This is a genomic window from Corynebacterium sp. CTNIH16, from assembly GCF_032821655.1.
Taxonomy (GTDB): Bacteria; Actinomycetota; Actinomycetes; order Mycobacteriales; family Mycobacteriaceae; genus Corynebacterium; species Corynebacterium marquesiae.
In genome coordinates, this window is record NZ_JAVBIG010000005.1 from 1 (window position 1) to 114271 (window position 114271).

113 protein-coding genes, 2 tRNA genes and 1 pseudogene (1 of these 116 cut by a window edge) are annotated in these 114271 nt (G+C 59.6%); 57 read left to right on the forward strand and 59 right to left on the reverse strand.

Annotated features, from left to right (window positions below; translation table 11 throughout):
* Positions 1-86: IS3 family transposase (locus RAE04_RS05860; RefSeq protein ID WP_239274592.1), on the forward strand; the 86-nt coding region annotated here is incomplete at its 5' end.
* An 85-nt stretch (positions 87-171) separates the two neighbouring features.
* Here RAE04_RS05860 and RAE04_RS05865 read toward each other — a convergent pair.
* Genes RAE04_RS05865 through dapE form a run of 7 tightly spaced genes read right to left on the reverse strand, consistent with a single transcriptional unit; the run spans position 172 to position 4927 of the window.
* The gene (locus RAE04_RS05865) at positions 172-1038 is read right to left on the reverse strand and encodes a methyltransferase domain-containing protein (RefSeq protein WP_317026740.1); all 867 of its coding nucleotides are present in this window, start codon (positions 1036-1038) and stop codon (positions 172-174) included.
* 9 nt (positions 1039-1047) lie between these two features.
* Positions 1048-1215 carry a DUF3117 domain-containing protein gene (locus RAE04_RS05870; RefSeq protein WP_005323535.1) on the reverse strand — a complete coding sequence of 56 codons (168 nt, stop codon included), beginning with the start codon at positions 1213-1215 and terminating at the stop codon, positions 1048-1050.
* 12 nt (positions 1216-1227) lie between these two features.
* Positions 1228-1521 carry a DivIVA domain-containing protein gene (locus RAE04_RS05875; RefSeq protein ID WP_287556845.1) on the reverse strand — a complete coding sequence of 98 codons (294 nt, stop codon included), beginning with the start codon at positions 1519-1521 and terminating at the stop codon, positions 1228-1230.
* Positions 1522-1524: 3 nt separating this feature from the next.
* On the reverse strand, positions 1525-2247 hold the full coding sequence (locus RAE04_RS05880) for a glucosyl-3-phosphoglycerate synthase (protein WP_284767558.1): 723 nt from the start codon (positions 2245-2247) through the stop codon (positions 1525-1527).
* Entirely contained in the window at positions 2244-3056 is an 813-nt protein-coding gene (gene folP / locus RAE04_RS05885) for a dihydropteroate synthase (RefSeq protein ID WP_284767753.1), read from the reverse strand. Before folP ends, RAE04_RS05880 begins: the two co-directional genes overlap by 4 nt.
* A gap of 14 nt (positions 3057-3070) precedes the next feature.
* Positions 3071-3835 carry a TIGR00730 family Rossman fold protein gene (locus tag RAE04_RS05890; protein WP_198492838.1) on the reverse strand — a complete coding sequence of 255 codons (765 nt, stop codon included), beginning with the start codon at positions 3833-3835 and terminating at the stop codon, positions 3071-3073.
* Positions 3836-3838: 3 nt separating this feature from the next.
* Positions 3839-4927: a succinyl-diaminopimelate desuccinylase gene (gene dapE, locus RAE04_RS05895; protein ID WP_317026741.1), complete on the reverse strand. Its 1089-nt coding sequence runs from the start codon at positions 4925-4927 to the stop codon at positions 3839-3841.
* Between the two features lie 89 nt (positions 4928-5016).
* Between dapE and RAE04_RS05900 the strand changes: the two genes are divergently transcribed.
* The 6 genes from RAE04_RS05900 (at position 5017) to RAE04_RS05925 (ending at position 10749) form a co-directional block, all read left to right on the forward strand.
* Positions 5017-6375 (forward strand): amino acid permease, encoded by a 1359-nt coding sequence (locus tag RAE04_RS05900; protein ID WP_317026742.1) that lies wholly within the window; start codon positions 5017-5019, stop codon positions 6373-6375.
* Positions 6376-6392: 17 nt separating this feature from the next.
* Entirely contained in the window at positions 6393-7364 is a 972-nt protein-coding gene (gene dapD, locus RAE04_RS05905) for a 2,3,4,5-tetrahydropyridine-2,6-dicarboxylate N-succinyltransferase (RefSeq protein WP_317026743.1), read from the forward strand.
* Positions 7365-7463: 99 nt separating this feature from the next.
* Complete coding sequence (locus RAE04_RS05910) at positions 7464-8795, forward strand: amino acid permease (protein ID WP_408933228.1); 1332 nt, start codon at positions 7464-7466, stop codon at positions 8793-8795.
* A gap of 354 nt (positions 8796-9149) precedes the next feature.
* Complete coding sequence (locus RAE04_RS05915; protein WP_317026745.1) at positions 9150-10010, forward strand: type IV toxin-antitoxin system AbiEi family antitoxin domain-containing protein; 861 nt, start codon at positions 9150-9152, stop codon at positions 10008-10010.
* Positions 10011-10064: 54 nt separating this feature from the next.
* On the forward strand, positions 10065-10274 hold the full coding sequence (locus RAE04_RS05920) for a helix-turn-helix transcriptional regulator (protein WP_049377975.1): 210 nt from the start codon (positions 10065-10067) through the stop codon (positions 10272-10274).
* Positions 10267-10749 carry a hypothetical protein gene (locus tag RAE04_RS05925; RefSeq protein WP_049377974.1) on the forward strand — a complete coding sequence of 161 codons (483 nt, stop codon included), beginning with the start codon at positions 10267-10269 and terminating at the stop codon, positions 10747-10749. The genes RAE04_RS05920 and RAE04_RS05925 overlap by 8 nt, the downstream gene beginning before the upstream one ends.
* Before the next feature lie 224 nt (positions 10750-10973).
* Here RAE04_RS05925 and RAE04_RS05930 read toward each other — a convergent pair whose 3' ends face one another.
* From RAE04_RS05930 to RAE04_RS05960, 7 genes are read right to left on the reverse strand one after another with little or no spacing between them, the layout of a single operon-like run.
* Positions 10974-11537 carry a GtrA family protein gene (locus RAE04_RS05930; RefSeq protein ID WP_049377973.1) on the reverse strand — a complete coding sequence of 188 codons (564 nt, stop codon included), beginning with the start codon at positions 11535-11537 and terminating at the stop codon, positions 10974-10976.
* 30 nt (positions 11538-11567) lie between these two features.
* Positions 11568-12443, reverse strand: coding sequence for a pseudouridine synthase (locus tag RAE04_RS05935; RefSeq protein WP_317026746.1), 876 nt, complete (start codon positions 12441-12443; stop codon positions 11568-11570).
* Complete coding sequence (gene dapC / locus RAE04_RS05940; RefSeq protein ID WP_287556683.1) at positions 12400-13488, reverse strand: succinyldiaminopimelate transaminase; 1089 nt, start codon at positions 13486-13488, stop codon at positions 12400-12402. Before dapC ends, RAE04_RS05935 begins: the two co-directional genes overlap by 44 nt.
* A 3-nt stretch (positions 13489-13491) precedes the next feature.
* Positions 13492-13815, reverse strand: coding sequence for a ferredoxin (gene fdxA / locus RAE04_RS05945; RefSeq protein WP_049377970.1), 324 nt, complete (start codon positions 13813-13815; stop codon positions 13492-13494).
* A 53-nt stretch (positions 13816-13868) separates the two neighbouring features.
* Complete coding sequence (locus tag RAE04_RS05950) at positions 13869-14246, reverse strand: hypothetical protein (protein ID WP_198492828.1); 378 nt, start codon at positions 14244-14246, stop codon at positions 13869-13871.
* Positions 14246-15115, reverse strand: a complete 870-nt coding sequence (locus RAE04_RS05955; RefSeq protein ID WP_317026747.1) for a PIG-L family deacetylase — start codon at positions 15113-15115, stop codon at positions 14246-14248. The genes RAE04_RS05950 and RAE04_RS05955 overlap by 1 nt, the downstream gene beginning before the upstream one ends.
* Positions 15105-16736, reverse strand: a complete 1632-nt coding sequence (locus RAE04_RS05960) for an ABC transporter family substrate-binding protein (RefSeq protein WP_317026748.1) — start codon at positions 16734-16736, stop codon at positions 15105-15107. Before RAE04_RS05960 ends, RAE04_RS05955 begins: the two co-directional genes overlap by 11 nt.
* 89 nt (positions 16737-16825) lie before the next feature.
* On the opposite strand from RAE04_RS05960, the gene RAE04_RS05965 reads away from it, so the two are divergent.
* Entirely contained in the window at positions 16826-17488 is a 663-nt protein-coding gene (locus RAE04_RS05965) for a GOLPH3/VPS74 family protein (protein ID WP_317026749.1), read from the forward strand.
* Between the two features lie 11 nt (positions 17489-17499).
* Here the strand turns inward: RAE04_RS05965 and typA are convergent, their stop codons facing one another.
* Complete coding sequence (gene typA / locus RAE04_RS05970; RefSeq protein ID WP_284786586.1) at positions 17500-19410, reverse strand: translational GTPase TypA; 1911 nt, start codon at positions 19408-19410, stop codon at positions 17500-17502.
* 276 nt (positions 19411-19686) lie between these two features.
* Between typA and RAE04_RS05975 the strand changes: the two genes are divergently transcribed.
* The 3 genes from RAE04_RS05975 to RAE04_RS05985 are packed head-to-tail and all read left to right on the forward strand — an operon-like array spanning position 19687 to position 21903.
* Complete coding sequence (locus RAE04_RS05975; protein ID WP_287556839.1) at positions 19687-20415, forward strand: hypothetical protein; 729 nt, start codon at positions 19687-19689, stop codon at positions 20413-20415.
* Complete coding sequence (locus tag RAE04_RS05980; protein WP_225747166.1) at positions 20416-20952, forward strand: DUF402 domain-containing protein; 537 nt, start codon at positions 20416-20418, stop codon at positions 20950-20952.
* A gap of 3 nt (positions 20953-20955) precedes the next feature.
* Positions 20956-21903 (forward strand): DUF808 domain-containing protein, encoded by a 948-nt coding sequence (locus RAE04_RS05985; protein WP_238801637.1) that lies wholly within the window; start codon positions 20956-20958, stop codon positions 21901-21903.
* Positions 21904-21930: 27 nt separating this feature from the next.
* On the opposite strand, the gene zupT is transcribed toward RAE04_RS05985, so the two are convergent.
* Together zupT and RAE04_RS05995 are read right to left on the reverse strand one after the other, a co-directional pair.
* Entirely contained in the window at positions 21931-22728 is a 798-nt protein-coding gene (gene zupT, locus RAE04_RS05990; RefSeq protein WP_049377962.1) for a zinc transporter ZupT, read from the reverse strand.
* 34 nt (positions 22729-22762) lie between these two features.
* Positions 22763-24700 carry a BCCT family transporter gene (locus RAE04_RS05995; RefSeq protein ID WP_317026750.1) on the reverse strand — a complete coding sequence of 646 codons (1938 nt, stop codon included), beginning with the start codon at positions 24698-24700 and terminating at the stop codon, positions 22763-22765.
* Between the two features lie 194 nt (positions 24701-24894).
* Here RAE04_RS05995 and RAE04_RS06000 point away from each other — a divergent pair, with 194 nt between their 5' ends.
* Positions 24895-25980: a hypothetical protein gene (locus tag RAE04_RS06000; RefSeq protein WP_284791803.1), complete on the forward strand. Its 1086-nt coding sequence runs from the start codon at positions 24895-24897 to the stop codon at positions 25978-25980.
* A 27-nt stretch (positions 25981-26007) separates the two neighbouring features.
* Here RAE04_RS06000 and selB read toward each other — a convergent pair whose 3' ends face one another.
* The 3 genes from selB to RAE04_RS06015 form a co-directional block, all read right to left on the reverse strand.
* Positions 26008-27780: a selenocysteine-specific translation elongation factor gene (gene selB, locus RAE04_RS06005; protein ID WP_317026751.1), complete on the reverse strand. Its 1773-nt coding sequence runs from the start codon at positions 27778-27780 to the stop codon at positions 26008-26010.
* On the reverse strand, positions 27781-29097 hold the full coding sequence (selA, locus tag RAE04_RS06010) for an L-seryl-tRNA(Sec) selenium transferase (RefSeq protein ID WP_317026752.1): 1317 nt from the start codon (positions 29095-29097) through the stop codon (positions 27781-27783).
* Between the two features lie 25 nt (positions 29098-29122).
* A tRNA-Sec gene (locus RAE04_RS06015) sits at positions 29123-29217 on the reverse strand.
* 170 nt (positions 29218-29387) lie between these two features.
* On the opposite strand from RAE04_RS06015, the gene selD reads away from it, so the two are divergent.
* Both selD and RAE04_RS06025 read left to right on the forward strand, forming a co-directional pair.
* Positions 29388-30371 (forward strand): selenide, water dikinase SelD, encoded by a 984-nt coding sequence (selD, locus tag RAE04_RS06020; RefSeq protein WP_317026753.1) that lies wholly within the window; start codon positions 29388-29390, stop codon positions 30369-30371.
* Between the two features lies 1 nt (position 30372).
* Positions 30373-30963, forward strand: a complete 591-nt coding sequence (locus tag RAE04_RS06025) for a hypothetical protein (protein WP_297846876.1) — start codon at positions 30373-30375, stop codon at positions 30961-30963.
* Here the strand turns inward: RAE04_RS06025 and nrfD are convergent.
* The 5 genes from nrfD to RAE04_RS06050 form a co-directional block, all read right to left on the reverse strand.
* Positions 30960-32075 carry an NrfD/PsrC family molybdoenzyme membrane anchor subunit gene (gene nrfD, locus RAE04_RS06030; RefSeq protein ID WP_317026754.1) on the reverse strand — a complete coding sequence of 372 codons (1116 nt, stop codon included), beginning with the start codon at positions 32073-32075 and terminating at the stop codon, positions 30960-30962. The two genes, RAE04_RS06025 and nrfD, sit on opposite strands and share 4 nt — an antisense overlap.
* A complete protein-coding gene (locus RAE04_RS06035; RefSeq protein ID WP_049377955.1) occupies positions 32072-33130 on the reverse strand; it encodes a 4Fe-4S dicluster domain-containing protein in 1059 nt (352 codons plus the stop codon). The genes nrfD and RAE04_RS06035 overlap by 4 nt, the downstream gene beginning before the upstream one ends.
* A complete protein-coding gene (fdnG, locus tag RAE04_RS06040; RefSeq protein ID WP_317026755.1) occupies positions 33131-36397 on the reverse strand; it encodes a formate dehydrogenase-N subunit alpha in 3267 nt (1088 codons plus the stop codon).
* Positions 36398-36407: 10 nt separating this feature from the next.
* A complete protein-coding gene (gene pcp, locus RAE04_RS06045; protein ID WP_317026756.1) occupies positions 36408-37031 on the reverse strand; it encodes a pyroglutamyl-peptidase I in 624 nt (207 codons plus the stop codon).
* Between the two features lie 189 nt (positions 37032-37220).
* Positions 37221-38303 (reverse strand): thermonuclease family protein, encoded by a 1083-nt coding sequence (locus tag RAE04_RS06050; protein ID WP_317026757.1) that lies wholly within the window; start codon positions 38301-38303, stop codon positions 37221-37223.
* 281 nt (positions 38304-38584) lie between these two features.
* Here RAE04_RS06050 and RAE04_RS06055 point away from each other — a divergent pair, with 281 nt between their 5' ends.
* Positions 38585-39946, forward strand: coding sequence for a dicarboxylate/amino acid:cation symporter (locus RAE04_RS06055; RefSeq protein WP_317026758.1), 1362 nt, complete (start codon positions 38585-38587; stop codon positions 39944-39946).
* 68 nt (positions 39947-40014) lie between these two features.
* Here RAE04_RS06055 and RAE04_RS06060 read toward each other — a convergent pair whose 3' ends face one another.
* From RAE04_RS06060 to ychF, 4 genes are all read right to left on the reverse strand, one after another.
* The gene (locus RAE04_RS06060; protein ID WP_317026759.1) at positions 40015-40920 is read right to left on the reverse strand and encodes a PRC and DUF2382 domain-containing protein; all 906 of its coding nucleotides are present in this window, start codon (positions 40918-40920) and stop codon (positions 40015-40017) included.
* Positions 40921-41434: 514 nt separating this feature from the next.
* The gene (locus RAE04_RS06065; protein WP_317026760.1) at positions 41435-42346 is read right to left on the reverse strand and encodes a cation diffusion facilitator family transporter; all 912 of its coding nucleotides are present in this window, start codon (positions 42344-42346) and stop codon (positions 41435-41437) included.
* 227 nt (positions 42347-42573) lie between these two features.
* Positions 42574-43107 (reverse strand): type 1 glutamine amidotransferase domain-containing protein, encoded by a 534-nt coding sequence (locus tag RAE04_RS06070; RefSeq protein WP_238801624.1) that lies wholly within the window; start codon positions 43105-43107, stop codon positions 42574-42576.
* 127 nt (positions 43108-43234) lie between these two features.
* Complete coding sequence (ychF, locus tag RAE04_RS06075; protein WP_179386300.1) at positions 43235-44320, reverse strand: redox-regulated ATPase YchF; 1086 nt, start codon at positions 44318-44320, stop codon at positions 43235-43237.
* 47 nt (positions 44321-44367) lie between these two features.
* On the opposite strand from ychF, the gene RAE04_RS06080 reads away from it, so the two are divergent.
* The 3 genes from RAE04_RS06080 (at position 44368) to RAE04_RS06090 (ending at position 47810) form a co-directional block, all read left to right on the forward strand.
* The gene (locus RAE04_RS06080) at positions 44368-45837 is read left to right on the forward strand and encodes an AI-2E family transporter (protein ID WP_317026761.1); all 1470 of its coding nucleotides are present in this window, start codon (positions 44368-44370) and stop codon (positions 45835-45837) included.
* Positions 45838-45873: 36 nt separating this feature from the next.
* Positions 45874-46944, forward strand: coding sequence for a DNA recombination protein RmuC (locus tag RAE04_RS06085; protein ID WP_317026762.1), 1071 nt, complete (start codon positions 45874-45876; stop codon positions 46942-46944).
* 62 nt (positions 46945-47006) lie between these two features.
* Positions 47007-47810: a DUF6542 domain-containing protein gene (locus tag RAE04_RS06090; protein WP_317026763.1), complete on the forward strand. Its 804-nt coding sequence runs from the start codon at positions 47007-47009 to the stop codon at positions 47808-47810.
* A gap of 65 nt (positions 47811-47875) precedes the next feature.
* Here the strand turns inward: RAE04_RS06090 and RAE04_RS06095 are convergent, their stop codons facing one another.
* Positions 47876-48826 (reverse strand): 4-hydroxy-3-methylbut-2-enyl diphosphate reductase, encoded by a 951-nt coding sequence (locus RAE04_RS06095; protein WP_317026764.1) that lies wholly within the window; start codon positions 48824-48826, stop codon positions 47876-47878.
* Between the two features lie 141 nt (positions 48827-48967).
* Between RAE04_RS06095 and xseA the strand changes: the two genes are divergently transcribed.
* Genes xseA through RAE04_RS06110 form a run of 3 tightly spaced genes read left to right on the forward strand, consistent with a single transcriptional unit; the run spans position 48968 to position 50868 of the window.
* Entirely contained in the window at positions 48968-50209 is a 1242-nt protein-coding gene (xseA, locus tag RAE04_RS06100) for an exodeoxyribonuclease VII large subunit (protein WP_238801620.1), read from the forward strand.
* 21 nt (positions 50210-50230) lie between these two features.
* On the forward strand, positions 50231-50500 hold the full coding sequence (locus tag RAE04_RS06105) for an exodeoxyribonuclease VII small subunit (RefSeq protein WP_005327444.1): 270 nt from the start codon (positions 50231-50233) through the stop codon (positions 50498-50500).
* Positions 50500-50868, forward strand: coding sequence for a hypothetical protein (locus RAE04_RS06110; RefSeq protein ID WP_049378466.1), 369 nt, complete (start codon positions 50500-50502; stop codon positions 50866-50868). Before RAE04_RS06105 ends, RAE04_RS06110 begins: the two co-directional genes overlap by 1 nt.
* Here RAE04_RS06110 and RAE04_RS06115 read toward each other — a convergent pair.
* The gene (locus RAE04_RS06115) at positions 50852-51421 is read right to left on the reverse strand and encodes a DUF4245 domain-containing protein (RefSeq protein WP_317026765.1); all 570 of its coding nucleotides are present in this window, start codon (positions 51419-51421) and stop codon (positions 50852-50854) included. The genes RAE04_RS06110 and RAE04_RS06115 overlap by 17 nt on opposite strands.
* A 188-nt stretch (positions 51422-51609) precedes the next feature.
* Here RAE04_RS06115 and glpX point away from each other — a divergent pair, with 188 nt between their 5' ends.
* From glpX to RAE04_RS11725, 5 genes and pseudogenes are all read left to right on the forward strand, one after another.
* Positions 51610-52623 carry a class II fructose-bisphosphatase gene (glpX, locus tag RAE04_RS06120; protein WP_317026766.1) on the forward strand — a complete coding sequence of 338 codons (1014 nt, stop codon included), beginning with the start codon at positions 51610-51612 and terminating at the stop codon, positions 52621-52623.
* Between the two features lie 85 nt (positions 52624-52708).
* Complete coding sequence (locus RAE04_RS06125; RefSeq protein ID WP_005323592.1) at positions 52709-54109, forward strand: class II fumarate hydratase; 1401 nt, start codon at positions 52709-52711, stop codon at positions 54107-54109.
* 174 nt (positions 54110-54283) lie between these two features.
* Entirely contained in the window at positions 54284-54907 is a 624-nt protein-coding gene (locus RAE04_RS06130; RefSeq protein WP_317026767.1) for a TetR/AcrR family transcriptional regulator, read from the forward strand.
* A complete protein-coding gene (locus RAE04_RS06135; RefSeq protein ID WP_317026768.1) occupies positions 54901-56469 on the forward strand; it encodes an MDR family MFS transporter in 1569 nt (522 codons plus the stop codon). Before RAE04_RS06130 ends, RAE04_RS06135 begins: the two co-directional genes overlap by 7 nt.
* A 38-nt stretch (positions 56470-56507) precedes the next feature.
* Positions 56508-56744 (forward strand): annotated as a pseudogene (locus RAE04_RS11725) (hypothetical protein); the annotation flags it as partial.
* An 86-nt stretch (positions 56745-56830) separates the two neighbouring features.
* On the opposite strand, the gene RAE04_RS06140 reads toward RAE04_RS11725, so the two are convergent.
* The 4 genes from RAE04_RS06140 to RAE04_RS06155 form a co-directional block, all read right to left on the reverse strand.
* On the reverse strand, positions 56831-57400 hold the full coding sequence (locus tag RAE04_RS06140) for an N-acetyltransferase family protein (RefSeq protein WP_317026769.1): 570 nt from the start codon (positions 57398-57400) through the stop codon (positions 56831-56833).
* Positions 57401-57478: 78 nt separating this feature from the next.
* Complete coding sequence (locus RAE04_RS06145) at positions 57479-58843, reverse strand: PhoH family protein (RefSeq protein WP_317026770.1); 1365 nt, start codon at positions 58841-58843, stop codon at positions 57479-57481.
* A gap of 184 nt (positions 58844-59027) precedes the next feature.
* The gene (locus tag RAE04_RS06150) at positions 59028-59669 is read right to left on the reverse strand and encodes a hypothetical protein (RefSeq protein ID WP_317026771.1); all 642 of its coding nucleotides are present in this window, start codon (positions 59667-59669) and stop codon (positions 59028-59030) included.
* A 145-nt stretch (positions 59670-59814) separates the two neighbouring features.
* On the reverse strand, positions 59815-60489 hold the full coding sequence (locus tag RAE04_RS06155; protein ID WP_317026772.1) for a LysR family transcriptional regulator substrate-binding protein: 675 nt from the start codon (positions 60487-60489) through the stop codon (positions 59815-59817).
* A gap of 71 nt (positions 60490-60560) precedes the next feature.
* On the opposite strand from RAE04_RS06155, the gene RAE04_RS06160 reads away from it, so the two are divergent.
* Positions 60561-60890 (forward strand): DUF5997 family protein, encoded by a 330-nt coding sequence (locus RAE04_RS06160; protein ID WP_023021891.1) that lies wholly within the window; start codon positions 60561-60563, stop codon positions 60888-60890.
* Here the strand turns inward: RAE04_RS06160 and glyA are convergent.
* Positions 60887-62170: a serine hydroxymethyltransferase gene (gene glyA / locus RAE04_RS06165; protein ID WP_317026773.1), complete on the reverse strand. Its 1284-nt coding sequence runs from the start codon at positions 62168-62170 to the stop codon at positions 60887-60889. The two genes, RAE04_RS06160 and glyA, sit on opposite strands and share 4 nt — an antisense overlap.
* A 118-nt stretch (positions 62171-62288) precedes the next feature.
* Between glyA and coaA the strand changes: the two genes are divergently transcribed.
* Positions 62289-63215: a type I pantothenate kinase gene (gene coaA, locus RAE04_RS06170; protein ID WP_049378455.1), complete on the forward strand. Its 927-nt coding sequence runs from the start codon at positions 62289-62291 to the stop codon at positions 63213-63215.
* 3 nt (positions 63216-63218) lie between these two features.
* Here the strand turns inward: coaA and RAE04_RS06175 are convergent, their stop codons facing one another.
* The 3 genes from RAE04_RS06175 to mca are packed head-to-tail and all read right to left on the reverse strand — an operon-like array spanning position 63219 to position 65213.
* Entirely contained in the window at positions 63219-63995 is a 777-nt protein-coding gene (locus RAE04_RS06175; RefSeq protein WP_408933128.1) for an isoprenyl transferase, read from the reverse strand.
* Between the two features lie 12 nt (positions 63996-64007).
* Positions 64008-64319: a hypothetical protein gene (locus RAE04_RS06180; protein WP_005323610.1), complete on the reverse strand. Its 312-nt coding sequence runs from the start codon at positions 64317-64319 to the stop codon at positions 64008-64010.
* Positions 64320-64322: 3 nt separating this feature from the next.
* Positions 64323-65213 carry a mycothiol conjugate amidase Mca gene (gene mca / locus RAE04_RS06185; RefSeq protein ID WP_317026775.1) on the reverse strand — a complete coding sequence of 297 codons (891 nt, stop codon included), beginning with the start codon at positions 65211-65213 and terminating at the stop codon, positions 64323-64325.
* Positions 65214-65308: 95 nt separating this feature from the next.
* Between mca and RAE04_RS06190 the strand changes: the two genes are divergently transcribed.
* From RAE04_RS06190 to RAE04_RS06200, 3 genes are all read left to right on the forward strand, one after another.
* Positions 65309-65779 carry a DUF4307 domain-containing protein gene (locus RAE04_RS06190; RefSeq protein WP_239274463.1) on the forward strand — a complete coding sequence of 157 codons (471 nt, stop codon included), beginning with the start codon at positions 65309-65311 and terminating at the stop codon, positions 65777-65779.
* A gap of 120 nt (positions 65780-65899) precedes the next feature.
* On the forward strand, positions 65900-66421 hold the full coding sequence (gene greA, locus RAE04_RS06195) for a transcription elongation factor GreA (protein ID WP_005323614.1): 522 nt from the start codon (positions 65900-65902) through the stop codon (positions 66419-66421).
* A gap of 41 nt (positions 66422-66462) precedes the next feature.
* The gene (locus tag RAE04_RS06200; RefSeq protein WP_317026776.1) at positions 66463-66741 is read left to right on the forward strand and encodes a thiamine biosynthesis protein X; all 279 of its coding nucleotides are present in this window, start codon (positions 66463-66465) and stop codon (positions 66739-66741) included.
* 43 nt (positions 66742-66784) lie between these two features.
* Here the strand turns inward: RAE04_RS06200 and RAE04_RS06205 are convergent, their stop codons facing one another.
* From RAE04_RS06205 to RAE04_RS06230, 7 genes are all read right to left on the reverse strand, one after another.
* Complete coding sequence (locus RAE04_RS06205; RefSeq protein ID WP_317026777.1) at positions 66785-68347, reverse strand: hypothetical protein; 1563 nt, start codon at positions 68345-68347, stop codon at positions 66785-66787.
* Positions 68348-68656: 309 nt separating this feature from the next.
* Entirely contained in the window at positions 68657-69271 is a 615-nt protein-coding gene (locus tag RAE04_RS11730) for a DUF3558 family protein (RefSeq protein ID WP_410493254.1), read from the reverse strand.
* 471 nt (positions 69272-69742) lie between these two features.
* Positions 69743-70492, reverse strand: a complete 750-nt coding sequence (locus RAE04_RS06210) for a Bax inhibitor-1/YccA family protein (RefSeq protein ID WP_408933130.1) — start codon at positions 70490-70492, stop codon at positions 69743-69745.
* 210 nt (positions 70493-70702) lie between these two features.
* Positions 70703-70779: transfer RNA gene (locus RAE04_RS06215), tRNA-Leu, on the reverse strand.
* A 40-nt stretch (positions 70780-70819) separates the two neighbouring features.
* Positions 70820-71785: a Ppx/GppA phosphatase family protein gene (locus RAE04_RS06220; RefSeq protein WP_049379137.1), complete on the reverse strand. Its 966-nt coding sequence runs from the start codon at positions 71783-71785 to the stop codon at positions 70820-70822.
* A gap of 10 nt (positions 71786-71795) precedes the next feature.
* Positions 71796-72344 (reverse strand): DUF501 domain-containing protein, encoded by a 549-nt coding sequence (locus RAE04_RS06225; RefSeq protein ID WP_284836395.1) that lies wholly within the window; start codon positions 72342-72344, stop codon positions 71796-71798.
* An 8-nt stretch (positions 72345-72352) separates the two neighbouring features.
* Positions 72353-72913 (reverse strand): septum formation initiator family protein, encoded by a 561-nt coding sequence (locus RAE04_RS06230; RefSeq protein WP_317026779.1) that lies wholly within the window; start codon positions 72911-72913, stop codon positions 72353-72355.
* A 223-nt stretch (positions 72914-73136) separates the two neighbouring features.
* On the opposite strand from RAE04_RS06230, the gene RAE04_RS06235 reads away from it, so the two are divergent.
* The 3 genes from RAE04_RS06235 (at position 73137) to RAE04_RS06245 (ending at position 75459) form a co-directional block, all read left to right on the forward strand.
* The gene (locus RAE04_RS06235) at positions 73137-73541 is read left to right on the forward strand and encodes a ribonuclease (RefSeq protein ID WP_284836393.1); all 405 of its coding nucleotides are present in this window, start codon (positions 73137-73139) and stop codon (positions 73539-73541) included.
* Positions 73542-73576: 35 nt separating this feature from the next.
* Positions 73577-74164, forward strand: coding sequence for a hypothetical protein (locus tag RAE04_RS06240; RefSeq protein ID WP_317026780.1), 588 nt, complete (start codon positions 73577-73579; stop codon positions 74162-74164).
* Positions 74165-74361: 197 nt separating this feature from the next.
* On the forward strand, positions 74362-75459 hold the full coding sequence (locus RAE04_RS06245; protein ID WP_317026781.1) for an HNH endonuclease signature motif containing protein: 1098 nt from the start codon (positions 74362-74364) through the stop codon (positions 75457-75459).
* Here the strand turns inward: RAE04_RS06245 and eno are convergent.
* The 3 genes from eno to RAE04_RS06260 all read right to left on the reverse strand — a co-directional run bounded on the left by eno (position 75449) and on the right by RAE04_RS06260 (position 78177).
* The gene (eno, locus tag RAE04_RS06250; RefSeq protein ID WP_049379129.1) at positions 75449-76726 is read right to left on the reverse strand and encodes a phosphopyruvate hydratase; all 1278 of its coding nucleotides are present in this window, start codon (positions 76724-76726) and stop codon (positions 75449-75451) included. The two genes, RAE04_RS06245 and eno, sit on opposite strands and share 11 nt — an antisense overlap.
* 90 nt (positions 76727-76816) lie before the next feature.
* Positions 76817-77578, reverse strand: coding sequence for a lytic transglycosylase domain-containing protein (locus tag RAE04_RS06255; RefSeq protein ID WP_049379128.1), 762 nt, complete (start codon positions 77576-77578; stop codon positions 76817-76819).
* Positions 77579-77589: 11 nt separating this feature from the next.
* On the reverse strand, positions 77590-78177 hold the full coding sequence (locus RAE04_RS06260) for a MazG nucleotide pyrophosphohydrolase domain-containing protein (protein ID WP_317026782.1): 588 nt from the start codon (positions 78175-78177) through the stop codon (positions 77590-77592).
* Positions 78178-78234: 57 nt separating this feature from the next.
* On the opposite strand from RAE04_RS06260, the gene RAE04_RS06265 reads away from it, so the two are divergent.
* The 3 genes from RAE04_RS06265 (at position 78235) to nadC (ending at position 81803) form a co-directional block, all read left to right on the forward strand.
* Positions 78235-79710 (forward strand): amino acid permease, encoded by a 1476-nt coding sequence (locus RAE04_RS06265; protein WP_049379125.1) that lies wholly within the window; start codon positions 78235-78237, stop codon positions 79708-79710.
* 152 nt (positions 79711-79862) lie between these two features.
* Complete coding sequence (gene nadA, locus RAE04_RS06270) at positions 79863-80864, forward strand: quinolinate synthase NadA (protein ID WP_049379152.1); 1002 nt, start codon at positions 79863-79865, stop codon at positions 80862-80864.
* Positions 80865-81803 (forward strand): carboxylating nicotinate-nucleotide diphosphorylase, encoded by a 939-nt coding sequence (gene nadC / locus RAE04_RS06275; protein WP_049379123.1) that lies wholly within the window; start codon positions 80865-80867, stop codon positions 81801-81803.
* 41 nt (positions 81804-81844) lie between these two features.
* Here the strand turns inward: nadC and mfd are convergent, their stop codons facing one another.
* The 3 genes from mfd to RAE04_RS06290 form a co-directional block, all read right to left on the reverse strand.
* Positions 81845-85486: a transcription-repair coupling factor gene (gene mfd, locus RAE04_RS06280; RefSeq protein WP_317026783.1), complete on the reverse strand. Its 3642-nt coding sequence runs from the start codon at positions 85484-85486 to the stop codon at positions 81845-81847.
* Positions 85487-86092, reverse strand: a complete 606-nt coding sequence (locus RAE04_RS06285) for a TetR/AcrR family transcriptional regulator (RefSeq protein WP_049379121.1) — start codon at positions 86090-86092, stop codon at positions 85487-85489.
* Positions 86093-86250: 158 nt separating this feature from the next.
* Positions 86251-86967, reverse strand: coding sequence for a trimeric intracellular cation channel family protein (locus RAE04_RS06290; RefSeq protein ID WP_049379119.1), 717 nt, complete (start codon positions 86965-86967; stop codon positions 86251-86253).
* A gap of 122 nt (positions 86968-87089) precedes the next feature.
* On the opposite strand from RAE04_RS06290, the gene RAE04_RS06295 reads away from it, so the two are divergent.
* The 11 genes from RAE04_RS06295 (at position 87090) to RAE04_RS06345 (ending at position 98291) form a co-directional block, all read left to right on the forward strand.
* Positions 87090-88286: an MFS transporter gene (locus RAE04_RS06295; protein ID WP_317026784.1), complete on the forward strand. Its 1197-nt coding sequence runs from the start codon at positions 87090-87092 to the stop codon at positions 88284-88286.
* 68 nt (positions 88287-88354) lie between these two features.
* A complete protein-coding gene (gene glmU / locus RAE04_RS06300; protein ID WP_317026785.1) occupies positions 88355-89800 on the forward strand; it encodes a bifunctional UDP-N-acetylglucosamine diphosphorylase/glucosamine-1-phosphate N-acetyltransferase GlmU in 1446 nt (481 codons plus the stop codon).
* A gap of 15 nt (positions 89801-89815) precedes the next feature.
* The gene (locus tag RAE04_RS06305) at positions 89816-90790 is read left to right on the forward strand and encodes a ribose-phosphate diphosphokinase (RefSeq protein WP_049379117.1); all 975 of its coding nucleotides are present in this window, start codon (positions 89816-89818) and stop codon (positions 90788-90790) included.
* Positions 90791-91044: 254 nt separating this feature from the next.
* Positions 91045-91695 carry a 50S ribosomal protein L25/general stress protein Ctc gene (locus tag RAE04_RS06310; RefSeq protein WP_049379116.1) on the forward strand — a complete coding sequence of 217 codons (651 nt, stop codon included), beginning with the start codon at positions 91045-91047 and terminating at the stop codon, positions 91693-91695.
* Positions 91696-91787: 92 nt separating this feature from the next.
* Positions 91788-92318: an aminoacyl-tRNA hydrolase gene (gene pth, locus RAE04_RS06315; RefSeq protein WP_193393097.1), complete on the forward strand. Its 531-nt coding sequence runs from the start codon at positions 91788-91790 to the stop codon at positions 92316-92318.
* A 5-nt stretch (positions 92319-92323) separates the two neighbouring features.
* Complete coding sequence (locus tag RAE04_RS06320; protein ID WP_317026786.1) at positions 92324-93184, forward strand: fumarylacetoacetate hydrolase family protein; 861 nt, start codon at positions 92324-92326, stop codon at positions 93182-93184.
* A gap of 76 nt (positions 93185-93260) precedes the next feature.
* A complete protein-coding gene (gene ppk2 / locus RAE04_RS06325) occupies positions 93261-94148 on the forward strand; it encodes a polyphosphate kinase 2 (RefSeq protein WP_049379112.1) in 888 nt (295 codons plus the stop codon).
* 29 nt (positions 94149-94177) lie between these two features.
* Positions 94178-95356, forward strand: coding sequence for a sensor histidine kinase (locus RAE04_RS06330; RefSeq protein WP_317026787.1), 1179 nt, complete (start codon positions 94178-94180; stop codon positions 95354-95356).
* Positions 95349-96008, forward strand: a complete 660-nt coding sequence (locus tag RAE04_RS06335; RefSeq protein WP_317026788.1) for a response regulator transcription factor — start codon at positions 95349-95351, stop codon at positions 96006-96008. Before RAE04_RS06330 ends, RAE04_RS06335 begins: the two co-directional genes overlap by 8 nt.
* 86 nt (positions 96009-96094) lie before the next feature.
* Positions 96095-96808 (forward strand): ATP-binding cassette domain-containing protein, encoded by a 714-nt coding sequence (locus RAE04_RS06340; RefSeq protein WP_317026789.1) that lies wholly within the window; start codon positions 96095-96097, stop codon positions 96806-96808.
* Complete coding sequence (locus RAE04_RS06345; protein WP_284786535.1) at positions 96801-98291, forward strand: hypothetical protein; 1491 nt, start codon at positions 96801-96803, stop codon at positions 98289-98291. Before RAE04_RS06340 ends, RAE04_RS06345 begins: the two co-directional genes overlap by 8 nt.
* 142 nt (positions 98292-98433) lie before the next feature.
* Here RAE04_RS06345 and RAE04_RS06350 read toward each other — a convergent pair whose 3' ends face one another.
* Positions 98434-99888 carry a glyceraldehyde-3-phosphate dehydrogenase gene (locus RAE04_RS06350; RefSeq protein ID WP_408933131.1) on the reverse strand — a complete coding sequence of 485 codons (1455 nt, stop codon included), beginning with the start codon at positions 99886-99888 and terminating at the stop codon, positions 98434-98436.
* Positions 99889-99952: 64 nt separating this feature from the next.
* A complete protein-coding gene (locus RAE04_RS06355) occupies positions 99953-100936 on the reverse strand; it encodes a nitronate monooxygenase (RefSeq protein ID WP_317026790.1) in 984 nt (327 codons plus the stop codon).
* A gap of 35 nt (positions 100937-100971) precedes the next feature.
* On the opposite strand from RAE04_RS06355, the gene pth (RAE04_RS06360) reads away from it, so the two are divergent.
* Entirely contained in the window at positions 100972-101619 is a 648-nt protein-coding gene (pth, locus tag RAE04_RS06360; RefSeq protein WP_317026791.1) for an aminoacyl-tRNA hydrolase, read from the forward strand.
* Here the strand turns inward: pth (RAE04_RS06360) and RAE04_RS06365 are convergent.
* Positions 101616-102308 carry a potassium channel family protein gene (locus RAE04_RS06365; protein ID WP_239277808.1) on the reverse strand — a complete coding sequence of 231 codons (693 nt, stop codon included), beginning with the start codon at positions 102306-102308 and terminating at the stop codon, positions 101616-101618. The genes pth (RAE04_RS06360) and RAE04_RS06365 overlap by 4 nt on opposite strands.
* Positions 102301-103653 carry a TrkH family potassium uptake protein gene (locus tag RAE04_RS06370; protein ID WP_317026792.1) on the reverse strand — a complete coding sequence of 451 codons (1353 nt, stop codon included), beginning with the start codon at positions 103651-103653 and terminating at the stop codon, positions 102301-102303. The genes RAE04_RS06365 and RAE04_RS06370 overlap by 8 nt, the downstream gene beginning before the upstream one ends.
* 81 nt (positions 103654-103734) lie before the next feature.
* On the opposite strand from RAE04_RS06370, the gene RAE04_RS06375 reads away from it, so the two are divergent.
* Positions 103735-104571 carry an SDR family NAD(P)-dependent oxidoreductase gene (locus RAE04_RS06375; protein WP_317026793.1) on the forward strand — a complete coding sequence of 279 codons (837 nt, stop codon included), beginning with the start codon at positions 103735-103737 and terminating at the stop codon, positions 104569-104571.
* Between the two features lie 24 nt (positions 104572-104595).
* Entirely contained in the window at positions 104596-106230 is a 1635-nt protein-coding gene (locus RAE04_RS06380) for a peptide chain release factor 3 (RefSeq protein WP_317026794.1), read from the forward strand.
* 73 nt (positions 106231-106303) lie between these two features.
* Here the strand turns inward: RAE04_RS06380 and RAE04_RS06385 are convergent, their stop codons facing one another.
* Together RAE04_RS06385 and RAE04_RS06390 are read right to left on the reverse strand one after the other, a co-directional pair.
* Positions 106304-107869, reverse strand: coding sequence for a TrkA C-terminal domain-containing protein (locus tag RAE04_RS06385; RefSeq protein WP_317026795.1), 1566 nt, complete (start codon positions 107867-107869; stop codon positions 106304-106306).
* Positions 107870-108021: 152 nt separating this feature from the next.
* Positions 108022-108891 (reverse strand): patatin family protein, encoded by an 870-nt coding sequence (locus tag RAE04_RS06390; RefSeq protein WP_317026796.1) that lies wholly within the window; start codon positions 108889-108891, stop codon positions 108022-108024.
* Between the two features lie 25 nt (positions 108892-108916).
* Here RAE04_RS06390 and RAE04_RS06395 point away from each other — a divergent pair, with 25 nt between their 5' ends.
* From RAE04_RS06395 to RAE04_RS06405, 3 genes are read left to right on the forward strand one after another with little or no spacing between them, the layout of a single operon-like run.
* Complete coding sequence (locus tag RAE04_RS06395; RefSeq protein ID WP_317026797.1) at positions 108917-109258, forward strand: hypothetical protein; 342 nt, start codon at positions 108917-108919, stop codon at positions 109256-109258.
* A gap of 11 nt (positions 109259-109269) precedes the next feature.
* Positions 109270-109647 carry a hypothetical protein gene (locus tag RAE04_RS06400; RefSeq protein ID WP_317026798.1) on the forward strand — a complete coding sequence of 126 codons (378 nt, stop codon included), beginning with the start codon at positions 109270-109272 and terminating at the stop codon, positions 109645-109647.
* An 18-nt stretch (positions 109648-109665) separates the two neighbouring features.
* Positions 109666-110202 (forward strand): gamma carbonic anhydrase family protein, encoded by a 537-nt coding sequence (locus RAE04_RS06405; protein WP_317026799.1) that lies wholly within the window; start codon positions 109666-109668, stop codon positions 110200-110202.
* On the opposite strand, the gene RAE04_RS06410 is transcribed toward RAE04_RS06405, so the two are convergent.
* Positions 110199-110852 (reverse strand): hypothetical protein, encoded by a 654-nt coding sequence (locus RAE04_RS06410; protein WP_317026800.1) that lies wholly within the window; start codon positions 110850-110852, stop codon positions 110199-110201. The two genes, RAE04_RS06405 and RAE04_RS06410, sit on opposite strands and share 4 nt — an antisense overlap.
* A gap of 234 nt (positions 110853-111086) precedes the next feature.
* On the opposite strand from RAE04_RS06410, the gene RAE04_RS06415 reads away from it, so the two are divergent.
* The 3 genes in view from RAE04_RS06415 to RAE04_RS06425 are tightly spaced (at most 42 nt apart) and all read left to right on the forward strand, a layout consistent with a single transcriptional unit that may run on beyond the window.
* Entirely contained in the window at positions 111087-113465 is a 2379-nt protein-coding gene (locus RAE04_RS06415; protein ID WP_317026801.1) for an MMPL family transporter, read from the forward strand.
* Positions 113458-114057: a TetR/AcrR family transcriptional regulator gene (locus RAE04_RS06420; protein WP_317026802.1), complete on the forward strand. Its 600-nt coding sequence runs from the start codon at positions 113458-113460 to the stop codon at positions 114055-114057. The genes RAE04_RS06415 and RAE04_RS06420 overlap by 8 nt, the downstream gene beginning before the upstream one ends.
* Before the next feature lie 42 nt (positions 114058-114099).
* Positions 114100-114271 carry the beginning of a DUF6882 domain-containing protein gene (locus RAE04_RS06425; protein WP_317026803.1) on the forward strand. 1004 nt of this gene lie beyond the right edge of the window, so the window shows 172 of its 1176 coding nt (coding positions 1-172); the start codon lies at positions 114100-114102; its stop codon lies beyond the right edge, outside the window.

A 114271-nucleotide genomic window follows, 5' to 3' on the forward strand; every position in this document is an offset into this window, starting at 1 on the left:
ACAACACCGAACGCATCCAACAACGACTCAAGGGTCTAACCCCGATGCAATATCGAAATCAGACCCTTGAAGCCCTAACCGCCTAGAATTAAACCAGTCCAACTTTCGGGGGCCAGTTCACTTCCGGTGAGCGCGAAGGGCGGTGGAGGTGTGGCTGTGGCCGACCGGGAGCTAGACGGCGCGGAGGCGATCCAAGCGGGCGCGGGCGGTGACCGTGAGCGTCGGGGGCAGCGCGGCCATGCGCTCGGCGAGTTCGCCGGCGCTGATGTGGCGCGCGGACGGGCTCATGCCCACCTGAGCGGCGACGGAGGCCTTATCAAGCTCGATGGGGAACGAGATATCGACCGGATCGGCCGCCTGCTCGAGGAAGCCCTCGGCCTGCTCATACATGCGCTCGACCTTGCCTTCTTCCACGCCGAGGATGCCGAGCGGCTCGCGCAGATCATCCAGGTGTCCAGCGCCCGGCGTCAAGACGATGACCTGGCCGCCCGGGGCGAGCGCGCGTTGGAATTCGGCTGGATTGCGCGGGGCGAAGACTACGGAGATTGCGTCGACGGACTCATCCCGGATGGGCAGGCGCTCCCATACATCGGCCACGACGGCGCCGACGCGCGGGTGGCACTTGGCCAAGTGTTTCGCGGCGTGCGGGGAAATGTCGAGGCCGACGCCGCGGGCTTCCGCGATGGAGTCCAGAGTATGGGCCAGGTAGTAGCCGGTGCCGGCGCCCACCTCGAGGAGGGAGGCGGGCTTGGACTCAGCCAAGGGAGCGGAATCCAGTGCGTCCTGGACGGCCCCGGTTACCGCCTCAACGAAGGGCGCGAAGTGGCCCATGGCCAGATAGGTCTCACGGGCGTTGACCATATCCATGTCATCGCCCTTGTGCTTGAGCCCGGCGCCGGCGGCAAGGGTGACATAGCCCTGCTTGGCCACATCAAAAGAGTGGCCGGATTCCGAGACGAGTCGAGAGAAATCATCGGCACCAGAAAGCGCGGTGCCATCGTTGGGATCGGCCAGAATGTCGACGATATGAGAAAGCATGTACCTAGACTAGCTAGAAACCTCGGTCAACAGGGAACCGAGCTCGGCGGCTTCGTCCTTGCTCAGCTCGATGACGATGCGACCGCCGCCATCCGAGGGGATGCGCATTACAATTTTGCGGGACTCCTCTACTGCTTCCATTTCTCCGCCCGTGGTGCGCGGCTTCATTGCTGCCATAGTGAGTCTCCTTTAGTTAACGTCTTTTCCTTCCAGCTTAGACCTTTTCTGCGCGGAAGATAGTTGTTCCTCCAGTTGCGCGAGGAGATCGTCCACCTGATCCTGGCGGTATCCACGGGGAACGACCTCAAATTTTACCTGGTCAAGGCGGCCTTCACGGAGGGCGGCGCGGTTATTTTCCCGCACCTTCTGCGGCTCGTCGAGCGGGTGCATGACCTCGCCGCGGCCAAAAATGGAGCCCCAAACCCAGGTGCCGATGACGGTCAGGGCGATCAGGACGAGGAGGAGCATAATCCAAGACAGCATGGCTTAAACCTTACCTTTTAGCGGCGGGCGTTGAGCAACGGGCGCGAGGACCCCGGCGCGGGCGAGCAGCGTGCGCGCGACTACCTCGGCCATCGGCACCAGCTCGTGCAGCGGCCGGTTGCGGTGTACCCGCGTGCCCAAGTCTACCTGTGCCACTACGCCCCGCTTGCCGACGTCCACCAGTAGCCCCGCTTCCACCCCATACCCCTCCACGAAGGGCAGTTCTAGGGCGGTGGCGCGGCGCAGGGCGTATTCGCCTCCAAGAGGCTGATCGATGTGGGCGAGATCGGGAAAGAACTGCTTAATGAGCGGCTTGGCAGTCAGTTCAGTCACGCGGCCGCCGCCGGTGGGCTGGCCGTTGAGGCTGCGGCGGTAGCGGGCTTTGACCATCTCCACCGCGGGGTCGGCGAAGGGCGCGGCCAAGGCAGTGACCATGCCGGGCGCGGCGGATTCGAGGTCGGCGTCGACAAAGACGACGATATCTCCCTTCGCCGCGGCAACCCCGCGCCAGAGGGATTCGCCCTTACCGGGTCGCGGTTCCTCAGGGAGGATATCGCGCCAATTGCGCACATCCGCTCCGGCAGCGGCAGCGCGGGAGGCGGTGGCGTCGGTGGAGTCGGCGTCGATGACGAGCACCTCGAGCGGTTCATCGGCGAGGCAGGCGCGCACGACGTCTGCGACGGTACCCTCCTCGTTGAGCGCTGGAATGATAACGGAGACGGTCATGCAAGGCCTCGCGTGGTTGCTAGCGGGGCGACCTCGCCTTGGATGGCGGCAGTCATACGGATGACATCGGCAGTCTCGGCCACCTCGTGCACGCGAAAGGCGGCCACGCCGCGGGCGGCGGACCACGCGGTGGCGGCCAGGGTGCCGGCCACACGCTCGCCTACCCCGCGGTCGAGCGTCTCGCCCACGAAGTCCTTATTGGATAGCGCCATGAGCACCGGCCAACCGGTGGCCACGACCTCGTCGATACGCCGCAGGAGCTCGAGCCCGTGGAAGGTGTTCTTGCCAAAGTCATGCGTCGGATCGATGAAGGTCAGTTCCTCCGGGCAGCCGAGGGAGGCGGCGCGCTCGGCCAGTTGGGTGGTTTCCGCGATGACATCGGCCACCACGTCGTCGAAGTGGACGCGATGCGGTCTGGTGCGCGGGGTGATGCCGCCGGTGTGCGAACACACGTAGCCCACACGGTGGTGGCCGGCGACCTCGATGAGCCCGGGGTCCCAGCCGGCCCACGTGTCATTGACTAGGCCGGCGCCGGCTGCGACGGCGGCCTCTGCCACCTCGCTGCGCCAGGTATCGACGGAGATGAGCACATCCGGGTGGCGCTCGTGCACCTCCTCGATGATCGGCACCACGCGGTCGATTTCCTCCGCCGCGTCCACGGCCTTGCCAGGACCAGCCTTCACGCCACCAATATCGACGATTGACGCACCGGCCGCAATCACCTCATCGCAGCGGCGCAGCGCCGGGTCAAGGTCAAAGGTTGCGCCCTTGTCATAGAAGGAATCCGGGGTGCGATTGACAATCGCCATCACACGCGCGAGGCTCAACGCGGCTCCCTAATGCGCTTATCACTCATGACTTGGTGGCGCTGGATGATGTGGGAGAGGGCCTCATCGGGGTCGTCGGTAAGCAGGAAAAGCTCCCGGTCGCCCTCGTTGATATACCCGCTGGCCGCGAGCGTGTTGTCCATCCATTCCAGCAGGCCGGACCAGTACTCAGTGCCCATGAGCACGATGGGGTAATTGGTCACCTTTCCGGTCTGCACCATGCACATGACCTCGAAGAACTCATCCATCGTGCCCATGCCACCAGGTAGGCAAATGAAGGCCTGCGAGTACTTCAAGAACATCGTCTTGCGAGCAAAGAAGTAGCGGAAATTCAGGCCCAGATCCACATACTCGTTAAGCCCCTGCTCGTGGGGCAGCTCGATGCCCAGGCCCACGGAGAGCCCGCCGGCCTCATGGGCACCGCGGTTGGCTGCCTCCATGATGCCGGGGCCGCCGCCGGTGATGACGGCATAGGAGTGCTCGGCCAGCTTGCGGCCAACCTCGACGCCCAACTGGTAGCTCGCATCCTCCGGCGTGGTGCGCGCGGAGCCGAAGACGGTAACGGCCTTCGGCAGCTTGGAAAGCGCATCGAAGCCAGCGACGAACTCGCCTTGGATGCGCAGGACGCGCCACGGATCAGCATGCTGCCACTCATGGTCCGCGCCGGACTCCAAGAGCCGCTGATCAAAGGTGGAGGCCTGCTCGCCTTCGGTGCGCAGCAACATCGGGCCGCGCAGGGTGCGCATCTGCTCAGGGGTCATGGTCTATCCCTTCAGGTAGTTCAAGAGGGCGGTGGATACTTCGGTGATCTGCGCGGTAGGAACCTGCTCGTCCTTCTTATGCGCAAACCCAGGGTCACCAGCGCCGAAGTTTACTGCCGGGGTGCCCATTTCGGAGAAGCGGGCGACGTCGGTCCAGCCATACTTGGCGCGGACGTTGCCCCCAACGGCGTCGATAAGCGCCTTGGCCGCTGGTTGGCCCAAACCGGGCTGGGCGGCCGGTGCGATGTCATCGATCTCGATGGTGATGTCTTCTTCCTCGCCGATAATGGACTTCATGTAGTCCAGCGCCTCGTCGCTCGTGCGATCCGGCGCGAAGCGGAAGTTTACAAACATCCATGCTTCATCCGGCAGCGTATTGGTGGCCACGCCGGACTCGAGGTGGACGATGTTGAGGCCCTCGCGGTAGGTGCAGCCATCGATGGTGACATCGCGGGATTCATAGGCGGCGATGCGGCTCATAATGGGCGCGAGCTTGTGTGCTGCGTTGGAGCCGAGCCAGGCGCGGGCCGAGTGCGCGCGGGTGCCGTGGGCGGTAACGCGCAGGCGGATGGAGCCCTGGCAGCCAGCCTCCACCATCGCGCCGGAGGGCTCACCCAGCAGCGCGAAATCGCCCTCGAGCCACTCCGGGTGGTCCTTTTGCAGGTGGCCCAGGCCATTAAATTCAGTTGCTACTTCTTCGCCCTCGTAGGCGATGACGGTGAGGTCATGCTTGAGCTCGTCCGCTTCGTGCAGCTGGGCAAAGGCATTGAGGTAGACTGACATGCCGGACTTCATGTCCACAGTGCCGCAGCCCCACATAACCTCTACCCCGTCTTCAGAGGTTTCCATGTGATGCGGTACATTTTCTGCCAACGGAACGGTATCAATGTGGCCGGCGAGTACTACGCGGGAATCTAGCCCGCGGTTCGTCCGGGCGCACACGGTATTGCCGTAGCGGGCAACCTCGACGTCCAATCCGCGCAGCGCTTCTTCGATGGCGTCTGCGATGGCCTCCTCATGGTGGGAGGGGCTCGGAATATCCACGAGCGCCTTGGTTAGTTCGATGGGGTCTGCATATAGATCTAAAGTCACAAAGCGCCATGCTAGCGCTCCGCGCAGCTCACCGCATTGTGTAAAGTTCACTTCACTGCAAATAATTCGTCCTCCCTAAGGTGATAACAATGGCCGAAGCCACTCAATTGAAATCCCGTCATCTCACGATGATGGGCCTTGGCTCCGCCGTGGGCGCAGGCCTCTTCCTCGGCGTGGGCCTCGGCATCCAGATTTCCGGCACCTCCGTCCTCATCTCCTATGCCGTAGCCGGCGCGCTCATCGCACTAGTGATGTGGATGCTGGGTGAAATGGCCGCCGCCCGCCCCTCTTTGGGGTCATTTTCCACCTACGCCGGCCAGGCCTTCGGTCACTGGGCGCGCTTTACCATGGGGTGGATTTACTGGTTCATGCTGATCATGGTCATGGGCGCCGAAATCACCGGCGCGGCCGCCATCATTTCCAACTGGTTCGATATTGCCCCGTGGATTCCAGCGCTTATTGCCGTGGCCTTCTTCGCGGTGGTCAACTTCGCGGCCGTGGGCGGTTTTGGTGAGTTCGAGTTCTGGTTCGCCATCATCAAGGTCGGAGTCATCGTCGCCTTCCTCGTCATCGGCGCACTCATGGCGCTGGGCATCCTGCCGGGCATGGATGTCTCCTTGGCCGGTACCAATTTCACCGATAACTTCCTGCCCAATGGCATGCCTGGCTTCGCCGCCGGATTGCTGGCCGTCGCCTTTGCCTTCGGCGGCATCGAGCTAGTGACCATCGCGGCCGCCGAGTCCGAGGATCCGGCGCATAACGTCGCCACCGCGGTGCGCGCCATCATCGTGCGCATCATGATTTTTTACATCGGCTCTATCGTAGTGATCACCATGGCGCTGCCGTTTAGCTCCATCCAGGACGCCGATGTCGCGGCCGATTCCCCCTTCACCCTAGTGCTCGCGGCCGCCAAGATTCCCTTCGCGGCCGGCTTCATGGAAGCGATTATCGCCCTCGCCCTGCTCTCCGCCTTCAACGCGCAGATTTACGCCACCTCCCGGTTGGTCTTTGATATGGCCAAGGACCACTGCGCCCCGGGATTCTTCCTCAAGCGAAATCGCGCCGGCTCCCCCATCAACGCAGTCATCTTGTCCATGGTCTTCGCCTTCGCTTCGGTGGGCCTGCAGTTCTGGAACCCGCCGGGGCTCCTGGCATTCCTCTTCAACGCCGTCGGCGGGTGCCTGCTGGTCATCTGGTCCTTCATCGTGGCTTCCTTTATTAAGCTGCACCCCGTGCTGCGCAAGAACGGCGAGCTGACGGAAATCCACGTGCCCGGCTTCCCCTGGCTGCCCTGGATCACGGCCGCCGCCCTGGGCGGGCTAACCCTGCTGATGCTCTTTGATCCGGCCGCACGCAACCAGGTAATCTCCGTGCTCATCCTCGCTGCGGTGCTCGTCATCTTGTCCTTTGTGCTTCCCACCGGCCAGCGCGCGGGGGCGCAGAATTAGTTGCTAAGCTAGCGGGCATGACTTCTGCATCCGCACGCGGCCTAGCAACCATTACCCATGACGGCACCGTCTTGGACGTATGGTTCCCGGCCGTCTACACCGATAAGAACGTAGAGACCACCGAAACCAAGCGCTTGGAGGAGGTCCCCCAGCAGTTCTCCGCGCTGGCAGGCCCGGACGAGGAGCGTGGAGTGGCCCGCGTTGCCGTTGAGACCTCCATCAAGGATCTGGATGACGCCCCCGTCGATACCTACGATGCTTACCTGCGCCTGCACCTCCTGTCCCACCGCGCGGTCAAGCCACACGGCCTGAATATGAATGGCATCTTCGGCCACCTCAATAATGTGGTCTGGACCAACTACGGTCCGTGCGCCGTGTCCGATTTCCAGATGGTGCGCGGCCGCCTGGCCTCCCGCGGCCCGGTCGTTGTTTACTCCGTGGACAAGTTCCCCCGCATGGTGGACTACGTTGTGCCGTCCGGCGTCCGCATTGGTGACGCAGACCGCGTGCGCTTGGGCGCCCACCTGGCTGAGGGCACCACCGTCATGCACGAGGGCTTCGTCAACTTCAACGCCGGCACCCTGGGCGCCTCCATGGTGGAGGGCCGCATCTCCGCGGGCGTCGTCGTGGGCGATGGCTCCGATATCGGCGGCGGCGCGTCCATCATGGGCACCCTATCCGGCGGCGGCAAGGAGGTCATCTCCATCGGCGAGCGCTGCCTCCTCGGCGCCAACTCCGGCATTGGCATTTCGCTTGGCGACGACGCCGTGGTCGAAGCCGGCCTCTACGTCACCGCCGGCACCAAGGTAACCGTCTTTGGCAAGGTCGCGGAAGCACTGGGCGTTGATAATGGCGAGAACGTCAAGGGTTCCCAGCTCTCCGGTGCCTCCGGCATGCTGCTGCGCCGCAACTCCGTCTCCGGTGCGGTTGAGGCCGTGGAGTGGAAGGCCGAGGCCGTCGCGCTTAACGACGAGCTGCACAAGAATTAATACCCCCGATTCCTATAGCTCAATCGGGCAAAATAAGATGGAGGGGTGACTGATAACTCCTCCACCCTCGGTTCTGGCCTGAAGGTCCGCCACCTGACGATGATGGGGCTAGGCTCCACCATCGGTGCCGGACTTTTCTTGGGCACCGGCGTCGGCATCTCCGCCGCCGGCCCCGCCGTGCTCCTCGCTTACGTCATCGCTGGCTTTCTGGCCATTTTGGTGATGCAGATGCTGGGCGAGATGGGCACCGTTATCCCCGCCTCCGGCTCCTTTTCCGAATACGCCGAACACGGCATCGGCCGCTGGGCGGGCTTTACCCAGGGCTGGATTTATTGGCTAGCCACCGTCGCCGTCCTTGGCGCCGAAATCACCGGCGCGGCCGGCTTCATTGGCTCTTGGTTCAACGTCTCGCCGTGGATCCCCGCCGCTATTTGCGTGGTCCTCTTCGGCATCGTCAATCTGCTGCGCGTGCGCAGCTTCGGCGAATTCGAGTATTGGTTCGCCCTCATCAAGGTCATCGTAATCGTGGCCTTTCTCATCATCGGCGCGCTGCTCATCCTAGGCCTTCTGCCCGGTCATTCCTTCATCGGAACTTCCGTCTTCCTAGAGGACGGCTTCATGCCTAATGGCCTCGGCGGCGTCGCGGCCGGCCTGCTCGCAGTGGCCTTCGCCTTCGGCGGCATCGAGGTGGTTGCCATCGCCTCCGCCGAATCCGAGGACCCAGAGAAGTCCCTGGTCAATGCCGTGCGCTCCACCATCTTGCGCATCTCCGTGTTCTACCTAGGCTCTGTCCTGGTCATCACGTTCCTCCTGCCCTATTCCATCCTGGGAGACGCCTCCACGGCCGCAGAATCGCCCTTCACCATGGTTCTCGAACGCGCCGGCATCCCGGGCGCGGCCGGCATTATGGAGGTCGTCATCGTCCTCGCGCTACTTTCCGCCTTCAACTCGCAGATCTACGCCTCCTCCCGCATGATGCACTCCCTAGCCTCCCGCGGTGAGGCCCCGCGCATCTTCACCACCACCAATAAGGACGGCGTTCCCACCACCGCCATCGGCCTGTCCGTCCTCCTCTCGGCCGTCATGGTCGTGCTCAACTACGCCGATACAGGCTGGCTTCTTACCTTCATGCTCAACGCCGCCGGCGCCTCCCTGCTCATCGTCTGGGTCTTCATCGCCGTCAGCCAGCTGCGCCTGCGCCGCCAGCTCGAGGCCCTCCACCCGCTGCCCATCCGCATGTGGGCCTTCCCCTACCTCACTTGGTTCGCCCTCGCCCTCTTTGCGGCCATCGCGGTGCTCATGCTTACCGACGCCACCGCCCGCACCCAACTCCTCTCCGCCGCCGCCATGTTCGCGGTGCTCGCCCTCGCCGGCGTCATCAATTCCAAGGTGCGCGGCATCAACCCGACCTCGACGCTGCCTCTGACCTAGCCCCCTTATCCCAGGGGCTCACCTCGCCCCTTCCCTCCGCCCTCGGCCACGCCCCGCCCTTGCACACCCCCGCCTTTGGCCACTCCCCGCCCTTCGCGCTCACCGGCACGAGGCGGGGTCTCTCTTTTTCATCACCTACCTGGTGAGCGCCAGGGGCGACTCTGCCCATGGCCCTCCCGCCGCGCTCACGGGGAGCACAAATCGGGGCCACCCGGGGCCGCCGGTGAGCCCGAAGGGCAGTTATCCACAGCCATCCGGACCACGCAGCGGAAGATTGCCTCCGAACCCCGGGTTATCCACAGGATGCCGCGACGCGCGTAGCTTCAGCCCAACACGACGGCTTAGGTTAAGCCCATGGGGGAATGGACTACCGCGGAACTACGCGGGCAAGGTTTGAGCAAGGATGCGCTTCGTCGCAAGATACGCGAGGGGAAGCTCTTTCGCGTACATCGGGGGATTTATACCGATGAATGGACGCCCTGGGCGGTGGCGCGGGCACTGGCACATGGGCTCAGCCGCATCCATTTCACGGGAAAAACGGCGCAGGAGATTTACCTCGGCCGGCAGCTGACATTTCCTTTGGAAGCGGAGGGACCGCGCACTTTGAAGGGAAAGAACTTTCGCGTTTCACACTCGCGACTTCAAGCCACGCACAAGGTCAACGGCCTTCCGGTAGTGCAACCCTTGTGGGCCGCGCGTAGGATTTCGCGGGCCTGCAGACCTCTTTTGGAAGAACACTACCGGGGAAAGCACGGACCCAGCCGTCTAGAAATGGACCGTCGGCGAATGCGACGCGTCCCGAATTCTCTAAAGGAGACGATCCAGCACGCTGCGATTGGAGCGGATAGCCCGCCGGAGCGCACTTTAAGCAGAAAGCTGCGCACTGTAGGAATTTTCCCAGAACACAATGCTCTCATTGCTGGGTACCGCTTTGATCTCAGGATTGGAAGGCTCCTGGTGGAGATCGATGGCTGGGAATACCACAAACACAGCGTGGCCTTTCAAGCTGACCGCTCCAAACAAAACGCGGCCGTCGCCCACGGGTATACGGTCCTGCGCTTTACTGCCGACGACATCAACTACCACCTCAGTGAAGCCATCCTACTTATCAAAGCCACTATTGAGGTGCTAAAAGGCCGCAACCCTGAGCTTCCGACCTCAGCAGCTCAGCCTTATTGGAAGTGGCATCTATGTGTGAGACATTTGCCTAAATGACAACTATCCTTTACATTAAGACATATAAGCAAGACAGACAGTAAAGGAGTCCGGATGGCCGACCACCCCAACATGGTCCGCAAGTGGCGCCGCTGGCTCGAATTATCACAAGCCGAACTCGCTGAAAAAGCCGGCGTCTCCCGTCAGACCATTGCCAATATCGAACGGGGCAATTACTCCCCTTCCGTGCACCTCGCGCTGGACATTTGCCACGAACTAGGTAAATCCGTCGAAGAAATCTTTGGAGCCGAACAACATGATTAACGCCATCGCCAACTACACCCATACTGAAATTGAACGCGCCACTCGCGATGAATTCGAACGCGACACGCTCTATAAAGCCAGCGCAATTAGCATCACTCTCATCCCATTCCTCGAGCTCGTCGTCGCCGCAATCCTCGCTTGGGTCCTCCCCGGCCGAATGAGCATGCTGTGCTTCCTCGCGCTCGTACCGTCCATCCTCGGCAACACGATCGGCACCGCGTGGATGCGTCAACGCGTCGCCACCCCTCCGGTGGGCCGAAATTGGACCGCAATGGCCGTCTACTTCATCCCGCTCATCGCCATGTTCGTCGGCATTGCCTATAACGCCTACGCGCCTGCCGACGGCCACAACCCCGCCTCTTACCTCCTCGGCACCGCCGTCGGTGCAATCACCGTACTCATCCTCACCCCCTTCATCCGTCGCCGCCAGCACCGCCGCGACCAGGCTCGCCTGGATGCCGAGCTCGAAGACTAGTCCCGCTCCCTTCCACCTGCCCTTCGCGCTCACCGCGGACGGCGGGTTCCCGCGTTTTCTGCCCCAGTGAGCGCGTGGAAAGGTACCACCCCTTCACGCTCACCGGCAAGCAAGAAAAAGCCCCATCGCCGTGCGCTGGTGAGCGCGAAGGGCGATGGAGCCAAAGGGTGTTGGGGAGTTGGGGCGGGTCGGAGCGAAGCGGGTGAGCCCGGCCCGGGGCCTGGCTAGGCAGGTTCAGTTTCGTGGACAACCTGAGGCGTCTTCGGCTTCGAGCGGAAGGTCCACAGCTTGTTAATAACGAAGTTGATAGGCATCGCCACGATGATAGAAATCGCATTTGCCCAGTAATACATAGTGCGCAGGCCGGTGGAATCATCCAAAATATCGGCCGGCAGATGCAGCGAAGAGGTGGGATTCATCAGCAGGTGCTGAATCGCCATCGACACCAAAAAAGCACCAATACCGGCGAGCAAGAAGGGGAAGAATCCGCGAATCCAGGACACTTTAGACACTGACTTGAAGGTCCACATGCGGTTGAGCTGGTAATTCCACGTATTCGCGACCAAGAAAGCGATGGTGGAATACAGCATGAACCAGCGCAGGTGAAATTGGGTTCCGAAGAGGTTGACCAGCGGGTCATTGGGCATCGCTTCGAAGAACGCCCAGCCGCATTTTTTGGCGATGACTGAAGCAACCAAGTTCACTAGGGTTCCCGAACCGCCAACGATGCCGAATTTGAGAAACTGCCCAAAATTGGACACAAAGCGCGCCACGCTGAGGTCTGCCATGGGCCGCCTTTCTAGCCAGTGATTAAATAACTACTCGATTGTAGTTCTTAAGGCCTGGGAACTGAAAAATTGACGCTCGGAATGTGATAGAGGATCTATAAAGCTTATAGCCTCGTGGAGCAGGGCGAGCGGGGTTCGGAAGTCATAGAGGTCGAGCTTGCGCGGGGTGGGATAGGTATCGTCGCCGAGCAGCGGGTGGCCGAGGTAATTGAGCAGCACTCGCAGTTGGTGGGTATGGCCGGTGCGCGGCCACATGGTCACCTCCCGGCCGGCGGCGCGCACATACGTAGAGGTGGGCGCGCCGTCAGGGACGACGAGCACTTGGCGCGACCCGCGGGGCTTGCGCATACGCAGGGCAATTTCCCGGTCCACGAAAAGCGGTTGCTTGACGACGCCCCGATACCTCTTCACCGCACTCCCCTCCAGGAAGATGCGCTGGTAGGCGGCGCGGGTTTCGGGATTGCGGGAGCAGATGACGAGGCCAGCGGTCAGGCGATCCAGGCGGTGCAGAGGTACGATGTCGTCTTCACCAAAATCTACGCGCAGGCGGGTTTGCAGCGTTTCGCGCTGGAGGCGGCCGTTGGTGGTCGTGGGCAGGAAGTGCGGCTTATCGGCCACGATGAGGTCGCGGTCGGCGTGGACCACGGAGTAGTCGAAAGGAATCGGGCGCTCCGGCGGCACCGCAGGGTGGTACCAGGCGGGCACGGGGTGCGGGAGCGCGGCACCGGGCGGCAGCGCGGTGCCGGGCGAAAAGGGAGAGTCCCCGGCACGGGCGGCGAAGTACTCCCCTTCCTCGGGCACGCGGCCGCGCAGGACCGTTTTGCGCGGCGAAATGCCCGCGCGGGCGGGAGGTCTACCGGAATTAGGCACCGGCGAGGCGGTCCACGGCGGCATCAATGCGCTCATCGGTGCCATTGAGCCCGATGCGCACGTGCTTCTCGCCTGCTGGGCCGTAAAAGTCGCCCGGGGCCGCGAGGATGCCCCGCTCGGCAAGCCAGTCGATGGTCTCGCGGCAATTCTCGCTCCGGGTGGCCCACAGGTACATGCCGGCATCGGAGTGGTCGATGGTAAAGCCGGCGTCGACAAGCGCGTGCATGAGCACCGCACGGCGGGAAGCGTAGCGGTTGCGCTGGAGTGCTTCGGTGTCGTCGTCGTTTAGCGCGGCGACCATGGCGGCCTGGATGGGACCTGGAACGATGAGGCCGGCGTGCTTGCGCAGCTGGAGCAGCTCAGCAATGAGGTCATTATCGCCCGCGAAGAAGCCGGCGCGGTAAGAGGCCATATTCGCGGTCTTGGACAGCGAATGCATGGCAATAAGCCCGGTGTTATCGCCATCGGTCACGCGCGGATCGAGGATGGATACCGGCGGGTTATCGTCGTTCCAGCCCAAGCTCATATAGCACTCATCGGAGGCGATGATGGCGCCGGTCTCCCGTGCCCACGCCACGATGCGGCGCAGCTCCCCCACGCCAAGGACGCGGCCGGTGGGATTGGACGGCGAATTTAAAAAGACCAGGGAGGAATCCTGGAAATCGGAATCCGCGCGCAGCGGCGTGGCGCCGGCGAGCAGGGCGCCCACCTCGTAGGTGGGATAGGCCACCGAGGGGAACGCGACGGTCTCGCCGCGCATTCCCAGAAGCGTGGGCAGCCAGGCGATGGCCTCCTTGGTGCCGACCACCGGCAGGACGCGGTCAACCTGCATGTTATAGCGGCGAGTGAGCGCGGCGGCGATGGCCTCGCGCAGCTCCGGGGTGCCGGCGGTCTGCGGGTAACCAGGGTTCTGCGCGGCTGCGGTCAACGCAAGCTGCACGCCTGGGGATACGGGGTCAACGGGGTTGCCCACCGAGAGGTCAACGATTCCACCCGGGTGGGCCTGGGCCTTCTTCTTGGCGCCGGCCAGCGAATCCCAGGGGAAGTCTGGAAGCGTCTTTCCTAGCGGTGTGCGTGCCATGTCTTACTCCTGATTCTGTGGCGGAAGCGCGGCAATCATCGGGACGTCAAAGTCCTGTGGCCCAAGGGCCGCCGCTCCGCCCGGGGAGCCTAGGTCATCGAAGAAAGCGGCGTTGGCGTCGTTGTAGTCCAGCCACTCATCGGGAACGTCATCCTCGTAGAAGATGGCCTCAACCGGGCAAGCCGGCTCGCAGGCACCGCAGTCCACGCACTCATCCGGGTGGATGTAGAGCATGCGCTTGCCCTCGTAGATGCAGTCAACAGGGCATTCCTCAACGCAGCTGCGGTCCAGTATGTCAACGCAAGGCTGTGCGATCGTATAAGTCATGGAGATTCCTTGAAACTTCCTGATGTCTCGGATTTGGGATGTTTAACAGTATGTCACTTCTGCTTGAAAAATGGCCAAACGCCCCCGCCTATCCCGGCCAAAAGCAGGAGCAGGCTGAGAATATTATTGGCCAAGAGCATGTCTCCTGTCATCGGTACGAGGAGCATGAAGGCAAAAAAGCCCAGGCACCAGACGATGAGCGGGATGGCGCCGACCATCGGTGCGGGGCTCCATAGCCGGGCGGTGCGGGTGAGCACGGAGTTAAACCACCACGCAAGCAGGATGGTGATGGGAAAGGCCACGCTCGCGCCGTTAGACAGCGGAATGCGCGCAGTGAGGTAGATAACCTCGAGGAAGACCGAGAGTAAGGCACCGATGGCCAGCCACACTAGGCCGGTGACCTGCTCGCCGCGGCTATAATCCGTGCGCATTACAGGCCGCCCAGCAGGTCATCGGCCGGCTCGCCCTGGCCCAGCTGGAAGTACTCGGCGCGCAGCAGGGGCATGACCAGCAGGTTGGATAGACCATAGGCCCCGGGCACGTGCTCGGGTTCATGCAGCGCGGCCACGGCGGCCTCGGGGTTGGTGCGGGTGGTGGAGCCATCGGCCACCCAGATTTGGGAGGCGTGGGCGCGCATGGCGCAGCGCTTGGTGTCAAGGGCGGCGTCGGAAAGAGCGACGGTGACATCCGCGCCCTCGTTGGTGAAATTATCTAGGTACTCCTGGCTGGGCTTGGTCCACCCTGCCGGCGCATCGAGGGTGTCCAAACCGGCATAGTTGGCGGCGCGTTCAAAAATGCCGTACCAAATGCGCGTGCTTGGCGACGCCGCCTTCATCACCGCTTTATGCACCGCAATGTGGTCGGGGTGCCCGTAACCACCATCGGGCCCGTAGGTGAGGATGGCGTGGGGGTGAATCGCCTCGAGTTCGTCGCTCAGAAAATCGGCCGCCTCCTCGATGCGGTTGACCAGTGCACGCGGGTTTTCGTGCGAGGGAGAGCCCGCCATACCGGAGTCGCGGAAATGCCCGAAACCGCCCAATTGAACTCCCTTGACGCCCAGGGCATCGAGGGCATTGGCCAATTCGCGGGCGCGGAAACCACCGAGCTGATCATGATCGGCCAGGCCCTGATAAGGCTCGCCGATGACCTCGCCGTCCTCGCCCAAGGTGAGCGTAATGACGGTGACTTCGGCGCCGCGTGCGGCTAGAGTTGCCAGGGTGCCACCCATAAAGAGGGTTTCATCATCCGGGTGGGCGTGCACTGCCACCACGCGGTAGCCGGTTAAGTCCTTAGTCTTCATCTATCCTCCAGCGGGGCGCGGTGATAAGACCCTCGTCCCAATCATCAATGCTTTGGCCGGGGCCTACAATACCCTCCCCGAGCGCGTGGATACGCGTCTCATCCACCAAAGGCACGTAGAGGGCTTCCTTAGAGTTCACGTCGCGAATGCGGCCGAGGGCTGCCTTCGGACTCATGGCGCCGGACAAAATCTCCTCGCGAATCTCATCCGCGTTCTCCGGGCAGATTCCGGACAGATCGCCGGCGAGCGGCTGCTTGTCATCACAGCTGAAGATATTTGCCGCGGCCACCGAGTTCAGGGAGATATCCTCCCAGGTCACCACCGCATCCACCTCGCCTTCGGGCAGGAGCTTAGAGGTGATCGTGGTCAGGCGCTCGGAGACCACCTCGGCAGCGATCCCGTGTGCTTCGAGGACGTCATAAAGCGTATTGGCCGCGGCCAAGGCGGTGGGGCTAGTGGGGTCTACCGCAAAGCGAATCGGCTTCTTACTAGCGCGGGTGCGCAGCGCAGTGAGATCCGTGTCCTTACTTATAGGGTTGTTCCCGGGCTCAAGGTTGGAAGCGCGGCCGGTGGCCAAACGCGCGACCTGGTCCGTGTCAATCAGCGAGGCCAATCCGCGGCGTGCTGCCCTTTCTTCTAGTGCTCCATCCGCGGTGGACATGTGCAGACGCAGTTGACGCGGGCGGGTCAGAGCTTTATCGGAAACATGCCCTAAAAGGCCCAGTGCCTCCTGGGAGGTTTGATCCGGGGTAAAGTCCGCGAAACCAACCTGCCCGGAGCGCAGCATATTGAGCGCCTGGGTGCTATCGCGCACTTCGCGCAGCTGAATGACGTCCACCTGCGCCGGATTAGCGCTCCAGAAGCGGTCGTTCCGGTTCAAGGTAATGACTCCGCGGCCGCGGTCCACGCTATCGACGAGGAAGCGCCCGGCCGATGCTGGAATCTTATCGGCTAAGGCAGAGCCGAAATTATCGTCCTGCAGCAGGTGGGAAGGCAGCAGATTATGGAAAAGCAGGTGCCAATCTTTCACCTTCTGGGAAAAGTCCACGGTGACTACGCGGCCGCCATCGGAGGTATTGACGGCCGATATAGCGTGGTAGCCGGCGGGATCGCGCACACCGGCGGTAGTGGTCATCTGCTTCCACAGGTAGCTAAAGTCCGCACCGGAAATGGGTGTGCCATCGGACCATTGTGCGGGCGAGGCAATGACGTAGCGCACCCGTTGCGCCACGCCCTTTGGAGCGGTGACCTCAGAGGCAGATTCGAGGATATCGGCGTCCCTTTGCCCGTGGTGGAACGCCGAGGGCAGCACCAGTTCTGCAATCTGGTCGACCAGCTCGGAGTTATTGGCCACTAGGTGCGGGTTCAATCCCGCGCGCAGAGGGTCCACGCCCACCGAGATGGTCGGGCGCTTGGCGGAGTCGGCATCCTGCGGCTGCTCTTCTTCCGGGGTAGCCGTGGTGGTGGTCTGATCTTCTTGCAGCGCGGAGGCATTATCCTCCACCACCGGTGGTGGGCCGGGGTTGGCCGCGCAGGCGCTGAGGAAGGCAAGGCTGGCGGTGCTGAGTACCGCAGCGATTGCCGACGCCGCGCGCCTTGGTGAAGCCGGATTCTTTTTCATCGCGGACTACTTTAGTCCCTCTACCCCGCCGAAACGAAGATTATTGGCGCTAGACTCGGCCATAGACCGCTACTTTTGAGGAGGCCCCAATGCTCATCTGCCAAGAAATGTTCCTTCTACTGACCAAAGACAACGGTAAGAAGGAAGACTGGGTGTCCAATAATGAGGCCGCGCTGCGCGCCACCGTACTCGCGGACCTGCTGCTGGGCGGGCACGTAAAGCTCGGTAAGAAGAAAAGGGTGGAGACTACTCCACAGCGCCCGGAGCACCCCGTGTTGGCTTGGGCTTGGGAGGAGCTGCAGCAGCACAAGGCCACCGGCATGCCGAGCCTCTTGGAAGCTTCGTGGTTTACCCCGCGGGAAATCATCGCTTTGGATTTCCACGCGAATGGACTGCTCGATGTGGAAAAGGCCAAGTGGTGGCAGATAAGCGGCGACCGCTACATCATGACGGACCTGGAGCTGGAAAAGGAACTGCGCGAGCGGTTGGTTGCAGTCCTGGAGGCGCAGCGCCCAGCCACGGTCAATGACGTTATTATTCTCGATATTCTCCGTGAGGTCAGCGGTGCCTATACCCTGCTGAAAAACGATGCGGAGGGAATGAAGCGCCGGGAGATGCGGGCACGCATTCAGGAAATCAAAAAAGAGGTCGAGTATGACAAAACCGCCTCCTCTGCGGTCAAGGCCGTAGTTGAGGAGGCGGCAGCGGTTGCGGCGATGGTGGCCACATCAGCGGCAATCACCACCACCTAGGGTGCGGCTTTTTACTTATTCATCTGCTTGGCGCGGGCGGCGGCACGCTTGCGGTCGGTAGCGGAAAGCTCTACCTTGCGCACGCGCAGGACGTCCGGGGCGACCTCGACGCACTCGTCGTTGCCACAGAATTCCAGTGCTTCTTCCAAGGAGAGGGTGTGTGCCTTGGCCAGGGTGACCGTGGCATCCGCAGTAGCGGAGCGCATATTGGTCAGCTTCTTTTCCTTGGTGATGTTGATGTCGATATCCTCATCACGGTTATTGGCACCAACGACCATGCCCTCATAAGCCTCGGCGCCCGGCTCGACGAAGAAGTTGCCGCGGTCAGCCAGCTGCATCAGCGCGTACTGGGTGATCTGGCCGGTGCGGTCAGCCACCAGGGAACCGGTCGGGCGGGACTTGATCTCACCGGCCCAGACATCCAGGCCATCAGAGATGGAGTTAGCGATACCGGCACCGCGGGTCTCGGTCATGAACTGAGTGCGGAAGCCGATGAGGCCGCGGGCAGGAACGCGGAAGACCATACGTACCCAGTCGCCCTCGCGCACGTCCATGGCCTGCATCTGGCCCTTGCGGGAGGCCAGCAGCTGGGTGATAGCACCTTGGTGCTCGGACGGGGAGTCAATGGTGAGGATCTCGTATGGCTCGTAGGTCTTGCCGTCGATCTCCTTGGTCACAACCTGCGGCTTACCAACCGTCAGCTCGAAGCCTTCGCGGCGCATGGACTCAATAAGCACGGACAGCGCCATCTCGCCTCGGCCCTGGACCTCCCAAGCGTCGGGGCGCTCGGTGGGCAGCACGCGCAGGGAAACGTTGCCGATGAGCTCTTGCTCCAAGCGGGCCTTGACCATACGCGCGGTGAGCTTATCGCCGCCGCCCTGGCCTGCCATCGGGGAGGTGTTCACGCCGATGGTCATGGAGATGGCCGGCTCGTCTACGGTGATGCGCGGCAAAGCCTCAGGGTGCTCCGGATCGGCGATGGTGTCACCAATCATGACGTCAGAAATGCCGGAGATAGCCACGATGTCACCGGCGATGGCTTCCTCGGCCGGCTGACGCTCGAAGCCGACGGTGCGCAGCAGCTCGGCGACCTTCACGGTCTTGGTGTGCTGGTTGCCATCCTCGTCGTAGTGGATCCAGGCCACCTGCTGGCCCTTCTTAATGCGGCCGGCGTAGATACGCAGCAGCGCGATACGGCCTAGGAAGTCGGAGGCGTCCAGGTTGGTCACGTGCGCCTGCAGTGGGGCGTCGACGGTAGCGGAAGGCTCTGGGAGGACGTTATAGATGACGTCGAAAAGCGGCTGCAGATCCTCGCCCGCAGGGACGTTGCCATCGCCTGGGTTCTCGGTGGAGGCAACGCCGGCGCGGCCGGAAGCGTAGAGAACCGGCAGGTCCAGCAGCTCCTCGGCGGCGGCTGCAGCTTCCTCATCCTCCAGGCCGGCGGCGATTTCCAGCAGGAGGTCTTGGGATTCGGAGACAACCTCGTCGATGCGGGCATCCGGGCGGTCAGTCTTGTTCACGCAGATGATAACTGGCAGCTTGGCTTCCAGTGCCTTGGTGAGCACGAAGCGGGTCTGCGGCAGCGGTCCCTCGGAGGCATCGACGAGCAAGACGACGCCATCCACCATGGAAATACCGCGCTCGACCTCGCCACCGAAGTCGGCGTGGCCTGGGGTGTCGATGACGTTAATAATCAGGTCCTGGCCGTCCTTGCCTAGGCCCTTGCGGTGGATGGCCGTGTTCTTGGCCAGAATGGTAATGCCGCGCTCGCGCTCCTGATCATTGGAGTCCATGACGCGGTCCGTGTGTTCACCGTGGTCACCAAAGGCGCCGGACTGCTCCAGCATGCCGTTGACCAGGGTGGTCTTGCCATGGTCAACGTGCGCGACGATGGCAACATTACGGAACTCGGTATTACTCACTAGTGGGGTTCTCCTTCGGAGGATCTACAGCGCTTGCGCGCGCGAAATTGATCTTGAACGAGCTCCCACGATACCCCCTTAAAGGGCCAAGTGCAGCATTGGGGATGGCTTTACCCCGTAACGCACCGTATAGGGGGAGCGAAAATTCTTATAGATTGCCAAAGTACTTGACACTGCCCTTGGCATCACTATCGTTACTGTAGGTAATATTGTTACAAATGTGACAACTGGGGGTTTGACTCCCCTTCCCGAGACCGCACCCAAGGAATTGATAACGTGAGCCACGCCCGCACCACCTGGCGCCTGTCCGGCCGTACCGGTTATATCGCCGCTGCCACGGCCGCGCTCATCGGCCTCGCCTCTCCGCTCGTCGCCCCTGCGCAGGCATCCGCACCGGATCTTTCTTCCTTAGTGCAGCAGGCATCCTCCCACAGCCCGCTGGACGAGCTCGGCCGCCCCAATCAGGAAACCCAGGACCGCATCCGCGCTTTTGCTGCACAACCTTGGATTCCCGAGGATGTTCGCAACGCTATCCTCTCGGGCCTCGCGTTCTTCGCCGGCGGCGGCGATGGCAAGGGCGGCGTAGCCATGCCGGAGGGCAATAACCCGAACTTCCGCCAGTTCTACTGGCCCACAGTCTCCGCACAGTGCATTGGCGGCACTAGCGATGCCATGGGCTCGGCCATCGCCGTTCCTGGCCCCACCGAAATGCCGGCACCGGGTGCAAAGTCCGGCGAAACCGTCTTCCTCTTCACCGCCCTCGGCACCCCACCGGCCGCACGAGAACAAGGCGGGATGAACGTGCAGTGGTTCAACCTTGACACCCTGCGCAGCGGCATCACCCCACTAAATAACAATGGCATCAATCAGGACGGCCCTACCACCTTGTCCGGTACCGCCCAGACCGGCAAGGGCACCGTCATCGCGCTGCTTTCTGGCGGCGTGAACACCCAGGAATCCCGCTGCAATTTTGCCCCGACCGCCGCCTTCCTTGAGGTGAAGTAAATGCCGGTGGATCTCCATCCGGTCAAGCGCGAGACCTTTAATACCGCCGAGTACACCAATATCGACCCCAAGGGGTTCCGGCGAGAGGTCGACACATACACCGAGACGGATTTCGGCCTCTACATGGCGCGCGGGGCCGATCATCCGCGCTTCGGGTACTTGGAATCGTGGCTGCTGCCCGATCTCAACCTGCGTGCGAATATCTTCCATTTCCGCCCCGGGGTGGACGTCCACCAGGACTTTTATATTGATGTGGCCGAAATCCAGCGCGATGGCGCGGTGTGGACCACCCGCGATCTTTATGTGGATCTTGTTGCCACCCGCAGCGAGCCCATTTCCGTGCTCGATATTGATGAGCTCTCTGCCGCGGCCTCCGCCGGCTTGATTTCTGCCGAGGACACAGAGAAAGCGATCGACACTACACTTGCCGCAGTCGAGGGCATTACTCGCAGCGGTGACGATGCGATGGCTTGGTTGGCGCATCAGGGAATACACTTAACGTGGTCCGATAACATCACCCTAACCCCAGAAGGATAATTTATGGCCGGTGGCCTTTTTGCCCTGCTTGACGACGTCGCCCTGATCGCCCGCTCCGCTGCCTCTAGCGTTGACGATGTGGCCGCCCTTGCGGGCAAGACCTCCGTGAAGGCCGCAGGTGTGGTAGTCGATGATGCTGCCGTAACCCCACAATACGTGGAGGGAATTAAGCCCCAGCGCGAGTTGCCGATGATCTGGCGCATTACCAAGGGCTCGCTCATCAATAAGCTCGTAATCATCTTGCCCATCGCCATGATCCTCTCTTGGATCGCGCCGTGGGCGCTCACGCCCATCTTGATGTGCGGCGGTACCTATCTATGCTTTGAAGGCGCGGAAAAAATCCTGCATCACCTTCTTCCCCACCGAGAGAAGGAAACTGAATCAGTCCAGGAAAAGGGCGCAGACGCCGAAGATAGCTTGGTCAAGTCCGCGATTACCACTGACCTCATCTTGTCATCTGAGATCATGGTTATCTCCTTAAACGAGGTCATCGACCAGCCATTCTGGATGCGCCTGGGTGCCCTCATCTTCGTCGGCATCTTGCTGACCCTGGGTGTCTACGGCGCCGTTGGCCTCTTGGTCAAGATGGATGATATTGGCATGGCCCTTAATAAGCGCCACAATGGCAAGTCCACGGTGGGCAACGCCTTGGTCAAGGGCATGCCGATCGTTCTCGATATCATCGGCGTCATCGGTACCGCCGCCATGCTGTGGGTAGGCGGCCATATCGTGGTCAAGGGCCTGCACGAATTCGGTATGGATCAGCCCCACGAATTCATCGCATCCGTGACTGAGAAGATCTCCAATGGCGCCCTGGCATGGCTGGCAGATACCGGCATCTCCATGGTCTGCGGCCTGGTGCTTGGCACAGTGGTTGCCACCATCGTAATGGCGGTCAAGGCCTCCTTTGGCAAGACCTCGGCCACCTCCGCCCAGCCGGCGGAGGCTTAAAACGCCGTAGCCCGGCTGCATAGCCGGCTACATAAATAGCATCAGCGAAACCGCCATCACGGCCATGCCGGCAATCAAGCCGTAGATAGCGTGATGGTGCTCGCCGGTTTCCTCAGCAGTGGGCAATAGCTCATCCAGCGAGATGAAGACCATAATGCCGGCGATGGCGGCGAAGCTAATGCCCATCGTCGCCGGCCCAATAACCGGCAAGAGAAGGCCGAAGCCGATGAGCGCGCCGAGCGGCTCGGCCAGGCCAGACAAGGTGGCCCACCAAAAGGCCTTCTTGCGGGAGCCAGTGGCCTCGCGCAGCGGAACAGCCACCGCAATGCCTTCCGGGATATTGTGAATGGCGATGGCCACCGCCACCGGCACCGCAACTTCCTTAGAATCCAGGCCAGATAGGAAGGTGGCAAACCCCTCGGGGAAATTGTGCAGGCCCAGCGCGCAGGCGGTAAATACGCCGGTTTTCATTAGCTTTTTGCGGCGGGCTTCTTCGGCCGTGGTGGCCGGCTCATGGGGGTTAATCTCCTCCGGCACGAGCCGGTCAATGATGGCGATGACGGCGATGCCAGCAAAGAACGCCCCGACGGCGGCCCAGGTGCCGGTGGTTTCCTCACCGAGCGCGTCGGAAAGCTGCGCAATGCCTTCCGGCAGGATCTCCATAAAGGAGACATACAGCATCACGCCGGCCGAAAGCCCCAGTGCAGCGGCCATAAAAGCCGGCCCCGGCTGGCGCCTTCCCACCGCCAAAGCGCCGCCAATCGAGGTCGATAGACCCGACAGCAGCACCAAGGCGAAGGCAAAGGCAAAGGTACTAAAAGTCATAGCTGGCACCCTACCTGCCAATGATTGTCAAGTATTAATTTTCTTCCTTATCTTCCGGTACCGGAGAGATGAACTCGCCATTCTTGATAGATGGATCGTTGTCCACATACTCGCCTGCCTCATAGTCATAGCCCACGGCGCGGCCCTCTTCGTCCGTGCGCGCGTACCAATCGGTCACCTCTGCTGCAGTGGAGTTAAAGTGCGCGCCCGTTGCGTAGTCGCCGTCCGTCGGCTCGATAGACAGGGCAAAGTTATCGCCATAATCGCGCACGCCCCGCACGATCGCATTAGAGACCGCTTCGTCCTCGTAGAAATGACGGATGGAGGCAGGATCATGGCGCAGCTCGCGCACCAACGCGATGCACATGAGCACGATGATGACCGCGAAAGGCAGGGCCGTCACCGTAATAAGGTTCTGCAGGCCCTGCAGCGCATTACGGCCACCGGCAAGCAAAATGACCACGGCAATGCCAGCCATACATACCACCCAAAAGACCGTTACTGCCGGGTTGGGCTTGGGGTTGCCGCGCTGGGTGAGCTGCGAGTTCACAATGGATGCGGAGTCAGCCGTGGTAATGAAGAAGACCACCAGCATGACGATGACGATGGGCGCCATCCACTCCGCTCCCGGGAAGTGGTCCAAGACCTTGAAAAAGATGTCTTCTGCCGCCGGCATGGAATCAATAGTGCCGTCTGGGGCGATATCGCCATCGCGGCGCTGCAGCCAAATGGTGGTACCGCCCAGGATGGTAAAAGCGGCAACAATGATGGCGGAGGGAATAAGCAGCACGCCAAGCACGAACTGGCGGATGGTACGCCCGCGGGAAATCTTGGCTACGAAAACACCCACAAACGGCGACCAAGATACCCACCAGGCCCAGTAGAAGGTGGTCCAGGAGGACAGGAACGCAACCATATCTTCCCCCTCGCCCATATTGGCAGAGAGCATCTGCGGCATTTCATCGAGATATTCAATCACCACGGCCGGCAGCATATTGGCCAAGAAGGCGGTCGGTCCCACAACGAAAAAGAACAAGGCCAGCGCCATGGCCAGCACCAGGTTGATATTAGAGAGCCACCGAATGCCCTTGGCCACGCCGGAGACGGCCGAGAAGATCGTTCCGATGGACAGCACCACGATGATCACCAGCGCCGCAGCATTGCCGGTGGTAGACCAGCCGCTAACCAATTCCACGCCGCGGCCGATCTGCAGCGCACCGATGCCCAGCGTGGCGGCGGTGCCGAAGAGAGTGGCAATAATGGCCAGGCCATCGATGATGCGCGCGGGCAGGGAATCAGAGGAGCGATTGCCAAAGAGCGGCATCAGGATGGAGCTCATCAGCGGCACGCGGCCGCGGCGGAAGGAGACGTAGGCCACGCACAGGCCCACGATGGCGTAAATTGCCCAGGCATTAAAGCCCCAGTGCATGGCTGCCTGCGCCATGGCGCCCAGCACCGCTTCATCGCTCGCAGCCTCATAGGCACCAGGGCGCGGCGAAAGGTAGTAGCTCAGCGGCTCGAAGGGGCCGAAGAAGATAATGCCGATGCCAATGCCGGCACCAAAGAGCATCGCGGCCCAGCTCACCGTGGAAAATTCCGGCTTCTCCCCATCTAGCCCGAGAGGGATTTTGCCGTACTTTGAAAAGGCCAAGATGATGAGCAAAAACATCAGGAACGTCGCTAGGGCGGTAAAGATCCAGCCCAAGTTACGCATCACCCAATCGAGCGCTGCCGAAGAAGCATCGAAGACCTGCTCGGGTGCAATCACACCCCAGATTACGAAGGCGACGACCAGTCCGCCGACCACAAAAAGGATCGGCTTGTCTACTCCATACTTGACCTTCTGGTCCTCAATGGCAACGCCCGGTACCAGCGCGGGGTGGATATTATGCGGGTACATAATGTCTTTGAGAATGCGCTTGGCGTTGCGGGTGCGCTTTTTGCTTTCCTCCGAATTATTCACCCCACGCACAGGGCGGGATGAGGAAGACGGTGAAGAAGAGATGGTTCTACTCCTATTCTGTTTTCCGGGTTTCACTTTTAAGAGAGCTGTCTACACATTAATAGAAACTCGCAGGATATAAAGCTGGCGCCAGCCCTATCCCCTATATGCGTAAAATGAGCTACGCATTGTTTACCGGCCTTTAACCTTGGGAGTGACTTTCTATGGCGCTATACCCGCTCGCGACTAGTTACTTCGACGTGGAGCATGTTGCGGTCCTCGAGCACCCAGTGCTGGGCACCGCATTGAGTATCCCCGGCGTGGCGAAGCACGCTGCGCTTGTCGACGTCTCCCTAGAACCCGATACCTACACCAACGGCTGGCGCGTTCGCTCGGACTTCGGCTTCTTAGGGTTTCTGGACGAGGTCGAGGCGGCGGAGTATCCCGCCTTGGAGCGATTGAAGGCCTCTTCTGCACAACCGCAGACGATCGCCACCGTAGAGGTAGTTGACGGCCAGGTCGAGGTTGCCGTGTCACTGGGCCTGTGGCCGTGGATGGTGCCGGTCAATGACCAACCGCAAGGAACCGCGCTGCTCTCCGGCGGACGAGGCGTGCTGATCGATGCCGCCGCCGGCGACCTATCGCCCGCCCAGCTTGAGCAGATGGGCACGCAGCAATTTTTCGTCACACTGGAAGACCTTGCCGGCACCGCGGTGGCGACCTGCGACGATACGGTTCTCGGTCCCCTCGGCGACAGTGCCGCGCTCCCTGGACTGCGCGCCGCATTCGCTGCGGCAAACGGTTCTGGGGCGGGGCTTTCTGCCCGCGCCTACGCGAGCCACGGCATGCTTGCCGTCGATATCCCCGCCGATGAGGCCACCACCGCGGAGCTCTTCTCCCCCGCTGTTCCACCGCTACGCGTGCCCGCGCCACAACCTGCGATTCCCGCCGCTGCGCCCGCAGCCACACCGGCTCAGCCCGAGGTCTGGGAGCACACGCTTTCCGGCGAAGCCATCGTGACGGCGCTGCCCACCGGCTCGCGCCGCCCGAAAGGGCCACAGGCCCAGCCAGCTGCACCCGCTAAGCCAGGTGCGCCAGCTCAGCAGCACAATGAGCAAGCACAACAACCGCCGGCCAGCGCCAAGCTGGCGGAGTTGGTCTCCTCCATCCCAGGAGAGCAGAATTTCAGCTGGCGTGCGCTGCCGGTAGCCGAAGAACCGGGCCGCTTTTCCTCCGAATCCGCGCGGGTGCGGGCCCGGCGCATGGCGCGCGACACGTCTCACCACCGCGGGGGCAATCACCGCAAATAGGTGCGATGCTCAGCCGCAGAGGCCACGCTAGCGCAATGTGCGTTGGCCCCCGTCGCCGCGGCGAGTAATCCGCTGGGCGTCGAGGTATTCCAGCAGCGGGATGGCTACCCGCCGCGTGGTGCCCAGCGCTTTACGGGCTGCCGAAAGCGTAAAGGGCTGCTCCAGTTCGCTAAGGCGCCGGCGCGCTTCCTCCGGTGCCGAGGGCAAGAGCACGATTCCCTGCTTGAGGCGCAAAAGGCGCCCGGCGCGCTCGGCGGCGGCAAGTTCCTTTGGGCCCAGGCCCAGCTCCGTTAGGTCATCTGCCTCGGGGACCGCAAAGGGTTCTACCTTAAGCCTTTCCTCGATGGCAGCGACCCCGCGCTCCGCCGGGCCGAGGTCCGCCCGCTGCCCGGGAAGGCGCAACACTCCCTCACTGCTTTCCGCCTTCGCAGCGGCGATGGCTAGGCCCAGCAAGCCTTCTTCTTGCAGGCCGAGGGCGTCCATGGCCGCCTTGCGCGGCATTCCCGGCGCTAGGGGATGTGCGGCGGTGTGGGCTTGCAGGGCGTGGGTAAGCGCTTGCTTCCACCGAGTTACCTGCGAGGCCGCAATCCACCAGTCGCGGAAAGCGATAATGCCTTGCGGCGGCGCTGTAGTTGCAAAACCATCGCGATCAAGGTCATCCAGACGGGCAAAACCGACGCGGCGCAGGTAGGAGGCAGGATCGCGGAAAGAGTCCTGGGCACTGAGCTCTTCTGCGCGGTGGCGGGCGGCACCGCGCCGATTAAGCTCCGGCGGTCGCAGATCTACTGCCTCTACCCCAGCGACGACGTGCCGGCCGCCGGGGCTGCGCACTACGAAACGATCAAGGAGCCGCAGCGGCAGCGGGTGTGCCAGGCTGATGCGCGCGAAATCGGCAGACAAGGGACGCAGGTGGGCCTCCACCCCGGCGGTACCGGTGTGCACGACGAGGTTATCGGGCAGCCCATCGAGATCCGCGCCAAAGGTGCGGCGGACATCGAGGTGGTCCACCAAGCGCCACGCACCCGGGGTAAGCAGCACATCGCCGCGGTGGATATCGGCGGCATCCACCCCGCGCAGGTTGACGGCCGCACGAGTGACGGGGCCGAGTGAATCCTGCGCGCGATTTTCACTATGCAGGCCACGGATCTCCACGGCCCTTTCCCCACCAGCCGTGGCCACCTTAAGGCTATCGCCCACGCGCAGGGTGCCCGCGGCAAGCGTTCCGGTAACCACGGTGCCCGCGCCCTTCACGCTAAAGGCGCGGTCCACCCACAGGCGCACGGGTGCCTGCGCATCGGGAGCGGGCACAGTGGCAAGGACCTCATCGAGCGCCTGCCGCAGCTCCGCAATGCCGTCGCCGGTAGGGGCGGATACGGGGATAATGGGGGCGTTGGCAAGCGGGGTGCCGGCCAGCTGCGTTCGGATTTCTGCGGTGCGGTCCACGGTGGCGCGGTCGCTGCGAGTTAGCGCAATAATGCCGTGCTCTATTCCCAGCGCGCGCAGAGCATCGCGATGGTCGGTGGACTGGGCCTGCCATCCCTCATCGGCCGCCACAACAAAGAGGACGACCGGGGCCGGGCCCACGCCAGCGAGCATATTGCCTAGGAATTTTTCATGGCCGGGCACATCTACGAAAGCCACATCCGCGCCAGAAGGCAGCGTGGTCCAGGCAAACCCCAGGTCAATGGTAAGGCCGCGGCGCTTTTCTTCCTCCCACCGGTCCGGGTCCATCTCCGTAAGCGCCCGCACCAGGGTGGACTTGCCGTGGTCTACATGACCGGCAGTAGCGACGACGTACACCTAGCCCACCGCCTTAATAGCGGAAATAACCGCGGCGTCGTGGTCGGCAGGAACGCAGCGAATATCCACCAAGCAGCGGCCCTGATGCACGCGGCCTACTACGGGCGGTTTCTGGCGGCGCAGCGCGTCCGCATAGGGCTCGGGCAGGCTCACCGCGAAGCCGGGCAGCGGGTACTCGGGCGCCCCGCCACCACCCACGCGGCCATCGTGAGGTACCACTTCTGCCCCGACTGCCTGCGCGATGGCTTCCGTGCGCTCGCGGTGGGTCTGGGGATCAAGGTGGAGGGCATCCTGCACCGCATTCGAGGGCGTCGAAATGGCCGCCTCCAGCGCGTTGAGGCGCAGCTTATCTATGCGCACCGCACGCGCCAGCGGGTGCTTCTTCACCGCGGCAATCGCGTCCTTGGTGCCAAGCAAGATTCCTGCCTGCGGACCGCCAAGCAGCTTATCGCCGGAGGCTATGACGATATCGGCGCCGGCGCGCAGCTGGGCCTGAATATCTGGTTCTTCTGGCAGCGCCGGGTCATGGGTGAGCAGGCCGGAGCCCAAGTCCACGATGAGTCGCGTATCGTGCTCCACCGCTAGGCGGTGCAGTTCCTCTACCCCGACTGCGGAGGTAAACCCCTCGATGCGGAAATTGGAAGGATGCACCTTCAAGATGGCGCCGGTGTTATCTCCCAGAGCGCGTTCATAATCGGCCAGGTGTGTGCGGTTAGTCGCCCCTATTTCTTTGAGGCGCGTGGCCGTGGACTCGATGAGCTCGGGCAGGCGAAAGCCAGCTCCGATCTCAATGAGCTCGCCGCGCGAGATGATGACCTCTTTGCCGGGAGCGAGCGCGGCGGTGGCCAGGAGCAAGGCGCTGGCGCCGTTATTGACCACGAGGGCATCTTCTGCACCGGGGCAGGCTGCGAGCAGCGCGGCCGTGGCTCCGGCGCCGCGATTTCTGGATCGTTTGCCCGAGCCCAAGTCCATTTCCACATCTGTATAGGAGGCAGCGGCGTGCAGGGCCTCTACCGCGGCGCTGGGAAGCGGGGCACGCCCTAAGTTCGTATGAATGATGACGCCGGTGGCGTTAATGACTGGGTGCAGGGAATGCGTATTCTTTTGTTCCAGGCGCTGCGCAATTTCTGCGGGTATATTGCTGACCGGCAGCGGACCGCGGCGCGCTTGGGTGACTGCGCCCTGGATTATCGCGCGGATGGTGTGCTCGGCTAGGCGCTGACGCGCGGATTCTACTTCCGGCAGCTGGAGCAGCTCGTCCATGCGGGGAATATTCCTGCGGGGGTCCGGGCTAGCAGCAGGCGTGGGCGTGGGCACTGTGGCATTCCTCCTTGCGCGCGAGTGGCGGAGACGGACAGGAATCGAACCTGCCAGACCGAGATACTCGGCCTCACCGGTTTTGAAGACCGGGGCGCCCACCAGGACACGTACGCCTCCGTGTGCTCACCTTACACGGGCATTCCCCGGTGCCGGCACACCTGTCACGCAATACATCCACCATGCCGCTCCGAGGTGGAAACCTCGGCGCCCTATGTCCTATCGCCACACACAGGTTCCCTACCTTGCTGTGCAGACAAATAGTTCCTCGGGATGAGTAAAATGGCGATATGACCGAAGATATTAAACTCACCTCTTTCGCCGCAGGCGGCGGTTGCGCCTGCAAGATTCCCGCTGGCCAACTTGAGTCTGCCGTCGAGGGCCTGATAGGCAAGGCCGACCCTAACGTGCTGGTTGGCCTGGACGATGGCGATGATGCCGCGGCCGTCAAAATCCAGGACGGCCTAGCGGTAATTTCCACCGCGGATTTTTTCACCCCCATGCTCAATGACCCCTACGATTGGGGGCGAGTGGCTGCGGCCAATGCGCTGTCTGATGTCTATGCCATGGGTGGCACCCCGGTTACCGCCATTAACCTGGTGGGCTGGCCCAATGAAAAGCTCGGACTCGATGTGCTGCGTGAGGTCCTGCGCGGCGGCATGGATATAGCCACCGAGGCAGGCATTTCCGTCACAGGTGGGCACTCCATCACCGCGCCCGAGCCACTGTACGGCATGGCCGCCACCGGTATGGTCGCCCCCGACAAGCTCATGCGTAACGACGCCGCCGAACCTGGCCTGCCCATCACCCTAACCAAGCCCATTGGCGTGGGCATCCTCAACAACAAGCACAAGGCTACCGGCGAGGTCTCCCAGGCCGCGGTCGATTCCATGACCACCTTGAACCGTGAGGCCGCCCGCACCGCGGTGGAGGCGGGCGTGCGTGCCGCCACGGACGTCACCGGCTTCGGGTTGCTCGGCCACCTGTACAAGATGTGCCGGGCCTCCGGCATCGCCGCGGAGCTCGACTTTTCCGCCGTGCCCACCGTCGAAGGCGCAAAGGAGGCGCTGGCGGAGGGCTTCATCCCCGGCGGCTCTCGCCGCAATCTCGACTGGGTGCGCCCACACCTCGATGCCTCCTTGAACGAGGAAGAGCTGGTGCTGCTTGCCGACGCCCAAACTTCCGGCGGCCTCCTCCTCATCGGCGAGGTACCCGGCTACCCCGTCATCGGCCATACCACCGAGCGCACCGGCAATGCCTATATCAAGGCCTAAGATGCAGCGGCAGGTCCCTTTTCTCCTCGCCCTTTCCTCCACCACCCTTGCCGCGGCGGGGCTGGTGGGGTGCTCGTCCGAGCGGACATCGCCAAGCGGATGCTCCCCCGTTGGTATTGCCGCGGTGCGCGAGACCCTGCCGGATTCGCTCGCTAAGTCGAAGCTCGATTCGCACTCCACCGACGAGGATGAACACTCCTTCTCAGTGCTCTACCGTGCACAGGATAAGGAGCAGGTCAGTCTGCTGGGGACGAAGTATGAGGCCGAGGGCGCGCCCGTTTGCCCCGATGACCCCAATGAGGCAGCGCAGCGCTACTTAGAGCTACTGCACGACGACCTCGATGCCCAAAACGCCGCCCAGCAACGCCCCGCCAATGAGTACTCCCCCTTCGAGTTCACCGCCGCTGATAGGCGCTTTTATTGCTCCGCCTGGCCGGTCGAAGAGTCAGTGTCTACCACGTGCGTCACCACCGTGGGCGATGTGGCGCTGAACTACTACCTCCACCGTGATGGCCGCGACCCCGCAGCCGAGCAACAACGCATGGAAGACATCGGCGCGGCGCTCGCCCCCGCCCTGCAGGACCTGGACTAGTCCGGGCTCACCACATCGTGGTCGAGGCCCTGCCCGCGCCGGCGCCTTTCCGCCCGGCGCTTCTGCGGCCCGATGGTAGTCTCCGGATTCTTCACCGCTTCCAGCCCGGCGTTAAGCACGCCAAAGCGCGTGCACGCCGAGCCTGCCAGGAGCGATAGCCCCGCAGCCACAGAGACTGCCCGCGACTTCGTCACCGCAGCCACTGCACTACCGACACCACCGGCCGCAATGAGGTATTCCGAGGCCTTCATCAACGTGCCTGGCTTTCCCTCGTGCAGTGCCTGGCGCGGTTCTGGCTCCATGCCTTCCTCAAGCACCTTGGTCGCTGCCAGATCGCTGGCCGCCGCGGCCATACCCAACACACGGGCCGGTCCCGCGTGCTCGACCGGAGTGGTCACCATAGCCAGGCCTGACGACGCCGCACCCGCCGAGGAAACGAAAACATACGGCAGGTGTTTTTTCATGTCATTCCACACCGGGTTCGAGGTATTGGACAGCAATACCGCGGTATAACCCGCAAGCGGGCCGCCAAGCACGCCCGTGACCGCGCCCGCCGGCCCGGCCGATTTCTTTAGCACCGTACGCACAAACTTCGGCAGCGGCAGCTTGTGGCCAGTCGCCGCATCTACTTCCGCGGCGGCAGGCAGCGCAGCCGCGCTGGCAAAGCCCGACAAAATCCACGAGCCCATGGACATTGGCGAGGTCACCTTGAAGACGCGGAACATGTTCAATGCGCGTTCCGGACGGCCCAAATCCAGAATCAAAAAGACCGATCCCACGGCCGCCGCGCTAAAGGCAGAAAGGCGCGTGGTACGACGCAGCGGCGCATTGCCCACCGCCTGTGCGCCGGCGGCCAAGAGCCCCGAGCCACCGCTCACGCCGCCCAAGAAGAGGTAGGCGCCGATAGGCCATTCCCACGGCGGAGCCTTCACCACTGGTCGGCCATAGTAAGACGAGAACTCGAAGTCCTGCGCCATGCGCTCCTCTTTGGAACCGTCCTGCGCACCCGCGCCTGGACGCTTCCGCTTCTTCTTCGGTTTCGTACCGTCGAACTTCCGGTAGCGATTGCGGCGCTCCGGCTGCGGTGGACGGTACTCATCAAAGTTGCTCATTTGCGTCCCCCAATCAGGAAAGAACCAGCCACGGCCAGCGCCATGCCACCGATAGCCTTGGCTGCGGTCTTATACATCTGCGGCAAATCGGCCGTCGGCACGCGCGGGTCCGGCGGCAAACCGTAGACCTCAGGTGAATCCAAAAGCAGGAAGATGGAGCCGGTTCCGCCCACGCCATCGTCCTGGTTGGCACCGTAAAGGCGGGCCTCGGTAAGGCCTTGCTCGTGCAATACGCGCACGCGTTCCTTGGCTGCGGCCACCATCTCCTCGTACGGGCCGAACTGAATGGAATCAGTAGGACAGGTCTTAGAACATGCTGGCTGTTCGCCCTGCTTCAGGCGGTCGTAGCACATGGTGCACTTCTGGGCCACGCCCAAGTTCTTGATCGGCATCGCCTCGCCCGGCGTATGGTCCGGGCCCTGCGGGGCAAGTTGCTTGAGTTTTTTCAACACGTTGACACCGGCATGGGAATTATCCACGTAATCCACCGTGGCCGTCTTGTCATACTTCAGCGCCACACCGCCGTCATCGCGGCGCTCGATGACGCCAAACGGGCAGCCGGCCACGCAAGTGCCGCAACCATTGCACACATCATCCTGGACCACAACGGTGCCAAACTCGGTGCGGAACAGCGCTCCGGTAGGACACACGTCCAAGCAGCCTGCATGCGTGCAGTGCTTACACACGTCCGAGGACATGAGCCACCGGAACGTATCCGTATCCGGCGGGGTGGTATCAACCTCTGGGGCCTGCGCGCCTACCGAAGGCATACCCAGGGAAATGAGATTCTTTCCCTCCTCGCGGGCCTGCTCGATGCGGTCATTGTTTTGCTCCACAAAGGCCACGTGGCGCCAGGTATTTGCCCCCAGTGCGCCGGTGTTGTCATAGGAATCACCCGTGACGTCATAGCCTTCTACCGGGTTGCGGTTCCACTCCTTACACGCCACCTCGCAGGCCTTACACCCGATACACACGGAAGTGTCGGTGAAAAAGGCCATGCGGCGGTACTTATCATAGCCGTGCCGGCTCGCGTTTTCGGTCAGAAGATTTGTCATTTACTTACCTTCTTCGCTTTCCTCGCCCTTCTCGCCGTGCTCATCCGCGTCCGCGGGCTGTTGCGGCTCTGGGTTATAGGTGAAGGAATCATCCACGGTGAGCAGATCATTACCGGAATCCAGGTTCAGGTGCGCGCGCTTCTGATACTCCTTGAGCATCTCTACACGGGCTTCACCGCGCGGGCGACGCCCCGGCTGGATATCGCAGGCGCCGATCTTGGAATTCTGGATGAATACGTTCGGCTCCAACGTAAGGCCCAGCAGATCATTGGCGCCATCGCCTGCAACGGCCGTGGAATCGGACTCGCCGTAGTGATACGGCAAACCGATCTGGTGGAACTCCTCACCATTGATCTTCATCATTTGCATACGGTCAGTGACCAAGACCTGTGCCTCAATGACGCCACGCGGCGAGATGATCGTGGCCCACTTGCCGTTTTCCAAGCCACGCTTTTCTGCCAAGGCCTTATCGACCTCGCAGAAAAGGCCCGGCTGCAACTCCGCCAGGTACGGCAGGCGGCGCGACATCGCACCCGAGGTGTACATCTCGGTGAGGCGATAGGTGGAAAAGACAAACGGGAACACCTCCGAACCCGGCTCACCAGGTTCTGGGCGCGACAGGTTGTCTGGGCGCTTAATGGTCAGGCGCGTCGGCGATTGCTGTTGCTTGTACAGCACGTTGTGCGCCGGGGACTCGTGCGGCTCATAGTGGGTGGGCAATGGGCCGTCGGAAAGCCCGGTCGGCGCAAAGAGCCAACCGCGACCATCCGCCTGCATGATGAAGGCATCGGTGCCGTCGAGGGCATCCGGGCCCACGGCGTCGATCGGAGCCTTGTAGTTCGGGGACTTGGTAGCCGGGAAGTCCGGCACGTCATCGCCAACCCATTTACCTTGGTCAGCGTCCCACCACACATACTTCTTGCGCTCCGACCACGGAGTGCCGTCCGGCTTCGCCGAAGCACGGTTGTATAGCAGGCGGCGGTTGGCCGGCCATACCCAACCCCACTCGGGAGCTACCTCGTTTTGCTCCGACCCCGGAACCTTGCGCGCGGAATGATTAATGCCGTCCTTAAACACGCCGGTGTAGATCCAGCAACCACCGGAGGTACTGCCATCGTTCTTCATCTCCACGAAGGCAGGCAAAAGCTCGCCCTTTTTCGGGCCCGCTAGGTAGTAGCCGTTGATCTCCTTGAGGACGTCCTCAGAATTCGGCTCACCTTCCTCGGTTTCCACATAGTCCCACGTGACCTTTTGCAAAGGCAGATCTCGTGGATCGGTGGAATCGCGCAGGCGCTCCTTGATCTTTTTGCCCAGTTGGTAGAAGAACCACAGGTCACTTTTCGCATCGCCTGGCGGCGGTGCTGCCTGGAAACGCCATTGCAGCATGCGCTGCGTCTGGGTAAAGGTTCCCGCCTTTTCCACGTGGGTGGCCGCCGGCATCAAGAAGACCTCAGTGCCGATGTCTTCGGTCTTAAGCTCGCCGTTTTTAATCTCCGGCGAATCCTTCCAGAAGGAGGCGGTCTCAATCTCCTGGAAATCGCGTACGACCAGCCACTTCAGCGCCGCCAAGCCGCGGCGCTGCATACCGCCGTTGGACTGCGCCACGGCCGGGTTCTGGCCAAAGACAAAGTAGCCTTCCACCTGCTCATCCAGCATGGCCATGAGCGTTTCATAGGTCGAATGCGCACCAGAAATGCGCGGCATGAGGTCATAGCCCCATCCGTTGTCCTTGGTGGCTGCATCGCCCCAGTAGGACTTCATCAGCGAGACCGCATAGTTCTCACCGATCTGCCAAAAGCCCTTCTGCGACTCATTACGGATTCCATCAACGAACTCTGGCCAGCTTTGCTTGTCGACGCTCGGCATCGGCAAATATCCCGGCAAGGAGTGGAACAGAGTCGGGATATCGGTAGAACCCTGAATTGAGGCGTGGCCGCGCAGCGCCATAATGCCCGAACCTGGGCGACCCACATTGCCGGTGAGCAGCTGCAAGATGGCCGCGGTACGAATAAACTGCGCACCCAGAGTGTGCTGGGTAAAGCCCAACGCATAAGCAAAGCAGGTGGTGCGATCCGGCGTGGAATTCCGCGCGATCGACTCCGCTAGGTAATAGAAGTCCTCCTGCGCAATACCGCAGGTCTCCTCCACTACCTCAGGCGTATAGCGCGCGTAGTGCCGCTTGAGAATCTGGAAGACCGAATTCGGATGCTCTAGCGTCTCATCGCGTTCCACATTCCACGACGCACCCTCCGGCTTCTGCACGTATTGCCACGAATCCGTGACGTACTTACCGCTCTCTGGGTCATAACCAGAGAACAGACCGTCCAGATCTTCAGTGTCCTGGTAGTCCTCCGAAATGATCATCGGCGCATTGGTGTACGCCACCACGTAGTCATGGAAATACAGGTCATTGTCCAGCAGGTAGTTAATGACTGCGCCCAAAAGCACCACGTCCGTACCGCCGCGAATGCCAATGTGGCGATTCGCAAAGGCAGACGTGCGCGTATAACGCGGATCCACGTGAATGATGCGGGCACCACGCTTCTTGGCTTCCACCACCCACTGGAACCCCACGGGGTGGCACTCGGCCATATTAGAACCCTCAATGACGATGCAGTCCGCATTCGCCATATCCTGCAGCGGTTGGGTTGCGCCGCCGCGGCCAAACGAAGTTCCTAGACTAGGAACAGTGGCGGAGTGTCATATACGCGCCTGGTTCTCGAGCTGAATCGCACCAGCGGCGGTAAATAGCTTCTTGATGAGGTAATTTTCCTCATTATCCAAGGTCGCACCGCCCAAACCGGCAATGCCCATCGTGCGGTTGAGCGTACGACCTTCATCGTCCACATCCTGCCAACCGTTCCGGCGGGCTTCCAAGAAACGATCCGCAATCATCTCCATCGCGGTATCTTCATCAAGATCCTGCCACTCCGTCGAGTACGGCGCACGATACTTAATCTTGGTAAGGCGCGTAGCGGAGTTAATCAACTGCTCCGACGCAGATCCCTTCGGGCACAGGCGTCCACGAGAAATGGGCGAATCCGGATCGCCCTCCACCTGAATGACGCGGTCATCTTTGACATATACGCGCTGCGAGCAACCAACCGCGCAGTACGGGCACACCGACTGCACTACGCGGTCCGCTTCCACGGTGCGCCCATGCTTATCTTTACTCTTTTGAGACTGCGTATTGACGTCCCTTCCGAAGGGATCGCCACTGCGCAGCTGGCGCACAACCGGCCAGTTGAGAGGGCTAAAGCGAGACATGTCCTTTAATCTATATTTCACCGATTAAAAAAGCCACAAAGGCTACCCTAACTAGCTTGCACCGCCCAGAGTGCCCGCTTAATCCCCCAACGATGTCCGCCAGCTCCATCATGGGCTTATCCGTTTTCTCCTGCTCTGTAATGAACGGGACGTGGACAAATCCTGCGCGCACCTTCGCCCCTGCGAAGTGATGCAAGAGACCATAGAGCAGCTGGTTACACACGAAAGTCCCGGCCGTATTCGACAACCGCGCCGGAATATCCTCCATTGCCGCAACCATTTCCTTTACCGGCAGCGTAGAGAAATATGCCGCCGGGCCGCCTTCCACAACCGGTACATTCACCGGCTGATAACCCGCATTATCAGGAATATCGGCATCCATAACGTTAATCGCGACCCGCTCTGGGGTGATATGCGCCCGCCCACCGGCCTGGCCCAAACATACAATTGCATCGACCGCCGAACCCTCCGCGGCCTCAATCGCCCGACGCAGCGATTCCCCGAACTTCGTCGGGATCACCAGCTTGATGAGCTCCGCGTCTCCAATGCGATCCGGTAGTTGCTGAAGAGTTCGTTCCGTGGGGTTTATGCTCTCTCCGCCGAAGGCGTCGAATGCGGTTACGAGGATTTTCATGCTGCCAGTATTCCAGATCCCCGGGCCTCCCACCCTTCGCGCTCACCAGCAACACCTGAATGGCGCTTCCCCCTAGTCTTGGTGAGCGGCAAGGGTGTAGGCCAGATTCTCCCCCCTTCCCTCACGCTCACCGGGAATGGTGGTCCAAGTACTCGGGAGCCTGCCCGTGAGCGCGAAGGACGAGGGTACCTAACCGATCTGTTGCTTGGTAGTGCAGTCGATCTTCGCGTATGAACGTCCATTCTTATCTACTGACGTCATGGCATAGTTTCCACCATAAGCGCGGCACCCAGTGTAGTTATCGACCACCGACGCCGGCTGAGGTGCGGGCTGCTGCTCGGGGGCTTTATAGTCAGCCACCTCGTCATGCGTTGGCTGCTCCGCTACCTCTACTTCCGGCGCGTCGCGTTCCTGCTGGCGAATCTCTTCTTGCCGCTGCTCTACACGGCGGCGTTCTTCTTCCTGGCGCTCCTTTTCACGCCTCTCTTCCTCTCGCTCTTTCTCCTCCAATTTCTCGAGCTCTTCGCGGGTTTGTTTCTCCTTCCCCTCAAGCTCGCGTTCCTTCTTCGCGGCAATCTCCTTGGGAGCATCCGGATACGCTGCTTTCTGGAAGGTGCTTCGATCATCTTTGTGGCGAGTCAGAACCGCTAATCCGGCCTTCGCAGCTACTGACTTGTCCAATACATCCTCGTACCCTGCAATATCAGCTTCCCCGAAAGCTGCAAATGCTGCCGCCGCAGCTTCAGCGCCGCTAAGCGCTTCGGCCATGTCCTCATCGCTGGAAACCTTGCACTCGTCCGAGACCCCAAAGATCCCTTCGCCGGCGTCTTTAGGGCCGCGTTCGGCATAGTGCACTTCGTCGTAAAACTTGTCGTTTTCGCCAAATACAACCGCCGTGGCCAGCCCTTCGGCCGCGACATCCGCGTTAATGAAGTCATCGTCAATAAAGACACCGGCAAGAGTGCGGCCATACTTGTCAGTCCGCTCGGAGTCATATTCCAACCGAACCCCCGTCCCCTTTGGCAGCCGTCCTTCCAAGTACTGCTTCGCTTCCTCCGCGAGACACTCACTCGGTTCGCCATTATGGCCGATTTCCGGCGTATCAATATTAAGTAGCCGAACGCGGGTATTTTCGCCGTCTATGTCGACGTCAATGGTGTCACCATCGATCACTCGATTGACCACCACGGTATCTTCATCACCGCCGCCTAAAGCAACGGAAGCCACTGCGCCAACTGCGAAAATGCCAACGAGAGGTTTAACCCAGCCCATGAATGTTCCTCCTGAGAAAGATAGAGAGAGTAGCTACCTAAAGTTAGCAATGGGACACACGTGGCAGCTCAAGCTCCCCTCCCTTCGCGCTCACCAGCACCATAAAGCCAGCGCAAATCCACCTTTCCGTGAGCACGAAAGGTGAGGTTGCGGCCACGGCAAAGCACTCGCACTTTGTACCTACAGACGTAGAAGGAATAAGCTGAGCGATGTTGAAGTTGAACAGGACAGTACCTGGAAAATAGTCCGATCTGTCCATTTTTATTTTCAAAGGAATCTTTATGTCTCAACAAGAATCTTCGCGCTCCAAGCTTCCCGACTGGGCCACGGGATTCGGTGCTCAGGTCATCGCGGGCCTCATCATCGGCCTTATCCTGGGCTTCATTGCCTCCGGCATGGATACCGACCCAGATAACCCGGGCTGGTTAACCACCCTGCTCACGGGCGTCGGCAGCGCCTACGTCCAGCTGCTCAAGGTGATGATCCCGCCACTGATCTTCGCCGCTGTTGTTACCTCCGTCGCTAATCTGCGCAAGGTCGCCAACGCCGCGTCCCTGGCAATTTCCACGCTGGCATGGTTTGCCATCACCGCATTCTTCTCCGTCTTGACGGGCATCATCGTCGCCGTCGTGATGAAGCCGGGCATCGGCACGAGCATCGATGCTGCCACCGCGCAGGATCCTTCCCATGTCGGCTCGTGGACCGCGTTCTTTGAGCAGCTTCTGCCCCAGAACTTCATGGGCCTTTCCGCCTCGCTTTCCGACGGCGAAGTATCCCTCAGCTTTGGTGCCCTCCAGCTCCTCGTCATCTCGCTGGCCATTGGTATCGCCGCCGTCAAGACCGGCAAGTCTGCTGAGCCTTTCCTGCGCTTTACCGAGTCCTTCCTGAAGGTCATTCAGGTCATCCTGTGGTGGATTATCCGCCTTGCCCCGATTGGCACCGCGGCCCTCATCGGTAAGGCCGTAGCTACCTACGGCTGGGATGCACTGGGCTCGCTGGGCAAGTTCGTCTTGGCCATGTACGTCGGCATGGGCCTGGTATTTGCCGTGGTCTACCCGGCAGTACTGAAGTTCAACAAAATCCCGGTCATCGGCTTCTTCAAGCGCGTGTGGCCCGTGACCTCCCTGGGCTTTGTCACCCGTTCTTCGATGGGCGTCATGCCAGCTACCGAGCGATTCAGTGAAAAGGCTATGGGCGTTCCATCCGAGTACGCTTCCTTTGCTATTCCGCTGGGCGCAACTACCAAGATGGATGGCTGCGCTTCCGTATACCCAGCCATCGCTGCCATCTTCGTCTCCCAGTTCTATGGCATCGACCTTGACTTCACCCAGTACCTGCTCATCATCTTCGTGTCCGTTATCGGTTCCGCCGCTACCGCAGGCACCACCGGCGCAACGGTAATGCTCACCCTGACGCTTTCTACGCTCGGCCTGCCACTGGCCGGTGTTGGTCTCCTGCTTGCCATCGAGCCAATCATTGACATGGGCCGTACCGCCCTCAACGTCACCGGACAGGTGCTGTGCGCCACCATCGTGGCTAAGCGCGCCGGCATCCAGGACAAGGCAACCTGGGATGCCGCCGAGAACGGCGTCAAGCACATTATGGATTCTGACTCGGCCGAGACCCTCGGAGTCAAGGCTTAAACCAGTCTCCTAAAAAGGCAAAAGAAACGCCCGCAAGGTATTCCTTGCGGGCGTTTCGCAATGCGCTTTTACTTCTGGCCGTCAACACCATCGGTGTCGATCTGCTCCTTGCGCAGCTCCTCGGTGTGAGTCTCGGTATCGCGAACGGTGTCCTTCTTCAGGTTGATCTTCTCAACCGGAACGGTTTCCTTGTTCACGTTTACGCGCTCCTCGTGCAGGGTGACGGAAGCTTCCTCGGAGTCACCGGAGATAGCGCCGTCGTAATTCTTGGCATCCTCAGCGTTGATCGGGGTGCGCTCGACGCGAACCTCTTCGCGCTCGACCGGAACCTCGACGCTCTCGGTGTCAGTCACAACGTACTTGCGCAGGCGAGCCTCACCGCTAGCCACGCGCTCCTTGTTGACGTTGAGCTGCTCCTCGGAACGGATGAGCTCGCCATCGTTGTTGGTGCGTGCAGCTGCAGCGTCATCAGCTACGCCAGCCTTGCGCTCGGTAGCAGCAGCGTCGGTGGTGTGGGTGTCTGCCTTCTTCTCGTCAGCATGTGCACCAGCAACGCCTGCACCAGCAGCGCCAGCGCCTGCGGTCAGGTTGTGTTCCTTGTCAGCGCCAGCCTGAACGTCGCGCTTGGAGTCAAGGTTGGAATCCTTGTAGTCGGTAACGTCGCGTGCGTTATCCAGACCGTAGTGCTTGAAGATATCGGACTGTGTCTCAGGGGTCAGCGGCTTATCGGAGTCGAAGTCCGGAGCATCCTTGATACGGTCCTTGGAGAAGCCCAGCTTCAGATCATCGCCGGAGAAGTCGTGTCCACGCAGCGGAACCAGGCTGGAGTTCATGCCGAACAGGCCGTGGTTAACCTCAACGAAGGTAGGCTGGCCGGACTGGTCATCAACGAATACCTCGTTAACGTCGCCCAGCTTCTCGCCGTTCTTGTCGTATGCGGTTGCGTTAAAGAGGTCCTTAATGTTCTTACCCATTGTCAGTAAATCCTTTCTGCTATTGGTATAGCTATCTTCAACCAAACAAAAGGACATTTTCTAACCCCGCCACATGGATTGTGGGGGTGAAAATCTCCAATTGATTGCTGTGACAACCACCATACGGAGAAATCAAAATTTTTCGACCGCTAGCGGAGATTTTTCTCGATTTTGTTCACCAAAGCCAAGCTTCATGCAGCTCAGAACGGTTGGTAACAGTTCTATAACATTGGAAAATCTGCACCATAAGCACCCGAGCCGAGGAAACCGGATGTCGATTCCCTCGCCCGCAGCGCCCTAGCCGCACCCCTTCACGATCTCCAAATCGTCCACTGTTCACCACACCCCCGAAATGTGGTGACAGCTACCCCACAGAGTTCTTAAACGAGGGTGTACCTTTTCTCCCAATATCCACAGGCGGTATACAGGCCCGTACACCCGAACAGGCCTACACACATATTGGTCTAGTGCGCATTCACCTCAGCTGTCGGCAGAAAGCTGAGAAGATTAAGCCTTAGCGGAATAGGTACGGGCGTCGATTTTCCAGGCCGGCTGGTTCCACATGAATGAACGCACTGCAGCCTGGGTAGAGCTGGTCGAGGGCAATTTCCACTGCGTCTGCAACCTCGTGGGAGTGCATGACGCTCCACTCCCCTGGCACCTCCATGGTCAGGTACACCAACCGCTGGCGGCCAGAGGCCACGGTGCGACGATCCGTGAAGTTTACCGAGTGTTCCTGCTCCAACCGAGCTAGGAGCTGCCTAATGTTCTGACGCTCGTCGTCGGGAAGCGCCTCAGAAAGCAGGCTACTCACCGAATCGCGCAGGAGGCTATAGCCCGTCCATAAGATATTGATGCCCACTGCGAGCGCCACTACAGGATCCAGCCACCACCAGCCAGTAAGGAATACGGCGGCGATGCCGACAAGGACGCCGACGGAAGTCCAGACGTCGGTAAGCAAATGGTGCCCATCCGCCTCCAAGGTGGCGGAACGGTAGCGCTTACCTGCATGGATGAGCGCGATACCCACCGCGCCGTTGAGCACGGACGAAAGCGTTGACAACGCCAAGCCCCAGCCCGGCTCTTCAATCGGCTGCGGAACAAAGAAGCGTTGGATCGCCGTGTACACGATCATGCCGGCCGCAATAAAAATCATTGCGCCCTCTACCAAGGCGGAAACGTACTCGGCTTTGCCGTGGCCAAACTGGTGGTTATCGTCGGCCGGCTTAGAGGCAATCCGGAGGGCATAAAAGCCGGCGACGGCCGCGACGAGATTCACGATGGATTCGAAGGCATCAGAGAGGAAGCCCACCGAGCCGGTAAACCACGCGGCCAAGGCCTTGAGGATGATGGTAGCCACAGCGGCGGCGATGGATAGATGCATGAAGCGCTCAAGAATGCGCTGCTCTGATCCTATGGAGGACATAGTCACTTCTCCCTTCGGTTCGGTTGCGGACCGAAGGTCTCGTTCACGTCCGCGGGCACTGCGGGCGCTGGCTGGCCGGGCTAAACGCCAGTATGTCGACCAGTCATCTCGGAATTAACCGAGGGAACTACTCCCCTTCTGGAAATCCTAACTTTATAGGGCATGTGACACCGGCGCAAGATCGAAAAAAGCCACGGGAAACTCCCGTGGCTTAAATTCGTGAAGCTTTAGTGCTGGCCCTCTGCAAACTCTTCTACCAGCTTGGCGTTAAAGGCTGGCAAGTCATCTGGAGTGCGGGACGAGACCAAGCCCTGGTCGCAGTGGACTTCCTCATCTACCCAGGTGGCACCTGCATTGCGCAGGTCGGTCTGCAGGGACGGGAAGGACGTCAGGGTGCGGCCCTTGAGGGCTTCAGCATCAGCCAGGATCCATGCGCCGTGGCAGATGGCGCCGAGCGGCAGATCCTTGCTCATGTGGTTGCGCACGATTTCCACCGCAGCCTTATCCAAGCGGATGAGGTCGGCGTTATCGGTGCCGCCAGGCAGAATAATGCCGTCGAAAGACTCGCCAGTGGAGTCAGCGGTAGCGGCGTCAACGGAAATTTCCGTACCCTTCTTGCCGGTAATGGTGCCGGCCTCTGGGGCGAGGACACGCACGGTAGCGCCGGCGTTCTTCACGGCCTCCAACGGGGAGGTCAGCTCAGAGTCTTCGAAGCCATCGGTAGCGATGATGGCAATGGTCTTGTTATCTAGTTCAGCCATGTTGCAACCTCCTTTGTTCGGGTGCGCCGCCCACAGTAACGCGGAAGTTTCGTCTTCGCTACCTTCTTTTCGCTTCTGCGGACAAGCCCCTCGCCCACCGCCAAAACCAAGCTCAGACCGGCTGGAATTAGCCGCCGATCTTAAAGTCGCATACATCGCCGTCCTGCATGATGTAGTCCTTACCCTCTTGGCGGACCTTGCCATGCGCACGGGCCTCAGCCATGGAGCCAGCGGCTACAAGGTCATCGAAGGAAACGATCTCGGCCTTAATGAACTTCTTTTCAAAATCGGTGTGGATGACTCCAGCTGCCTGCGGTGCGGCAGAGCCCTGCTTAATGGTCCACGCACGGGCCTCCTTCTCCCCGGCGGTGAGGTAGGTCTGCAGCCCCAAGGTGGCAAATCCTGCCTTAGCCAGGGTGGCTAGGCCCGGCTCATCTTGGCCTACGGCCTCGAGCAACTCGCGGGCTTCGTCTTCTTCTAGCTCGAGCAGCTCGGTTTCGGTCTGCGCATCGAGGAATACGGCCTCAGCCGGGGCGACGAGCTGGCGGAGTTCTTCCTTCTTAGCGTCGTCGGTAAGCACTGCTTCATCCGAATTGAAGACATAGAGGAAGGGCTTAGCCGTCATCAGGTGCAGATCGCGCACGAGGGCGAGGTCAATCTCGCCCTCCTTCGCTGCGGCGAAGAGGGTGCGATCATCTTCCAGAATCTCCTGGGCCTTCTTGGTTGCTTCCACCTCGGCGGCCAAATCCTTATTCTTGCGCGCATCCTTTTCCAGGCGCGGCAGGGCCTTTTCGATGGTCTGGAGATCCGCAAGAATGAGCTCGGTATTAATAACGGAGATATCGTTGCGCGGGTCCACCTTGCCATCGACGTGAATGACATTGTCATCAGAGAAGGCGCGCACTACCTGGCAAATGGCGTCTGCCTCGCGGATATTGGCTAGGAAGGCGTTGCCCATACCTTCACCCTGCGAAGCGCCGGAGACGATGCCGGCAATGTCCACGAAGGACACGGTGGCAGGAAGGATGCGCTCAGAGTTAAACATCTCCGCCAGTTGGGTCAAGCGGGAATCCGGCAGCTCCACCAGGCCCACGTTGGGCTCGATGGTGGCAAACGGGTAGTTCGCCGCCAGGATCTCGGAACGGGTCAGGGCATTAAACAAAGTGGACTTGCCCACATTGGGCAGGCCGACGATTCCTAGTGTAAGACTCACGGGGCCAATCCTAACGCACCCGCCTTCTTTTAAGGCAAGATGGTGGGGTGAATTCTGATAGCCAACCGCTGCCCGATGACCCCCAAACGGGCTTGGGCGATAAGTTTGATGAAAGCTTCGACACCAGCAAGCTGGAGGATGTATCCCCACATCCACCAGGTGATCAGGTAGACCGCTCCGTCATCGCCGGCGAGGTGGTTAAGGCCGCCTCCCTATGGGCCGTTCGGCTGCTCATCATCTGCGTTTTCCTCTACGCCCTCTACCGTTTGCTAGGTAACTTCTGGCAGGGCCTTTTGCCGGTGCTTTTGGCCCTTATTATTTGCACCGTTCTGGCGCCGGTGGCGAAGAAGCTGCGAAACATTGGCCTTCCCGCCGCGTTGGCGGCCGCCGTAACCATTTTGGTTTCTTTCACGGCTGTTGGCGGCCTCATTGCGTTTGTTGCCCCAGATTTCATGCGGCAATCCCGGTCACTGTATTTACAGACGGTCTCCGGCATCCAACGCCTGCAGCTCTGGGCCCAGGGCCCACCGCTTAACCTCGATAGCGATGACATGAGTAGCTACATCGACGAGGCGGCGTCTTGGCTGCAGCAACGTGCCGGCGCCATCGCAGGCTCGGTCTTTACCGGCATCGGCACCGCCACGTCCATCTTGGTCACGCTCTTCATCGTGTTGGTGCTGACCTTCTTCTTCCTGAAGGACGGCGCCAAGTTCCTTCCTTGGCTGCGCGATGCCACGGGCAAGCGCGCCGGCTGGCACCTTACTGAGCTGCTTACTCGCGCCTGGAATACGCTGGGCGGCTTCATTCGCGCGCAAGCAGTTGTCTCGCTTGTCGACGCCGTCTTTATCGGCATCGGCCTCGCCCTTATCGGCGTTCCGCTGGCCATGGCTTTGGCGATCATCACCTTTATCGCGGGCTTCATTCCTTTCGTCGGCGCGATCGTGGCCGGCGCCCTCTCCGTCACCATCGCGTTGGTCTCCCTTGGCGTCACCAAGGCTCTGCTCGTCCTCGGCCTAGTGTTGCTGGTCCAGCAGTTGGAAGGCAATGTCCTCTCGCCCTGGCTGCAGTCCAAGGCCATGGACCTGCACCCGGTCATCGTCCTGGTTTCCGTAACGGTAGGCTCGGCTCTCTTTGGACTGATAGGTGGCTTCCTCGCGGTTCCGGCGGCCGCGATGTTTGCGGTGGCCTACCGCTACGGCCAAGACATGATGAAGCTGCAGTCGGGCGAAAAGACCGCCGCGGATCTGGACTTTTCTACCGTGGCTGGTTATCTCATCGGCCGCTACACCGAAGACCAAGGGCGTTATAAGCGCGAGGCATGGCTCAAGATGCCGGACTATGCAGCCCCAGAAGGCGCGTTTGCCGACGTCTCCGCGGACGGCGATTCCACTTCCCTCGACGCCGCCCTCAATGTGGAATCCACCCCCAAGGAGCATGAAAAGCCCGGCATGCGCGCAAACCTGCGCCGCGCCCGCGATGCCTTCGAAGGCCTGTTGAACGGAGATTCGAAAAAATAGTGAGTCGTGTCGGCGGCGCGTGCCATGCTGGAAGCCATGACTTCCACTTTGCCCGTGCTGCTACTTTTTATCGGCCTCATCCTCGGCGCGGTAATGGGCTGGTTAGCCCATTCTTACTTCGCTACGCGCTCCGCGCCGAGCGCCGAGCACCGCGCGCTGCAAGACTCGCAGCGCCGCCAAGCCGAACTCCAACCGCTAGAAAAGGCCATGGACCGCTTGGGATTTCAGCTCCAAGAAATTGAGGAAGACCGCACCGCGCTGCTCGCCTCCCTCTCCAGCCAGGTGCAAGCGGTGGCCCGCACCTCCTCCCGCTTGACCGAACGCACCGACAAACTAGTGACCGCTTTGCGCTCACCCAATGTGCGTGGCCGTTGGGGCGAGGTGCAATTGGAGCGCGTGGTTGAGCTCGGCGGTATGACCAAACACGTGGACTTTGATTGCCAGGTCTCCGCCCCATTGGGCGGACGCGTCGTCCGCCCTGACATGCTCATCAATTTGGCCGGTGGCCGCCACATCATCGTCGATGCCAAGGTTCCTTTTACCTCTTACCTTGACGCCCTAGAAACCGATGACCCGGAAGAGCACGCCGGCTTCCTCCGCCGCCACGCGCATTTAATGCGCGGCCACGTCCAGGCACTATCGCAGAAGGATTATATTGAGGCGTTTCAACCAACGCCCGAGTTCGTCATCCTCTTCGTTCCCGCAGACCCCTTCCTTGATGCTGCATTATCGGTGGACCCAGAACTTATCGAGTACGCCTTTGAACGCAATGTAGTTATCGCCACCCCCAGCTCGCTTTTTGCGCTCTTGCGCACGGTGGCCATGGGGTGGCACCAGGAAGATATTTCCGCCAAGGCAAAGGAGGTCCAGCGCTTGGGGCGCGAACTGTATACGCGCCTGAATACGCTTTCTGATCACTACGGAAAGGTGGGCCATAACCTGGAAAAGGCAGTCGAAGCTTATAACGCCACGCTTTCCTCGCTCGATTCCCGCGTGGGCGTCACCGCCCGCAAATTGCATGAGATGGATATCCCGGGCCGCACGGATCGCACCCCGCGGGAGCCCTTGCCTATTGATACGTGGCCACGCGAAAATTCGGCACTATAAATCCGCTGCTTTCGTGCGTGGAAATAGCCATAGGCCGGCGGCAACCGGTAGGATCTTCCGACGTGTCACAAGCCAAGCAAAGAAAGTCCTCCGCCGCCCAAAGCTCCGGTCTCCCCAGCATCGCGCTGGGCAAGGGCCTTGGGCTGCTCGCGGCACTCTTGCTCACCGGCGCGTTTATTTCCATTCTGATGGGTTCCATCGGGTGGGCTTACCTCGCGTTCCTTGTCGTCGGCTCACTGCTGGTGGCGCTCATCGTAGAAGAGCGGGGTCTTTTCCTCACCGTGGCTTCTATCCCCATTGTGTATGCCATAACGGTGGTCGTGGCCGGTTTCTTTATCACCAAGGCCAACTTGCCAGAGGGCGCATCGGCGTTTTCCAAGACGGCGATCGTCACCGCGGCTTTCCCCCTTGTCCAGAAGTTCCTGTGGCTCCTTATTGCCTTGGTGGGCGCGGCAATCATCGCCTGGCTGCGCTGGGCGCGCTTCCGCAAGACGGCCAAGCGCACCGCCGAAATAGAAACCGCTTCCCGCCGTGCCGACGCCGAACAAGACCGACGCAACCGCGAGCAACGCCTATCGGTTGCAGATTTGATGGCTCGCGATAGACCGGCAAAGAACTCCAAGCAGTCTCAAGCCGCTCCGCAGCGCGCCCGCGCCTCGCACACGCTGAAGAAGTCACGCCCCGCGCCCAAGGATCGTCTACGTGGTCGCGACCGTGAAGAGCGTCGCCGAATGCAACAAGAGGAACGCGACAATCCACTGCGCCCGGATCCAGTCCGGCGCGCTGGCGATTCCGTTCCGGCATCTCAGCAGCAGAAGGAACAGCCCAAGCAAGGTTGGGACGATAACCTCTACGACGAGGACTAAAGCAAAAAGAAAGGCCCGTTTCTGGGCCTTTCTTCCGTTTTGACTGCCGTATAGGCAAACGCTACTTAGGTGCGTGCTGGGCGCAGGTCGCGCGGCAGGGCGAAGGTAATCGTCTCGGTAGAGGTCGTTACCTGTTCTACGTCGCTATAACCGCGCTCGTCCAAGAACTCCAGTACTTCGCGTACCAGCAACTCAGGTACCGAAGCACCGCAGGTTACGCCGACCGTCTGGACGCCTTCCAACCAAGATTCGTCGATTTCCTTGGCAAAATCCACGAGGTGGGAAGTCTTGGCGCCTGCCTCAAGCGCCACCTCAACCAAGCGCACCGAGTTAGAAGAGTTCTTAGAGCCCACCACAATCATCAGGTCGCACTGTGGGGCGATGGCCTTGACGGATTCTTGGCGGTTTTGGGTGGCGTAGCAAATATCGTCTGAAGGCGGGTTCTCCAAGTGCGGGAAGCGCTCGCGCAGCTTATTGACAATGGTGATGGTCTCATCCACCGATAGCGTGGTCTGGGACAGCCAGATAAGCTTCTCATCCTGCAGGAACTCTGGCAGCTTGGCGACGCCCCCGACGCCATCCACGAGGTGGGTGACCTCAGGTGCCTCGCCGGCGGTGCCTTCTACTTCTTCGTGGCCTTCGTGGCCAACCAAGAGGATATGGTAGCCATCGCGTTGGAAGCGCTGGGCTTCCTTGTGCACCTTGGTAACCAATGGGCAGGTGGCGTCCAAAGTAAGCTGCTTGCGCTGCGTTGCTTCTGCGCGCACGGCAGGGGAAATACCGTGGGCGGAGAAGACTAGGTGGGCGCCTTCTGGTGCCTCAGAGGCCTCGTTGACGAAGATGACGCCGCGGTCTGCCAGAGATTCTACGACGTAACGGTTGTGCACGATTTGTTTGCGTACATAAATGGGCGCGCCGTACTTTTCCAGCGCCTTTTCTACGGTCTCGACCGCGCGGTCCACGCCTGCGCAGTATCCGCGCGGGGCCGCGAGGAGAACATTTTTACCATCAGTCATGGCTCCCAGAGTATCGAAACACTACGCAAAACAATAGTGAGGCCTAACGTCACCTTTCTGGCTACCCCGAGCGGGGCAATAGACCGCGCTGGCCCCTAAACTAGACGGAAGAACACGGCAGACTGAAGAAAGGGAGGCTGTGTGAATCAACCGGCAAATACTCCGGATACTCCCTGGCCCGTTGGCAAGGTCAATGACCAAGTCAAGGGCTGGATCGAGCGCCTGGGTTACCTGTGGGTAGAGGGTCAGTTGACCCAAATTAACTTCAAGCCCACCTGGAAGCTGTCCTACCTCACTCTGCGTGACGTACAGCAGGAAAAGTCCGTGCAATTGACTTGCCCATCATCGATGTTGCAGTCATTGTCAGCACCGCTGAAAGACGGCGACCGCGTCATTGTCCACGGTAAGCCCGCCTTTTACGCTGGACGCGGATCCTTTTCACTGTGGACCACCGAAATTCGTCATGTGGGCATTGGCGATCTGCTTGCTCGCATTGAAAAGCTGCGCCAACAGCTAGCTGCTGAAGGCCTTTTCGATCCCGCACGCAAGCGACCTCTCCCCTACCTGCCGCACAAAATTGGGCTGATTACCGGCCGTGGTTCTGCTGCAGAGCGGGATGTGATGGCGGTAGCCCATGACCGCTGGCCGGCGGTGCAATTCCGCGTCCTCAATACCGCGGTTCAGGGTGCGAATACCGTACCTGAGGTTATTGATGCGCTCCAGCAGCTTGATGCGGATCCTGAGGTGGACGTCATCATCATCGCCCGTGGCGGCGGCTCCGTGGAAGATCTGCTGCCCTTCTCGGAAGAAGCACTGCAGCGCGCAGTGGCAGCGGCCGGCACCCCGGTAGTCTCTGCCATTGGCCACGAGCCCGATAGCCCAGTGCTCGATAACGTCGCCGACCTGCGCGCCGCCACGCCTACCGACGCCGCAAAACGCGTCGTGCCCTCTGTGGCCGAGGAACGCGCCATCGTCGCAGAGGCTCGCTCTCGCATGGCGGCCGCGCTGCGCGGCTGGGTGGAAAGGGAACGTCGCGGCCTCGACAATATTCGTTCCCGGCCTGTCATGGCAGACCCGATGACCCCTATCCGTGCGCGCCGCGAGGAGGTGGAGCGAACCCGCGCTACCATGCGGCGAGAAATTGAAGTCATGGTGGAGCGGGAAACGCGCCACGTGGAATCGCTGCGCGCCCGCGTATCGGCGTTGGGACCGTCGGCGACTCTCGCCCGCGGATACTCCATTGTCCAGGTAGTACCCAAGGACGGTTCCGGGCCCGAGGTTGTCACCTCTTATAAGCAATCCCCGCCTGGCGCTCAACTGCGCATTCGAGTGGGCGATGGCTCTATTACCGCAGTTTCTATGGCCTCCCAGGCCGCCGATTAATCACCAACCGAGGAGAAAATCATGTCCGATGACACCATTGGTACCGGCCAGCCAGGCCAGGATGCTTTCACCCCAGTAGAAGAATTGAGCTATGAGCAAGCCCGCGATGAGCTTATTGAGACCGTGAAGATTCTCGAGCTTGGGCAGATGGGCTTGGATGAGTCGCTAAAGTATTGGGAGCGCGGCGAGGCCCTTGCCCGTGCGTGCGAGGCGCACCTCGACGGCGCGGCGAAGCGTGTGGAAGACGCGCTCGATAAAGCCGAGGACGCAGACGCTGAAGGAGACGAGTAGTGCAGATCTATGGTTATCCAGGCGAGCGCGTGGATTTTGTGTCGAAATCCGCGGCCGCCGGTTCCATTATGGCGGGCGATTCCCGAGATTTCGTAGAAGAATTCTTCGGTCCTGCACACACCCGCGACGATAATGAGGTGAGCTACTTCTCCCGATCCGTGGTGCTGCGCTTTACGGACGACAAAGTACGCGAGATTGCTATTTACCCGCAGCGCTCGCAGCGTGAACGCATCGATGTCTTTGCCGGAAAGACACGCCTCAGCGGCCTGGATGCGGAGGCTTTGGCGGAGGTTATTGCCCAGGCCGGCGACGGTCTTAGCGCCACCGCCGCGGAAGAAGGCTTGGGCGAGGTTATTTTTCGGCTATAGGTGCGGCGTCGATAAACGCAGCGGTAGCAGCCTCAAAGTCACTGTCGTCCGCAGCGCCGGAAATGATGAGGCGGGCATCGCCCAAATCCGTAACCCACAGGCGGCGCACGGAATCATCGTCGCTTTCTAGCACCCGCACTTGGTGCCCCTTGACCTCGCGGGCGGATTCAATGCCGCGGTAGTCGGCGTCGTACGTCTCGCCTGCCTTATCGGCCGCGACCTGCGTTTGCGTAGACTCCACAAACCCTTGGTCAGCGGTCACCCAACTGACCACGGTGGCGTTCTCGCCGCCCATATCGACGCGGCGGGCAGCATTGGCCTCCCAACCCTCTGGCATTTCGGGATTGCGAATTGCACCGACCCCTGCGCGGGCTTGGGTGTCTAGGAAGGTTTGTTCATCCACTTCCTGCACCGCTCCCTGCTGGGTTTCGGAGTTAATTGAACACAGGCCGGTCGCTCCCACGGCGAGCAGCATCATAATCACCACGACGGCGAGGGACAGGGAGATGTCCTTCGCGCCTTCAAAAATCTTTGGTCTTTCTTCTGCAGCCACGCGCCTTAGTATCGCACGGCCTGCTTTCAAAAAGCCACACGGCCCCTTTTCCCAAAAAAGATCTGTCAATCCCCCACAAATGGGGCGCAAAATCGAACCCATTAGAGCAAAAAAGTGCGAGAATGGAAAGGTAGAGCATCAAGGGGAACACCCCTCGATGAGAAAACTATGGAAGGCAACCACTACACATGTCCGAAAATACGTCTTATCTTCCTGACCGCAACCTGGCAATGGAACTGGTTCGTGTCACCGAGGCAGCAGCACTCGCTTCCGGCCGTTGGGTAGGCCGCGGCCAGAAGAATGAGGGCGATGGCGCGGCGGTCGACGCCATGCGCAAGCTCATCAATTCCGTAGCGATGAACGGCGTCGTTGTCATTGGTGAGGGCGAAAAGGATGAGGCCCCCATGCTCTTTAACGGCGAAGAGGTAGGCACCGGCGAGGGTGCCGCCATGGATATCGCCGTAGACCCAGTCGACGGTACCCGTTTGATGGCAGAAGGCCGCCCCAACGCTATCTCCGTCATCGCGGCCGCAGAGCGCGGAACCATGTATGACCCTTCCGCAGTCTTCTACATGGAAAAGATTGCTGTTGGCCCAGAAGCAGTCGGCGCTATCGACATCAACGAGTCCGTGGAGTGGAACATCGACTCCGTGGCCAAAGCGAAGAATATTCGCCCTGAAGATCTGACCGTGGTGGTCCTTGACCGCCCACGCCATGAGCAGCTCATCTCTGAAATTCGCGCCGCTGGCGCCAAGGTACGCCTCATCATGGATGGCGACGTAGCCGGCGCCATCGCCACCTGCCAGGATTCGAACTCCATCGACATGATGATGGGCATCGGCGGCACTCCAGAAGGCATCATCACCGCCTGCGCTATGCGCTGCATGGGCGGCGAAATCCAGGGCAAGCTGTGGCCGAAGGATGAAGAGGAAGCAGAAAAGGCCCGTGCAGCCGGCCATGATTTGGACCGCGTCCTTACCACTACCGATCTGGTCTCCTCCGAAAACTGCTACTTCGCTGCCACCGGCGTGACCAATGGTGACATGCTGCGCGGTGTTTCCTACCGCAATTCCGGCGCTACTACCCGCTCCCTGGTTATGCGTTCCAAGTCCGGCACCATCCGCTACATCGACTCCATCCATAAGCTATCTAAGCTGCAGGAGTATTCCGTAGTGGATTACACCACCCCGACCAAAAACTAGGGTTCACCCCCGAAGGCGGCCCTCCTGGTAGTTCTCCGCCATACTGGATAGCACACACCCCCCAATTAACTGAGGTGATCTTCACATGACTGAATACCGCATTGAACATGACACAATGGGCGAAGTAAAGGTTCCCGCAGATGCCCTGTGGCGTGCACAAACCCAGCGCGCAGTGGACAACTTCCCTATTTCCGGCCGTGGCCTGGAAAATGCGCAGATTCGCGCTCTTGGCCTGCTCAAGGCAGCCTGCGCCCAGGTAAATAAGGATTCCGGCAAGCTGGATGCAGATAAGGCCGATGCCATTATTGCCGCCGCTACCGAAATCGCCGAGGGCAAGCATAACGATGCCTTCCCTATCGACGTTTTCCAGACCGGTTCCGGCACCTCATCCAATATGAACACCAATGAGGTCATCGCCTCCTTGGCGCATAACAATGGCGTGGAAATTCACCCGAATGACCACGTAAACATGGGCCAGTCTTCCAATGACACCTTCCCCACCGCTACGCACGTGGCTGCTACGGAAGCTGCCGTTAATGACCTCATCCCGGGCCTGAAGGTCCTCCACGAGTCCTTGACCAAGAAGGCCAAGGAATTCGCTGATGTGGTCAAGGCCGGCCGCACCCACCTGATGGATGCCACCCCGGTTACCCTGGGCCAGGAATTCGGCGGCTACGCCCGCCAGATCGAGTTGGGTATCGAACGCATCGAGGCCACCCTGCCGCGTCTGGGCGAGCTGGCCATCGGCGGTACCGCCACCGGCACCGGCTTGAACACCTCCGCCGACTTCGGCGCCAAGGTCACCGAGGAGCTTAAGAAGCTGACCGGCGTGAAGGAACTGAAGGAAGCGGAAAACCACTTTGAGGCCCAGGCTGCCCGCGATGGCTTGGTGGAATTCTCCGGCGCCATGCGCTCGGTTGCCGTATCCCTCAATAAGATTGCCAATGACCTGCGCATGATGGGATCCGGCCCCCTGACCGGCCTGGCAGAGATTCACCTGAAGGACCTGCAGCCAGGTTCTTCCATCATGCCGGGTAAGGTCAACCCCGTCATTCCGGAGGCCGTCACCATGGTGGCTGGCCAGGTGGTGGGCAATGATGCCGCAGTTGCCTTCGGCGGCGCCCAGGGCCACTTCGAGCTCAACGTCTTCATCCCGATGATGGCGCGCAACGTGCTCGAGTCCGCTCGTCTGCTGGCTAATGCTTCCCGCGTCTTCGCTGATAAGTGCATTGATCACATCGAGGCCAACGAGGAGCGCATGAAGCACTTTGCGGAGTCTTCCACCTCCATCGTGACCCCGCTCAACTCTGCCATCGGCTACGAGAACGCAGCAAAGGCAGCAAAGCACGCCCTGCACGAGAAGATCACCGTCCGCCAAGCCGTTATTGACTTGGGTTTCGTCGACGGCGAAAACCTCACCGAGGAAGAGCTGGATAAGCGCCTCAACGTGCTGAGCATGACTAACCGCGACCGCGATAACTTCTAAGTAATCGCCGCACCGCTTCCCCGCCCGGGCAGGACTCGGGCGGGGTTTTGCATGTCTGGGGGTAAGGGGGCGTCGGCAAGCGCTATGGCATAGCACACATTAGAGGAAACGCACCTCTAAAATCACCACTTTTGCACTTGGTGCAAGTTTGCACCGAGTGTAAAGTTGCATGGCGTGCAAGAAGAACTATCACTACGCGAGCAGAAACGCCTCGAGACGCGCCTGCGCATAGAGGATGCCGCCACAAAACTGGTGGATGAACAATCCTTCAGCGCGGTCACCATTGAGCGTATCTGCGAAGTAGCCGGTATTTCTCGGCGCACCTTCTTCAATTACTTCGATTCCAAGGAATCCGCCGTTTTGGGCGCTCCAAGCACCGAGTTTACGGAAGAGATGCGGGAGTTCTTCCTCAATGAGCCAACGACCAGCATGGTAGACCTCGTCCTCCAGCTGGTCAGACAGCATATGGAAGGCCACCACATCAACCCGACCATCCGGGATCGCCGCAAGCGCATCTCCAATGATCCAGATGCAGCAGCAGCGGCAATCAGCCGGAAGCGAGCAAAATCCATTGAGCTCATCGATCTCGTTGAAGAGCGCCTTAACAAAGAACCGGAGCTTCGCGTCCTCGACAGCTGCTCTTCCAGCACCGAGGCGATGCTCATCGCCGGCCTCGTCCGTGAGGCACTGTGGTTGGCGATGGCCTCCCCGGATGCAGATTGCAGCCTAGACCTCGGCGCGCGTCTCGATACTTCCCTCACGCTAATAACAGATTTTATGAAAGGAATGCGATGGTAGATACGGCTGCTGAGGCCCCTTCCCAGGGCAAAACCCGCGCCGATAACCTCGGGCTTATTTTCTCGGCCCTGATGCTCACCATGCTGATGAGCTCCTTGGGCCAAATGATCTTCTCTTCCGCTCTCCCCACCATCGTTGGTGAGCTCGGCGGCGTCGACCACATGAGCTGGGTCATCTCCGCCTTCCTTGTCACCATGACCATCGCCATGCCTATTTCCGGCAAGCTGGGTGACATGCTGGGCCGCAAGTGGCTCTACATCGGCGGTATCGCCATCTTCGTCGTGGGCTCCACCCTCGGTGGCTTTGCTAACTCCATGGCGCTGCTGATCATCGCCCGCGCTGTACAGGGCTTTGGCGCAGGTTTTATGATGATTTCCTCCCAGTCCATCATCGCCGAGGTGACCTCCTCCCGTGAGCGCGGCAAGTTCATGGGCATCATGGGCGGCGTCTTTGGCCTGTCCTCGGTTCTCGGCCCCGTCCTCGGCGGCTGGTTTACCGACGGCCCAGGCTGGCGCTGGGGAATGTGGATGAACATCCCGCTGGGTATCCTCGCCATTATCGTGTGCACCCTAGTGCTGCACCTGCGCGTGGGTGATGCCGATATGAAGCGCTTTGACTGGCTCGGCGCCACCTTCATCGCGATTACTACCGCTTCCCTTATCCTCATGACCACCTGGGGTGGCACCGAGTACGACTGGGGCTCTTCCATGATCCTCACCTTGGGTGCCATCACCATCATTGGCGCCATTATCACCGTCCTGGTGGAGCTGCGCGCTAAAGAACCTCTCATCCCGGTCCGCCTGTTCAAGAACCGCAACATGGCCCTGACCACCCTCTCCGGCGTGGTACTTGGCCTGGCAATGTTCGGCGTTCTGGGCTACATGCCAACCTATCTGCAGATGGTGCATACCCTGACCCCAACCAAGGCGGGTCTCATGATGATCCCGATGATGGTGGGCCTTATCGGTACCTCCACTGGCGTAGGCTTTATCATCGCCCGCACCGGTCACTACAAAGTCTACCCCATCATCGGCCTGGCAATTACTGCTGGTGCGTTGTTCTGGATGTCTCACCTAACCGTGGAGACCTCCCTGAAGCAGCTTGGCTGCGAGTTCCTGGTCTTCGGCATCGGCTTGGGCATGGTTATCCAGGTCCTCGTGCTCATCGTCCAGAACTCCTTCCCACTGTCCCAGGTGGGTACAGCTACCGCGGCGAATAACTTCTTCCGCCAGATCGGTTCTGCACTGGGCGCTTCCCTGGTTGGCTCCATGTTCATCCACAATATGAAGGATGAGATGGCCGCCCGCATGCCGGAGGCTTTCCAGAAGATGGGCCCGGAGGGTGCCGCCTATGCAGAGAAGTTCGGCGATGCTGACGGCGGTGCCAATAGCCTCACCCCGGATTTGGTTGCCTCCTTCCCTCAGCCCATCGAGGAAGCAATCCTCAACTCCTATAATGACGGCCTGACCCCGGTCATCGCCCTGATGGTTCCGCTGGTTATCGTCGCCCTCGTCCTCCTCCTGCCGCTGCGCGAGGAGCGACTGAAGGAAACGATTGACTAATGTTACTGTCACCTGCAGAAATATAGGCCACTAGCCGGGAGCTGCATGCCCTGCGCGATGAATTCCCGCTTGCCGACGCCCCCATAGAATCCGCGCTCGGCTATGCCTCCGGCGGCCTTCAAGCGGCGTTGGATATTCAAGCCGGTCCCATCGAGGTGCGGCGTACAAGGGACTATCTAGTGTCCCTAGCCCGCGCGCACGGCACCCCGATCCCGCGCTTTAGCCGCTTGAGCGATGACATGCGCTCACAAGCTCAGCGTTGGTTTAGTTCCTGATACGTTCCTGCAGTGTAGCGCCCAAAATGCCCCTGCCATCGTTACCACGAGTGTGGTACGAGCAGGGGCTTAAATGCGCTGGGAAACTACCGCTTCTTTTCCTCCGGCTTGGGCAAAAGCAACTCATATACGTCGGTATCGCGCCATTGGCCCGCAAGCTCGCCGTAGGTCATCTTCGCCATATGCGAGTAGGTGCCCACCTTCACGAAGCCGCGCGATTTATGCAGCCCCGCAGAACCTGTATTTTCGGGGAAAATCCATGAGTGGATGGCCCACTTGTGCAGGTCCTGACACACCTCAATCAGACGATCCAGAAGTGCGCCGCCGATGCCGCGCCCTTGTGCCTCGGCGCCTAGGTAGATGGAATCCTCCACCACTCCGTGGAATACGGTGCGGGTAGATACCGGTGCTGCGGAAACCCACCCCAGGACCTTAGAATCATCATCTGCTTCAACGGCTACATGCACCGAAGGCATGATCTTGCCGGCTTTGAATTCCTCAAAGGTCAGGGATCGGGTCTCATAGGTAGCGTGCCCAGTATTGAGCCCCTGTTCATAGATCTCTCGCATCTGCGGGTAATCCGCCGCGGTAAAGGGGCGGATGCGGAAATCTTTCTTCTTGTCGTCCGAAGACGTCTGCTTAGCGTTCTCGCTCATATACAACATTATTACTGGGCCATGCCCAGCTTCGCCACGCTGTACACATAAAGATCGCCAAACGCGAACGAACTTGGCCTAGTTGCCGCCTTCCAACAGGTCAGTAACGAGCTCCGCAATGGCAGAGCGCTCGGAACGCTGCAGCGTAATATGCGCAAAAAGCTCGTGTCCCTTGAGCTTTTCAATCACTGCCTGCACTCCGTCGTGCCGGCCCACGCGCAGGTTATCGCGCTGTGCCACATCGTGAGTAAGAACTACTCGCGAGCCCTTCCCCAACCGAGAAAGCACAGTAAGCAAGACGTTTCGCTCCAAGGACTGCGCCTCATCCACGATGACAAAAGCATCATGCAGCGAGCGCCCGCGAATATGCGTCAGCGGCAAGACTTCGATAAGGCCACGCTCATGTACCTCTTCCATGACGTTGTCAGACACCAAGCCCTCCAAGGTGTCATAGACCGCCTGCGCCCACGGGTTCATCTTGTCCGATTCAGTGCCCGGTAGGTATCCCAGCGACTGCCCGCCAACCGCATACATCGGGCGAAAGACCACAATGCGCCGGTGCTCCCCGCGCTCAAGCACCGCCTCCAAACCGGCGCACAGCGCAAGTGCCGACTTGCCGGTGCCGGCGCGGCCACCGATGGAGACAATTCCCACGTTTGGGTCCATCAGCAGATCCAAAGCGATACGCTGCTCTGCGGAGCGTCCGTGAAGGCCAAAGGCATTGATATCACCACGTACGAGCTCGACCACGCCATCAGCACTCATGCGACCCAGCGCGGATTGCGCACCCGCTGCCAAGGTCAAGCCGCAGTGCACCGGCAGATCCTCCACCGCGGTACCCTTTTCAGTTTCGACGCCGTCTAGCATGACTTCCCCATTACGATAGAGGGCATCGATGACATCCGAGCTGGTTTGCACCGTCGCCATTCCGGTATAGCCGGTCAAGACTACGTCCTGGGCGTGATACTCATCCGCCTGCACGCCTACCGCGCCGGCCTTCACACGCAGTGGCACGTCCTTCGTGACGAGCACGGTGTTCTTCCCCTCGTGCGCAAGGTTGAGAGCGCACGCCAAGATGCGGTGGTCGCCCTCGGGCCCGCGGAACGCGGTAGGCAGCAAGGATTGGTCTTGATGGTTCAATTCCACGCGCAGGGTGCCGCCATCCACATTGACGGGAACCGGCTGGTCTAAGGCCTCATAGGTAGCGCGCAGCTCCTCCAAAAAGCGAAGAGCTTGGCGGGCGAACCAGCCAAGCTCCGGGTGATGACGTTTTCCTTCCAGTTCAGAAATAACTACAACGGGAAGGACCACATCGTGTTCTGCAAATTTACGCAGGGCCCAAGGGTCAGAAAGCAAGACCGAGGTATCCACTACATAGGTCTTGGTAGCGACGGTGTTATCAGTAGTGGCAAGCGGAGTAGAAAGTACAGAGGGACGAGGCATGATGGCAGGGTTCTCCCTTAGTGTGCGGTAGATCAGACTTCTTCCGAATCACCCCGAATCCCCGGGGTTGCCACCCAAAGTAGGCACCGAAGGTTGAAATTACATGGGTGCAAGATGAACATTAAGAAAACGAAAAATCCCTCCGCAGCAGAAGCTGCAGAGGGAGAAGCTCTAAAAGAGCTATTTACTTCTCTACGGAAGAGGTGAACTTGCCGCTCTCGTCCTGGATCCAAGAGATAACGCCATCGTCGAACTGCTGGGTCCAGCCCTTGCCCTGAGCAGCCTTTTCCTCAGCAGCCTTAGGCAGGCCTACCTCAGAGTCCAGGCCACCCTGCTCCTTCCAGGTTTCAGCAATCTTGCCAACGATAGGCTGAGCGCCCTCATCGTCGTCGAAGGTCAGCAGGTTGCCGTTATCGAAGTTAGCGAGGAACTCATCATCGTCACCCTGCTCGATGCTCTTTACGTCGCCCCACTCAGCCTTCTTCTCTTCGATTGCGGAAGCGAAATCAGCCGGAACCTCTACGTCACCGTTAGCGGTAGCGATGGACTTGGTAGCGCCGTCCTTGTCGTCAGCGTCATCCTGGTCGTCCGCATCTTCAGAGTCAGATGCTTCTGCATCCTCGGAATCGTCCGCGTCGTCAGCGTCATCCTTAGAGGTGGCCTCGGCGGCAGCGGAGCCAGCAGTGTCGGTAGCGTCTGCAGCTACGGAGCCGGCAGTGTCCTTGGCGTCGTCAGCTGCATCCTCAGCATCGGAGCAAGCTACGAGAGCAACGGACAGGGTTGCGGCTGCGAAGCCACCTGCGATACGACGGGTCATCTTCTGCATTTCTGCATCATCCTTTCAACGAGAAAGTAAGTTAATTCTAAATTTTTGTTTAATCGTCCTTAATGACGAACGACGCCCACCGTAATGGCACCATCCAGCTAACGCCACCCGCACGGACAGGAAGCGGACAGCAAACAGTAAAGGACTACCTACGTTTGCGCTGCTTAGAGGCCTTCTTTTTCTTTTGTAACGAATTGTTAACGTTTCTCCGCGCTTGCTTCGCCTTCGCCTTTTCCCTGGCGCTGCGCTTCGGCTTCTCTTGGCGGGAGGAACGCGCCGTGCGGCCCTTAGCGACGCCCACGAAGTCCTGAATTGCTTCCCCGTCATCGTCCTTGCGCCACACCAATGCAATCTCTGTCACTGGCACGGACTCGTCCTTGAGGCTCAACGGCACCACCTGCTTTTTGCTCAAGACCTTCAGCAGGGGCCGCGGCGCAATCGCGATGCCTACATTGGCCGCCACCACTTGGAGGGCATCGCGGACGGCGGGGACATCGACACGCCCGGAATCGGCGAGGCGGTAGTTAAGGTGTTCATCAGCGACGTCGGCAAGCGTAAGCTCCTCGCCCACCTCCGCATAGACCGAGTCTTTGGGAACGGCGATGCCCGGGGCCTCCTGATACAGTCGCACCACATGGAAAGTGTCGTCCACCCGCGCATCCGGCAAGCGCGCAAGAGCTAGGTCGACCTTGCCGGCTACCAGCGGGGCGAGCGCATCGTCCGCATCAACGGTGTACAAGCCACCATGAGCAGTATTTTCTTCGAATCGGCGAAACCACTTTCCAGGCTCTGTACCGGTGGCAAAAGCTAAGCGCAGCATAGAGGACAGTCTACTGAAAGTGCTACGGTAAAAGCGTGACTGAAGAACAAAAGCAACCATCCGGCACCGCTATGCGTGCCCAAACCGCGGCGAAGAAGCTAGGCATCTACCTACCCGCCGCGCCGGACGAGTTTCAAAATAGTGCCATTAGCCACGAAGAGCTGCGCGAATTGCAGCATAACCCGCCCGAGTGGCTACAAACCTTGCGCCGCGAAGGACCTCATCCCCGCCCTGAGGTTGCCCATAAGCTAGGCATCTCGGTTACCGCGCTCAAGAAGAACGATATGGATAAGCCGCTGACCACAGCGGAAATCAATCAGCTCCTCCAAGAGCAGCCGGAATGGCTCCAGCAGGCCCGCGCCACCATGGCGCAGGCCCGTGGCCATGAGGTGAAGGACTAGACCAGCTGCCAGTCCTCGAGGCCCTCATACAGCGGGTAGTGCTCGGCAATCTTGTCCACACGAGCGCGCAGGGCCTCCACATCGGCATTCTTGCCCTGTACCAAAGCGGTACCGATAATATCTGCAACCTCGGTGAAGGCCTCAGCATCGAGACCGCGGGTTGCCAGCGCAGAAGTACCAATGCGCAGGCCAGAGGTGACCATCGGCGGACGCGGGTCATTCGGTACGGCATTGCGGTTAACAGTGATGCCTACCTCGTGCAGCAGATCCTCTGCCTGCTGTCCATCCAATTCGGAATTGCGCAGGTCCGCCAAGACCAAGTGCACATCGGTGCCGCCGGTCAGTACGTCCACGCCAGCTGCCTTGGCATCTTCGGCGGTAAGGCGCTCTGCCAGAATGCGAGCCCCCTCCAAGGTGCGTTCTTGGCGCTCCTTGAATTCCTCTGTAGCGGCAATCTTCATGGCGATGGCCTTGGCTGCGACCACGTGCATCAGCGGTCCGCCCTGCTGGCCTGGGAAGACGTTAGAATTGATCTTCTTGGCGTAATCCTGCTTGGCCAAAATCATGCCGGAGCGCGGGCCACCCAGGGTCTTATGCACGGTGGTGGACACGATATCCGCGTGAGGCACTGGGCTCGGGTGCAGGCCGGCCGCCACGAGACCAGCAAAGTGGGCCATATCTACCCACAGGTAAGCGCCGACCTCATCAGCAATTTCACGGAAGGCCGCGAAATCCATGGTGCGCGGGTAGGCAGACCAGCCTCCGATAATGACCTTCGGCTTTTCCTTCAGCGCCTGCTCGCGCAGCTTATCCATGTCCACACGCATGGTCTCTGGATCCACCTCGTAGGCAGCGACATCATAAAGCTTGCCAGAGAAGTTCAACTTCATGCCGTGGGTAAGGTGGCCGCCGTGCGCCAGGGACAGGCCCAAAATCTTGTCGCCCGGCTCAGCGATGGTGGAAAGCACGGCTGCGTTCGCCTGCGCACCGGAGTGCGGCTGAACGTTGGCGAATTCCGCACCAAAGAGCTCCTTAGCGCGGCTGCGAGCTAGGTCTTCCACGACGTCGACATGCTCGCAGCCACCGTAGTAGCGGCGCCCCGGGTAGCCCTCGGCGTACTTGTTGGTAAGCACGGAGCCCTGTGCCTGGAGCACGGCGCGAGGCACAAAGTTCTCAGAGGCGATCATTTCCAGGGTTTCGCGCTGGCGGGAAATCTCTCCCTGAATTGCGCCGAATACGTCCGGATCGAGGTCGCGGAGGTCAGAGGTAAAAGAAGCCATAAAGGTGTGGTCCCCTTCTCAAAATCAAGCGGTATGGGATGCTGCATATCTTATCGTGCCATGCTCCCTAAGGGGGCATACTTTTACCCACAGATTATGCAAGTGCAACAATGGAGCCATGGCGCGCACATTGGATTCGAGTCCCTACCTAGATTTTGACCGCGAGACCTGGCGTGAACTGCGTAAATCCATGCCTCAGGTGCTCACGGAAACCGAGGTGGAAAAGCTTCGCGGCCTAGGAGACCGCATCGACTTGGATGAGGTGGCTGATGTCTACCTCCCCCTCTCCCGCCTTATCCATATGCAGGTCATGGCACGCCAGCAGCTCACCACGGCTACCGAGTCCTTCTTAGGCAACCCTCCGACGCACGTTCCCTTTGTCATCGGTGTGGCCGGCTCCGTGGCAGTGGGAAAATCCACCACTGCCCGCCTCCTTCAGGTGCTCCTGCAACGCTGGGACTCCCACCCCAAGGTCGCGCTCGTTACTACCGACGGCTTCCTCTTCCCCACCGAAACCCTCAAGAAACGCGGCCTCATGCAACGCAAGGGATTTCCAGAATCCTATGACCGGCGTGCACTCCTTCGCTTTGTCACGGACGTAAAATCAGGAAAGCCTCTGGTCAAGGCGCCACTTTATTCTCATATCTCCTATGACATTGTGGACGGGGAATACCAGGAAGTAAACCAGCCCGACATCCTTATTCTGGAAGGGCTCAACGTACTGCAGACGAGTCCCACGTTGACCGTGGCGGACCTCTTTGATTTCTCGGTATATGTTGATGCCCGCACCGACGATATCGAGCAGTGGTATATCGACCGCTTCCTTACTCTGCGGCACACCGCTTTCCGCGAGCCCAACGCCCACTTCTCTGCCTTTGCAGACATGAACGATGAGGAAGCCCGCGCCCAAGCTCGCGAAATTTGGCAGTCCATTAACCTGCCGAATTTGGTGGAAAATATCCTGCCCACCCGTGTGCGAGCCTCCCTTGTACTGAAAAAGGGCTCGCATCACTTGGTGGAGCAGGTACGGATGCGCAAGCTCTAGAGCCTATTTGCCAAAGCGGCGCGAACGTTGGGAGTAATCCCGCAAGGCGCGGAGGAAGTCCACCTTGCGGAATGCTGGCCAGTAAGTATCCGTGAACCAGATCTCGGAGTACGCGGCCTGCCACAGGAGAAAGCCCGACAGGCGTTGTTCACCAGAGGTGCGGATAACCAAATCCGGGTCAGGAAGTCCCTTGGTGTATAGGTGCTCCCCAATGGATTCTGCGGTGACGCGGTCCGCCATCTTCGCTGCGGTAGTTCCCTTCTCTGCTTCCGCACGCACCAAGTTCTGCACGGCGTCCACGATTTCTTGGCGCCCGCCATAGCCCACCGCCACATTGACGATGACCCCGGTATTGTCCTTGGTTTCTGCCGCTGCCGTCACCATGCGCTGGCGAATATCATCTGGGAGTAGGTCGAGGTGGCCAACCAAGCGCACCTGACAGCCGACGTCGCTATGGGATAGGTGTGTAACCACGTCCGAGATGATGTCAAAGAGCAGCTCTACTTCCTGTTCGCTGCGCTTCAGGTTCTCTGTGGACAGCAAATAAATGGTGACCACCTCGATATCAGTATCGCGGCACCACGAGATCATCTCTCCGATCTTCTTGGCGCCTTGGCGGTGACCATGGCTGATATCGGTAAACCCAGCCTCACGCGCCCACCGACGATTGCCGTCGGCCATAATGGCTATGTGCTTAGGCTGCGGCTTTCCCTTGATCAGGCGCGCCAGACGGGCTTCATAAGCTGGGTAGGCCAGCTGCTTGAGAGAACTCACGCTCATTAGTCTATCCGCCTAGAAAATGGACTTCTTGCGGTTATCGTAAATGCCGGCTTCCTTCATCGCCTTATCCACGGCTTCCTCATCGAATGGATCGATTCCGTGATCCTCAGCAAACATCATGCGGCGGCGAAAGCGTGAGTAACGGCGATGGAAATTCCAACCCGCAAACAACACCGCAACGCCCATAAGCGCCAAGATCAGCAGGCCAATGGGCGAAGCTTTGCCAAATTCAGGGCCCATTGGGCCACCTTCGGCGCCCTCGGTTCCCTGGGCTAGTACAAATACGTCATGTGCGGCCAGAACGAAAGAGCCATACATACTCATGTCTTAGGCCTCCTCTTTCTCTTCGATGCCGGCAAAAAGGTCGTTTTCTGGCAGGGAGGTAGAAACGCGGGTCTTCGCCAGCTCAAACTCCTCGGTGGGCCAAAGGCGCTGCTGTACCTCCACCGACGTCGCCAAGAAGGCACCCGCCGGATCGATCTGCGTGGCGTGCGCCCGCAAGGCCTCCTCGCGATTGCTGAAGTAATCCGCGCATTCCACCTGGGTGGTTACACGCGCCATGATATCGCCAAAAGCGGTGTCCCAACGCGCCAACATTGGCCCATAGGGACTGGTATTACCTTCTTCCAGGAGCAGATCATGGAACATCTTCATGCGCTGATAAACAAAGCCGTGCGAATAGTACAGCTTCAGCGGCTCCCACGGATTACCCAGCTCTGGGTGGTACTCGGCATCGCAGGCCTTCTCCCACGCGATCATGGAAGCCCGGTGCACCATCAAATGGTCTGGGTGCGGGTAGCCACCATTTTCGTCATAGGTGACAATGACGTGTGGTCGAAATTCACGGATGACCTGGACGTATTCCTGCGCGACGGTGTCATCTCCCAGCAACGCAAAACAGCCTTCCGGCAGTAATTCCTCCATAGTCTTGCCTTCAACCGGGTCCGGCAATCCGGAATCAACGTGGCCCAGCCAGCGGTGTTGTACGCCCAGTGCCCGCGCAGCGTTAGCCATTTCTTCTCGGCGGACCTCGCCCATCTTTTCCTTGATTCCCGGGCGATCCATGGCGGGGTTAATCACATCGCCACGCTCGCCGCCGGTACAAGTTAGCACCAAAACCTCATTGCCTTCTGCGGCATAGCGCGCGGTGGTTGCAGCACCCTTGGAAGATTCATCGTCTGGGTGCGCGTGGATAGCTAGTAGGCGAAAATCGCTCACTGAAAATCCATCCCCTTATTAATCTAGGTTCTTTGAACAGATGATTATCCTAGTAGATAATTGGAAAACAGTGGTCCTCGACTAGAGTGGAAGCCATGACTTCCGCCGGAAACTCTCGCTCAGCCGCCCGCTACGGCTCCCGCGGCTCCTCTGAAAAGAACTCTGGTAGCTGGACTAATAAGGCGCTGGTGCTCATCTTTGTCGCCATTTTTATCGCGCTTATTTTCTTCGGATTCCGGTATTTCCAGGAAAAGGAGCGGGTGAACGCACAGGTATCCATCGTGACCCAGGAGGTTTTGAGCGATGATTCCACCCGCGTTTGGGTCGATGTCACCCGCAATCACACCGATGAAGATGCCTACTGCATTGTCCAAGCCTATGACTATTCCAAGTCCGAAGTAGGCCGCCGTGAATTCCCCGTTCCCGCGGGCGGGAACGAAACCCAGCGCATCGCTGTCGACGTTCCAACCAACGCTCGTGCCGTGGCTGGCGGGGCCTATGGTTGTTCCGGCAATATTCCCGAATACTTGGATATGGATAACCCTGACTACGCGGAAAGCCGCTAGCCGCGTGTGCTAGGATTTGTAGCGCCTAGAACTGGGTATATGCCCGGTTCCACTTTTACCTATAGCCCCAGGGATTAGCAGGGGCTTTGACCACAATTCCTATCTACGGAAGGTTGCAGAATGGCTGAGCAGCAAAAGCAGTACATCACCCCAGAAACCAAGGCGAAGCTCGAGGCCGAGCTGCAGGAGCTCATCGACCACCGCCCAGTAGTCGCGGCTGAAATCAACGAGCGCCGTGAGGAAGGCGACCTCAAAGAGAACGCCGGTTACGACGCCGCACGTGAGATGCAGGACCAGGAAGAGGCCCGCATTAAGCAGATTTCTGAGGTTCTTGCGAATGCCACCACCGAGCGCGGTGCTGTTCAGGAGGGCGTTGCCCACACCGGTTCCGTAGTTCACGTTTACTACAACGGTGACAAGGACGATAAGGAGACCTTCCTCATCGGTACCCGCGCCGCTGCTTCCGATAACAAGGACCTAGAAACCTATTCCGAGCAGTCCCCGCTGGGCGCTGCCATCCTTGGCGCACAAGAGGGCGAGACCCGCGAGTACACCGCTCCGAATGGCAAGACCATTTCGGTCACCATCGAGTCCGCAGCGCCGTATGATTCTGCTAAGGCCGCTGCTCCACGCGAGTCCTAAACTTTTAACCACTTACCACTCTGGAGAAAGAGCACATCCCCATGAAGAAGTTCTCCCGTTTCGCCGCCGCTGGCCTGATCTTCACCGCTGGCCTCTCCCTCGCTGCTTGCCACCCACCGAACCAGCAGGATTCTGATTCCAAGGTAGAAAATGCCTCCACCTTCACCGGTGAGGCCCCGATGCAGAAAGATGCTGAGACCAGCTCTTCCGCACCCGAGACCGTTATTGAAGAGGAAGCACCTGTAGTCGAGTCCGGTGTTCCAGAAGAGCCAGCACAGCCGCACTTGAACGGTACCGCCACCGAACTGCCACAGCAGTAATAAGGCTTGAAGGGCCGAGGGATATCCTCGGCCCTTTTTCATGCTATTTTTCTGGGTTCACTTCCCGCACCCAATCCCCGATGACACCGGGCACGACAGCGGGCGGCTCCCCCAAGAGGTCGCGCTTATTCGGGTCCCTTTCGACCTGCGTGGTGGCGGACTTTACGCGCTTTTTCTCACTGTCTTTACCTCCGCGCATCCCCATCATTGGACCATAGGCTCGCGCCCCTCCGGTTGAACGGCCTGCATTACCACCGCGCGCTGCCGCGGCGGCACTTTCACCGCCGCCTACGCCAGGCCGCATGCCCGCACCAGCACCGTTTCCTGCACCGCTGCCAAGACCAGCGCGCATGCCCGAACCGCCGCCGAGTGCATTGCTATGGCCAGCGCGCACGCCTGAACCGACACCGGCGTAGGGCGCTCCGGCTCCGCGTCCAAGGTGCAGGCCCGACTGCGCTCCTCTTCCGGCGCGCGCCACATCGGCGCTGCGACTTATATTTCCTGCAGCGGATCCAATTCCGCCTCGTAGCGACTGACCGATGCGTACGCCGCGGCCCGCATCCCCGGGCCGTCCGGCTGCCATCATCGGCGCCATCCCAGAATTGGCGGATTGCGCGGTAGCTACCGGCGCCATCGCACCGCTGTTATTAAGCGCGCCTCCATGTGCTCCTGCGGCAACCGGATGCGCTGTACCACTAGGAACCTGCCCCATCGCCCCGTTCGGCGAAGCGACACTCGGCACGGACGCCCCTTGGGTGGACACTTCATTCCCACCGATGGCTACCTGGTCTCCCAGGCCAAGCCTTTCCAGCGCATTCCTGCCGCTAGTATGCATCTGCTGGTGAAAACCATCAATTTCCTGTGGGCTCATCCCCACCGCTTCAAGCCCGTCCACATTGCCATTGACGACGTCGAAGTTCCCCGGCCCCAACTCGCCTCGCGCAATCGCTTCCGCAATCTTCTTTGGCCATACCACGGCATCGGTGGTGTAGCGCTGCCCATCACCATCAACTCCAGCGAGGCCGGCGTCGACACCGCCGCCTCCCGACGCCGGCGATTGTTCCATCAGAGCGTGCTGGTACGGCATTGCTTCTACCGCGAAGCGCTGCAGGTCAGGTTGCAATGCGGCCAATGCGGCCTTTTCCGCAATTTCGCGCTCGACCGGTTCTGGAATGGCCATCACTTCCATCGCCATGGCCATCGCAGTCGGCTGCATGCCCATCAGCTTGGCGTGGAATCCAGTCAGTTTCTCCGCCATGACCTTGGCATTTGCTACAAAGTGGCTTCCCGACGCCGCCACTTCCCTAACCTTGGCCGCTGCCCTCGACGTGGCTTCGCTGTCGTTCTCGCCTTCCAAAGACCCAGCTGCTTCCTGCAACCCGCTAACGATATCGTCGACTTCCGACGCCAACGAGCTCCACCGCGCATTCGCCTCCGACACATTCCAAATCTGCGTCGACATCAGGTCCGTAGCCAGCTTCACAATGTCTGTACCGACATTCACCACCGGCATGGAAAACCCAAATGGGCTGTACCCCGGCTCCGGCTGGTTCATAATCGGCATCGCCTCAATACCGATATCCCCACCTGCATCCGCGATCTCCATTCCCCGACTATTCGCGTCCTCCTGCGACTGAAACCCTCGGGCTTCCCGTCCTAGACTGTCGTCCAACCACTCGAGTTGGTCAGTAAATGCTCTTATAGAGTTGCTAGCCGAGCCGGGATCAGTTTCAAGCACTCTCTGATGCACTGAACCCACATGGTCAATCCCTACTACCGACGAAAAGCCGGCATTCAATGGAGATCTTGTTTGGGCTGCCAATGAATCCATTTCTCGTCGCATTGTCGAGGTTTTTAACGCTGCAGATAAAATACTTTCCGTACGAACTTTCACTCTTTCCCCCCGATTTAATAACTAAGTTAGTTGAAGTAATATTTTCTCGGCTTCGAAACATTTCTCTCGGAAATTACTATCAAAGCTCCTGCCAGAATGACTTACAGTTACGTAGCCTCGTCTTGTTTGAACACCAGCTGTGCAGAACATGTCCTCAAATAGCTCATCCTCAACGAATTCGACGGGACTCGTTTCAACTTCTGATTGAGAATTTTCGAGTTCTAACAATTGGTTAGTCGTAGGAGTTCTTTTCGAACTCGAAAATCCAATGATACCCGAAAACTCACCGCTCCCCTCAAGAGCAAACGTACAGAGAGATAGGCCAGTTTCTCGAATAGTGTCCCCTTCCAGTTCTCCGGCCCCGATTTCTTGCAAGGTTCCTTCGGGAATCTCCGTACACGGATCAAAAAGCTCGAAGCTCGGGTCTGCCGGATCGAATTCCCCCAGTGGCGGTAGGACGCCGGAAGTGTCTCCCGACCCCGTGGCGCCGGCCTCCCCCGGTTGGCCGGCGCCGCCCGCATTCTTCCCGCCATTAGTGTGTGCCGTTTCCCCCTGATTGCCTTCCGCGTCATCCCCCGGGTCCCCGTTGGCTCCCCCTGCACCGTCGGTCGAACTAATGCCGCCAGATTCGTCCACCTTGGTGGGTTCCTCCGACGCGCTCCTCGTACCGATGTCTGCAACGCAGCTGCTCAGCATAACGGTGCTGCTGACCATCAACGTTGCTACGGTGACCTGACGCTTCACAACAATCCTTCGCGCACTCACTTCCTGACGAGAGGAACAGGAAGAGTGAAACAGAGAACTTTTCACTTCATATTTCCCGTTCCGGTACACAGCATGCATGAGGCACCCAGATTTTTCTACGCGACCGCAAAGGTTAACGGCAATTTAACAAAATTATTTGTCCCATATGTCACACCCATCACGTCCAAAAGGCGAAATTTCCTGCTCATTAGCTGTATCACCGCTGGTAGTGGTTTTGTAGACCAAATGAAGGTTAAACCCTCACTTTATCCCCCAGAATTACCCCAGAAATTACACGTTTGTAAGCGATTCTCGGCAACAAAAAGGCCCGCGCCGAAGTGCGGGCCAGTACAAAAGAATCAGTTAGTCACGCTGGAAATAGCTCAGCAGACGGAGAATTTCAGTGTAGAGCCAGACCAAGGTCACGGCGAGGCCCAGAGCAACGCCCCACGCGTTCTTAGCGGGAGCACCAGCGCGGATCATGCGGTCAGCCTGATCAAAGTCGGTCAGGAAGGACAGGGCACCAAGAACAATGCAGACCAGCGAGAAGATGATGGCAATCGGACCACCATCGCGCAACGGGTTGAAATCAAAGAAAATCGCGCCCAAGAAGTTAACAAGCGCCATGACAGCAACGCCAGCAATCAGGCCGAAAAGAATTTTGGTGAACTTCGGGGTCACCTTCACTGCGCCAGTTTTATACACAATCAGCATGCCAATAAAGACACCGATGGTGCCGACAATCGCTTGACCAATGATGGCCATGCCGCCCTCGCCCTGGAAATTGACATTGGCGAACATCAAGGAGAAGCCGCCGACAAATAGGCCTTCAAATACGGCATAAATCAGGGTGACTGCAGGAGAACCCCACTTCTTACCAAAAGAGGCAACGAGCACGGTAATGAAGCCACCGATACCACCGACCAGAGTCAAGGCCATGGCGATACCTGGGCTCACTAGCATTCCCAAGGCGAAGTTGATGGCTGCGGCGACAATGATGACGCCGAGGGTTATGCCCGTCTTGGTCACTACATCATCCACGGTCATGGGACGAGTAGATGCGTCCGCGTAACCAGGATTTTGGCGGCTACTGTTTTCGGTCAGAGAACTCATTACCGGATTGCTTGAACGCACGGTTGTCCTTTCTAAGAGAGGTGCAAATTAGCTATCTCACCCCATTCAACGAAACACCACCCCATAAAGTTCCACATTCTTACCATTTAGCTAGAAGTTTTGTGTGAAGCTTCCGCATAAATGCTGTGGAGACATGCTGACGCAAAAAGTCTCGAGACGCCTCCAAGAAAGACGTCTCGAGACTTCACATGGTGCCCCCAGTGGGACTCGAACCCACACTGAATCGATTTTAAGTCGACTGCCTCTGCCGATTGGGCTATGGGGGCAAGGGCAAGGAATATTTTAGGACACCTCACCCTGCGGGAGTTAACGAGGGGTACCCTCCGCAGCCAGACCAGCGATAATGCCATCGAGAATGTCCTTTTCACTGATGAAAAAGCTGCGTGCATCGCAATTGCGCTCGATGAGCTGCATGATGCCTTCGACGGCTACGGCCCCACCGCCGATGACATCGGCACGGCCGGGGTGAATGACGGGGTTGAGGGCGCGGACGTCGGAAGGCAGGCTAATAAGCTGCTGCAAAAGCACGCGCAGGGCATCGAAGCGGAGCTCAGACCCGTGAATGGCATCGGCGTCATAGCGCTCAAGGCCCTGAGCCAATGCAGAAAGAGTGGTAAAAGTGCCTGCGCAGCCGACGATGGTACGGGCCTTAGAAATAGGTACTATCTTCTCTACTTCCGCCGTGCGCTCGCCGACGTACTCGGAAGCGATCTCAATCTCCGACTCGGTTGGCGGATCGGTACGCATGATGCGTTCGGTTAGCCTGACGCATCCCATGCGGGCCGAGTGGGTGCCCAAGATATCGCCATCTGCGGTGCCTACGACGAACTCAGTCGAACCGCCACCCAAATCGATAACACAGAATGGCCCCCGGTCTGGCTCCACATCGGCCACGGCGCCATTAAAGGACAACAAAGCCTCTTCCTCACCTGAGACGACCTCGGCCTGTGCGCCAGGCTGAATTTGGCCGAGCAACTCAGCGGTCATGTCGAAGAATTCCTGTTGGTTCTTGGCATCGCGGGTAGCGGAGGTAGCAACCATCCGCACGCGGGTGACCTTCTCAAACTTCATCTGGCGCACGTAGCCTTCCAAGGCCACGCGGGCGCGGTCTAGAGCTGCAGGGGCGATTTCGCCAGTGGCATCGACGCCCTCTCCCAGGCGGATGATTTCCATGGTGCGGGTAATATCGCGGACCTTGCCGTCATCCTGAATTTCAGAGATGAGCAAGCGAATCGAATTGGTACCGCAATCAATCGCAGCAACGCGAGTCATAGCAGCCCTCCTATTCCGCGTTAGAGAAATCGAACTGGGCCAAGTCAATCCCCAGATCCTCTACGCTGGGCCAATCCTGCGGGATAGCAGAGCCTCGAAGCTTGCCGTGGTCGGCGGCCATGGCCACCGCCTCAGTTCCCAAACGGAAATGCTGTGAGCCTTCAGCAAGCGCGTACGCGATGAGCACATGCAGACACTTCACCCGATCGGGCATGCCGCCACCGGAGAAATCGGTGCCAAGGTCTTCGATGTCATTGCGCTTGGCCAAAAAGTATTCGTGGGCACGCTGATAGTCGGCAGCCAATTCCTCGTCCTCACCCAAGCGGGCTTCCATCCACTTCATAACGTGAGCAACCTCCAAGCGTGAGGCTTCTGCCGTAAGCCGTGGGTCGGTGAGGTAGTAGAGGGTCGGGAATGGGGTGCCGTCGGCAAGCTTGGGTGCCGTTTTAATTACCGCGGGCTGCCCATCCGGCGTGCGATAAGAAACCTCTAGGACCCCGCGTGGAGTGCGGCCCAATTGCTCAGTTACTACAGCGATATCTGCATCAGTGACGGTCATGCGGACAATTATCGCACATCTGGATTCTCTTCCGGCGCCGGCTCAATCGGAAGGTGATTTACCTGCTCGGACGGAGCTTCTTCCTCAGGCGGCTCGGCTACAGAATCCCACAGAACTTCGTACCATTCGCGAGAATCTTCTTCCTTCTGACCATCTGTAGTGAGCTGGTCATCCGGCTTAATCTGTGGGTCAATGATGCGGTAGGCGGTCTCGCCCTCATCGACAACCCCGAATCGGCGCCGCGCCTCCTGCTTGATGTACTCATTGGACTTATATTTATCAATCTTCTCCAGCAAAGCAGCTTTCTCATCCTGCTTGGCTGCGATTGACTCATTGAGGCGGGCAATTTCGGATCGGCCGTGGTAGTAATTGCGCAGCGGAATGGCGATAGCAAACAAAACAACGAGCAATATAGCTACGATTACGCCTACTCCGGCAATACTCATCCGGTCCGGCTTCTGTTTCTGCTTCAGTTGTGCACGCTGAGCTTTACGGATATCCGCAGCACGCGAGGCTACCGGAACCCTAGTACGGCTCCGGTTTCGCTGCGTCTTCTTTTCGCGTGCCATAGGCCTCTAATCCTAGCGCCGTCACTTCTGTAACAGGGACGTGGCACGCGCAATTTGGATACACTAAAAGAAATTCTTCCGCCCAGGAAGGAACTTTCATGTCCTCAAACGCCTCCTGCCCGTTCTCACCGCAACCTTATTCCTCGCCAGCTGCAGCCCCTCCGCCCAAGACGGCGAATACCCCGTCTACGGTGACGGCTACGACCTAAACACTAAAGACGGCATGGCCGACTACCTCAAGGAGTATAAAACCCTGCCGGATGATTACATCAACCATGATGCTGACCAGCTCGAGGGAGACGATCAGCCCGAAAGCTTTGAAACCAACGCAGACTCTGTCAAGAAAGCGGGCGAAGCTGCCTGCAAGAATGATGAATTGCTCGATATCTCGAAGGAATATTTCCGAGGAAACACCGACAAATTTGGGGAAGCATTTATGTCATCGGTCAACGGCTCTGATGACAAATATCGTGATGTTTTTGAAGCGCTAGACATCCCTGATGACGCACCGGACTCTGACAAAATCATGGCTGCAGCGATGACCCCACTCGGCGCCGTGATGTCTTGCGGTGACGAATTCAGCGATGAGGAACTGGAAAAGGTCGCTGAGTCGATCCATTCCAGCTAGAGCTTCAAACCGTATTCCCCGCCTAAGGAATAGTAATGCCACTCAAGCGTCTCCTCCTCCTAGCCGCTGTAGGCGCCCTACTTGCTGGGTGCAGCTCGACCGACCACAAAGAAGAAGTCACCACCGAAGCGGAGTCCCCCACTAGCGAAAGCACTACCAGCAACGAAGCTCCTACAACTACCACCAGCAGAAACCACGACCTCAATACCAAAAGCGGCTTCATTTACCACATAAAAGAACACGGCACGATCCCGGACTTTTACCTGGACGTGTTCGGCGCGGGCGCTTCCGATACCGATGACGGCCCCACCAGCTACGAGGTCAACGCCACGACCCTGAAGAAGGCTGGAGCTGTTGCCTGCGAGAATGATCAGATTCTAGACGATGCCAAATATTTGCTAGCCCATGGCGACAGCGGATTTGAGGAGCTCGTTCCCGATTTAGAAGAGTTTGACAGAAAATACGCTCCCGTCTACGAAAAGCTTAAAATGTCAGCGTCCTCTCCCCTCCCAGACAAGCTTTTTACCATGTACATGGCTGGAGTGGGTTCCCTCGCCACCTGCGGTGACAAATATGACGATAAGGAACTCGAGGCAGTGGCTGACAAAATTTTCAGCTACTAGACCCCTCCTAAATTTCGCACAATCTTTCGTTTCAAGCCTTGCACAAACCAGCAAGGCGGCTTATACTGAGGATAGAAATTCGATTGGGTGTGCGATTTATTCCAGAGGGGGAACTTTCCGTGACAGCCAGCGACGCACCACCAAAGAAAGTTTATTTTTCTACCAATAACCTCGACGATACAGTTTGCATTTTGGGCATGCTCCAACGCATTCAATCCTGGCAGCTATACCAATCCGTACTTCCGCGATTAGAAGACGATGTCGAATGCACTACCGCTGCTTTAGCTAAGCGGGTCGGCTTGAGCTACTGGCGCGTTTTATCCGCACTGCGCTCGCACCTGCGCATGCGTGAGTTGCCGTTAACCACGGCAGTACAGACCGAACATTGGATTCTTGACCTCCCGCGGCTGCACGTCATTGATGCCGAGCTTGCCCCGCTTGGCGACGACGCCGAGGGCATCCAACTAGTCGATGCCGCCCTTGCAGACTTCCTCACCCCGAAGGAACCTGCTCAGCATGTCCCCACGGAATCTGAAATCCGTAGATTCTTGCGCGATTACATCGATGGCATTCTCAAGCCAGATATTGAGAAGGAAATCGAGCGCTCTGTTTCCATTTCTTATTCTAAAGGCCAAGCCACCATCACCCTGAAAACGGATAAAGCAACCGCCAGTGCTATTTCACGGCACATCGATAAAGCAGCGCGAAAGAAGAACATCACAAAGCCAGAGGCTTTGGAGGCGCTGATTTTTAATCGCACCCAGACAAAAGTAGTTATCAATACCTATGCAGCGGGTGACGATGCTTCTCGGGTATATATCCCGTCGGCGGGATGGTGCGTTCTTACCGAACGCTTGAGCACTTACTCGATGACTCGCGAGTTGTGCCCAGAAGAAACATCCTCCTACGTCCCCACCGAGCAAATCAGGACATGGGTCCACGGTCGCGATGCCACGTGCCGTTGGCCGGGGTGTTCCATGCCGGCACATTACTGCCAGCTTGATCATCGGGTGGAGTATGCCGACGGCGGACCGACGAGTATCGATAATCTTGTCACCCTTTGTCAGCACCACCACAATGTGAAGACCGATGGTAGGGCCCGCTACATCATGGATCCCATCACTGGGGACGTAGCCTGGCTCTTTTCGGACGGCACTTTCGAAATTGACCGTGCCCAAGGGCCTTTGGCGCCGCGGACCGTAAATTGGAAGCAAACCTGGCAACAATACCTAGACATGCGAAAGCGCCCCCGCGGCAATGCAAGGGCGCTACGAAAGGAGGCGGTTAAGCCTTAAAGCGCGGGAAAGCGGAGCGGCCGGCGTAAACTGCGCCGTCGCCAAGCTCCTGCTCGATGCGCAGAAGCTGGTTGTACTTAGCTACGCGCTCGGAACGAGCCGGTGCACCGGTCTTGATCTGGCCGCAGTTCAGAGCAACAGCCAAGTCTGCAATGGTGGTGTCCTCGGTCTCACCGGAGCGGTGGGACATCATGGTGCGGTAGCCGTTGCGGTGAGCCAGCTCGACTGCGTCGAAGGTCTCGGTCAGGGTGCCGATCTGGTTGACCTTTACCAGCAGAGCGTTAGCGGCCTTCTTCTCAATGCCTTCCTGCAGGCGAGCAGGGTTGGTGACGAAGAAGTCATCGCCGACGATCTGCACCTTTTCGCCAATAGCGGCAGTCAGGGTGGTGTAGCCATCCCAGTCGTCTTCCTGCAGCGGATCCTCGATGGAGACGATCGGGTACTCGTCAATGAGGCCCTCGTAGACCTTGCACATTTCTTCAGCGGTGTGCTCGCCACCCTCGAAGTGATACTTGCCGTCCTTGAAGAACTCGGAGGAAGCAACGTCGAGTGCCAGGGCTACGTCCTTGCCGGGCTCGAAGCCGGCCTTCTTGATGGCGTCCACGATGACGTCGAGAGCAGCCGTGGTGGAGTCAACGGATGGTGCAAAGCCACCCTCGTCGCCCAGACCAGTGGACAAGCCCTTGTCCTTTAGCACTGCCTTCAATGCGTGGTAGACCTCGGCGCCCATGCGAAGAGCCTCGGCGAAAGACTCCGCACCAATCGGAGCGATCATGAATTCCTGGACGTCCACGCCGGAATCAGCGTGTGCGCCGCCGTTGAGGATGTTCATCATCGGCACTGGCAGTACGTGTGCGTTCGGGCCGCCAATGTAGCGGTACAGAGGCAGTGCAGCGGACTCTGCGGCGGCCTTGGCTGCGGCGATGGAAACGCCCAAGATAGCGTTAGCGCCGAGCTCGGACTTGTTATCGGTACCGTCCAGCTTAATCAGTGCCTGGTCAATGAGGCGCTGGTCGTCAGCTTCGAAGCCAGCAATTTCGTCGGCAATCTTCTCGTTGATGTTCTCAACGGCCTTTAGAACACCCTTACCCTGGTAGCGCTCGCCACCGTCGCGCAGCTCGTGAGCCTCGTGCACACCAGTAGAAGCACCGGAAGGAACGCCGGCAACACCGCGGGCGCCGTCGTCAAGGAAGACCTCGGCCTCGACGGTTGGGTTGCCACGGGAATCAAGAATTTCGCGGGCGAAAGTGTGGATGATATCAGCCATGCTGTATTTTCACTCCTCATAATAAGTTCGCTCTGGACCAGCCGGCCCAGCTACGTAGTCAATTGTTGCAGAAAACTTTGCTGTGTGACGCTACTTGGCACTTTGCGGAACCGAGTAGGCATTGGCGGCGTGTGCAACTTTATGCAAATACTCGCTGGACTGGTTGTAATTTAGGACTGCTTCCTCCCACTGTTCTGGGTTAGAGAGATCTCTATCACCAAAGCATAAAAGTCCGGCGGCGCCGACTGCAGCGTCGTCAATTTGATTGGGATCTGCCTTCCCATCGCCGTTAGCATCAGCGCCCACCGATTCCCATGTCGTGGGGATAAATTGCATCGGGCCGACGGCGCGGTCATATTCGGAATCCCCATCGATGTCGCCATTATCGGTATCTGGAGTGTGAGCCGTATTGTTCAGGCCATCGAGGGCGATGCCGTTGATGGGTGGTTGGGGGTAGCCGGCGTCGTCAAGCTTGGAGGGCTTAAACCAATTGCCGTTGTAGGTGCCGTGGCGGGTCTCCACGTAGCCCAGGCCGGCAAGGGTATTCCACCGCAGATGGCAATTCGGCCATTTTTGCTGAGCGATGAGTTCGGCGTTGCCATAAGCGCGCAGTGCGGCCGGCGGGATGCCCGTCTGCTCAGCTAGGTCAGAGGCCCAGTAGGTAAGCTTATCCGCAGTGCGGCCGGGAGCATTGACGTCAATATGCGCGACCTCTTTGCCTTCAACGGGCGGAATGTTCTCCGGTACGGGCTCCTGGGAAGTGCCGTGCCCCGTCAACAGCCATGCCACCAACGCGATGATCACGGCTACGGCCACCCCGCAGCCCCCGAATATCTGCAGGAGCCTCTTCATGAGAAGCCATCCTACATTCGCTTACCTTCGCGCCATAGCCTCTCTTGCGTGTCAACGTCGACAATCTCCGTGGTGCCATCAAAGAGGTATGGGGCGCGGGCGCGCATTTTGGTGAGGAAGCTCTGGGCGACGTCGTCAAGCGAAAAGGTGGAGATTTCCGCATGGAAGAGTACTTGGAGGAAGATATCGCCCAATTCTTTGAGCATCTCGCTTTCCGGTTCGCGGTTGCGCACGGCCGCGGCGAATTCGGCGGACTCCTCCTCAAGATAAGGCAAGAGCGAGGTGTGGGTTTGCTCGCGCTCCCACTCCCCAATGCGCCGCGCCGTGGCCATGGTCTGGCGCGCCTGCATGATGGGATCCGCAAGGGATTCGGCGCGAATGACGGACTCGCCGCTAGCGAGGCGGGCGCGAGTTTCCGGATCGTGTTCGTCGGTGCTGACTAAGGTTCCGGTGGCATCCTCGCCTACCAGCAGATCGGAGAAATTCCACCGTACGGACACGGGTACCTCACCCGTGAAGTGGACAGGGCCACGCAGCTTCCCGTGCGCCTGCATGGGGATCATGGTGGGCCAGCGTTCATCGAGCAACAGCACAGTCATGTGCACAAAGTCTAGCCCGAGTTCCCATTATGGGGCTATTCAAGGTATTTTAGGCCAATGACCTCCAGCCAGAATAAATCCCACTCCGTGACGTTGTGGACCCTCGTCGCGCTGATTATCGGTTCCACCGTGGGCGCGGGTATTTTCTCGCTGCCACAAAACATTGCCTCCGTTGCCGGCCCAGGCGCGATGCTCATCGGCTGGCTGGTCGCGGGCGTCGGCATGCTCTCTGTGGCTTTTGTGTTCCAGATTTTGGCTCGCCGTAAGCCACACCTTGATTCTGGCGTCTATTCCTATGTGCGCGCCGGCCTCGGCGATTTTATTGGTTTTACCTCCGGCTGGGGCTATTGGCTGGGCTCCGTTATGGCGCAGGTGGGGTATGCCACCCTCTTTTTCAATACCTTGGGCCATTACCTGCCGCTTTTCGACGCCGACCATTACTGGTCCTCCGCCATCGCCGTCTCCCTCCTATCCTGGGGCATTTTCGCGGTGCTCGCCCGCGGTATTAAGCAGGCCGCGTTCATGAACCTCATCACCACGATTGCCAAGATCGTGCCCATCTTGGCCTTCGTAGTGCTCATTGCTTTCCTCGGGTTCAGCTGGGATAAATTCACCTTGGACTTCTGGGGGCGCGCCTCCGAGGCCAGTGTTTTCGAGCAGGTTCAAGGAATTATGCTCTTTACTGTGTGGGTCTTCATTGGCGTGGAGGGCGCATCCGTGTATTCCAAGCAAGCGGCCAAGCGCACCGATGTTGGCCGCGCGACCGTCATCGGCTTTTTCTCCGTGCTGGCGCTGCTGGTTTCCGTGTCTACCCTGAGCTTTGGCGTGATGACGAAGGAGGAGTTGGCCGCGCTGCCGGATAATTCCATGGCCTCGGTGCTCACAGAGGTCGTCGGCCCCTGGGGCGGCGCGCTGGTGTCTATTGGACTGTGCTTGTCGGTATTGGGCGCCTATGTGTCCTGGCAGATGTTGTGCGCTGAGCCCATCGTCATGATGGCCATCGATGGCCTTATCCCCCGCCGTATCGGCACCATCAATGTGGCGGGTGCGCCGTGGGTAGCACAGCTGATTTCCACGATGGCCATTCAGCTGTTCATCATCCTCTTCTACCTCAACGAGGCGTCCTATAACGCCATGGTGCAGCTGGCAACCATCATGTACTTGCTGCCCTATATCTTCTCTTCGCTGTATCTGCTGCTGCTAGCGATACGGGGCAAGGGTGTGACCCACCCGCACGCCGGAACGCGGTTCGATCTCTCTGGGCCGGATATTCCCAGACGCGAAAACCGGCGCCACTTTGGCATCGCACTGGTGGCCTTCGTGTACTCGCTGTGGCTCATTTATGCCGCCGACCCGGTTTATATTCTCTTCGGTGCCCTCGCCGTCGTGCCGGGAATTATCCCGTACGGGCTCACCCGCCTATCACGCCGCGAGAAGCTTTTTAATGGATTTGAGTGGTCAATCGTCATCGTGGTGCTGGTGGCCGCCACCATCGCCACGGTCGGCCTCGCCCAAGGATCGCTGGAGCTCTAATCACCTGCCCCGCCAGCCGGACCAGGTCGGTACCCTCACCCCGCCATCGCAAGTGGTCTTGAACACAGACAGTTTAGTACGATTATAACACCCCACCAATTCTTGTGATTTTCACTTTTGGAGCACTTGTGACTCAAACCAATGTTAGCGTCATGCCATCTGCCACTCCCGCTGGTTCGGACCCCGCGGCAGGCAAGGCTTGGGCAGAGCGGATTAAAGAGTTGGCGGAGCAGCGCAATGCGGTGATCCTGGCACATAATTACCAGATCCCGGAGATCCAGGACGTTGCCCACCACACCGGCGATTCCTTGGCGCTGTCCCGCAAGGCGGCGGAGACCGATGCAGATATCATCGTCTTTTGCGGTGTGCACTTCATGGCGGAATCCGCCAAGATTCTTTCGCCGAATAAGAAGGTCCTCATCCCCGATGAGCGCGCTGGGTGTTCTCTGGCGGATTCCATTACCGCCGATGAGCTGCGCGCCTGGAAGGCTGAGCACCCCGACGCCCTTGTGGTCAGCTACGTCAATACCACCGCAGAGGTCAAGGCGCTGACCGATGTCTGCTGTACATCCTCTAATGCTGTCGACGTGGTCAACTCGCTGCCGGCGGATAAAGAGATCCTCTTTTGCCCAGACCAGTTCTTGGGCGCCTATGTGAAGCGCGAGACCGGCCGGGAAAATATATACATCTGGGCCGGTGAGTGCCACGTGCACGCGGGCATCAGTTCCCAGCAGCTGACCCAACAGACCCAAGATAACCCAGACGCGGACCTGTATATCCACCCGGAATGCGGGTGCTCCAATTCCGCGTTGTACCTGGCCAACGAGGGCTTGGTGCCACAAGAGCGCGTGCATATGCTCTCAACCGGGCAAATGATCACCCAGTCCCAGAAGCAGCCCCAAAACAAGGTGCTCGTCGCCACCGAGACCGGCATGTTGCACCAGCTGCGCCAGGCCGCGCCGGACGTCGATTTCCAGGCCGTCAACGATCACGCCGAGTGCAAGTACATGAAGATGATTACCCCACAGGCCCTGGAGCACTGCCTGATGGAAGAGACCGATGAGGTTACGGTTCCAGAAGACATCTCGAATGCGGCGCGCAAGTCCCTCGAGGCCATGATTTCCATCGGCAACCCCGGCGGCGGGGGCGAGTAAATGGAATCCCTGCGCCTGCCTGATTGCTCCGCTCTTATCGCCACGGCCTTGGATGAGGATTTCGCTTATGGGCCGGATTACACCTCGCTTGCCACGGTGCCGGGTGAGGCCCGCTGCACGGCGGAGTTCACCGCGCGCGAGGCCGGCACCATCGCAGGCTTGGGCCTTATCGAAGAGGTCCTTGAGGCCACCGCCCAGCGCTTAGCCCAGTGGGGCGTGGATACTGCGGGCTCCGCGCTTGCCGATGCCCCAGCCCCTACCATCACCCTCCACTCCACCGACGGCGACCGCGTTGCCCCAGGTCAGGTCATCGCCACGGTGCAGGCGCCTACCCTCCTCGTGCTGGCCGCTGAGCGCACCATGCTCAATATGGTCTCGCACGTAAGCGGCATCGCTACGCAGACCCGGCGTTGGGTCGAGGCCATCGCAGCAGCAGCGGCGGACGCAGCGACCCCGGATAGCGTTAAGCAAGCCCAGGTGCGCGATACCCGCAAGACCTTGCCTGGCCTGCGCGCGCTGCAGAAATACGCCGTGCGCGCCGGCGGCGGGGCGAACCACCGCATGGGCTTGGGCGACGCCGCCATGATTAAGGACAATCATGTGCTCGCCGTGGGTGGCAGCGTGGCAACGGCCCTGCGCCGCGTGCGCGAGCATGCCCCTGACATTGCCTGCGAGGTCGAGGTCGATACCTTAGATCAGCTCGACGAGGTGCTCCCGCTGCACCCGGATATGGTGCTGTTGGATAACTTCGCGCTTGCCGATGTCCACACCGCCGTCCACTGCCGCCAAGCCCTAAGCCCAACCACGGCGCTGGAGGTCTCCGGCGGATTGCAGCTGGAAAACGCCGGTGAGTACGGCACCTCGGGCGTGGACTATATCGCCGTCGGCGCCCTCACCCACTCGGTGCGCGTGCTGGATATCGGCTTGGACTTCTCCTAAGCGCCGATCGGCTACTCGCTAACGGGGAGTTCTCCCATCAGCTACTCGCCTACGCTGATGACCGACCCGGCGCCGGCTTCCTCGCCGGACACGTTGATGGGCTCGACGTCGAAAAGTGTGCTTAAGAAGTCTGCTGCCCACTGGATGAGCTCAGTATCTCGCAGCTTAGGCGAGGTGACATTGCGCCCCGCCTTGGGGAACGGCACGTTGATAGCCTTCGCGGCCGCGCGGAAGCTCGACCCCGGATACAGGCGCTTGAGGCGCACCTGCTTGGAATCCGGCAGCTCCACTGGGTGGAATTTGATGCGAGTGCCCTGCACAGTGATATCGGAAATACCGGCGCGGCGCGCCTGGTGGCGCAGGCGAGCAACGGAGAGCAGGCGCAGCACCTCTTGCGGCAATGGGCCGAAGCGATCTTCCATTTCCTCGATGACGGCCTTGAGATCCCCATTATCCTGCGAGGCCGCAAGCTTGCGGTAGACCTCCAGGCGCAGGCGCTCGGAATCGATATAGCTTTCCGGAATATGCGCGTCCACGGGAAGATCGATGCGGATTTCCTTCGGACCTTCATCGGTAACGGTGGGAGCCTCGCCGCGGGCCAGCGATTTGAAGGTCTCCACCGCCTCGCCAACGAGGCGCACGTAGAGATCGAAGCCCACACCGGCAATGTGGCCGGACTGTTGGGCGCCAAGGACGTTGCCGGCACCGCGCATCTCCAAGTCCTTCATGGCTACGGCCATGCCCGCACCAAGGTCATTATTTTGGGCGATGGTGGCTAGGCGGTCATAGGAGGTTTCCGTGAGCGTAGCGCCCTTGGGGTACAAGAAGTAGGCATAGCCGCGCTCGCGGGAACGACCTACTCGCCCGCGCAGCTGGTGCAGCTGGGACAAGCCCATATGGTGGGCGTTTTCCACAATGAGGGTATTCGCATTAGCGATATCCAGGCCGGTTTCCACGATGGTGGTACATACCAAAACGTCATACTCGCGGTCCCAGAAGCCCTGGACGGTCTGTTCCAGCACGTCCTCGTTCATTTGGCCGTGCGCGACGACGACGCGGGCTTCCGGTACCAGGTCACGCAGCTCGCGGGCCTTCTTTTCGATATCAGAGACTTTGTTGTGGATGAAAAAGGTTTGACCATCGCGCAGCAGCTCGCGGCGAATGGCCGCGGCTACCTGCTTGTCCTCGTAAGCGCCGACGTAGGTCAGCACCGGGTGGCGGTCTTCCGGCGGGGTCAGAATGGTGGACATCTCACGAATGCCAGCCATAGACATCTCTAAGGTGCGCGGGATAGGTGTTGCGGACATGGTGAGCACATCCACGCTGGCTTTAAGGGCCTTAATGTGTTCCTTGTGCTCCACGCCGAAGCGCTGCTCCTCGTCCACGACGATGAGGCCGAGGTTCTTCCAGTGCACGCCGGTCTGGAGGAGGCGGTGGGTGCCGACGACGATATCGACGCTGCCATCGGCCAGCCCCTTAAAGATGTCCTTTGCTTCCTTCTTTGAGGTAAAGCGCGAAAGCACCTCAATCTTGACGGGGAAGCCGGTCATGCGCTCACTGAAGGTATCAAAGTGCTGCTGCGCCAGCAGCGTGGTGGGCACGAGGACGGCCACCTGCATGCCGTCTTGCACGGCCTTGAAGGCGGCGCGGATGGCCACCTCGGTCTTGCCGTAGCCCACATCGCCGACGACGACGCGGTCCATCGGCACCGTAGATTCCATGTCCTGCTTGACGGCGTCGATAGCAAGCATCTGGTCTTCGGTCTCGACGAAGGGGAAATTATCCTCCATCTCCGCCTGCCACGGATTATCCGGGGAGAATTGGTGCCCTGGCGCGGCCTGGCGCTTGGCGTAGAGCTCGACTAGCTCGCCGGCGATTTCGCGCACGGCGGCGCGCGCCTTCTTCTTGGTGTTCTTCCAGTCCGAACCGCCCATCTTGGACAGGTGAGGCGATTCGCCACCGGTGTACTTGCTGAGCAGATCCAGCGAGTCCATGGGAACCCAGAGCTGATCGGCGGGCTGCCCACGCTTGGAGGGCGCGTACTCGAGCACGATGTATTCGCGGCGGCTGGTTTCATCGCCGGACTGGATGGTGCGCTCGGCCATCTTGAGGAACTTGCCAATGCCGTGGGTTTCGTGCACCACAAAATCGCCCTGTTTGAGGGCGAGCGGGTCAACCTTGTTGCGGCGCTTGGCGGGCCGGCGCTTCGCTTCGGCGATATCGCCTACGCGGTTACCGGTCAGATCCGTCTCGGTTACAACGACCAGTGGGAGGGCCTCGGCGTCCTTCGGCTTTTTCACCTTGGGAAATACCAGGCCGGCGTGGCTTAGTGCTTGGTAGAGCGTGACCTCGCCGGCGGTGGGTTCCCAGCCAGGGGTAGCCACCTTGGTGCGGATGCCCTTTTCTGCAAAGCGATCCACCATGCGTTTGATGGCACCTTGCGCCGGCGCGATGAAGGCTGCTCGGCCGCCGGCGTTGGTGTGCGCGAGAAGCTGGGCCATCATGGCGTCGATTTCTTCGATATTGCCGCGCGGGGTGGGCCCTGGTTCGAATTCGAGCGGGAGGGTCTCCTCTTCCGGCGCGGCAAGCATTCCCGGTGGGGAGAAAGTCCACAAAGGCAGGCCGGACTCGCTAATGGAGACCTCTAGCGACTCATAGGAGCGGTAGCTGGATGCCTCGGTATCAAGTCCTTCGGTAGCCAGCGGGCCATCGGCGCCCATGGCTGCGGCCTCCCAGCCGGCGGCGAGGAATTCCGCATCGGTCTTTTCTAGATCTGCCACGCGGCGGCGAATCTTTTCCGGACCGACCATCACCACGTGGGTGGTGGGGCGCAGGATTTCGGGGAGGGTGATCATGGGGGCGTCAGAAAGCGCGGGCAGGAGCGCCTCCATACCTTCGGCCGGGATGTGCTCGCTTACTTTGGTCAATAGCTCCACCAAGGCGGGATTGCCAGGGTGCTTAACGGCGAGATCGGCCGCACGCTTGGCAATGGCGTCCGTAATAGGCAGCTCCCGGGCAGGGAAAATGTCTACGCGGCCCACCTCGATTTCCGGAATGGTGCGCTGGTCAGCCACGGAGAATTGGCGGATATCGGTAATCTCATCGCCCCAAAACTCCACGCGGACCGGATAGTCCAGCGTGGTAGGGAAAATATCGATGATGCCGCCGCGCGTAGCGTACTCGCCACGCTTAGCCACCATGTCTACGTGCTTATACGCGCGGAACTCGAGCTCGCGGACTACCTCATCAAAGTCATATTCATGATCTTCTTCGAGGTGGACGGGAGCGCGGCCCTCCACCTCCTGCAGGATGGGCTGAGACAGGCCGCGGGCAGCCGTGACAATGACCTGCAGGCTATCGAGATTGTGCAGAACTTCCGCCCTGCGGCCGATGATGTCTACGCCGGGGCTCAGGCGCTCGTGCGGCAGGGTCTCCCATGCGGGGAACATGGCCACCTTCTCCCCCAGCATCGCCGTAAGCTCCGCCGTGAGATCCTCGGCCTCGCGGCTCGTAGCGGTTACCACGAGCACTGGGGCATGATGAGCCAAGGTGCCCAAGGCCCACGGCCGGGACTGATCCAAGCCTGTGATGTGGAGGTCTTCGCCCACATGAGTAATCATGCCCTTGAGCTTGGGATCCGAGGCCGCTACCTTGAGCAGGCCGGCCAGCATTGGGGTAGCCATTTATTTGCCTCCTAGCTTGGGCTTTACTTCCATACCGGACAAACCATTCCAGCATAGATTGACAATGTGCGTGGCGACGACTTCCTTGTCCGGGTTGCGCTCATCCAGCCACCATTGCGCGGTGGTCGATACCATCCCCACCAACGCTTGGCCGTAAATATCCGCCAAATCTGGGTCGATGCCACGGTGCTCGAATGCTTCTCGCAGGATATAGGAGACCTGGCCCACCGCGGAATTCAAAAGCGTGGAGAAGCTGCGTTCGTCGCCGGGCTTGGCATCGCGCACCAGGATGAGAAAGCCATCAGTTTCTTCCTCGACATAGGTCAAAATGGCCATGACGGCCTGCTCGATGCGCTCGCGCCAGCTTCCGGTCTCCAAGGAATCAGTAATGACCTTTTCCAGCGCTAGCATCTCGCGGTCCACGACCACCGCGTAGAGGCCTTCCTTGCCCCCGAAGTGCTCATAGACCACGGGTTTGGATACCCCGGCGCGTGCCGCGATCTCTTCGACGGTGGTTCCTTCAAAACCCAGTTCCGCGAATGCGGCGCGTCCGATGGAAATGAGTTGTTCGCGGCGTTCCCGGCCGGTCATCCTTTGTCGAGCCATGCCCTCTACCCTATCCTTTGTCCCGCAATTTGTGATTTACCCGGGGGCGTCAGGTAGGCTATGCCTACAGCTTTTGCTGTGTTTCCCCATGGTGTAATCGGCAACACTACGGTTTTTGGTACCGTCATTCTAGGTTCGAGTCCTGGTGGGGAAGCTTTTTAGTTTTTCTTCCTACCGCGGCGAAAGCCTTTGAGCTCGGCTTTCTTCGCAATCGCCGCCACTTGGGCGGCGGTGTAGTTAACGGGAGCTACACCGGCGCGGGGCAGGACCCAGCCGCGCCAATAGGACAAAATCGCCATGCCACTGCCGACGATCGGCGCGACCACCATGCCGAGTGCAAACTGTCCGTAACCGGCAAAGGTAACCATGACGATGCCGGTGAGGATAGAGGGCACGGCATACAGGGGGCTGCCGCCAAAGATGGACGGGATTTCCCCGGAGGCAATATCGCGGACCATTCCGCCGCCCACTGCGGTGAGCACGCCAAGGAAGACACAGGGAATAAGTGGCATGCCGTGGGTGAGCGCCTTGACACAGCCGGTGGTGGACCACACGCCGAGGATGATGGCATCGCCGTGTTCGCGGAATAGCTCCCACGCCTTGCCCTTGAGATCGATAAGAAATGCAATGAGTGCACCGCAGCAAGCAAGGCCGAGGTACCACGGGTCTGAGATCGCTGCGGCTGCTCCATCCCCGATGAGCATGTCACGGATCATGCCGCCGGCTAGCCCTGAAAAGAGGGCGAGGAACACGAAGCCCACAATGTCGAATTCGCGGCGGCGGGCAAGGGTGCCGCCAATGATGCCGTTCAAAACTACGCCGAGAAGATCGAAAGCTTGGTAGAGCGAATTGATGAGGGGATCGACATCGTGCATGATTCTTAGACCTCCTGCCGCGCGGGTAGAATTTCGGCGTGACTGCGGCCGCGTTTTACTCTCCGGCGTGTCAGCATGGCTTTAATTTAACCAACTCGTTCCTCTGAAAGATCGCATTTCTCATGTCTAAATCCAATGCCCGGTATTTCATCTGGTCCAATGGCCTGCAAAACTTGGGCGATCAGATTGTTGCTGCCAAGACGGTGCTGCCCGCGCTTTTTAGTGCAGCCGGAGTGCCTGCGTTCTTTACCGGCCTGCTCACCCCTATCCGCGAATCCGGTTCGATGCTGCCGCAGGCGGCGCTGACCCCGTGGGTGACTACGCATAGGGCCCGCAAACGCCTATGGATTATCGGTTCGCTGGGACAAGCGGTATCCGCCGCGGTCATCGCGCTCGCGGCATTTTTTACCCGCGGGGCGGTATTGGGTGTGGTGGCGCTGGTGGCCTTGGCGGCGCTGTCCCTCTTCCGCGCGCTGTGCTCGATTGCGGGCAAGGACGTGCAGGCGCGCACCATTTCCAAGGGCGCGCGCGGCCAGGTGACCGGTAGCGCGGCAGCCCTCGGTGGCGGTGCTACTTTGCTGACCGGCATTATCCTCTACTTTTTGGGCGAGCTCAGCATTCCCATGATGGGCACGGTCCTCGCCATTGGTGCGGCCACGTGGATCATTGCCGCGTGGGTCTTTTCGGGCGTGGATGAGCCGGTGCCAGAGGAAGCCGAAGGGGGCATCGATAAGCAGTGGTGGCGCGATACCTGGCAGCTTTTTACTAGCGACGGCCAATTTCGCAACTTCGTCATCGTCCGCGCGCTCTTGCTCGTTTCGGCGCTATCTACCTCTTTTATTGTGCTGCTCAGCAGCAACCTTTCCGGGCTCTACGGCTTCGTGCTTGCTTCCGGCCTAGCCTCCCTGGTGGGCGGGCGTATCTCCGGGGTGTATTCGGATAAGTCTTCTAAGAACACCATGGCCGTGGGCGCGGCCGTGGCCTCCGTTGTGCTGGTGCTTTTGGTCGCCAGCTCGCGCTGGGCACCGGATGCGGTCAATGCCTGGGTCATGCCGATTGGCTTCTTCGCCGTGAACCTAGCGCACACGGCCATTCGCGTGGCGCGAAAAACCTACGTGGTGGATATGGCCGGCGGCGATAAGCGCACCCAGTATGTGGGTGCGGCCAATACGATGATGGGCATTATCCTTCTCATCGTCGGTGGCATTTCCTCCGTGGTGGCACTGGCCGGACCTGAGGCGGCGCTGCTCTTCCTTGCTCTCATTGGTTTCCTCGGGGTGTGGCGCGCCCGCGGCCTGAAAGAGGTTTCTCACACATAAATCGCACTTGGGCTATAGGATGTAGTCCGGATAAGAATCAGACTCGACCCCCAGGAGTTCAATAACCCGTGGTAGCAACAACCTCGTGTGCTGTCGTCGTCCTTGCGGCTGGCGCCGGCACCCGCATGAAGTCCACCAAGCAGAAGACCTTGCATGAGATTGGCGGTCGCACCTTGCTCGGCCACGCTCTGCATGCTGCGGCCGGGATCAACCCGGAGCGCATCGTGACGGTGGTGGGCCACCAGCGCGATCAGGTCGCCCCCGCCGTGGATGCCATCGCCCAAGAGCTGGACTGCGAGGTACTGCAGGCGGTGCAGGAGGAGCAGCTGGGCACCGGTCATGCGGTGGCCTGCGGCTTGGAGCCGATCCCGGACTTCGAGGGAACCGTCATTGTAACCAACGGCGACGTCCCGCTGCTTACCCCAGAAACCATCGAGGACCTGCGCGCCACCCACACCGAGCAGGGCAACGCCGTCACTGTGCTCTCGATGCGCCTCGATGACCCGACCGGTTACGGCCGCATCATTCGCGCTGAGGATGGCAGCGTGTCTGCCATCGTGGAGCAAAAGGATGCCACCGAAGAACAGCGCCAGGTCAATGAGGTCAATTCCGGCGTTTTCGCCTTTGATGGGCGCGTGCTTGCCGATGCCCTCCAGAAGCTCGACTCCAATAACGCCCAAGGCGAGCTGTATATCACCGATGTGCTTGAGATTGCCCGTACCGCTGGGCACGGCGTCGGCGCGCACGTAGCAGCAGATCCGGCCGAACTCGCGGGCGTCAATGACCGCGTACAGCTTGCCGCTGCCGGCCGTGAGCTCAACCGCCGCATGGTAGAAAAAGCGATGCGCGGAGGGGCCACCATCGTGGATCCGGAAACCACCTGGATTGGGGTCAACGTCACCGTGGGCTCCGATGTCATTATCCACCCAGGCACGCAGCTGTGGGGCGCTACCAGCATCGCCGATAACGCCGAGATCGGCCCCGACACCACCTTGACCAATATGCAGGTGGGCGAGGGCGCTTCTGTCGTGCGCACCCATGGCAGCGATTCCGTCATTGGTACCAACGCTAAGGTCGGCCCGTTTACCTATATCCGCCCGAAGACCGTGGTGGGCGAGGACGGAAAGCTCGGCGGCTTCGTAGAGGCAAAGAACGCCCAGATTGGCCGCGGCTCCAAGGTTCCGCACCTGACCTATATCGGCGATGCCACCGTGGGCGAGCAGTCCAATATCGGCGCCTCCTCCGTCTTTGTGAACTACGACGGCGTGAACAAGCACCACACCACCATCGGCAGTCACGTGCGCACCGGTTCTGACACAATGTTTATCGCTCCGGTCAATGTCGGTGATGGCGCATACTCCGGTGCGGGTACAGTTATTAAAGACGATGTTCCTGCGGGAGCACTCGCAGTCTCCGGTGGCAAACAGCGCAACATCGAGGGCTGGGTTCAAAAGAAGCGTCCGGGTACTCCCGCGGCTGATGCCGCAGCCCGTGCGCAGGACAACGAAAAGTAAGGGGCATATTCTCCCATGACTGGCAAGGTAACTGGTAGCAGCAAGAACATGAAGCTCTTCTCTGGGCGTGCACACCCAGAGTTGGCGGAGGCTGTGGCTAAGGAGCTCAAGACCGATCTGGTTCCTACCACCGCCCGCGACTTCGCTAACGGCGAAATCTTCATTCGCTTTGAAGAGTCCGTGCGTGGCGCTGACTGCTTCGTAATGCAGTCTCACACCCAGCCGCTCAACAAGTGGCTAATGGAGCAGCTCATCATGATCGATGCTCTCAAGCGCGGCTCCGCTAAGCGCATCACCGCCATCCTGCCCTTCTATCCATATGCACGCCAGGATAAGAAGCACCTAGGCCGCGAGCCAATTTCCGCCCGCCTGGTGGCAGACCTTCTGCAGGCTGCTGGTGCGGACCGCATCGTGTCCGTGGACCTGCACACCGATCAGATCCAGGGCTTCTTCGATGGCCCGGTCGATCACATGCACGCTCAGCCCATCTTGACCGATTACATCAAGTCCAAGTACGCCACCGATAACATCACCGTGGTCTCCCCGGATGCTGGCCGCGTGAAGGTCGCGGAAAAGTGGGCCCACGACTTGGGTGATGCCCCGCTGGCCTTCGTGCACAAGACCCGCTCCAACACTGAGGCCAATAAGACGGTGTCCAACCGCGTGGTGGGCGATGTAGAGGGCAAGGACTGCGTGCTTCTCGACGACATGATTGACACCGGTGGCACCATCGCCGGCGCCGTGCGCGTACTCAAGGATGCGGGCGCCAAGAAGGTTATCATCGCCTGCACCCACGGCGTCTTCTCTGACCCTGCCCGCGAGCGCCTCTCCGAGTGCGGCGCGGAAGAGGTTATCACCACCGATACGCTGCCGCAGTCCACCGAAGGCTGGTCCAACCTCACGGTGCTGTCCATCGCACCGCTTTTGGCACAGACCATCCACGAGATCTTTGAGAATGGTTCCGTGACCACCCTTTTCGACCGCGCCTAAACATGTTCTACTATCACTAGCCGCCGAGAATTTACTTCGGCGGCTTTTGATTTGTTACCGGCACACGTGCTAATCTAACTCAGTCTCGGCGAGGGCGACCTCAGGATGAGGAAGCCGTTATCGACGCGATTGAAGTTAGAGCATGTTGCTTTTATATACGCCTGCGATGACTCGTCCAAGACGTCCATCGGCAGGCTTTCGTCGTTTTTATCGCGTTGGCCGCGCCGCACTACTTTAACTAAGGAGAACGAAGCATGGCACAGCGCCCAGTAATTAAGGCTGAAGCACGTACCGAATTTGGCAAGGGTGTCGCACGCCGCCTGCGTCGCGAGTGGAAGGTTCCAGGCGTCATCTACGGTTCCCACCAGGAGCCGGTCCACTTCGCAGTTCCGCTGCTGGACATCCAGTCCCTCGTCCGTAACAACGGCGTCAACGCCGTTCTGGAGCTGGAGATTGACGGCGAGCAGTACCTGACCATGGTTAAGCACGTTGACCAGAACGTCCTGACCTTCGACATCGACCACGTTGACCTGCTGGCTATTAAGCGCGGCGAGAAGGTTGAGGTTGAGGTTCCGGTTACCCTGACCGGCGAGTCGGCCCCAGGCACCATGCACATCCAGGATGCTGACGTACTGCTGGTTGAGGCAGACGTACTGAACATTCCGGAGGAGATCGAGGTTTCCATCGAGGGCCTCGAGGACGGCGCAGTTATCACCGCTGGCGACGTCACCATGCCGGAAGACACCACCCTGGTGGCAGAGGAAGACACCGTTATCGTCTCCATCTCCCTGCCTGAGGTTGATGAGGAGCTCGAGGAGGCAGCTGAGGCTGCTGAGGAAGGCGGCGCTGACGCTGGCGCCGAGTCCGTCGACGAGGGCGCAGAGTCCTCCGACTCCAAGGAGTAATTTCCTCCCCTTCACACGCATAGGCCGCCGTGAGATTCGCTTCTCGCGGCGGCCTTGCCGTTTTTCTCTCTGCCTATGAGACAATTGAGCGCGTGACTCCACTTCTCGTAGTAGGCCTTGGCAACCCCGGCCCCAAGTACGCAGGCACCCGGCACAATATCGGCTTCGATGTGGCAGATGAACTCGCAGGAGAGCTCATGAGCAGCTTTTCGGTACACAAAAAGACCAACACCGAAGTCGCTGAGGGCATAGCTGGCGGCCGCAAAATTATCTGCGCAAAGCCACGGTCCTATATGAACCTCTCCGGCGGGCCGATCAAGGCTTTGGCCCAATACTTTCATCTCTCCGCCGCTGACATCATCGTTATCCACGATGAGCTAGAACTCGATTTCGGCACCATTAAGCTCCGCAAAGGCGGCGGCGACCATGGCCACAATGGGTTGCGTTCAACCACAAAGTCCCTGGGCACCAAAGACTACCAACGCCTTTCAATAGGAATCGGGCGCCCACCGGGGCGCATGGACCCTGCGTCGTTTGTGCTCAAGCCTTGGGCAAAGCAGGAAAAGGCAGAAATCCCCATCCTTTGCGCCGACGCGGTCGAGGAAATCTTGCGCGTAGGATAGTCGCCATGAAATTGGCTACCCTACGTACTGGCTTTGGAACTTCCGCTATCCGTATCGACGGCGATAACGTGGGTGTTGAATTGGATTATGAAGATGTCGGCCAGCTGTTGCGCAGCGAAGATTGGCGCAAGGCCGCCCAGCTTTCCGGCGAGCCCGTGGTCTTCGACCACGCCGACCTGGAGGCTGTCATACCAACTCCCGGCAAAGTCATCTGCGTGGGGCTCAATTACGCCAAGCATATCCGCGAGATGGGACGCGAATTCCCCGAACATCCCACCTTGTTCATCAAGTTCGCCGATGCCCTCACCGGCCCCTATGATGATGTCTTCATTCCCGAATATGGCACACGGAAGCTGGATTATGAGGGAGAATTGGCGGTCATCATCGGCGAGCGCGCCCACCGTGTCACCCGCGACGAGGCACTGGATTATGTGGCCGGCTACGCCATCATGAATGACTACACGCTGCGTGACTTCCAGCGCCAAACTAGCCAGTTCCATGCCGGCAAATCCTTTTATCGCACAGCCGGCTTCGGCCCTTGGCTTACCACCGCGGATGAGTGGTCACCGGGGTCCGGAACTGTCCTCACCACTACCGTAGGCGGTGAGGAAAGGCAGCGCGATAATACCGATGACCTCATCTTTTCCGTAGCTGAGCTCATAGAGTTCTGCTCGCAGCTCTATCCACTCAATCCAGGCGACGTCATCGCTACCGGCACGCCGGAGGGCGTGGGTTTTGCCCGCATCCCGCAGCAATTTATCGAGGACGGCCAGAACGTCACCATCTCCATCGAAGGCTTGGGGCATATTTCTAATACCACCCGCTATGGAGAGCCCGGCTGCGGCCCCGGCTGTACTTGTTCCTAAGCTGTGCCCAGGTTCTCACTCCAAAGTGGGCGGTAGCGTTTTCATCCCAGCCGCTTGTGCCGGTTAAGCTGGATTAATGAGCACAAAAAGCAGTAAAGCCCCTAAGAAACTCAACAAGAAGGCCTACGAAAAGGAGCTCGAACGCCTCCAAGCGGAGCTCGTGGACATGCAGCAGTGGGTCGTTGAAACCGGCGCCCGCGTAGTCATCATCATGGAGGGCCGCGACGCCGCCGGCAAGGGCTCCGCGATTAAGCGCATCACCCAGTACCTCAACCCGCGCACCTGCCGCGTCGAGGCACTGCCTGCACCGAACTCGCGCGAGCAGGGCCAGTGGTACTTCCAGCGCTACGTGGAAAAGCTGCCTACTAAGGGCGAAATCGTCATCTTTGACCGTTCCTGGTACAACCGCGCCGGTGTCGAGCGCGTCATGGGCTTTTGCACCGATCAGGAATACGTCCGCTTCCTGCACCAAGCACCCACCTTTGAGCAGATGCTGGTAGAAGACGGCATCATGCTGCGCAAGTACTGGTTCTCTGTATCTGATGAGGAGCAGATTAAGCGCTTTGAATCCCGCCGCAACGATCCGCTGCGCCGTTGGAAGCTCTCCCCTATGGATCTGCAGTCCATTACCCGCTGGGAGGACTACTCCCGTGCCAAGGATGCGATGTTCATCCACACCGATACCCCAACCGCGCCGTGGTACACCGTGGAATCAGAAGACAAGAAGCGCTCCCGTATTAACGTCATTTCGCACCTTCTGAGCACCATTCCGTACGAGAAACTCGAGCGCGAGATGCCGGAGATTCCCCAGCGCCCGGATTCCGATGGCGAAACCTATGAACGCCCTGCCCGCGAAGAGTTCCGCTACGTGCCGGACGTCGCTGCCAAGCTAGAGCGCAAGTCCGAACAGAAAACAGCGAAGAAGACGTCCAAGAAGGGCAAGAAGAAGGATAAGAAGAAGTAGCAGCACCGGCTGTATTACTATCTTCATTCATGAGCACTGACACCGTCGCGCAAGCGCGTTTAGGAGATAAAATCCTCACCGCGGTGGCGGTGCTCATTGCGCTATTTTATGTCATTTCTGCCGCGAAGAATCCCAGCATAATTGAGATTATTCAGGCAGTTCTATCGTTGCTTTTCCTGCCATTTATGTGGATCTGGCGGAGCCGTCCCGTGCTCAGCGCCACGGGCTTTATTGTGTTGCTCGCGGCATGGGCCGTGGCTTGGATGAGCCAGCTGCCCGCCAATCTAGGGCTTACCCCCTGGGCCCTGACTGCACCCATGGCGGTGTATGCCACCTCCCGCTATGTCACGCGCCGCGCCATTCCCCGCACGATGCTGGCTCTAACGATTCTTGGCTCCTTCATTTCGCCATTCATGTGGCGCATTGATCCGGAGTCTTTCGTTTTGCATTACCAACTGGACCGCCGCTACTTGGCCATGTTGGTCGTACACTGGGCTGTTTTGGGCACCACCTACTTCGCCGCCGCACGCTACTTCGATTTGGCACGCCAGCGCGAGCGCCTAGCCCAAAAGCGTTTCCACCAAGCCCAAGAGGAAGAGCGATTGCTCATCGCACGAGAGTTACATGATGTATTGGCCCATTCCCTAACTTTGATAAAGGTTCAGGCCAATGCTGGAATCATTGCCGGGCGATCAGATGCTAAAGCTGCCGAGGAAGCGCTGGCCAGCATTCGCGATGGTGCAGATTCTGCGTTGGAAGAGGTTCGCGGCATCGTCACGGCGCTGCGCAGCACTGGTCCCACCACACTGAAGCCAACCACGCAGCTAGAGCACATCGAGGGAATCATCGATGGCTTCCGCGCGGCGGGCTTGGACATTTCTGCCCGCCTGCCGCAAAATTGCGAGGTTCCAGCGCTCACGCAGTTGGCACTGGTCCGCATCATTTCTGAAGGCCTAACCAATGCGTTGCGGCATCAAGGAGCCGGTACACGGGTGGAAGTAGAGCTAGCGCTAGCCGACGTCGCCCAGATCGCCCTTAAATCTACCAACCCCTCCCCAACTGCCAGCCAAGTGCCCGGCAGCGGTGTGGGTCTTGTTGGCATTGCAGAACGCGCGCACGCTTTGGGTGGAAATCTGGAAACCCAGGGCGATGCCAAAAAGTTCATCGTGCGCGCCGAGCTACCATTGCAGAAGGAAAGCCGTGTCTAAGATTCGTGTCCTGCTCGCCGATGACCAAGCGATGCTTGTCGCCGCTTTGTCCACCATTCTCAACGCACAGGATGATATTGAGGTCGTTGCCGCCGCGAACACCGGCGCAGAAGCCGTCACCGCGGCGATGAGCCACCGCATTGATGTAGCCATCCTGGATATCCGAATGCCGGGAATGGACGGTATCGCCGCGGCCCAAGCAATCCTTTCTCGCTTCCCTGACTGCCGCGTCATCATGCTCACCACATTTAATGAAGACGATTTGGTGGCCCAATCTATCGCCGCTGGCGCACATGGATTTCTGCTCAAAGATGCCGATCCGGAGGTGCTGGCGCGGGCTGTCCGGGACGTCGCCAAGGGCGCATCGGTACTGGCTGCTCAGGTAACTGGACCGGTCCTGGAGACCTACCGCACCGCCCTTACCCGTGGACAATTGAGCGCGCAGGAACGCCAAGGGCTTAGTCTGGTTACCCAGCGCGAGATGGAGGTACTTTCGCTCATCGCCCGAGGGGCCACGAATTCTGAAATCGCCGCCGAGATGGTCATCGCTGACACGACGGTAAAGACACATGTCTCGGCGCTACTTTCCAAGCTTGCCGCGCGCGACCGAGTGGCGCTGGTTTTGCTGGCTCAGCGTGCTGGAATTGCCTAGTCTCCTACTACGGTAGGAGATGTTCGCTGCAAAGTCCGTCTTGTGGGCGGAAGATATTCGCGTCCCAGCGCGCGAGACTACGCAGTATGAATTATGAAGTCTCCTTTGAGCACGTCTCCAAGTCTTTTGGGCCTCACATGGTTTTGCGCGACGTAGGTTTTCGCATCGCGCCTGGTCGCGTCCACGCCTTATTGGGACGCAATGGCGCCGGAAAATCTACGCTCTTTTCGATCTTTTTAGGCCTGCTCTCCGCCGATTCCGGGATGGTTAAAGTAGATGGCGTTCCCTGGTCTCGTGAAGTCCTCGACCACGTTGGTGCCTCCGTCAACGGCCCTGCCTTTTACGGGCATCTCACTGCTGCAGCCAATCTTCGCGTACATACTAGATTGCTCGGGCTGCCGGAGGCTGAGGTCGACCGCGTGCTCGCCATCGCCGGTCTCAGCGAAGTTGGTTCCAAAAAGGCAAAGTCTTTTTCTACCGGTATGAAGGCACGCCTCGCCTTGGCCCAGGCTCTCCTAGGCGATCCAGAAATCCTGGTGCTGGATGAACCACAAAATGGCCTTGATCCGCAAGGCATTGTAGAACTGCGGAACCTCTTGCAAAAGCTTGCTTCTGTCGGCCACACCGTAATCGTGAGCTCACATCAGCTCGGCGAGGTTGTCCATCTAGCGCAAGACATCACCATCCTTGCTGAGGGTTCCATTCGCTATTCCGGCGCACTGGAGAACTTGGCTCCCAGTGGTCAACTTGAAGCAGAATTTTTCCGCCTGACGTCTCCGGATGGTGAGCGCCATGTTTAAGCGCTACCTTTCCGCCGAGCTCCTGCGCAGCCGCGGTAGCGCGCTGCAATGGCTCCCGCTCCTAGCCATACCGCTCGTGGTGATGACCGTACTATTTTCCTCCTTTGCGTCCTCCGCGAAGGACGCTACTGGCGTCTTAGGATGGCAGTCCATGTTCATCACGGGCATGTATGCACCTCTCATTGCGCTTTTTGCCACTGTTCCCGAACACCGAGAGGCCCGTACCCGGAGCGGCGGAACGCTGTGGCGGCGAGTCAATCCTCACTATGAACAGGCATCCCGCTTTCTTGTCATTCTCACCAGCCTAGCGGCCTTCCATCTCCTGAATTTTGGAGTTTCCTGGGCAGTGGTCGCACTTCAAGGACGAGCGAACCATCAATTGTTACTAGTAGCTGGAGTCTATTCCTTCCTGGGTGCCATCGGCATCGCCGGTCTCGCTGCAGCGAGTGCACGTCGTTGTGGTCTCGCCGCCGCGCTCGGTGCGGGTATTGTCTGGCAGGTAGTTAGTGTTTTACCGAGCATTGTCGAAGGCAATGCGTGGTGGGCTTTCCCTCCAGCATGGCCGTTGCGGCTATTACTTCCTGCACTGCGCATTCATCAGAATTCCGTTCCTCTCGATCCGGGAGATCCGCTGCTGCAAGAAAGTCCTGTGCCTGCTGCGGTGCTATGTCTCCTATTGGCAGTAGTCGGCGCCTGCGCAGCAATCCTTACTCCTCGCCGTACACGACTTCTTTCTCTGCTCCGCCGCGCGGAGACACCTGCTACTACTGCCGCACCAACTACCGCTGCTGGAACTTGGACCCCCGCAGTTATACCTCGTGCCGCCGCTCGTTCCCGGCTTTTGGGCGCGGTGCGCGGACTTCACCGTGCCGCTTTGAGCCCCGCACTCATCGCCTGCCTAACTTTAACCGCACTGGCTCTGGTTTTCCTCTCCGCTATCTACCCGCCCAGCTATGTAGAAGGATTCTTCCTCTTTCTATTGCTACCGGTAGGTGCGGGAACCCTTCCCGTGATGGTGTGGCCCCTTCTCGCGCCCTCGTGGCCTCTCAGTTATATTGAGTCGCGCTATAGTCCAATCGCACTTCTTTTGTGGCTATTTGGCACTGTTGTGATCGTGTGTTCTGCCGCATCGTTCGCGATGGTCTGCTCTGGGAGTTCTGCCACGGCCGCAGCAGTACAGCTGCCTCTGGCTGTGGGGGTGGGCTTTGCCATCACGGTAGTTTCCCTAGTTATCGTGCTGCTTCTCGGTATTTTGAGCGCGCTCGCCTTCACTATCGTAGGCACGATAGTCTCCGTAACCCTCGGCGGTGATGTACTAGCCAAGACCTTCTTGTGGCTCCTTGCCTTTCCAACGTGGCCGATGAATGCCGATTCTCCTAGACGCTACACCGTCGCGGCGCTCCTGACATTATTGATTGCTGTCGCTGGTTCATGGGCATCCGCACGGTTACTACGGACTACTGCTCTGCGCCCCACAAGGTAGATACGCTACAAAGCAGCCACAATATCGGGCGCTTCGATCCGTTTTGGGTTAACAACGCGGCTGCAATATCGGCCCAGCGCCGGGGCATAAGGATAAAACGACTAAAGCCCGCGGTTAAGCCGCGGGCTTGGGCTAGGTGTGTTTAAAGCTCAGCAGGAGATACGCGCTTCGGCAGGACAACCGGGCGGGTGTGCGCCAGCTCTTCTACGATGCGTACTACCTGATTGGAGTAGCCATACTCGTTGTCGTACCACACGTACAGCACCAGGTGCTTGCCGGAGGCGATGGTAGCAACGCCGTCGACGATGCCGGCGTGAGTATTGCCGATGAAGTCAGAGGAAACAACCTCTGGGGAGGCAATGTAGGAAATCTGCTGGCGCAGGTCGGAGTGCAAAGAAACATTGCGCAAGAAGTCGTTGACCTCATCGCGCTCTACTTCCTTGGACAGCTCGAGGTTGAGCACGGCCATGGACACGTCCGGGGTAGGAACACGGATGGCATTGCCGGTGAGCTTGCCCTCAAATTCCGGCAGAGCCTTAGCCACAGCCTTGGCTGCGCCGGTAGCGGTAAGCACCATGTTCAGGCCTGCGGCGCGGCCGCGGCGATCGCCCTTGTGGTAGTTATCGATGAGGTTCTGGTCATTGGTGAATGAGTGCGCGGTCTCCACGTGGCCGTGGGTTACACCGTAGCGGTCATTGATGACCTTGAGAACCGGGGTAATGCCGTTGGTGGTGCAGGATGCAGCGGAGAGAATCTGATCCTCATCGGCGATGTTGTCGTTATTGATGCCGTAGACGATGTTCTTGATATCGCCCTTGCCCGGCGCGGTCAGCAGCACGCGGGAGATGCCCTTGGCCTTAAGGTGCTGAGACAGGCCCTCGCGGTCGCGCCATGCGCCGGTGTTATCCACCAAGATGGCGTTGTTGATGCCATAAGAGGTGTAGTCAATCTCGGACGGATCGTTTGCGTAAATCATCTGGATCTTGGTGCCATTGGCCCAAATGACCTCGTTTTCCTCATCCACGGAGATGGTGCCGTTGAAAGCACCGTGGACGGAATCGCGGCGCAGCAAGGAAGCGCGCTTGAGGATGTCACCGTCGCCCTTCTTGCGCAGGACAATGCCGCGCAGGCGAACGCCACCATATGCTGCCTCGCGGGCGACGAGCAGGCGGGCCAACAGGCGGCCGATGCGGCCGAAGCCGTAGAGGACGACGTCGGTGGTCTCTAGGTCAACGCCAGCACCGACGATCTCGCACAGCTCGCCTTCCAGGTACATGCGGAGGTTTTCCTCGTTGGACTCCTCCCACCCGAGGACCAAGCGGCCGAGGTCGACGCTTGCGGCGCCCAGGTTCATGTCTGCCAATTCCACCAGGATAGGCAGGGTCTCCGCCGTGGACAGGTGGCGCTGCGCGATGCGGCGGCCATAGCGGTGAGACTTGATGATGTCGATATCGGTCTGGCCCACCAGTGGGCGGCCGAAGATGGTGGTGACAACGTTATTGTTGCGGTGCAGCTGGTGAATGAGCGGAATCATCTGCTGCGCCAGCTCGAGGCGCTCGTTCCAATCATCATGGCCAACATGTGCGTTCGCAGTCACGTAATTCATTCCTTTTCTGTCACGGGGGTGGCATTAAATCTTCAAACATAAATATTAGCGCCTACTACTGTGGGTTTTGGCATAGTTCGTTCAGGATGTTGGCCACAGTACCCCCGTTTATTTTCTCCACTTCGGTTCCTACGAGGCAGTAGGCTACGGCATCATCGTGCTGCGCACGGCGTTCCTTAAGTACAGAGTTCAAGAGCGGATAAACCGGTGGAAGGTTGGGATGACTGCGGGTGTACTGAGTTTCTAGCCCACGGGCAAAGCGGCCCGAGAAAGCACGGGTAGACACGGTCTGCCCGCCACGGCGCAGTAGCTGCCGGTTGTAGTCACTCGTTCCTGCCTCTTCGGTGAGCAAGAATGCGGAACCGCAGGAACATGCGGCGACGCCGTTCCAGGACATAGCGGTGGCTATATCGTCTGCGGTGCGCAGGCCGCCAGCGGCGATTAGAGGAAGTTCAGGGGCTGCGGTATGCACGTCGGACACCAATTCCTCCAAGTCCCGAGAATCGGGAGTCGCGGCTAAGTCCCAGGTTCCGCGATGGCCGCCGGCGGCTGGGCCTTGGACGCAGAGCACGTCGACGCCCCGACGTGCGGCCGCGGTTGCCTCAGCAGAAGTGGTGACGGTGGTCCAGGCCTCTGCGCCCGCGGCGTGGATTCGCTCTATCTGTTCAGGTGTGAAGGTGCCAAACATAGACCACACCACGCGGGCACCGCCGCGCAACGCTAGGTCCAGCTTCTCTGCAAAGCGAAAGGAGTAATCGGGATCATGCAGTGACTGGTTTTCTGCTTGCGCCAGCTCGCGTGCGGCGGCACGTTGCACCCCGGAAAGCGGCTGTTGTGGGCAAAAGAGGTTTACCCCAAACGGAATGCCGGTGCACTGGTCAATCTGTATGCGGGCAGTGTCTATGCTGGCAGAGCCCACGCCTAAGGTGCCAAAAGAACCGGCGGCATGAGCGGCACGCACTAGTTCCGGGGTCGTGGGACCGCCGGCCATGGGCGCGGGGATTACGCTACGGGAAAGGGAGCTTATAACCTGACTCATAGCACCCCACCTTACTGAGAGAGGAAGCTAGTGCAGTGGCACCTTTAGGAGATTTTTTAGCGCGGTTCTTCGGCTCGAAGAATAAACCCACACCAGGCCTCAATCCGGACGAGCTAGAGGCAGAGTGGCTTATTGTGGGCTTGGGCAATCCCGGCGCGAAGTATGCCGCTACCCGCCACAATGTGGGCTATATGGCCGTCGATGATCTGTTAGCCGCAGGCGGTGACGTGCTTGAGCCGGTTCGTGGGATGGATGTGCAGGTCGCGCCACTTAGCTGGGCGGGACAGAAAGTACTTGCCGTGCGTTCGGGCACGTTTATGAATCTTTCTGGCGATCCAGTAGCGCCGCTGGCACAGAAGCTAGGCATCGCCCCAGATCACGTCATTGTTCTCCACGATGAGCTGGACCTTCCGGCCAATACGATCCGGATCAAGCAGGGCGGAAATGAAAACGGGCACAACGGCCTCAAGTCGCTCACCGAGCGCTTGGGCACCCGCGACTATCTGCGCGTGCGCATTGGCATTGCCCGGCCGCCCAAGGGTTCGTCCATTCCGGATTACGTACTGGGCCCCGTGGATGCGGGCGCTGGCTTTGATGACGCCATCGCCACCGCGGCCGAGGCCGCCCGCCTCATCGTGACGGACGGGCTAGGCAAGGCCCAGAACCAGATCCACTCGCGTTAGCACTGGGAGAATTTTTCCAGGGCCTTGGGGCTGCCGGCGGCGACGATGAAATCGGTGGGGGTGAGCTCGGTGGCGTCGGCAAGCGGGGCCCACTCCCCTTCCGCGCGGCGCACGGAAACCAATTGCACGCGGTGCGTGCGCCAGATGGCAGAAAGGTCGAGCGGCCGGCCCACCAATGAGCTAGGAACGGCCATCTGGGTCACGCCATAATCGGTGGCAATCTCCGCAAAATCACGGAAACGCCCGCCCAAAAGGTAAGCCACGCGGCGGCCGGTATCACGCTCTGGCCGGATGACATGGTGGGTACCAATCTGGCTGAGAATACGCGCGTGTGCCTCCGAATCAGCCTTGGCCCAAATGTCTTTGACCCCCAACTCCACCAGATTGGACGCGGTGAGGATGGAATCTTCCAAGTGGGAGCCGATGGCGACGATGACGCGCTCGACCTCCTCCACGCCCAGCTGGCGCAAGGCCTCTGGGTCGGTGGTATCGGCCGCAATGGTCTCGGTGAGGTAGGGCGCTTCTTCGCGCACGCGCTTTTCGCTGGAGTCGATGCCGAGGACCTCAACCCCATTGGCCATCAGCTCATGAGCAAGCGAGGAGCCAAATCGGCCTAATCCAATAACGACGACGGGTGGAATATCGATGCCGGCGCGGGTGCGTCCCAGCGCCTTGAGAATATTAGCCAAGGAACGGCCTTTCTTCGGGGAAGCTATAGCGCCGGCTGACGGATTTCGCCGCCAGCGCTGCTATCAAGGTGGTTGGGCCAACGCGGCCCAGGTACATGATGAGGCACAGCACTATCTGCGAGGGCGCAGACAGGCTTGCGGTAATTCCGGTGGACAAGCCCACCGTAGCGAAAGCAGAAAGAACTTCGAAGGAGACTTGATCACCGCTAAACTCCGGATCAAAAAAGCGCAGCGCCGCCACGCCCAGTGTGACCACCATGACTCCGGCAAAGCTCAGGGCTAGGGCCTGGCGGGTCACCGAACGCGGAAGGCTGCGGTGGCCAATGGTGGTGGTTTCCCGGCCCGAAAACTCCGCGGCCATGGCAGCCAAGAGCACGCAGGCGGTGGTGACTTTAATACCGCCGGCCGTACCGGCCGAGCCACCACCGATGAACATCAAAATGTCGGTGCCCATCAGCGTAATGGGGTGTGCCTGCCCATAATCAATGGCGTTAAAGCCCGCCGTGCGCGGAGAAGCACTGGCAAAGAAAGAGTTGAGCAACTTATCCCCCAGCGACATCGAGGACAAAAGCCCAGTCCACTCCATGCACGCGAAGAAGACGCCACCGGCGAGCAAAAGCACGGTCGTGGCCGCTAGGGTCATGCGGGCGGTAATGGAAATGCGGTGGACCACATGGCGATCGCGGCGTACCAAGCGCACCAGCTCCGCCCACACCGGAAAACCTAAACCGCCACCGATTAAGGCGGCGGCCAACGGCAGCAAAATCCAGGCATCAGAAACAAAGGGCACCAGGTTATCGCTATTGGTACTGAAGCCGGCATTGTTAAATGCAGATACCGCATGGAAGATGCCTTCCCACACCGCGCGCGGAAAGGAGTGCCCATAGCCAATCATCAAGCGCGCAGCCACAATGACGGCGATGATGCTCTCAGCTACCGCGGTAAATGCAAAGGTAAAAATCAGCGTCTTGCGGATTCCACCGGGGGCAATGGGGCGCCCCTCATAGGCACCGGTTTTGCGCGCCTTGAAGCTAATCCGGCCAGTAAATAGCAGGCCGGATAGCGAAGCGAGCGACATGATGCCCAGGCCGCCTAGTTGGATCAGCGCCAAGATGATGACCTGGCCGGCTGGGCTCCAAAAGCTGCCGGTATCCACCACGATGAGGCCGGTAAGCGAGACCGCAGACGTAGCGGTAAACAGGGCGGACAGGAAGGAAGCGCGGGCGGTGCCGGCCTCTGCGAACGGCAGCATAAGCAAAACCGTTCCCACCAGAATCAGCACGAGGAAGCCAGCCGCGGTCAATCGCGCCGGGCCCCACTGCCGTATGGAAAGCAGGTGTTTCACCAGCGGAAGTATAGACCTGCTTTCGGCCCAGGGAAACTGCTGGCCGGCATTACCCCTCAGTGGGCGGTTAGGATTGGTGCTATGACTTCGCCAAATAGCACTGCCAAGACCATTGTGATTACCGGCGCATCCGGCGGATTGGGCGCCGCGGCTGCTCGTCAGTTGTACCGCACCCGGCCACAAGACAACCTGGTTATCATCGGCCGCAATCCGGAAAAGACCCGCGCGGTGGCCGAGGAAGTCGAAGGCCAGTACTTCCTAGCGGACTTCGAATCCCTGGGCCAGGTACGCCGCTTGGCACAGGATTTGGAAGGCCTAGAGCATATCCACGCCCTGGGTAATAATGCCGGCGGCATTTTTGACGGCCCGTCCACCACCGCCGATGGATTTGAGCGCACCTGGCAAGTCAACGTGGTGGCGCCTTTCCTGTTGACCTCGCTGCTTCGGGACAAGCTGCGCGCGGATAACGCGAACGTGGTCCAAACGGCTTCCCTAGCCAATTTCCTCATGTCTCAATTCGACCTCAGCGACCCTAATACGCTGGAGCACTTCAACCCTGAGCGCGCCTACGGCAACGCCAAGCTGGGCGATATCCTGCTCACCCGTTATTTTGATGCCCACGGGCTTTCTGCGGTGTCCTTCCACCCTGGCGTGCTTGCCACTGACTTTTCCAAGTCTTCTACTGGCCTAATGTCCAAGATGTATTCCGGGCTGATTGGCAAGACCTTTGGCAAGCCCGCCGACGGCGGCGATAACCTCGCCTATTTTTTGACCGGCACCGAGGGAATCCACTTTGAATCCGGCGAATACTACAACGACAAGCGCAAACTTGGCCTGCAGCGCCCTATTGCGAAGAAGCTGTCGGTGGCTCGCCGTGTCTTTGATGATTTGGGGCGCCGCCTCAATGTGGAGTGGTAGCGCGAAACCACTAGACTATGCCGCATGAGTTCTGTCGTTTCTGAGGCCTCGCGCCGCCGCACGTTTGCCGTTATCGCCCACCCGGATGCTGGTAAGTCCACGCTGACGGAGGCGCTGGCGCTGCACGCACACGTTATTAATGAGGCCGGCGCGGTCCACGGCAAGGGTAACCGCAAGTCCACCGTGTCTGACTGGATGGATATGGAAAAGGACCGTGGCATTTCCGTGGCTTCCTCGGCGCTGCAGTTCGAGTATGCGCCGGAGGGCCACGAAGGCGAGCCCTACATGATTAACCTGGTTGATACCCCGGGCCACGCGGACTTCTCGGAGGATACCTACCGCGTGCTCACCGCGGTGGATGCGGCAGTCATGCTTATCGACGCCGCCAAGGGCCTCGAGCCCCAGACCCTCAAGCTCTTCCGCGTGTGCAAGGCCCGCGGCCTGCCTATCGTTACCGTCATCAATAAGTGGGACCGCGTGGGCCGCGAGCCCTTGGAGCTTGTCGACGAAATCGTCAACGAAATCCAGTTGCAGCCCACTCCCCTGTACTGGCCGGTCGGCATTGCCGGTGACTTCCGCGGCCTGGCGCATATCAACGATGACGGCGAGGCCGATGAGTATATCCACTTCATCCGCACCGCTGGTGGTTCCACTATCGCCCCGGAGGAACACTTCGATCCGGATGCCGCCGGTGAGAAGGAAGAAGACGTGTGGGAGACCGCGGTCGAGGAAGCCGAGTTACTTGCCGCCGATGGTGCCCTGCATGACCAGGAGCTATTTGAGCAGTGCGTTACCTCCCCACTCATCTTTGCTTCTGCGATGCTGAACTTTGGCGTGCACCAGATTTTGGATACCCTATGCGCCATCGCCCCGGCTCCGCACTCGCGCGACTCCGATCCGAAGGCAGTTGAGGCTGCCACCAGCGCCATTGATGAAGTCCGCGAGGTCAGCGATGACTTCTCTGGCGTCGTCTTTAAGGTCCAGGCAGGCATGGACCAAAAGCACCGCGATAATCTGGCCTTTATGCGCGTGGTATCCGGTGAATTCGAGCGCGGCATGCAGGTCCACCACGCCCAATCCGGCCGTAGCTTTTCCACCAAGTACGCCCTGACTGTCTTTGGTCGCACGCGCGATACCGTGGATACCGCCTATCCGGGCGATATCGTAGGCTTGGTCAACGCTGGCTCGCTTGCCCCTGGTGACACCATCTATTCCGGCAAGAAGGTGCAATTCAAGCCCATGCCGCAGTTCGCGCCGGAGGCCTTCCGCATTCTGCGTGCGAAGTCGCTGGGCAAGTACAAGGCCTTCCGTAAGGGACTGGAGCAGCTGGCGGCCGAGGGCGTGGTCCAGATTCTCAAGAACGAGGCGCGTGGCGATGCTTCCCCGGTCATGGCGGCGGTCGGCCCCATGCAGTTCGAGGTCATGCAGGCTCGCATGGAGTTCGAATACAACGTGGAAACCGTCACCGAGCCTATTCCCTATTCCGTGGCTCGCCGCACCGATGCCGAATCCGCCCCAGAGCTCGGCCGTCAGCGCGGCGTGGAAATCTTTACCCGCCAAGATGGCGAGCTCATCGCGCTCTTTGGTGATAAGTGGAAGCTCGCCTTCATTGAGAAGGAACACCCAGAGCTCACTATGGAAACCCTCGTGGCGGATTAGAAACCACACAGGTCCACATAGCAGAGAAAAAAGGCCGCTTCCCGTTCTAGGAAGCGGCCTTTTCCGTTGCGTGTTAAACCATCAACATCACAGGGACAACGGCAATCTTGACCACCTGCCCCACCACAATGGTGGCCGCATAACCGGTCATGATGCGCGAGTCGGAGCTCAGCCCCGTGGCGTAGTTGACCACGGCCGGCTGAGCAAAGATGCCAGAGAGTCCGCCAGAGGTACGGGTTTCGGACTGACCCATGAAGCGATTCGCTACAGCGAATAGGACCGAAACCACCACGGTGACAATGGCGGCGAGGATCATGCACTTCAGACCCATCCAGGAGAACGCGGTGGACAAGAATGCCTCGCCGGATGAGAGGCCCACAGACGCCAAGAAGATGACGAGGCCCCACTGCTGGAAGGCGGTATTAATGGAGGCCGGGACCTGCCATGGAATGCGGCGGGTGCGGTGCAGCGCACCGAGGATAAGACCGGTAATCAGCGGGCCGAGCGCGAAGCCCAGCTCGAAAGAAGCACCACCTGGCATCGGTACCACGACCTGGCCCAGCAGGTAACCCAAGAAGAGGCCACCGCCCAACGCTACCCAGTTCAGCTCGGAGTAGGACTTAATGGAGTCGCCGAAGTAATCCTGGATATCACCCAAGCGGTCAAACTTCACGATGAGCTCGAGGATATCGCCGGAAGCCAGGTGAGTTTCATTATTGGCCAAGAATTCCTCATCGCCGCGCTGCACGCGCACGATGCGACCGCCATAGCGGGAGAACAGGTTGAGCTCCTCAACGGTGCGGCCGGCAATATCTTGGTTAGAAATAGCCACGGTTTCGATGACCAGGCGCTTATCCACGAACGGAGTTTGCGGCTGGCGCTTGCCCAGCATTTGGGTCAGTTCACGGGCCTTGGCCTTGGTGACCATCACGCGCAGAATATCACCTTTGCGCAGTTCGGGGCGGTCACCTGCCACGCGCACTTTATTACCGCGGCGAATGGTAGCGATAACAAAGTGATCCTTGAACTGTTCTTCCAAATCCTCGTAGTTCACGTCTTTGGTAACGCGAATGGTGCGGGAACGGAAGATCTTGGAGGCAGAATTGTCCTTATCGTGCTTGGCGGGCCAATTCTGCTTGAGCAGGAATGCCACGACCAAAATGGCCACCGCCACACCCACGGGATAGCCCAGCGAGTAGCCCACGGCGGGTAGCTCTTCACCGGTTTGTTGCTGGGCAACTGCCAGCGACGGCGTCGAGGTCGTGGCGCCGGCAAATACACCAACGGAAGCCAAGGTATCCAGCCCCAGCATGCCACCAAAGAGGATGGCTGCGCCCGCGGCCACCACAATCGCAATGGTCGCCGTGAGCATGTGCTTCATCTGCTTGGAAAAGCCCTTGAAGAAGCGCTCACCGGCGGACAGGCCTTGCATATAAATAAAGAGTCCCAAGCCCAGCTCTTGCAGGGAGCTTAAGATGTCTTTATCTAGGTCAATAAACGAGCCGAAGGCCAAGCCCACAAACAGCGTGCCTGCCGCGCCAAAGCGCAGCGGACCGAAGGGGATCATGCCAAAAAGCGTGCCGAGCAGCACTATGAAGAAAATGCTCAGCCATATATTTCCATCGAAAATTGCTAACACGCTGGAATAGTTTAGGCATTTTCCATCAAAGTGCCACGTGAAAAGCACTTTCCTCAAAGCCTGCAATCGGCATCGCTACTGCTTAGCCCCTTTTCGTCAGGGGGCACCCACCCCCAGCAGCGGCACATCTCACAGCTAACGCTCATAGTGAACTAATCGAGGAGGAATTCCTTCCACCGTGGCCACTCCGTGTAGGTCTGGGCTTTCCCTGCCTGATAGTTCGCCCGCAGCTTGTGTACGTTGCGTTCCGTGGAGGCCACCTGCATATCTTCCGGGAAAAATAAATGCGCCTTCCCTCGGCGCTCCAACTCCAAAAGCCGATCTTTGGCTGCGTTATAGAGGGCGGGGCGGGCTATAAGGGCGTCGGCAATAGCGGGGTACCTGCGGAAGATGCGGCGGACGAAGGCTGGTCGCGCGACCTCCGGGCGCACATACCCGCGCGGCTTAGTACCAATAAACAGGAACTTCTCGTATCCGGCCTCTTCTGCTTGCGCAATAGTAATGCCACCGGAAGAGCCCAAAGCACCGTCCACGTACGGCGCGCCGTCGATAAATCGCATCGGCATAATCAGCGGCAGCGTGGAGGAAGCGCGCACGCGCACGAAGAGATCTTCCGGGGTGTGGATGTCCTGGCGAGTCCAGTAAACAGACTCGCCGGTATCGGCGCGCGCTGCTGCAAGCACCATATCGGCCGGATGCTCGCAGTAGGATTGCCAATCAAAGGGCAAATCCCTGTCTGCTGCGCGCTCATAGATGTACTCGGCATTGAAATACCCGGTGCCACGCACCAGCGAACCCACGCCACCGAAGCTAGGGTTTTTAGCAAAGTCCGTAAAAGACTCTTCGGCGCGGCGGGCATCGCGCGACAAATAATTAACGGTGTGCGATGCCCCGGCAGAGACGCCGCCTACCCAGCCAAAGTCCACGCCCTCTTCGATGAGTTTGACCATACAGGCGGCCGTGTAGGAATTGCGCATGCCGCCGCCTTCAATAACGAGTGCGGTGTTGCTGGCGTCAATCATAGTGCCCCATACTACGCTGGGCCCAATGAAGCGCATTTTCCGGCAATTGCTCGCGGACGAAGAAGGCACCTTCGATATCGAAACCGGCCAGCAGCCCCGCACCGGGTTCGCCTATAACCCCACCGGGAAGGCGCTCCTGCGGGTGACGGAGCCTACCCCAGCCGCGGTGAGCAAGGCCTTGACCTTAGCCAAGGAACACGGCGCGCGGTATCTCGGCACATGGCGCCAACCCGATGGTCCACTCGTCTTCCTCGCCACGGCCGTAACCCACGATGAGTCTGTGGCCCGCGAGCGCGTTGCCGCCACCGGGCAGCGTGCGTACTTCGACTTGGAGCGCTGCCGCACCATCACCGTGAGCGCTCACTAGACTGGGCCCCCATGGGATTAAAAGATGCACTTGCCCGGCTGACCGGCGCGCAGTCCCCGCGCCTGGCCCGCCCAGATTCCGCGGCGCTCACCGCCCACATTGACCGGCTGGAAATCCACACCGCAGGGCCGCTTATCATCGTCGTTACTGACCAGCCCGGTGCTGAGGTATTGCGGGAGGTAGCCCGCTCCCGCGAATCGGCCACGCTGACCTCTCCCACCACGACGGTGCATTTTCCCGCCGTAAAAAAGGAAGCCTTGCCCATCAAAGATCCCCGGCACGGCTGGGTCATTCCGCTAACGCCCGCGCTTGCCGACGCCCTCGTAGACAACCTCCCCTACCCCGGCGACTACGAGCTTTCCCCCGCCGTAGCCGTGGTGGTGGAATAGTTTCCTGAAAGGATTGACATGCTGCTTTTGCCTTATGCTGGAAAGAAACCGCGCATCCACCGCAGTGCGTGGATTGCACCCACTGCCACCATCATTGGCGATGTAGAAATCGGCCCGGACTCCGTGTTTTATGGCAGTGTCCTGCGCGGCGACGTGGGCGCGATTCGCATTGGTGCTAGGTGCAACATTCAGGACAATTGCGTCTTCCACGTAGAAGAGGACACGCCGTGCGTACTAGAAGATGATGCCACGGTGGGACACATGGCGATGGTCCATGCCGCGCATGTGAAGGCCGGTTCCCTGGTGGGTATGTCCTCTTCGCTGCTCTCGCGCTGCACTATTGGAACCGGCTCGCTCATCGCGGCAGGCGCTGTGGTACTGGAAGGAACCACCATTGCCCCGCGAAGCCTTGCCGTCGGCGTACCAGCCAAGGTGCGCCGCGAGCTCACCCCGGAGGAATCACAGGCCTTCATTGCGCATGCTGCCCGCTACGTGGACTGCGCGCGCAGCCAATCCGATGCGGCTTTGAGCCTGGATGAGGTCACCTTTGATTAAAGGGAAAGCATGCCCATGAGAATGAGGAAGACCGCCACGAGGTAGCCGCCAAAGAGCGCCACCTGGGTACTATTGGCGCGCGCCGCGGCAAAAAGACGGCCGGCGGCCGATTTAGGATGGGCGCGCACCACCGCAATAAAAAGGCCACAGACAGTGGGCAGGGACAGGGCAAGGCTGGCGTACCACACCAAGCCGCCGTACTGAGCGGCCGGAGCGATATTTTCGGTAGCCAGGTGCATGAGCCCGTAATAAAACGGCACCGAGGTCAGCGATTGCACCACGCCCATAATGAAACCGATGATCGCGGTAATCGGTGATGGCGTGCGCAGCGGCTCTAGCAGCCGATTGACTAAGGCATTGGGCTGCCCTTGAGATCGCCATGATCCGAAAGCCACCGCAATGCCCACTGCTACAAGCACCCAGCCAGCAATGGGTGAGCTCAAAATGGCCTCAATTTGATCTTTGACTCCTAGCAACAAAAACATCACCACTGCCGCTGCGACGAGCACCCCGACCCAATCTCCTATTACCACCAATGCAGCAATGCGCCGATACTTACCGCGGGGCAAAATGATGCCGATGGCCACAAGGATGCCAATAAGTAAGGCATTGACGGAATCCAGAAGGGCGAAACTAACGGCGTGGAGCATGCCGGTCAGTCTACCGCCCCATACCGCCATCGCCGATACGCCCGAGGGCACAAGCCGCATATCTCACGAGCAGCTTCCTATGGTTCACCACACACGTCTTTGCACAAATTCCGCAATTTTGCGTACGCTATGCAATGTTTCGCACGGGGTGCAGATTTTTCCCCGCGGATTCCATATTCACTGTCACCCGCGCGCAAAGTATTGCACGCATACTGCACAAGAAAGCACATTTTTATGTCTAAATTCCTCTACCGGCTAGGTAGCTGGTCCTACCGCAAGGTGTGGCCATTCCTCGCCTTTTGGCTCATCGTCTTGGTGGCCATGGCGGAACTTACCGCCGGCTTTGCCAAGTCCCCGAACCCTAATTTCTCCATGCCGGAGATGGACTCCACCACCACCCAAGACAAAATGATGGAGCGCTTCGGCCAAGATACCGATGCCATGAGTGCTCCCGAAGGCACGGTGGTCATCCAAGCACCGGAGGGCAAAAACCTCACCGATAAACAGGTAGCCGGCAAGGTAGATGACCTCCTTAGCGAGCTCAAAGACACTGGCGCACTCAAGGACCAGGACAAACTGGTCAGCCCAGTGATGGTTGCAGCCGGCATGGAAAAGCAAATGGGCGAAAAGATGAAAGCCCAGCACGTGCCAGACGAGCAGATTCAAAAGAACCTGCAGCAGCTCTCCCCGCTCAGCGAGGACAAAACTACCGGTACCGTCACTATTACCTTCAACGCCAACGAAGTCATGGACATCCCAGAAGAGGACATGACCAAGGTCACGGACGTCCTCAACAAATACGACGAGGGCGATCTCACCGTGAAGTACCAGGGCAACGCCTTTAGCTCCGCGGGCCAAGAGATGGGTGGCAGCGCCGAGATTATCGGCCTCATCGTCGCCGCACTCGTGCTGCTTATTACCTTCGGTTCCTTCGTAGCCGCTGGCATGCCGCTAATTTCCGCCATCATCGGCGTGGGCATCGGCATCCTCGGCGTACAGGTATCCACGGTCTTTACGGATACCGTCTCCGATATGACCCCGACGTTGGCCTCCATGATTGGCCTGGCCGTCGGCATCGATTACGCGCTGTTTATCGTCAACCGCTTCCGCAACGAGCTCATCACCTCCTCTGGCCTCAACGATCTTTCGCCAAAGGAACTGGCCCAAGAGCTCAAGAAAATGGATAAGGCCACCCGTGCCCACGCCATGGGCATGGCGCTGGGCACCGCGGGCGGTTCCGTTGTCTTCGCCGGCACCACCGTGGTCATCGCCTTGGCCGCGCTGACCATTATCGGCATCCCGTTCCTGGGCACCATGGCCATCGCCGCCGCGGCAACAGTGATCATCGCCGTATTGGTTGCCAATACTTTCATTCCCGCCCTGCTGGGACTTCTGGGCACCAAGATCTTCGCCGGCCGCGTGCCTGGCCCCACGGTTCCAGACCCAGAGGACGAAAAGCCCACCATGGGACTGCGCTGGGTACGCCGTGTGCGTGCCCACCCGTGGCTGCACCTTATCGCGGGCGTCGTCTTGCTGGGCATCCTAGCCGTACCATTTGCCCAGCTGCGCCTGGCCATGCCTACCGATGGCACCGCAAAGCCCGGCACCCCGCAGCGCGAGGCCTATGAAATTACGGCAGATGCCTTTGGCCCAGGCCGCAATGCGCCGATGATCGCCTTCGTTGACGTAGCTAACGTGTCCGAACAGGATCGCATGCCGGCCTTCCAAGACCTCCTGCAGGAGATCAATGGCCATGACGGCGTAGAAAACGCCCAGATCGTGCAGACCACTGACAACGGTGATGGTGCGCAGATCATGATTACGCCTACCACCGGCGCTACCGATGAAGAAACCACCGAGACCCTCAACCACCAGCGCGATTACCAGGGTGAGTTTGAAAAGACCGGCGGTTCCTACGGCATTACCGGTATCACCCCGATCTTCGATGACATTTCTGAGCGCCTCAATAACGTGCTCATCCCATACGTAGCCATCGTGCTGGGACTGGCCTTCATCGTCTTGATGCTGGTCTTCCGCTCCATTTGGGTACCGCTCATCGCCGCAGCCGGCTTCGCTTTGTCGATGGCCGCCACCTTCGGCATCACCGTGGCCATTTGGCAAGAAGGCATGTTCGGCATCGTCGACGACCCACAGCCGCTGCTTTCCTTCCTGCCCATCATGCTCATCGGCCTGACCTTCGGCCTGGCTATGGACTACCAGGTCTTCTTGGTTACCCGCATGCGCGAGGGCTTTGTCAATGGCAAGACGGCTGGCAACGCTACCTCCAATGGCTTTAAGCACGGCGCGCGCGTGGTCACGGCGGCGGCCCTCATTATGATTTCCGTCTTCGCTGCCTTCATCTTGATGGACGAGCCGTTTATTAAGACCATGGGCTTTGCCTTGGCTGCGGGCGTGCTTATCGATGCCTTCGTGGTCCGCATGATGATCATCCCCGCTACCATGTTTGTACTGGATAAGAAGGCATGGTGGTTCCCGCGCTGGTTGGATAAGATCACGCCAAACATGGACATCGAAGGTGAGGCCTTGCACTCTGACCGCGAGGAACTCCTGCGCGCACAACGAGAGAAGGTAGGCGAGACACACCGTGGCTAGTCTGCGCGAAGAAAAGAAGCGGGCTACGCGTCAGGCCATGGCCGATGCGGCAGCGCGCCTCGTGCTCGACGGCGGCGCTGAAGCTGCCACGATCTCCGGCATCACCGCGGCCGTCGGGGTCTCCCCGCGCACCTTTCACAACTACTTCTCCTCCGTGGCTGATGCGCTACTGGCCTTTAGCACCGATGTGCTTGACAAGTTTTCCAAGGAAGTACCCACTGTCTTTCCTAATTCATCCATTTCTGACTTCCTCGAACAGGTAACGCTCGATGCCACCGAAAACGAGGGCAAAGAGCTACATTCTTTTACCTCTCTTTTCACCATTGGCGAGGCTTTAGAAAACTTGAGCCATACCTCGAAAGAGCGCCAACAATTCCAAGTCGTAGCTGACCAAGTTTTGGAAGCTTTCCACCAACGCGTCCCGGATAAGTCGCGCTTTGAGATCGCGGTCATTCTCCAAGCGTGTGCGGGTGCCAGTGCGATGAGCATGAAAGAAATCCACCGCCGCTCCCAGGCCGAAGAATCACTGGACGCTCACACAAAGCATGAGATAGTTCGCACAGCCTTTGCCACCGTGCGCGCCATTGACTAGCTAGCCTAATGGGCGCTTTAATCCGTATGCTCGGCAATAGTTATGGATAAGAAAGCCCCTATATCGAGCACCGCGCAAAACGCCCGCTTCATTCAAGCGGGCGTTAATGCCGCATTTCAAGACCGCATCGGGGAGGCGACCGACGTGGAATTTAATTTCCTCGGCCCCTCCACTGACGATAAAGGCAACTTTGTCACCGATCAGCTAGTGGAGG

Coding starts and splice junctions, on each gene's coding strand:
- RAE04_RS05865 (WP_317026740.1), bottom strand. CDS start 1,038: ATGCTTTCTCATATCGTCGACATTCTGGCCGATCCCAACGATGGCACC.
- RAE04_RS05870 (WP_005323535.1), bottom strand. CDS start 1,215: ATGGCAGCAATGAAGCCGCGCACCACGGGCGGAGAAATGGAAGCAGTA.
- RAE04_RS05875 (WP_287556845.1), bottom strand. CDS start 1,521: ATGCTGTCTTGGATTATGCTCCTCCTCGTCCTGATCGCCCTGACCGTC.
- RAE04_RS05880 (WP_284767558.1), bottom strand. CDS start 2,247: ATGACCGTCTCCGTTATCATTCCAGCGCTCAACGAGGAGGGTACCGTC.
- folP (WP_284767753.1), bottom strand. CDS start 3,056: ATGGCGATTGTCAATCGCACCCCGGATTCCTTCTATGACAAGGGCGCA.
- RAE04_RS05890 (WP_198492838.1), bottom strand. CDS start 3,835: ATGACCCCTGAGCAGATGCGCACCCTGCGCGGCCCGATGTTGCTGCGC.
- RAE04_RS05900 (WP_317026742.1), top strand. CDS start 5,017: ATGGCCGAAGCCACTCAATTGAAATCCCGTCATCTCACGATGATGGGC.
- dapD (WP_317026743.1), top strand. CDS start 6,393: ATGACTTCTGCATCCGCACGCGGCCTAGCAACCATTACCCATGACGGC.
- RAE04_RS05910 (WP_408933228.1), top strand. CDS start 7,464: ATGATGGGGCTAGGCTCCACCATCGGTGCCGGACTTTTCTTGGGCACC.
- RAE04_RS05915 (WP_317026745.1), top strand. CDS start 9,150: ATGGGGGAATGGACTACCGCGGAACTACGCGGGCAAGGTTTGAGCAAG.
- RAE04_RS05920 (WP_049377975.1), top strand. CDS start 10,065: ATGGCCGACCACCCCAACATGGTCCGCAAGTGGCGCCGCTGGCTCGAA.
- RAE04_RS05925 (WP_049377974.1), top strand. CDS start 10,267: ATGATTAACGCCATCGCCAACTACACCCATACTGAAATTGAACGCGCC.
- RAE04_RS05930 (WP_049377973.1), bottom strand. CDS start 11,537: ATGGCAGACCTCAGCGTGGCGCGCTTTGTGTCCAATTTTGGGCAGTTT.
- RAE04_RS05935 (WP_317026746.1), bottom strand. CDS start 12,443: ATGAGCGCATTGATGCCGCCGTGGACCGCCTCGCCGGTGCCTAATTCC.
- dapC (WP_287556683.1), bottom strand. CDS start 13,488: ATGGCACGCACACCGCTAGGAAAGACGCTTCCAGACTTCCCCTGGGAT.
- fdxA (WP_049377970.1), bottom strand. CDS start 13,815: ATGACTTATACGATCGCACAGCCTTGCGTTGACATACTGGACCGCAGC.
- RAE04_RS05950 (WP_198492828.1), bottom strand. CDS start 14,246: ATGCGCACGGATTATAGCCGCGGCGAGCAGGTCACCGGCCTAGTGTGG.
- RAE04_RS05955 (WP_317026747.1), bottom strand. CDS start 15,115: ATGAAGACTAAGGACTTAACCGGCTACCGCGTGGTGGCAGTGCACGCC.
- RAE04_RS05960 (WP_317026748.1), bottom strand. CDS start 16,736: ATGAAAAAGAATCCGGCTTCACCAAGGCGCGCGGCGTCGGCAATCGCT.
- RAE04_RS05965 (WP_317026749.1), top strand. CDS start 16,826: ATGCTCATCTGCCAAGAAATGTTCCTTCTACTGACCAAAGACAACGGT.
- RAE04_RS05980 (WP_225747166.1), top strand. CDS start 20,416: ATGCCGGTGGATCTCCATCCGGTCAAGCGCGAGACCTTTAATACCGCC.
- RAE04_RS05985 (WP_238801637.1), top strand. CDS start 20,956: ATGGCCGGTGGCCTTTTTGCCCTGCTTGACGACGTCGCCCTGATCGCC.
- zupT (WP_049377962.1), bottom strand. CDS start 22,728: ATGACTTTTAGTACCTTTGCCTTTGCCTTCGCCTTGGTGCTGCTGTCG.
- RAE04_RS06000 (WP_284791803.1), top strand. CDS start 24,895: ATGGCGCTATACCCGCTCGCGACTAGTTACTTCGACGTGGAGCATGTT.
- selD (WP_317026753.1), top strand. CDS start 29,388: ATGACCGAAGATATTAAACTCACCTCTTTCGCCGCAGGCGGCGGTTGC.
- RAE04_RS06025 (WP_297846876.1), top strand. CDS start 30,373: ATGCAGCGGCAGGTCCCTTTTCTCCTCGCCCTTTCCTCCACCACCCTT.
- nrfD (WP_317026754.1), bottom strand. CDS start 32,075: ATGAGCAACTTTGATGAGTACCGTCCACCGCAGCCGGAGCGCCGCAAT.
- RAE04_RS06035 (WP_049377955.1), bottom strand. CDS start 33,130: ATGACAAATCTTCTGACCGAAAACGCGAGCCGGCACGGCTATGATAAG.
- pcp (WP_317026756.1), bottom strand. CDS start 37,031: ATGAAAATCCTCGTAACCGCATTCGACGCCTTCGGCGGAGAGAGCATA.
- RAE04_RS06050 (WP_317026757.1), bottom strand. CDS start 38,303: ATGGGCTGGGTTAAACCTCTCGTTGGCATTTTCGCAGTTGGCGCAGTG.
- RAE04_RS06055 (WP_317026758.1), top strand. CDS start 38,585: ATGTCTCAACAAGAATCTTCGCGCTCCAAGCTTCCCGACTGGGCCACG.
- RAE04_RS06060 (WP_317026759.1), bottom strand. CDS start 40,920: ATGGGTAAGAACATTAAGGACCTCTTTAACGCAACCGCATACGACAAG.
- RAE04_RS06065 (WP_317026760.1), bottom strand. CDS start 42,346: ATGTCCTCCATAGGATCAGAGCAGCGCATTCTTGAGCGCTTCATGCAT.
- RAE04_RS06070 (WP_238801624.1), bottom strand. CDS start 43,107: ATGGCTGAACTAGATAACAAGACCATTGCCATCATCGCTACCGATGGC.
- RAE04_RS06085 (WP_317026762.1), top strand. CDS start 45,874: ATGACTTCCACTTTGCCCGTGCTGCTACTTTTTATCGGCCTCATCCTC.
- RAE04_RS06095 (WP_317026764.1), bottom strand. CDS start 48,826: ATGACTGATGGTAAAAATGTTCTCCTCGCGGCCCCGCGCGGATACTGC.
- RAE04_RS06105 (WP_005327444.1), top strand. CDS start 50,231: ATGTCCGATGACACCATTGGTACCGGCCAGCCAGGCCAGGATGCTTTC.
- glpX (WP_317026766.1), top strand. CDS start 51,610: ATGTCCGAAAATACGTCTTATCTTCCTGACCGCAACCTGGCAATGGAA.
- RAE04_RS06125 (WP_005323592.1), top strand. CDS start 52,709: ATGACTGAATACCGCATTGAACATGACACAATGGGCGAAGTAAAGGTT.
- RAE04_RS06135 (WP_317026768.1), top strand. CDS start 54,901: ATGGTAGATACGGCTGCTGAGGCCCCTTCCCAGGGCAAAACCCGCGCC.
- RAE04_RS06140 (WP_317026769.1), bottom strand. CDS start 57,400: ATGAGCGAGAACGCTAAGCAGACGTCTTCGGACGACAAGAAGAAAGAT.
- RAE04_RS06145 (WP_317026770.1), bottom strand. CDS start 58,843: ATGCCTCGTCCCTCTGTACTTTCTACTCCGCTTGCCACTACTGATAAC.
- RAE04_RS06150 (WP_317026771.1), bottom strand. CDS start 59,669: ATGCAGAAGATGACCCGTCGTATCGCAGGTGGCTTCGCAGCCGCAACC.
- RAE04_RS06155 (WP_317026772.1), bottom strand. CDS start 60,489: ATGCTGCGCTTAGCTTTTGCCACCGGTACAGAGCCTGGAAAGTGGTTT.
- RAE04_RS06160 (WP_023021891.1), top strand. CDS start 60,561: ATGCGTGCCCAAACCGCGGCGAAGAAGCTAGGCATCTACCTACCCGCC.
- glyA (WP_317026773.1), bottom strand. CDS start 62,170: ATGGCTTCTTTTACCTCTGACCTCCGCGACCTCGATCCGGACGTATTC.
- coaA (WP_049378455.1), top strand. CDS start 62,289: ATGGCGCGCACATTGGATTCGAGTCCCTACCTAGATTTTGACCGCGAG.
- RAE04_RS06175 (WP_408933128.1), bottom strand. CDS start 63,995: ATGAGCGTGAGTTCTCTCAAGCAGCTGGCCTACCCAGCTTATGAAGCC.
- RAE04_RS06180 (WP_005323610.1), bottom strand. CDS start 64,319: ATGAGTATGTATGGCTCTTTCGTTCTGGCCGCACATGACGTATTTGTA.
- RAE04_RS06190 (WP_239274463.1), top strand. CDS start 65,309: ATGACTTCCGCCGGAAACTCTCGCTCAGCCGCCCGCTACGGCTCCCGC.
- greA (WP_005323614.1), top strand. CDS start 65,900: ATGGCTGAGCAGCAAAAGCAGTACATCACCCCAGAAACCAAGGCGAAG.
- RAE04_RS06200 (WP_317026776.1), top strand. CDS start 66,463: ATGAAGAAGTTCTCCCGTTTCGCCGCCGCTGGCCTGATCTTCACCGCT.
- RAE04_RS06205 (WP_317026777.1), bottom strand. CDS start 68,347: ATGGAGATCGCGGATGCAGGTGGGGATATCGGTATTGAGGCGATGCCG.
- RAE04_RS06210 (WP_408933130.1), bottom strand. CDS start 70,492: ATGAGTTCTCTGACCGAAAACAGTAGCCGCCAAAATCCTGGTTACGCG.
- RAE04_RS06220 (WP_049379137.1), bottom strand. CDS start 71,785: ATGACTCGCGTTGCTGCGATTGATTGCGGTACCAATTCGATTCGCTTG.
- RAE04_RS06225 (WP_284836395.1), bottom strand. CDS start 72,344: ATGACCGTCACTGATGCAGATATCGCTGTAGTAACTGAGCAATTGGGC.
- RAE04_RS06230 (WP_317026779.1), bottom strand. CDS start 72,913: ATGGCACGCGAAAAGAAGACGCAGCGAAACCGGAGCCGTACTAGGGTT.
- RAE04_RS06235 (WP_284836393.1), top strand. CDS start 73,137: ATGGCCGACTACCTCAAGGAGTATAAAACCCTGCCGGATGATTACATC.
- RAE04_RS06240 (WP_317026780.1), top strand. CDS start 73,577: ATGCCACTCAAGCGTCTCCTCCTCCTAGCCGCTGTAGGCGCCCTACTT.
- RAE04_RS06245 (WP_317026781.1), top strand. CDS start 74,362: ATGCTCCAACGCATTCAATCCTGGCAGCTATACCAATCCGTACTTCCG.
- eno (WP_049379129.1), bottom strand. CDS start 76,726: ATGGCTGATATCATCCACACTTTCGCCCGCGAAATTCTTGATTCCCGT.
- RAE04_RS06255 (WP_049379128.1), bottom strand. CDS start 77,578: ATGAAGAGGCTCCTGCAGATATTCGGGGGCTGCGGGGTGGCCGTAGCC.
- RAE04_RS06260 (WP_317026782.1), bottom strand. CDS start 78,177: ATGACTGTGCTGTTGCTCGATGAACGCTGGCCCACCATGATCCCCATG.
- RAE04_RS06265 (WP_049379125.1), top strand. CDS start 78,235: ATGACCTCCAGCCAGAATAAATCCCACTCCGTGACGTTGTGGACCCTC.
- nadA (WP_049379152.1), top strand. CDS start 79,863: ATGCCATCTGCCACTCCCGCTGGTTCGGACCCCGCGGCAGGCAAGGCT.
- nadC (WP_049379123.1), top strand. CDS start 80,865: ATGGAATCCCTGCGCCTGCCTGATTGCTCCGCTCTTATCGCCACGGCC.
- mfd (WP_317026783.1), bottom strand. CDS start 85,486: ATGGCTACCCCAATGCTGGCCGGCCTGCTCAAGGTAGCGGCCTCGGAT.
- RAE04_RS06285 (WP_049379121.1), bottom strand. CDS start 86,092: ATGGCTCGACAAAGGATGACCGGCCGGGAACGCCGCGAACAACTCATT.
- RAE04_RS06290 (WP_049379119.1), bottom strand. CDS start 86,967: ATGCACGATGTCGATCCCCTCATCAATTCGCTCTACCAAGCTTTCGAT.
- RAE04_RS06295 (WP_317026784.1), top strand. CDS start 87,090: ATGTCTAAATCCAATGCCCGGTATTTCATCTGGTCCAATGGCCTGCAA.
- RAE04_RS06305 (WP_049379117.1), top strand. CDS start 89,816: ATGACTGGCAAGGTAACTGGTAGCAGCAAGAACATGAAGCTCTTCTCT.
- RAE04_RS06310 (WP_049379116.1), top strand. CDS start 91,045: ATGGCACAGCGCCCAGTAATTAAGGCTGAAGCACGTACCGAATTTGGC.
- RAE04_RS06320 (WP_317026786.1), top strand. CDS start 92,324: ATGAAATTGGCTACCCTACGTACTGGCTTTGGAACTTCCGCTATCCGT.
- ppk2 (WP_049379112.1), top strand. CDS start 93,261: ATGAGCACAAAAAGCAGTAAAGCCCCTAAGAAACTCAACAAGAAGGCC.
- RAE04_RS06330 (WP_317026787.1), top strand. CDS start 94,178: ATGAGCACTGACACCGTCGCGCAAGCGCGTTTAGGAGATAAAATCCTC.
- RAE04_RS06340 (WP_317026789.1), top strand. CDS start 96,095: ATGAATTATGAAGTCTCCTTTGAGCACGTCTCCAAGTCTTTTGGGCCT.
- RAE04_RS06345 (WP_284786535.1), top strand. CDS start 96,801: ATGTTTAAGCGCTACCTTTCCGCCGAGCTCCTGCGCAGCCGCGGTAGC.
- RAE04_RS06355 (WP_317026790.1), bottom strand. CDS start 100,936: ATGAGTCAGGTTATAAGCTCCCTTTCCCGTAGCGTAATCCCCGCGCCC.
- RAE04_RS06375 (WP_317026793.1), top strand. CDS start 103,735: ATGACTTCGCCAAATAGCACTGCCAAGACCATTGTGATTACCGGCGCA.
- RAE04_RS06380 (WP_317026794.1), top strand. CDS start 104,596: ATGAGTTCTGTCGTTTCTGAGGCCTCGCGCCGCCGCACGTTTGCCGTT.
- RAE04_RS06390 (WP_317026796.1), bottom strand. CDS start 108,891: ATGATTGACGCCAGCAACACCGCACTCGTTATTGAAGGCGGCGGCATG.
- RAE04_RS06395 (WP_317026797.1), top strand. CDS start 108,917: ATGAAGCGCATTTTCCGGCAATTGCTCGCGGACGAAGAAGGCACCTTC.
- RAE04_RS06400 (WP_317026798.1), top strand. CDS start 109,270: ATGGGATTAAAAGATGCACTTGCCCGGCTGACCGGCGCGCAGTCCCCG.
- RAE04_RS06405 (WP_317026799.1), top strand. CDS start 109,666: ATGCTGCTTTTGCCTTATGCTGGAAAGAAACCGCGCATCCACCGCAGT.
- RAE04_RS06410 (WP_317026800.1), bottom strand. CDS start 110,852: ATGCTCCACGCCGTTAGTTTCGCCCTTCTGGATTCCGTCAATGCCTTA.
- RAE04_RS06415 (WP_317026801.1), top strand. CDS start 111,087: ATGTCTAAATTCCTCTACCGGCTAGGTAGCTGGTCCTACCGCAAGGTG.